Genomic DNA, 115343 nt, shown 5'->3' with positions numbered 1-115343 from the left:
CGCAGACACAAGCAGAACGGCGGACTGGCCACCGCCCGTAACACCGGCCTGGACGCCGCGCGCGGCGAGTACCTCGCGTTCCTGGACGGGGACGACTGGCTCGCCCCCGGTTTCTACGCCGAACTCCTGGCCAGGACAGAGGTGCTGGGCTGCGACTTCGTCCGCACCGACCATGTCCAGGTCGAGGGCAGGAGCCGCACGGTGCACCGCGTCCCGCACGGCAGGCGCGGCGAGGTGATGGACCCGCGGGACGCGATCCTGCCCGCCGAGCGGTCCACCTCGGTCGACTATCCGTACGCCTGGGCCGGGCTGTACCACCGGCGGCTGCTGGACCGCGGACTGCTGCATTTCACGGACGGGCTGCGTACCGCGGAGGACCGTCCGTGGATCTGGCGGCTGCATCGCGAGGCCGATTCCTTCGCGGTGCTGGGGCTTCTCGGAATTTTCTACCGGCGCGGGGTCGCCTCTTCGCTCACGCAGATCGGCGACGTACGCCAGCTCGATTTCATTCGCTCGTTCGACCAGGTCATTCGGGAAACCGCGGAAGACCGCGACGCACAGGTACTGCTGCCGAAAGCGGTCCGTACCTATTGCGCGATCATTTCCCACCACATGAGCTCGATCGAAAGGTTCGAACCCGCCGTGGCCCGCACACTGAAGTCCATGAGTGCCGCCGCGCTCAAGCGAATGCCGCAGCAGGTGCTCGACGACGCCCTCGACTCGATGGACGTGCAGCGCGCCACCCTGCTGCGCCGGCTGCGCCGCCGCCCGGCCGCCGCGGGCGCCAAGGAGGTGTCCGCCGCGTGAACACCGCCCGGTCCCGCACCACGCAGATCTTCTTCGCCTCCACGCTCTACGGCACCGCCACGCTCGCCGCCGCGCTCGACGCGGGCTGCTTCCCGGACGCGGACAGACGCATCCTGCTCGTCTCGAACAACGCGGCCGTGCCGGAGACGACGGCCTCCCTCGACGCGATGCCCGGGTTCGACGCGCTGCGCGGCCGTTTCGACGACGTGGTGTCGTGGAACACGACGATCGCCCCCTTCCACCCGGGCGGCTGGGCGCCGCGCCCCGACGACGTGCCCCTGTGGGAGCGGCATCTGCGCCTGGCCTGGGGGCTCGGCGACGACGACATCGAGCTCGCGGTCGAGTCGATCCAGGTCAACCCCGCGCTGGCCGTCGCACAGATCTTCACCGGCGCGCCGGTCGATGTGTACGCGGACGGGCTGATGAGCTACGGCCCCACCCGCAACAAGATCGACCCGCTGGTCGGTACCCGGGTGCGCCGGCTGCTCCACCTCGACCTGGTGCCGGGGCTGAAGCCGCTGCTGCTCACGGAGTTCGGGGTGGCGCCGCAGATCGTGCCGACCGAGGTGTTCCTCAAGGTGCTCGGCGAGCTGGCGGACGCGCCCGCGGCCCAGGACGGCGTTCCGGCCGTGGAGGCGCCCGCGCTGCTGCTCGGCCAGTACCTCTCGGCGCTCGGGCTGATCAGCGCGGCCGAGGAGGAGAATCTGCATCTGCGGATGATGCGCGGCGCGGTCGCGCTCGGCCACACCCGCCTCGTCTTCAAGCCGCATCCCACGGCCCCGGCCCAGTGGTCGAAGGCGATGGGCGCGGAGGCCGAGAAGCTGGGCGCCGAGCTGACGGTGCTGGACGAGGGGGTGCTCACCGCCCCGGTCCTCGCCGAGGTTCTGTACCAGCGGATGCGGCCCGCGCTGGTCGTCGGCTGCTTCTCGACGGCGCTGCTCACCGCCTCGCAGTTCTACGGGCTGCCGGTGGCCCGGGTCGGCACCGAGGTGCTGCTGGACCGGCTCGCCCCGTACGAGAACAGCAACCGCATCCCGGTCACGCTCGTGGACGCGCTGGTGCCGGAGGTGACGGACCGGGCGGCCGTCGAGAGTGCGGGGGCGGCGCAGAGCGGGGAGCCGGTGGATCCGGCGGACCTGACCGGGCTGGTCACCGCGGTCGGCTTCGCGATGCAGCCGAGGATCTACCCGGGGCTGCGGCCGGCCGCCGAGCGTTATCTGGCCGCGCACCTGGACGCCACGACCTGGCGCTACTTCAAGCGCAAGCGGCTGACCTCGCTGGCGCTGCCGGGGGCGGTGCCGGCGCAGCTCGCGTTCCTGCCGCGCAACGCGGTGGTGCGCCGGGTGGCGCGGTCGGTGCGGCGCCGGGTGGTGCGGCAGTAGGCGGCTGATACGGAGGGCGGGGCGGGGGCGGGGCCGGATTCGGCACCCGGCCCCGCCCCGCTTCCGGGCGCCGGTCAGACGGGTACGCCGCCCTGGATCACCCTCAGGTCCGCCGCGTTGGCCTCGGTGACCTTCCAGAGTTCCCGCTGCCGACCGTGCACGTCGGCGACCGTCGCCGCGTGGTCGTCGAGCAGCCCGGCCGCCCGCTCGGCGAGCCGGGCCCCGAGGTGCCGGTCGTGGACCGAGATGCCCCACTCCGGGCGGTCGATGTCGGAGAGGAAGTACGCCATCTTCGGGTGCGAGATCAGGCTGATGATCGGCGTACCGCAGCCGAACGGGATCATCCCCGCGTGCCCGCGCATCCCGATGACCAGCCTGGTGCGGGCGTAGGTGTCCCGGATCGCGTCGTTGCCGAAGTCGTACATCGGGATCACCGGCAGTGCGATGCCGTGCTCGCGCCGCAGGTCGAAGGCGACCCGCTCGTCGTCCAGCGAGTGGGCGACGCACCGGACCTCGGCCCGCTTGCCGAGCTCCCGCACCGCGGTCGCCATCTCGCCCAGGAAGTGCCCGTAGTCGTGCCCGAAGCGGAGCCCCGAACGGTCGTACGCGGCATTGATCAGCACGGTGTCCTCGCGGCGCTCCGGGTCCGTCCAGCCGTCCACCAGCTGCCTGGTGACCGTCGTCGGGCAGGGCTGGAAGCGCACCTTGTCGTGGAGCGAGGCGGGCAGCAGCTCCCGGACCTTCTCGATGGAGCCGTGGTTGCGCAGCCCGAAGAACGAGGCCCGTTCGACGAGCTTGCGCAGGCTGGAGAGGAACCTCTCCCGACCGTGCCCGTACGCCTGGCCGTCGAAGGCGTTGAAGCCGACCGCGTACACCATGACGGGTACGTCGATCCGGTCGAGCAGTTCGTCCGGGACGTTCCACTGCCAGCCGCTGTTGCCGTTGGGCGCGGTGTCCGGGATGAAGAGGCCACCGCCGCCGATGACCAGGCCCCGGCGCTCGTTGACCCGTTCCAGCGCGGCCTCGTCGAAGAGCCGGTGGGCGTGGATCGAGTGCCACCGCTGCGGTCCGGTGTCCCGGCCGAAGGCCAGCCGTACGCTCTCCGGCAGCAGCTTGTCCCCGGCGTTGCCCTGACGCTCCATGTAGAAGGCGACATGGGCGAGCTGGCCCGGGGCGGGGCCCTCCACGGGCGCGGTCAGGTCCGTGGTGCGCTTGTACATCAGCCGGTTGGCGCGGTGGGTGGGGTCGACCGCGAGGCCCTTCAGGGCGTACTCGGCCGCCCCGTCGTCGTCGCCATGGATCCAGGCGATCTGGGCGAGGCGGGCGAAGGCGGTCGCGGCCCGGTTGGGCGCCGCGGTGGCGAGCAGGAGCCGGGCGCGGGCCTCCTCGTAGCGGGAGACGCTCATCAGGGCGTGGCCGAGCACCTCGTGCGGCCAGGACTCGTCGACGGGTATCCGGACCCGGTCCAGCAGATCGGCCGCCTCCTGGTACTCGCCCGCCGAGATGTGGGCGGCGGCCACCTTGCGGGCGGCCTCCGCGGACCCGGTGCGCAGCACGTGCGGGGTGCCGTAGTGGACCAGCAGGTCGTGGTGCTTGGCACCGGGCAGCGCCACGTACGCGGAGTGGAACTCGGCGTCGGACAGCTCGAATTCGTGCCAGCGGGCCTCGGCCTCGCGGTAGCCGGCCTCGCCGCCCTGCCAGGGCTTGTGCCGCCCGGTGAAGTGCAGGATCGCGGTGGAGTCGGGGACCGGGAGGTCGCCGCTCAGCCGCCGCTTGACGAAGTTGTAGCGGGCGTCGAGCTGGACGAAGTCACCGTCGAGCACGGCGTTGAGGATGCCCTGGTCGTGCTTGTCGAGCTCGTACGTGCCTGCCCGGCCGACCTCGTCGAGCCTCGCGCAGAACGCGTCGCTCAGAAACTCGCGCTGGATGACCAGCAGTCCGCTGTTGAGCTTGTGCTGCCCGTAGAAGAACTGCGGCACGGCGGCCAGTCCGTCGCGCAGTGCGAGCAGTTCACCGAGATCGCCGAGGACGACCATGTCGGTGTCCAGGGTGATCACGGTGTCGTAGTCGCGGACCCGGAAGACGTCGAGGATGAAGTAGGCCTTGCGGACCAGGTAGTTGTCCTGGTCGCCCTTGGCGTACGAGTCGTAGTGCCCGGCGTCGACCCGGCGGAAGTCGACGCGCGGGTGCAGGGCCCGGATCTGCGCGACGGAGGCGGGGCGCAGTCCGTCGTGCAGGACGAGGAAGTCCTCGCAGACGTTCGGGTTGGAGAGGGCCAGGCTGCGCAGCAGGGCGAGGAAGCCGGGCAGGTAGTTCTCGTCGACGAAGCTCGCGAAGGCGACCCGGCGCTTGCCGGTGAGCGGGTTCGCGGGCGCGGGCGACTCGGGGAGGGCCGTGGTGTACGGGGTCGTGGCGGTCGTCGTCATCGCAGTCGGATCCTCATGTCGGTGACGCTCTGGGCGCGTTCCATGACCCACGCCTTTTCGCTGGTGTACTCGTGCACGGAGGTGATGGGCATCCGCATCGCGCCGGGCAGGCGGTAGGCGCCGCTCTCGTAGAAGTCGAAGCCGATCAGGTCGAGCCGGCTGCTGACGTCCAGGTGGTCGAGGAGCCACAGCATGTTGAACCCGGTGGTGGGGATGGCCGGCCAGACGTCGGCGCCGACGCGCCCGATGTCGCGCAGCGGCCAGCGCAGCGACTCGTCGCCCAGGTACTGCTGGGCGCCCGGGACGAGGCGGTTGCGCAGGGAGTGCTTCCAGTCGCCGGAGACCCCGCCGAAGACCAGCCGGGTGTGCACCTGCTGGTCCCAGTTGAAGCCGTGCTTGTGGATGGTGGCGTGGATGTCGGTGCGCCGTCCGGTCGCCGCCGGGTCGATCCGGTACGAGTTGAAGCGGACGACCAGGTCGTAGCCGTCGATCTCGGCGCCCATCGAACTGCTGCCGACGCGCTGGGAGTTGGCGATGAGGCAGATCGATTTGCCCGCTATCCGGTTGCGGAACTCGCCGACCGTGGTCCACTCGACACCACCGAAGGTGGGGTCCTCGACCGGGCCGCGCATCCGGCTTCTGCGCTGTTCGGCGTAGAGGCCGACGATCTCGGTGAGCCCGGCCACGGCGCCGGGGTCCGTCCCGGCCTCCTCCATGGCCAGTCCGAGGTACTGGGAGGTGGCCTCCTGGAGCTCCGTCACCGGGGCTCCGGTGCGCTCCTGGGCGAGCAGGGCGCCGACCAGCCGGGGCTCCGCCCGGTGCCAGTCGCCGCGCGCCTGGAGGGCCAGGCCCTCGGCCCAGGACTCGGTGACGGGCCGGGCGGCGTACTCGGCGGCGGCGGGGCAGTCGTGCTCCAGCCTCCGCAGCAGCTCGTCCTGGAGCCGCGCGCCCGCCCGCAGCCCGACGACCTTGGCCGCGACGCCGAAGCCGTCGTCCTCGGTGAACGAGAGGTAGCGCTCGTACGCCTCGATGGCCGCGGCCTCCGCGCCCATCGCCTCCAGCGTCCTGGCCCGCAGCCGCCAGCCGGCCCGCGAGCCCTTGCGCTGGGTCAGCACGGTGTCCCCGATGAGCACCGCGAGCTTCAGCTCGTCCTCGTAGCCGCAGTCCAGCGCCTTGTTGCCGACCATGAGCAGCGGGTCGAGCAGCTCGTCGGCGAGGGCCGCGGAGGCCGCCTGGGCCTTGCCGGCGCGCCTCATCAGCGGGATCGAGGGCGCGGCGGTCGCGGGTGCCGCGGGCTGCGTCGCGGCGTGCACGGCCAGCAGGTGCCGCAGCGCCTCCGCGAGTGCCGTACGCCGCCGGTCGAGCCCCGCCACCAGCTTGGTGCTGTGCGCGGCACAGGCCCGCAGGCACACGTCCACGTCGGTCGGGGTGACGGAGGCGAGCTGCGACGTGGCACTCCCGGGCGGGGCCGCGTCACGTTGCCGTGGCCGACGGGTGCGGGCTTCTCTCATGGCGCTCCAAGCGTCTGGTGCCCGTGGGGGGAAGGGGGCGTTTCCGGGCGTGCGGTCACCGGAACGCGCACGGAGCCCCGCCCGGTCGACGGGCGGATGCTCGGCGTGCGTGATCGGTTCCGCGACACGCTAAGAAACCTGAGCGGCCGCCGGATGAACTCACCCTGTCCGTACCGGAAACTGCGCACCGACCCCGCAGGTACGCGCGCCCGTCAGCGCACCCCGTACCGCGCCTCGATGCCCGCGACGATCATCCGCAGCCCGTCGGGGCCCGCACTTCACGCTGCTGGCGGTCGGCACGGGCACCGGGCTCCCGGCGTTCGACGGCGACGGCGACGGCGGCGACCAGGTACGCGTGCACCGCACGGACGCCTGCGAGGCGTACGGCAAGGGCCTGTTCCTGGTCCGCCCCGACGGCTACATCGGCTGGGCGGGCGAGGACGCCTCGGGCCTGGCGCGGTACCTGGCCCCGCTGGGCGTCACCGCGGTCACACGCTGCTGAGCGAGAGCTTCGCCGCGAACCCGAGGAAGAGCAGACCGGCCGCCGAAGTGGCCCCCGCCGACAGCCGCTTGCGGCGGCGGAACGCGGCGGACAGCCGGGTGCCGCCGAATATCAGCATCGACAGATAGAGGAAGCTGGCGATCTGCAGCAGGGTTCCCAGTACCAGGAAGGACAGCGCCGGATAGGCGTAGCCGGGGTCGACGAACTGCACGAAGAACGAGATCAGGAACAGGATCGCCTTCGGGTTGAAGAGGCTGACCACCAGCGCCCGCCGGTACGGCCGCTCCATCGCCGCCCCGGCCGCGGGCCCGGCGCTCTCCTCGGTCAGCTCGGCCATCCGCCGGTGCCGCTCGCGCCACATGGTCACCCCGGCCCGCAACATGCCGATCGCCAGCCAGGTCAGATAGCCCGCACCGGCGAACTTGACGACGGCGAAGAGCACCGGCGTCGTCTGCAGCAGCGACGAGGCCCCGAGCGCGGACAGCGTCATCAGGACGGTGTCCCCGGTCCACACCCCGGCCGCCGCCACATACCCGGTCCGCACCCCGCGCCGGGCGGCGACGGAGAGCACGTACAGCGAATTCGGTCCCGGCAGCAGGACGATCAGCACCAGGCCGGCGAGATAGGTCGGAAGATCGGTGACACCCAGCATGAAACGGAGTGTCGCACGCAGGTACGACACTCCGTCCGGGGGGTTCGGGATGGCGCGGGGTCAGTCCTCGTCGCCGTCGAGGAGGCGGTCCACGGAGAGCTCCATCTCGACGCCGACCACGTCCGGCACGGTGAACGAGGTCCCGCGCTTGTGGTGCGCCTTGTTCTTGTACTCGCCACCCCGGGGGTCGGTGCAGAGCAGCACCTGGTCGTGCTTGCGGTCGGCCACCACGTAGACCGGAATGCCCGCCTGGGCGTAGTCCTCGACCTTGGGGCCGAGGTCGTCCGCCCAGTTGGTCGAGGTCACCTCCACGACCATGCGGAAGACGTGGGCGGCGTAGCAGTTCTTCATGGCGTGATGCTCCCTGAAGTCCGCCTCGACGACCGACAGGTCAGGAATCGCGTAGTCGTCGGGGCCGGTGGGCAGCCATAGCCCGACGCCCTGGACGAGCCTCAGCCCTACCTTGCGCGCCCGGGCGCCGAACTCCTCGCTGAGCCAGGACAGCGCCAGAGCGTGCGTTCCGTCCGCCGGTGGTGTCACAGTGAGCCTCCCCTGGAGGATCTCCACGCGATGCCCAGGCAGCGAGCGTGCGAGCTGGTCGGCTGCCTCGCCGAGCGTCAGCTCCGGCTGTTCCTGCACGTGCACCTGCTCCTCGTGCTGTATTACGGCCACGGCATCCTCCTTTCGGGGACCACTGTTCATGAGCTTATCCACGGTCGCGGACATTCAGCGAGAGATCACCCGTGCGAGTACCCGCCCCCTCAGAACGCGTCCGACGGCACATACCTCCCCCACACCTCGCGCAGCGCGTCGCACACCTCGCCGACCGTCGCCCGCGCCCTGAGCGCGTCCTTCATCGGGTACAGGACGTTGTCCGTGCCCTCGGCCGCCTTCCGCAGCCGGGCCAGCGCCGTGTCCACCGCGTCCTGGTCGCGTCCGGCGCGGAGCTTCGCCAGGCGGGCCGCCTGCGCGGCCTCGATCGCGGGATCGACGCGGAGCGGCTCGTACGGCTCCTCCTCGTCGAGCTGGAAGCGGTTCACGCCGACCACGACGCGCTCCGCGCTGTCGGTCTCCAGGGCGATGCGGTACGCGGAGCGCTCGATCTCGCTCTTCTGGAAGCCGCGCTCGATCGCGCTGACCGCGCCGCCCATGTCCTCGACCTTGGCCATCAGGGCCGCGGCCGCGGCTTCGACGTCGTCGGTCATCTTCTCGACGACGTACGACCCGGCGAACGGGTCGACGGTCGCGGTGACGTCCGTCTCGTACGCCAGGACCTGCTGGGTGCGCAGGGCCAGGCGGGCGGACTTGTCGGTGGGGAGGGCGATCGCCTCGTCGAAGGAGTTGGTGTGCAGCGACTGCGTGCCGCCGAGGACCGCGGCCAGGCCCTGCACGGCGACGCGCACCAGGTTGACCTCGGGCTGCTGGGCGGTGAGCTGGACGCCCGCGGTCTGGGTGTGGAAGCGCAGCATCAGCGACTTGGGGTTCTCCGCGCCGAACTCCTCCTTCATCACCCGGGCCCAGATCCGGCGGGCCGCACGGAACTTGGCGACCTCTTCGAGGATCGTCGTACGGGCGACGAAGAAGAAGGAGAGCCGGGGCGCGAAGTCGTCGACGTCCATGCCCGCCGCGACGGCGGTGCGGACGTACTCGATGCCGTCGGCGAGGGTGAACGCGATCTCCTGCGCGGGCGAGGCCCCGGCCTCGGCCATGTGGTAGCCGGAGATCGAGATGGTGTTCCACTTCGGGATCTCGGCCCGGCAGTACTTGAAGATGTCGGCGATCAGCCGCAGCGAGGGCCCCGGCGGGAAGATGTACGTGCCGCGCGCGATGTACTCCTTGAGCACATCGTTCTGGATGGTGCCGGTGAGCTTCTCCGCCGGGACCCCCTGCTCCTCGCCGACCAGCTGGTACAGCAGCAGGAGCAGCGCCGCCGGGGCGTTGATCGTCATGGACGTGGAGACCTTGTCCAGCGGGATCCCGTCGAACAGGACCCGCATGTCGTCGATCGAGTCGATCGCGACCCCGACCTTGCCGACCTCGCCGGACGCGATCGGCGCGTCCGAGTCGTGGCCCATCTGGGTGGGCAGGTCGAAGGCGACGGACAGGCCCGTCGTCCCGTTGGCGATCAACTGCTGGTAGCGGGCGTTGGATTCCGTGGCCGTACCGAAACCCGCGTACTGGCGCATCGTCCACGGCCGGCCGGTATACATCGTGGGGTAGACACCGCGCGTGAAGGGGTAGGCACCCGGCTCTCCCAGCTTTTCGCCGGGGTTCCAGCCGTCGAGTGCGTCCGGCCCGTAGACCGGTTCGATGGGCAGTCCCGACTCCGACTCGCGCGTCATCTGCTGTGCCTCCCGCTGAAGCTGCTCAGTAAAGCTACTTGCTGGTAACCACGATTCCCGCGACGGACTGTAGCGGCGGGCGCGAGACCGTTGGAGAGTCAGGGGCTGGGACCTTGCTCACAGCCCTCCCCCACGGCCCTCGTCGCCGCTCTCCCCATCATGCGCGGGCTTTGGCAACCGGGCAGAGCGGGAATCCGTCCAATGGGACACCGGACACACAGGGGGCCGAGATGATGGAGAGCACCAACAGGAGCACGACGCGGACCGGGATACGGGGCACGGCCCGGACCGCGAAACGAGGTCGGGCGGGGGCCACGGCGGTGCTCGCCGTCCTCACCGTCGCCACGGCGGCCGGCTGCAAGGCGCAGGCCACCGGCAGCGCACCGGCGGCCCCGCCGGCACCACCGCGGGCCACGGCCACCGACGACAACAAGCCCGCCTCCCGGCCACCGTCGCCCGCCGCGTCGTCGCCGACGGCCACCGCATCGCCCACGCCGAAGCCGGACCCGCAGGGCAGGACGCTGATGGCGAGCGGCTCCCAGGGCAAGCAGGTGCGGGAGCTCCAGGCCCGGCTACGCCAGATCGGCCACTTCGACCGCAGCCCCACCGGCTACTACGGCACCGTCACGGTCGCCGCGGTCCAGTCCTTCCAGGGCAAGCGCGGCCTCTCCCGTACCGGCAAGGCGGACACTCTCACCTGGCAGAAGCTGCTCGGCATGACGCACGAGCCGACGGCCGCCGAGCTGAATCCGCCGACCACCCGAACGGTCGCCAAGCCGGACAAGCGCTGCATGACCGGCCGGGTCCTCTGCATCAGCAAGAACAGCCGGACGCTGTCCTGGATGATCGACGGCCATGTCGTGTCGTCGATGGACGTCCGCTTCGGCTCCCAGTACACGCCGACGCGTGAGGGCACCTTCTCCGTCTACTGGAAGTCCCGCCACCACGTGTCGACGATCTATCACACGGCCATGCCGTACGCGATGTTCTTCAGCGGCGGCCAGGCGGTGCACTACTCGGCGGACTTCGCGGCCCGCGGCTACAACGGTGCCTCGCACGGCTGCGTCAACGTCCGGGACGAGGGAAAGATCGCCTCGCTCTTCGCCCAGGTGAAGAACGGCGACAAGGTCGTGGTCCACGGATAGGTCGCGTCCGGAGGAGAAGAAGGGGCGCGGACGGGACCGGGGGAACGTGTCCCGCCCGCGCCATATGCGCTGAGCCGTAGGTACGGGGGGAACCCCGGCTCGTTGCGCTGCCGATGACCAGTCGGCTCACTCTGTACTGCGCCGCGGCCTCGAAAAACGTCACACCTGGTGGTGGACGGCTCGAAAAAGCCTGTCGCGTACGGCTCCGCTCAGCCGGAGGTCCGGGCCGAAGGCGTCAGGGAGACCGGGGTCGAGGGCAGCCGCACACCGTCGGCGAACCGGGCCGACGAGGACCTGCCGGAGTCCGAGCCGCTGCCGCTGCTCCAGTTCGAACCGTCGTCGCTCTGTCCGTCGTCGTCACCCTGGTCGCTCTGGCCGTTCTCGGATCCTTCGATCACGCGGTCGCAGAACCGGTCCAGGTTGCGGGCACCCTTCGCCAGCGCTTCGAGCTTGCGCCTGCGCTTCTCGTCCAGGGAGCCGTCGCGGTACTCGCGGCAGGCCTTGAGCGCCTTGGCGTACCACTCGCCGGAGCCGTCGTTCCCGGAGCTCCCGGGCCGCGTGCCGTCCTGGGTGGTGCCCGGGGAACCGGTCGCGGCACTGCCCGGCTTCCGGTCGTCGCCGCCTTCATTCTCCTTCGCCCCGCCGGATCGGCCGGGGTCCGGGTCACCGGCCGGCGGGGAAGGATCCGCGGGGGGCGTGGCGGCGCCCGTCCTCGGGGAGGCGGACGACGGTGGCTGCGGGGTCTGCTCCTCGGTGATCCCCGAACCGAGCTCTTCGGGCGTCGCCGCGGCCGAGACGGAGGTCGCCGGCAGGGGGGCGTGCCCGCCGAACGGTCCGGGAAACATTCCGGTGCCCGCCGCCACGGCCACCCCGCCGAGCGCACAGCCCGCGAGGGAGGCGACCAGGCCGAAGCGGACCGGCCGGCTCCAGCGCGAGGGGCGGGCACGGCCGGAGACCGCGGACGGGACGGAGGCGTACGGGACGGAGCCGCCGGAGGCGGCCCCGATGCGTACCGGTTCGAGCACCTCGGCGTCGGCCGGCCCGTCCGCCTTCTCCGCGGCACCCCTCAGCTGCGCCTTCGCCCGTGTCCCCGTACGCGCGGAGCGGGTGGCGGTGCGGAAGGCGGCGAGCGCCGCGGCCTCGCCGGGCAGTTCACCGGCGGCCGGGCGGGCGGCCCGTGCGGCGGCGTCCAGCGCGGCCACGAGCCTCTCGGCGTCCGTACACGACTGACCGCCGACGGGATCGACCGGTTCGCCGCGGAGCAATCTCTCAGCGGCGTCCTCGTCAAGCCATTCGTACTGCTCGTCGGCCATCACATGTCCTTCTGCGTCCACGGACGCGAATGCGTCACACCGGCCGGCGCCGCCAGACCGTTGCGGGCAGGGCGCTGGGCGGGCACCGCGTCGAGTTCCGCCGTCCGGCCCGCGCTCCGGTTCGGGGCGGACGGATCCGCCGGATCTCCTGCGGGAACACCGTCCGTGTCGACGCCCGCGTCGCCGTCACCACCGTCGTCGCCGTCCGTACGCAACAGCTCGGCCAGCCGCTTCAGGCCCCGGTGCGCCGCGGTGCGTACCGCCCCCGGACGCTTGCCCAGCGTCTGCGCGGCGCTCTTCGCGTCCAGACCCACGACCACCCGCAGCACCACGGCCTCGGCCTGGTCCTGCGGCAGCTGGGCGATGAGCGACATCGTGCGGCCGGTGGCCAGGGCCTCCATCGCCTCGCCGGCGGTGTCGGACTCGGCCGGTCTCTCGGACAGTTCGGACTCGTCGCCGCCGATCGCGGGGCGCCTGCCGCGCATCCGCAGATGGTCCAGCGCACGGTTACGGGCTATGCGCGCCGCCCAGCCGCGGAAGCGGTCGGCGTCGCCGCTGAACCGGTCGAGGTCGCGCGCTATCTGCAGCCAGGACTCGGACGCCACGTCCTCGGCGTCCGGCTCTCCCACCAGCGTCCTTATGTAGCCCAGCAGCCGCGGCTGCACAGCGCGGTACACAGTACGGAAGGCGTCCTCGTCCCCGTCCTGTGCCGCGAGTACCGCGGCAGTGAGCTCCGCGTCGTCCCCCAGCACTCCCTCATCCTGCCCTGCTGTCCCGAATCGCAGCTGGTCATCACTGCCGCGCCACCCTGCGCGACTCAGCACGCTACGTCCTCGGCGGGGGTCACGTCCACGTCTTGTACAACCCGCAACATTCCTCGGACACGGTGCGGTGTGACAGAAAACGCAGCGACGGCGCTGAGAGGAGTACGGGGTCGTCCTACGGCCCCGCGGAAGACGACCGGGGCCTCTCCTGTGGGGGGTGGCGGCCCCGGTCGTCCTCTTTCCCCCTGACTTGCACTTTTGACGTGAGCAGACCACTCGCGTGACCAGCCGCGTGACCAACGCGCCAGCCGGTCCATCCGAGCTTCGCCGACCCGACGCGCTGCGCCGCCCCCGAAGCCGGCTTGCGAGCCCCCTCGACTCGCCGTTTTCCGCATGGGGACATCACATGGCCCGGGGAGTGATGCCGGACGTCGGCACTCGCTTCCACCGGGTTCTCACCCGCCTCCAGGTCGTTTGTGACCTCGCTGTGCCGCCGGTCGTGGATGCGGAACCGGTCGGGACACCCGTGGCGTGCACGTCGCCGGCCCCGCTGCCGTGATCCCCCGTACGTCCACGGATCGATCGGAGCCCGGAAATGTCAGCGGCCTGGTGTGAAGCCTGTGACAGGCGGGCAAGGCTTGACGGGATTGGCAGGTACATGGGCGACCCAGTGAACTCCGCAAGGGGGATGGGGTGTTGGGAGACCGGTCCAGCACATGAGGCTGGGGCGGCGGGCGATCGGCGCCTACTCCCCTCGTGGTTCCGAAAGGGTGTGCATGAAGCATTTCCGGCTGCTCGTTCTCGGTAACGGCGTTTCTGCGTACGGCAGTTATCTGAACATGGTCGCGCTGAACGTCTTCGTCTACGACGTCACCGGGAGCGCCCTGGCCGCAGGGCTCTTCATGGCGGTACGGCTGGGGACGAGCGTGGGGGCGGGGTTCGTGAGCGGGCGCCTCGTCTCGGCGTACGACCGCAAACGCCTGATCGTCGGCGCCGACCTCGGCCAGGCGCTGGCACTCCTGGCGCTACTCCTGGCCCCGGAGGCCGGCCGGATCTCCTTGCTGTACTGCCTGGCCGTGGTCACCGGGGGCTGCTCGACGCTCTCGCAGGTCGCTCTGCGCAGCAGCATCCCGGAGATCGTGGGGGCCGAGAACCGGACCCGCGCCAACGGTCAGCTGGTCACCGGCCGTTCCCTCGCCATGATCGCGGGCTTCGCCTCGGCGGGTGTGGTGGTGGCGCAGCTCGGGTACACGGCGGCGTTCGTCCTGGACGCGGTCACGTTCCTGGTCTCCGCGTCGGTACTACTGATGCTGCCGATCCGTACGAGGGCCCGGTCCGAGGGGCCCAAGGGCGCCGAGGACGGCACGCCGGGCGCCGGTCACCGTTCCGTCCGGTTGCTCTGGGCCGGCGCGCCGGTGCTGATGGCGATGATCGCCGTGCGGGCCGTCGACGGGCTGGGATCCTCCTCGCACAACGTCGCGCTGCCCGTCTACTCCAGCCTGCTGGACCCCGATCATCCGGCCACCTTCATCAGCCAGTTCTGGGCCACGTGGGCGGTCGGCACCATCATCGCCCAGCAGGTGCTGGCCCGGCACACCCGCCGGGCCGGGCACACCTTGGGCGAGCGGGCCTTCGCGGTCGGCGCCTGCGTCATGTCAGGAGCGTTCATCGTCGTGTTCAGCGGGCTGCCCACCGTACCGACGCTCGCCACGGCGCTCGTCGCCGGAGCGGCGGACGGAGTCACCGAAGTCGTTTACGTGTCACGGCTCCAGGTGGTCCCCGACGAGCAGCGCGGACGCCTCTTCGGGCTCTCCGCCTCGGCCGAGAACGCCGGGTTCGGACTGGGGATGCTGATCAGCGGATCGCTGCTGGAGTCCTTGTCCCCGTTCCAGGTGGTCGCCTCCCTGCACGGCCTCGCCATCGTCCTGTGCCTCGCCCTGCTGACGCTGCTCGTGCTGCGCCGTTCCCCGGCCGGGCCCGACCAGGTGCGACAGCCCGGCAGCGACACCTTGCGCGAAGGGCGCGGCTGATGGGCGGTGGCGGGCAGGACCCGCGCATCGCCGTGGTCGGGATGTCCTGCCGGCTGCCAGGGGCCGACACGCCGGAGGACCTGTGGCGCATCATCCGCAACGGCGAGGACCGCTTCACCCGCTTCACGAAGGACGAGCTGAAGGCCGCGGGCGTCCCCGAGGAGCTGTACCGGCGCGACGACTTCATCGGCGCCTCGGCCGTCCTGGACGACATCACCGGGTTCGATGCCCGGCACTTCGGGATGAGCGCCCGCGAGGCCCGCCTGACCGACCCCCAGCACCGCCTGTTCCTGGAGTGCGCGCAGCACGCCCTGGAGAACGCCGGCTACCCCGACGAGCGGGACGGAAAGCGGATCGGGGTCTATGCCAGCACCGGCTACCACCTGTACAACATGCAGTCCTATCTGCTCAACAACGTCCTGCCGAACGAGGACATCGCCGACTGGCTGGCCGGCATGCAGGTCCTGGTGGGCAACTACACCGACTTCAACGCGACCCGGGTCGCCTACCGGCTCGGTCTCACCGGCCCCGCCGTCAACGTACAGACGGCCTGCTCCAGTTCGCTGGTGGGTGTGCACCTGGCCGCCCAGTCCCTGCTGCTGGACGAATGCGACATCGCGCTGGCCGGCGCCAGCGCGATCCATGTCCCGCAGGTCCTCGGCTACCACTATGTCAAGGGCTCGATCCTCTCCAGGACCGGCCGGCTCCGGGCGTTCGACGCGGCCGCGAACGGGACCGTCGGAGGCACCGGTGTCGTGGCCGTCGTACTGAAGCGGCTGGCCCGTGCGCTCGCGGACGGCGACACCGTGCACGGCGTCATCCGTGGCTGGGGCATCTGCAACGACGGTGCCGGCAAGCAGGCGTTCGCGGCACCCAGTGCGCGGGGCCAGCAGGAAGCCGTACGCCGGGCGCTGGACCACGCGGGCGTCGGGGCGGACACCATCGGTTATCTGGAGACCCATGGCACCGGCACCTTCAAGGGCGATCCCATCGAGCTGGAAGGTGCAGGCGCGGCGTACCGGCAGGACACGGACCGGTCCGGCTACTGCGCTCTCGGAGCCGTCAAGACCAACATCGGGCACCTCGACGTGGCGTCCGGACTGGCCGGTCTCGTCAAGGCCCTGCTGGTACTCAAACACGGTGTGATCCCGCCGATCGGGGGCTTCAGCGATCCCAACCCGCTGCTCGGGCTGGAGGACAGCCCGTTCTACGCACCCCGTGCCCTCCAGCAGTGGCCCGAGAACGGCACCCCTCGGCGGGCGGGTGTCACGTCGCTCGGGATCGGCGGCACCAACGTCCACCTGATCCTCGAGGAAGCCCCCGAACCCGGGCCGCGTTCCGCCACCGCGGCCCCGCCGGACGTGCTTCTGGTCTCCGCGACGAGCCGGGAAGCCCTCGCCGACAACGTACGGTCCCTGCGCGACGTGCTCCGCAGGAGGACCGCTCTGCCCTTGGCGGATCTCGTCACGACCGCCGCCCTCGGGCGCTCGCACGGCCGGCACCGGATCGCGGTCCGGGCAAGCACACCGTCCGCGCTGGCCGATGCTCTCGACGCCTGGCTCTCCGGCCCCGCACCGCTCGCGACCGCCGCGGGCCCCGTGCCGCCGGGGGACGCGCCCACCCGGGTGGTGTTCCAGTTCACCGGCCAGGGTTCCCTCCGCCCCGGAGCGGCGGCGGCCCTGTACGAACGGTTTCCCGTCGTGCGTGAGGTCCTCGACGCCTGCGAGGCGTGGCATCGCCGTCTCACCGGTGAACCGATGCTGGCCGGACTCCTCACCAAGGGGGCGGGCGCACCGGAGGCCGTCTGGTCGACCGCGACCGCGCAGCCGGCCCTGTTCGCCCTGCAGTGCGCCCTGGTCCGGCTGTGGGACGAGTCGGGCATCAGCCCCTGGGCCGTGACGGGCCACAGCGTCGGTGAGTACGCGGCGCTCTTCGCGGCCGGGGCGCTGTCGCTCGCGGACGGCCTGGAACTCAGCACGCATCGGGGCCGTCTGATGCGGGATCACTGCGTGCCGGGCGCCATGGTGGCGGTAGCACTGGAGCGGGAGTCCGCCGCGGAGCTCGCCGCCTCGCAACCCGGCCTGGAGCTCGCCGTGACCAACGGGGAACGCTCCCAGGTGCTGGCCGGTCCGGTCGCGGACGTGGACCGGATGTGCGCCGTGCTCGATGACCGGGGAACCCCGTACGAACGCCTCGCGGTGGACCGGGCCTTCCACACCGCTGCTACGGAGCCGATGCTCGACGCGTTCGCAGCGGTACTGGCGAAGACCCCCTTCACACCGATACGGACCCGCTTCATCAGCTGTCTCGACGGCCGGACCCGTGAGCCCGGCTGGATGCCGGACCCGGAGCATCTGGTCCGCCATGCCCGCGAGCCGGTGCGCTACGACGCGTCGCTGCGTGCCGTCGCAGGTGAACGGCCCGACGTGCTCCTGGAGATCGGGCCGCACACCACACTCAGTAGCCTGGCCCGCCGCTCCCTGCCCGTGGTGCGGGCGACTCCCTCCCTGCACCGGGACACCGGACTCACGGCACTCTTCGGCGCTGCAGCGGCTCTGCACTGCGCGGGAGCGGATGTCCGCTGGGAGACGTTCCTGGCCGGCACCGGAGGGCGGCGCGTCCCGCTGCCCGGCTACCGCTTCCAGCACCGACACCACTGGGTCGGGGCCCCACCCGGACCCCGCGGACCCATTTCCCCGGCGAGAGAGGAACGCACCATGACGTCAGAAGCGACGGAGACCGGGCGCCTACTGGACAGCATCCTCGGTGTGCTCTCCGGAGCCTTCGGAGAGGACCTCACCTCGGTCCCGGCCGACACCCCGTTCTTCGATCTCGGTGCGGACTCGCTCCTCATGATCAATGTACTCCGGGAGATCGAACAGGAGCACCACGTCAGAATCACGATGCGAGAGCTGTTCGACGAGACAGGAACGCCCCGGCTTCTCGCCGAACTCGTCGCCGCGCGGCTGCCCCGACAGCCCGGGACCGACCCCCTGCCGGCCACCGCACCCGCCACCACCGGACCGGCGACCGAAGAGCTGCCCGCCGCACCGCCCTTCGGTCCGCCGGCGGCCACCGCGCAGCCGTCCATCCCACAGCCGTACGCGGCGGAGCCCCCCTCCGCCGGTCCCTTGACACCGGCCACCCAGCAGCCGGCCGCCCGCGCTCCTCAGCCGTTCGCCCACACGCCGATACCCTCGCAGCGCACCACACCACCCTCCCCCGGCGTACCGCCTGTCCACACCGCGTCGACCGGCGGGGCACCGCCTGTCCCACACGCCGTCGCGGACACCGGTTTCGTCACCCGGCAGGAGCTGCTGGAGCTTGCCCAACGGGTCCAGCAGCTGTCACAGATCCAGCTCCAGATGCTCACCCAGCTCTCCCAGTTGCTCGCACTCCAGAGCAACGCGACGGCGACCCTGCCGAACGACGAGGTGGTCCGGTGAACGAGCAGGAGAGCCTCACGGCCAACCTGGACCGGGACCTTGCCGCCATGGCCGGACTCGCACAGCGCATCACCGAACAGATCGACGCCGGGCGAGCCATGGCCGGCAGTACACAACAGCCTCAGGCACACGGACCGCGCGTGGTGATCGCCCCCGATGCCGGCATGGTCCACTCCACCTCACCCCGCACTCAGCAAGAGCATCTCGACGACCTCGTACGCCGGTACACGGCACGGACAGCGACCTCCGGACAACTCGCTCAGCGCCACCGTCGCAGACTCGCCGACAGCAGAGCGGTCGTCGGATTCCGCAGGTCGACCAAGGAGATGCTCTATCCCGTGGCGGCCCGTCGCGCGGACGGCGCACGGATCGAGGACATCGACGGCAACAGCTATACCGACATCACCATGGGCTTCGGGGTGCTCCTCTTCGGCCACGAGCCCGGCTTCGTCCGGGAAGCCGTACGCGAACACCTCTCCCGAGGCATCCGGCTCGGCCCCCGCAGTGTCGAGACGGGCGGGGCCGCCGAGCTGCTGTGCGAACTGACCGGGATGGAACGGGTGGCCTTCGCCAACTCCGGTACGGAGGCCAACGCCGCGGCGATCCGTCTCGCCCGTGCCGCCACCGGCCGCGACCGGATCGTCACCTTCCAGGGCTCCTACCACGGTCATGCCGACCAGGTGCTGGGCCGGCCGGCCGGCCACGGTGTTCAGGAGGGGACCGTGCCCGTCTCCCGGGGCATCCCGCACAGTGCCGTCTCCGAGCTGACCGTCCTCGAATACGGCAGCGAGGAGGCCCTTCGCACGATCGAACGGGACGCGGCGCGGATCGCGGTGGTCGTCGTCGAACCGGTGCAGAGCAGGCATCCCTCGCTCCAGCCGGCCGCGTTCGTCCGCAGGCTGCGCGAACTGACCGCCCGTCACGGCATCGTGTTGATGTTCGACGAGATGCTGACCGGATTCCGTCCCGCTCTCCGTGGCGCGCAGGAGCTCTACGGCGTCACCCCGGATCTCGCCACCTACGGCAAGCTCCTCGGCGGCGGATTCCCCATCGGCGCGGTCGCCGGCCGCTCCGACATCATGGACGGGATCGACGGCGGCTACTGGACCTACGGGGACGACAGCGGTCCGACCGCCGACACCACCTTCTTCGGCGGCACCTACCTGCAGCATCCCGTGTCGATGACCGCGGCGCACGCCGTACTCACCCATCTGAAGGAACACAGTCCGCACCTGCAGGAACGGCTCAACGCCCGGACGACCGAACTGGCCACCGGGCTCAACGACTTCTTCGAGGCCGAGGAATTCCCCCTGCGGATGGGCTGGTTCGGCTCCCAGTTCCGCTTCGAGCACCGCGCCGACATGGAGCTCCTCTACTACCACCTGATGCTGCGGGGCGTGCATGTATGGGAGTGGCGCAACTTCTTCCTCTCCACGGCTCACACCGACGGCGACATCGAGCACGTGGCCGACGCCGTGCGGGGGTCGCTGAGGGACCTGCGGAAGGCCGGCTTCTTCCGCACCGGCAAAGCCCCTTCCCGGACCCGGAGGCCCGCTCCCGGCCAGGCAGCCGTCACACCGGCGGCTGCCCTCCCGGTCCCGATGGCCGAAGCCGTGGTCGAAGCGGTGACCGACGCGCCCCCCGTTCCCGTAGCCGCCCCGGATTCCGCGGCGCTCACGACGCCGCGCCGCGCGGACTTCAGCCTCTACTTCTTCGGCGACTACCCGGACGACGGACCCGGCCCGAAGGAGGGCCGCTACGAACTGCTCATGGAGGCGGCCCGGTTCGCCGACCGCCACGGGTTCGAGGCGCTGTGGATGCCCGAACGGCACTTCAACTCGTTCGGCGGCCTCTTCCCGAACCCCGCCGTCCTGGCCGCAGCGCTGTCCCGGGAGACCCGGCGCATCCGCCTCAACGCCGGCTCGGTCGTGCTCCCGCTGCACGACCCGATCCGGGTGGCGGAGGAGTGGTCCATGGCGGACAACCTCTCCGGCGGACGCATCGGCCTCGGTGTCGCGAGCGGATGGAACGCCAACGACTTCGTCTTCTTCCCCGAGCGCTTCGGGCCGCACAAGCAGGAGATGTACGACCGGCTGGAACAGGTCCGGAGCCTCTGGCGGGGCGAGACACTGCGCCGCACCACCGGGGACGGCGAACGGGAGATCCGGCTCTTCCCGCGCCCCGTCCAGACGATGCCGCCGCTCTACACGGCGGTGGTCGCCAACCCGGAGTCGTACGAACGCGCCGCCGCGCACGACCTGGGCATCGTGACCAACCTGATGACCCAGGACATCGACCAGCTCAGGGACAACATCGCCCGCTACCGCCGGGCCCGGGCGCGGCACGGCCTCGACCCGGACGCCGGGCGGGTCGCCGTCCTGCTGCACACCTACCTCTCCGAGGACCACGAGACCGCCCGGGCCGAGGCCTTCGCGCCGATGGCCCGCTACATGCAGGCCTCCCTGTCCCTGTTCAGCGGCGTCACCAACAGTCTCGGTGTCACCACCGACCTGAGATCGCTCAGCGAGGACGACCTGGACGTGGTCTTCCGGCGCGCCTACGGCCGCTACTGCGACCAACGGGCCCTGATCGGCGATGTGGACACCGTCCTGCCCGTGGTCGAGGCGGTGGTCGACGCGGGCGCGGACGAGATCGTCGCGCTGGTCGACTTCGGCGTCTCCGCGGACCAACTGCGCGCCGGTCTCCCCCGGCTGGACGCCCTCCGCCGCCGGCACCGGGAGCGACGGACACCCGACCCGGGTGCGCCCTTGTCCCCGGGCCAGGAGCGGATCTGGTTCCTGGAACGCCTGCTCCCGGGACGCACCGCTTACAACGAGGTGAAGGCGATCCGCCTGCGCGGTGCGCTCGACACCGAGGCGCTGCACACCGCGCTGCGTCGGCTCGTCGCCCGCCACGAAGGGCTGCGCACCGTCTTCCGGCAGGCCGGCGATTCGGCGGTCCAGCTGGTGCGGGAGGCCGCCGAGCCCGACTTCGACGTGGTGGACGGCACACTTCGGGCCGAGGCCGCCGTACAGGAGGCACTGGCGACGGAGAGCGCCCGCCGCTTCGACCTGGAGAACGGCCCGCTGTTCGTCAGCAGGGTCGTGCGTACCGCAGTCGACGAGCACGTGCTGGTCCTGTCCTTCCACCACATCGTGGTCGACGCGGCCTCGGCGACCGTCCTGTGCCGGGACCTCTCCGCCTTCTACCGGGCGGAGCGCGACGGCACAAAGGCCGGTCTGCCCGCACTGACCTGGAGCTACGCCCGGCACGCACGGGAACAGCGCGCGGCGGCGGACGGCCCCGACACCGCGCAGGACCTGGCCCACTGGCTGCGCGTGCTCGGCGGTGACCTGCCGGTCCTCGAACTGCCCACCGACCGCCCCCGGCCGGCGGAGATGACCTCCGAAGGCCGCGCCGTCTTCCGCTCCCTCGACCCCGGCCTGTCCGAACAGGTCAGGCAGCTGAGCCGCGGCCACCGCGCCACCCTGTTCATGACCCTGGTGGCCGGCTGGGCGGCGATGCTGCAACGGGTCACGGGGCAGGAGGACATCGTCATCGGCATCCCGGTCTCGGACCGGCCGCAGCGGGCCGAGGAGCTGATCGGCTTCTTCGTCAACACCCTCGCTCTGCGGGTCGACCTCGCCGGCGATCCCGGGTTCGCGACGCTGCTGGACCGGGTGCGTACCGTCGCACTCGACGCCTACGACCACGCGGGGACACCGTTCGAGAAGGTGGTGCGCGTGCTCGCTCCGCCACGCAGGACGGACCGCACGCCGGTGTTCCAGGTGTGCGCCGAGTTCCAGTCGGCGGAGCCGTTCCGCCTCGACCTCCCCGGCATCGAGGCAGTCGCACTGGACGCGGGCCCCGACAAAGCGCTGACCGACCTGACGGTCTACTTCACCGACCGGCCGGAGGGCGTTCGCTGTCATCTGGAGTACAACGCGGAGCTGTTCGAGCCGAGCACCATCGACATGTTCTTCACGGTCTTCCGCGACCTTCTGGCCGCCGCCGTCGGCAAGCCCGGCACACCGCTGTCCCTGCTCGCGCGTACGGCGGTCGAGGGTGACGAGGTGCCGGAGAGCTGGGAACGCGGCCCGGTCCGGCCGGTCGCGGACACCACCGTGCACGACTGGATCGCCCGGCAGGCGGCAGAGCACCCCGCGCGGACCGCGGTGGTGAGCGAGGACGCCGTACTGACCTACCGGGAGCTGGACGAGCGCGCCGGCCGGCTCGCCGCCGTGCTCGCGGAACACCGGGCGGACGGTGACCAGGAATCCTTGGTGGCGGTGTGGCTGCCACGCTCCGCGGAGCTCGTCGTGGCGCTGCTCGCCGTGCTGCGGGCCGGTTGCGCGTATGTGCCGCTCGACCCGTCGCTCGGTGCCGTCCGCGCCACGCAGGTGATCGCCGAGAGCGGCGCCCGCACGGTGATCAGCGGCGCGGACGGATCGGAGGACCTGCGGCTGCCCGGATCGGTGACCGTCGTCGCGCCGGACGCCGCCCCGACAGGAGACCCCGGGTCAGGCACCCGGCCGGCAAGCGGCACCGGGGGCTCGTCCCCCCTCTCCGCGTGCTCCGTCATCTACACCTCGGGCAGTACCGGCACGCCCAAGGGTGTCGTGCTCACACACCGCGGCCTCGTGGACCTCTGCCAGTGGCACCACGAACGCTTCGCGTTCACCGGCGACGACCGGAGTGCCGTCGTGTGCAGCCAGAGCTTCGACGCCTCCCTCCTGGAGATCTGGCCGGCGCTGACGGCGGGCGGCACGATCGTCGTGGCCGGTGAGCCGATCCGGCGCGATCCGCTCGCCCTGGCCCGGTGGTACGCGGACCAGGGCATCGCCTTCAGCGTCCTGCCGACGGCCCTGGGCGAACAGGTGCTGCGCCTGCCGGTGGCCGATCAGCCCCCGCTGCGCCATCTGCTGCTGGGCGGCGAGGCGCTGCGGAGCCGCCCCGGGCCCGAGGCACCCTACGAGACGCTGAACATCTACGGCCCGACGGAGACGACCGTGCTGTGCGTCGTCGATACGGTCTCGCCCGGGGCCGACGGGCCTGTCCCGGACGAGGGAGCGGACGTGATCGCGATCGGGCGTCCGGCCGACAACGTAACCCTGCGCGTGGTGGACGCGTCGGACAAGCCGGTGCCCATCGGCGCGGTGGGGGAGCTCTTCGTGGGTGGTCCGGGGGTGGCCGCGGGCTATCTGCACCGGCCGGACCTCACCGAGGAGCGGTTCGCGGCCGACCCGGAGGCCGGGGCGGAGGCCCGCTACTACCGCACGGGTGATCTGGTCCGCTGGACGGCGGACGGGCGACTCGTGTTCGTGGGCCGTACCGACGACCAGGTGAAGATCCGCGGATTCCGGATCGAGCCGGAGGAGGTGGCGCAGGTGCTGGGCCGTCTCGACGGTGTCCGCCGGGCGGCCGTCGTCGGGCGGCGCCGTGCGAACGGCGAGGCCTTCCTGGCCGCCTATGTGGTACCCACCGAGCCCGGCTGCGACAGTACGGCGGAGCAACGGTCCCGCACGGACCGGTGGGCCGAAGAGCTGAACCACCACCTGCCGGAGTACATGGTGCCGCGCGCCTGGCGGGTCCTCACCGAACTGCCGCTGACCGGTAACGGCAAGTTGGACCGGACGCAGCTCCCGTCGGCCGATCCCTTCCACCCGGCGGACGGAGAGGGGGCCCGCCGGGCCGACGGCCCGTCGCCGGAGGCCGAACCCCTCACCGCAGTGGAGAACGGACTCCGTGATCTCTGGGCGGCCGAGTTCGGCCTCACCGCGTCAGGCATCGATCCGGATGTCCCTCTCTTCGACCTGGGCGGACATTCGCTCACCGCGATGAGGCTGGTCAACCGGATCAGAGAGGCGTGGGGCATCGAGTACCCGCTTTCGCGCCTCTACCAGGAGCCCACGTTGCGCGCCATGACGGAGTTCGTGCACGGCGCCGGATCGAGAAAGGTCGTCCGCCGAGGCCCGGCCAGCCATCAGCAGTCGCGCTTCGCCTCCCTGCACTCCCGCCACGCCAAGCCGCAGGTCTTCAACGTCGCCCTGCGGATCACCTTCTCCGGCCGGCTGGACCCCGGATCGCTCCACACCGCGCTCCAGCAACTGACAGAACGTCATGAAGCGCTGCGTACCCGCCTGGTACGGGAGGGCCTCAGCTCCTGGCGACAGGAAGTGCTCGAATCCCGCCCCCTTGACCTGCCCGTCGACGACCTCACCTCACGGCCGGAGCCGGAACGGCATGCCCAGGTGCGACGGCTCGCCGAGCAGGCGACGGAGACACCGCTCGACCTCTTCGAGGGGGACGTACTCTCCACCCGCCTGCTGCGCACCGGCGCCGAGGAGTGGGTGCTGCTGCTCGTGATGCACCACTGCACCTGCGACGGGTGGGCCCTGACCACGCTGCTGAAGGAACTCGCCGCGCTCTACCGTACGGGTGTCACCGGAACCGGACACGGCCTGTCACCCGCAGCGCCACAGCAGGTGGAGTACGCGCACTGGCAGGTCACTCACGAGGCGGCGACCGGTGGGCGCCGCACGGACTACTGGCTGGAGGAACTCGCCGACGCCCCCTTCACGGTGGATCTGCCGCTGGACCGGCCGAGGCCCGACACACTCAGCGGGCGGGGCGGAGTCGTCGAATTCACCGTGCCCGCCGAGATCCGGGCCGATGTGGAACGGCTGGCCGTCCGGCGGGCGACCACGCCCTTCGTGGTGACCGCGGCGGCGCTCGGCCGGCTGCTGGCGGCGAAGGCGGAGCAGGAGGACGTGGTGATGAACATCTCCTACGCAGGTCGGGAAAGCCGCGAGTTCGAGTCCCTGGTGGGCTGCACGGCCTCCGGGTTCGCCCTGCGGGTCCGTGACGCGCGCGCCGGTTCCTTCGCGGCGCTGACGGACCGGGTCACCCGTACGACGGTCCTGGGCATGGAGCACGCCATGCCGCCGCGCCGGGTAGCGCCGGCGATGCGGGAGCGCAGGGGCGTCGACATTCCGGACAGCCTGGCCATCGGCCTGGCCTACGAGAGTTCGCTGGACACCGGGATCGAACTGCCGGGACTCACCACCACGGTGGCGGAGATCGCCCCGGCCGCGTCCCGGTCGGAGTTCATCATGGTGCTGACCCCGGCCGAGGACGTTCTGAGCGGTGCCGTGGAGTACTCGGCCGACCTGTGGGACCGGGCAACGGTCGAGACGTGGACACGGGAGTACGTGCGGCTGCTGCGGGACGAGGTCAAAGAGGCGCTCGCCGACGGGACGAACTGACCCCGGGGTGTCCCGGGACGACGGGGGGGGTGGGGGACGGCACGCGTGTCCAGCGCATCCGCCCTGTGTGTTTCCCAGGCAGCCAACGCGGTGTCATTTGATCCGCTCAGATGTTGAAGCGGAACTCGACATGACGGACTCCTTGGCCTCCACTCGGGCATCCCACCAGTGAGTCCACCTCTGCCAGGACAGCCCGCAGTAGCCGATCCATCGGTTGGTCACGTGGCCAACGCGTGACCAACCGATGCCAGGAACAGGCGGAAACACCTGGACGGGGCTGGCTCAGGCGGTAAACGAGAACCTCCATCCGGGCGACAAAACACCTGGTCAGGGCACTTTTACGGCTCAGCCGGGCCGGGGGTGGCGGCCCCGGTCGTCCTCGATTTCCTTAGGGCCTGTCCGACCCTGATCCGCCGGACAGGCCCTAAGGCCTTTCGTTCGGATCACGCCGCGCCCGCCGCGAAACCGCCGCGCGCAGCACCCGCTGCCCCTCCGCCGACACGTCCAGCACCTGGCGCAGTCCGGCGCCCGCGGCCGAGGCGTCCGCGGTCTCCGCCAGCAGCTCCAGGATCCGGATCTGCCGGCGCAGCTCCCCGGCCGGCAGCGGCCCGGCCCCGTCCGGATCGCCCTCACGGCAGCGCCGCACCGTCTCCGCGTCGGCGGCCTCCGCCGGGTCCGGGCCGAGGTGGACCTCCAGGGCCAGCAGCGAGCACGCGTCGGCCCACTCCCGCAGCCCCGGCACCGCCCGGTCCACGGGCGCCTCGCCCAGCAGCCTCCGGATCCGCGGGGCCGCACCCTCCTCGTCGGCCGCGGCGTCCAGCACCGCACGGACCTCCGCGAGGCGGTCCGGCCAGAGTGCCGCGTCCGTGCAACCCGCCCAGAGCGGACGGAGCGGATCCGGGTCCGCTCCGTCCACGGGCTGCGGCAGGCAGCGGTCGAGGCAGGCGACCGCGCTCGCGGCGAGCCCGCGCTCATCGGCTGCGGCGATCAGTTCCAGCAGGCTCATCGGCGTCTCCCGTCGGCACGCCCCCGTCCGCGCACACATGGGGACTGGGCGGTTCCTGTTACCGCGTTCAGCGCCGAATGGCTCAAAACCGTCACTGTGGGGGCCGAATCACATCGTTCAGTGGGCGCGCTCCGCCAGGCCCGGCGCGCCCAGCGGATACACGCCGAGGGCCGCCCGCTCCCCCTGCATCCGGGTCAGCTTGCGCACGAAGAGGATGGCGAGCACCGCGGCCACGATGTCGAAGACGTCGGTCACCATCAACAGGCCCGTCGTGTCCAGGATTTCCTGCGGCTGCTCGGCCACCCAGTACCGCCGGGCCGTGTACTGGGAAATGATCTGCGAGCAGACCCAGGCGCCCCACCACAGGTTCATCAGGGTGGCCGGGACCGTGCGCCAGCTGCCGTCGGTGTTGGTCTGGGCGCTCGCGGTCCAGATGCCGCCCGCGATCCGGCGCGGCAGCACCCAGTTGGCGATCGGGATGAACCAGGCGCCGACGGCCCAGCCGGGCCTCATCGACTGCATGCTCGGGTCGAACACCTCGGCGTTGAGCCGTACCCGCCGGAACCAGATGATGAAGACGACCCCGGTGGCCAGGTACACAAGGGTCTGCAGCACGCTCGCGGATCCGTACAGATTGTCCGCGAGGGTCGCCTCCGCTTCGTCGTACGTCGCGAAGTCGTTCTCCAGTCCGGCCGCGAGCACGCGGCGGATGTTCACCCCCGCCGCCACGGCGAGCAGGTCCGCCACCGCGACGATCACCAGCAGCACGACGACGGCCTTCGCGAGCCCCTCGGGCGAGCGCAGATACTGCTGCGGCGCGTAGAAGGCCGGGGCAGGCGGCATCGGGGCCGCCACCGGACCGGCCGGACCGGCACAAGGCAGACAGCGTCCGTCGTCGGTGACCGGCGGTCTGAGACGGCAGGTGGAGCACAGCATGAAGTGGAACCCCCCAAGGTTCTGAGCGCGAACGCGAGAACGCGCGCTCCTCCCCGGAACGCGCATGCGGAACCTAACCCCCGCCCACCCCGCTGTCCACGCCGATTCCGCTCAGCCCGCCCCGTCGATCCGTGCGGCCAGCGCCCGGAACCGGTCCCAGGACAGCGCCGGCCTGCCCGGAACCCACAGCTTCTGGGCGGTCGCGCGCAGCGGCATCCTGATGCCCTGCGCCACCTGCGCCGGGGTCTGCGCCTGCGGGAGGTCGCCCCAGACCGCGAACCGGCCGCCGAGGATCTGGCCGGAGTAGCTCGCCGGGACCGGCCGGGTGCCGCGCAGGACGAGCGGGGTCCACTGTTCGTAGATCCGCTCACCCGTCGGGTAGACGAAGTTGTTGGGCTGGCCGAGCACGTAATAGAGGTACTCGTCGTTGAGGTTCACCACGCGCCGTCCCTCGCGCAGATACTCCTCCGGCTGCCGGGCGCCGTACTCCCTGCCCGTCCAGTACTCGACCTCGATGTCCTTGTCGGCGTGGACGGTCCCGTCGCGGAAGAAGCCGTCGTTCCACGCCTTGGGCCGTTTGCCGTGCGGGCGCACCACCGCCGCGCGGTCGTTCAGCCAGCCGGTCGCCAGGTCCTTGATGCCGGCCTGCGCTCCGTACTTCTGCTGGGCGGCGCGCTGCAGCTGCGGATACGAGGCGGCCGGGTCCCGCGCCATCAGCGCGAGGTACTCGTCGGCGCCCAGATGCCAGTACGCGCCGCCGAACAGCTCGGTGTACTCGCCCAGGAGTTCGTCGACGAGCTTCGCCGAGGCCGGGTTGGAGATGTCGAGCGATCCGGGCGAGCGCGTGCCCGACACATTGCGCAGCTGGAGGTCGGGGTGGGCCCGCAGCACCGCGCCGAGATGCCCCGGGGAGTCGATCTCCGGGACGACGTCGATGTGCAGCCGGCCCGCGAGACCGACGATCTGCCGTACCTCCGCCTTGGTGAGGTGCTCCGGCGACACCACCTCGGGGTGGGTGTCGGACTCGATACGGAAGGCCTGGTCGTCGGAGAAGTGCAGGCCGAGCTGGTTGAGCTTGAGGTCGGCCATCTCGCGCAGCCGGTCCTCGATCCAGGCGGCGGTGTAGTGCTTGCGCGCGATGTCGAGGTTGAGGCCGCGCTGCGGCCGGTCCGGGCGGTCGCGCACCTCGCCCTCCGGCATCGCGCCGTCGGCGCGTACCGACTGCTTCAGGGTGCGGGTCCCGTAGAAGACCCCGGCCTGGTCGGCTCCGCTGATCCTGACCCGTCCGTCGTGGACGTCGAGGGTGTACGACTCGGGGGCGCCCTTGCCCGGGGCGAGGGCCAGCTCCACATCGCCCGCGCGGGCGGGGACGTCGCCCCGGTAATGGATCTTCAGCTCCTTGGCCAGCAGCTGTCCTTCGTCCGCGAGCGTCCCGCTGCCGTCGGCGATGACGACCCCGCCGTCCGGGCCGGGGCGCCAGCCGGGGCCGCGGGCGGCGATGTGCTCCCGTACGGCGGGGATGGTGCGCGGGGCGGTGGAGAGCGGGTAGCTCCGGGTCGGCGAGGGGGCGGGCGCGGGGGTGCGGGCTTCCGACGACTCTCCGGCGGGTCCGGTCCCGGAGCCTTCCGGCCAGACGATGACGGCGATCGTCGCGGCAGCCGCCGCGGTGAGGACCGCACCGGTCACGAGAGCGCCACGTGAGGGCGACATCGTTCAGAAACCTCCGTTATTTACGGAAAACACAGCAGAAGCAGGGAGACAGCCGGGCATTCTCCTTGGATTACGGTTTATCAGGCGTTCAGAAACTCTCCCGTCCGGGTGAAGTTCGCGCATCTGTCGGACGTCCGTTGCCCCGCCTGGCTAGCTTTGAGGCACATTCGTCTCTCCCTTCACCCTGCATCTGCCTGGTTTCGTCCGTCCCGTCCCGCTCCAGGGTCACAGATGCCGTTTTTGACCCGAGGAGCCCACGCTGTCCAGGTCCAGCGAGTCCCACGCCGGCCTCCCGGAGCAACTGAGGCAACCGGCCACCCGGACGGCCGTACCCGTCCAGAGTTCCGCCACCGCGCAGGGCCCGGCGCACGCCCCGGGCCTCGACCGCTTCAACTCCGTGCCGCCCGCCGAGGCCGAGGCCGCCCTGCTGGACTGCTGCGGCAGCCACCGCTGGGCGCAGCGGCTGGCCGCCCACCGCCCCTATCCCGACCTGGGCGCGCTGCTGGCCGCGGCCGACGAGGCGGGCTACGACCTGGCCCCGGCGGATCTCGCCGAGGCGCTCGCCGTCGAGGTCTCGCCCTGTCTGCACCACGCCGCGCCGCACTCCGCCCACCTCGCGCTGCGGGCCGCGCACGCCGCGTACGAGTCCCGCTTCGGCCATGTCTTCGTGATGTGCGTGGACGGACTGGAGCCGGCCGAGCAGCCGGACCAGGTACTGGCCGGGATCCGGGCCAGGCTGGGCCACGAACCCGACCAGGAGCGGGTGGTCACCGCGGACGAGATGCGCCGACTCGCCCGGGGCCGCATCATCGACCTGGTATCGGGTTCATAACGGAACGGGCTCGGCGGACGGGGCCAGCAGCCTTTTCTAGCCCGTCCGTGCCTGTTTGATTGCCACTTTGATCACACCGCGGGCCCCCGCGCGAACGAACCGACAAACCGTCGCTACGATGGCCGGGGCCGGTGGACCGTACCCGGCCGGGTCAGACCGACAGTCAAGCCGGCCGGCCCCAATCCCCGCTCCCGGAGGGTTCTTCCGTGCCGGCTGGAACGCTGTACCGCGGCCGGGAAGGCATGTGGTCCTGGGTGGCTCATCGAGTCACCGGTGTCCTCATTTTCTTCTTCCTGTTCGTACACGTCCTGGACACCGCTCTCGTCCGCGTCTCCCCCGAGGCCTACGACGAGGTCGTGGCCACGTACAAGACGCCGATCGTCGCGCTCCTCGAATACGGCCTGGTGGCCGCGATTCTCTTCCACGCGCTGAACGGTCTCCGTATCGTCGCCGTGGACTTCTGGGCCAAGGGCCCGCGCTACCAGAAGCAGATGCTCTGGTCGGCCGTGGGTATCTGGGTCGTGCTGATGGTCGGGGCGCTGTACCCGGTCCTCGGCCACGCCGTACGCGAAGTATTCGGGAGCTGAGGCCAATGTCCACCGAGTCCTCCGCCGCGATCGGCTCCGTCGAGGGCGTCGGCCTGTACGACGCCGACAACCCGGCACCGGTCATCGAGCCGCCGCGCAAGCGGACCGGCAAGACCCCCAAGGGTTCGCGCACCAACTTCGAGATGTACGCCTGGCTCTTCATGCGCCTGTCGGGCATCGTCCTGGTCGTCCTGGTCCTGGGCCACCTGCTGATCCAGCTGGTGCTGGACGGCGGCGTCTCCAAGATCGGCTTCGCCTTCGTGGCGGGCCGCTGGGCCTCGCCGTTCTGGCAGGTCTGGGACCTGGCGATGCTGTGGCTGGCCATGCTGCACGGCGCCAACGGTCTCCGTACGGTCATCAACGACTACGCCGAACGGGACAACACCCGTTTCTGGCTGAAGATGCTGCTGTACACCGCCACGGTGTTCACCGTCCTGCTGGGCACGCTGGTGATCTTCACCTTCGACCCGAACATCCGCTAGGCGCCGGGCAGAGGGACCAGAGGAAATCATGCAGATCCACAAGTACGACACCGTCATCGTCGGCGCCGGCGGCGCCGGTATGCGCGCGGCCATCGAGTCCACGAAGCGCAGCCGTACCGCCGTGCTCACGAAGCTGTACCCGACCCGCTCCCACACGGGCGCCGCGCAGGGCGGCATGGCCGCCGCGCTCGCCAACGTGGAGGAGGACAACTGGGAGTGGCACACCTTCGACACCATCAAGGGCGGCGACTACCTGGTCGACCAGGACGCCGCCGAGATCCTGGCGAAGGAGGCCATCGACGCCGTCCTCGACCTGGAGAAGATGGGCCTGCCGTTCAACCGCACGCCCGAGGGCCGCATCGACCAGCGCCGCTTCGGCGGTCACACCCGTAGCCACGGCGAGGCCCCGGTCCGCCGGTCCTGCTACGCCTCGGACCGCACCGGCCACATGATCCTCCAGACGCTGTACCAGAACTGCGTCAAGGAGGGTGTGGAGTTCTTCAACGAGTTCTACGTCCTGGACCTGCTGCTCCAGGAGGTCGACGGAGTCAAGAAGTCCGTCGGCGTCGTCGCGTACGAGCTGGCGACCGGCGAGATCCACGTCTTCCAGGCGAAGTCGATCATCTTCGCGTCCGGCGGCACCGGCAAGTTCTTCAAGGTGACGTCCAACGCGCACACCCTGACCGGTGACGGCCAGGCCGCCGCCTGGCGCCGGGGCCTGCCGCTGGAGGACATGGAGTTCTTCCAGTTCCACCCGACGGGCATCTGGCGCATGGGCATCCTGCTGACGGAGGGCGCCCGCGGTGAGGGCGGCATCCTCCGCAACAAGGACGGCGAGCGCTTCATGGAGAAGTACGCGCCGGTCATGAAGGACCTCGCGTCCCGTGACGTCGTGTCCCGCTCCATCTACACGGAGATCCGTGAGGGCCGCGGCTGCGGTCCCGAGGGCGACCACGTCTACCTCGACCTCACGCACCTGCCGCCGGAGCAGCTGGACGCCAAGCTCCCGGACATCACCGAGTTCGCGCGTACGTACCTCGGCATCGAGCCCTACACGGACCCGATCCCGATCCAGCCGACCGCGCACTACGCCATGGGCGGCATCCCGACCAACGTCGAGGGCGAGGTGCTGGCCGACAACACCACCGTCGTCCCGGGCCTGTACGCCGCCGGCGAGGTCGCCTGCGTCTCGGTGCACGGCGCCAACCGGCTGGGCACCAACTCGCTGCTCGACATCAACGTCTTCGGACGCCGTTCGGGCATCGGCGCCGCCGAGTACGCCGTGAAGAACGACTTCGTCGAGCTTCCCGAGAACCCGGCGCAGATGGTCGAGGAGCAGATCGAGCGGCTGCTCAGCTCGACGGGCACCGAGCGGGTCGCGACGATCCGTCAGGAGCTGCAGGAGTGCATGGACGCCAATGTGATGGTGTTCCGCACCGAGCAGACCATCAAGACGGCCGTCGACAAGATCGCCGAGCTGCGCGAGCGCTACCTCGATGTGTCCATCCAGGACAAGGGCAAGCGGTTCAACACGGACCTCCTGGAGGCCGTCGAGCTGGGCAACCTGCTCGACCTGGCCGAGGTCATGGCGACCTCCGCGCTGGCCCGCAAGGAGTCCCGCGGCGGTCACTACCGCGAGGACTACCCGAACCGCGACGACGTCAACTTCATGCGCCACACCATGGCGTACCGCGAGGTCTCGGCCGACGGCACCGAGTCGATCCGGCTCGACTACAAGCCGGTCGTCCAGACCCGCTACCAGCCGATGGAGCGTAAGTACTGATGGCAACCCCGATTCTGGACAAGGTCGAGACCAATCCCTCGGCGTCCCCTGCCTCCCCGTACATCACGGTCACTCTCCGGATCCGCCGCTTCAACCCCGAGGTCTCCGACGAGGTCCAGTGGCAGGACTTCCAGATCTCGATCGACCCGAAGGAGCGTGTGCTCGACGCCCTTCACAAGATCAAGTGGGAGACGGACGGCACCCTGACCTTCCGCCGCTCCTGCGCGCACGGCATCTGCGGCTCCGACGCGATGCGGATCAACGGCAAGAACAGGCTCGCCTGCAAGACGCTGATCAAGGACATCAACCCGGAGAAGCCGATCACGGTCGAGGCCATAAAGGGCCTCACGGTCCTCAAGGACCTCGTGGTCGACATGGACCCGTTCTTCCAGGCGTACCGCGACGTCATGCCCTTCCTCATCACCAAGGGGAACGAGCCGACCCGTGAGCGTCTGCAGTCCGCCGAGGACCGCGAGCGCTTCGACGACACCACCAAGTGCATCCTCTGCGCCGCGTGCACGTCCTCGTGCCCGGTGTTCTGGAACGACGGCCAGTACTTCGGCCCGGCGGCGATCGTCAACGCGCACCGCTTCATCTTCGACTCGCGCGACGAGGGCGGCGAGCAGCGCCTGGAGATCCTCAACGACCGTGACGGTGTGTGGCGCTGCCGCACCACCTTCAACTGCACGGACGCCTGCCCGCGTGGCATCGAGGTCACCAAGGCGATCCAGGAGGTCAAGCGGGCGCTGATCACGCGCCGCTTCTGACCGCCACCTCCGCGGCAGCCGCATCCGGCCCCGTTCTCCGCAGGAACACTGCGGAGAACGGGGCCTCTTGCTGCGTCGCCCGGGTCTTGACGGTACGGTCGTCCGGAACCGGGCGCCGGTTCGCCGCCGGCCCAGCAGGGCCCGGGGCGCACAGGCTTGATCGAGAGCGGGGAACGTTGAGCGATCCGAATCCGTACGCGGACGACTCATACAAGTGGGGGCCGGCTCCCCAGCAGCCGGGCAATCCGCCGACCGTCGCGGACGGCCAGGCACACCCCGGTCCGGGCGCCCCGGCGTACGGCTACCCGCAGCCGCTGCCCGAGTCCGCGGTCCAGCCCGGCCCCGGCTACGGCTACCCCCAGGGTGTCGCGGCCCAGCCCACCATGCCCGGTCACGGTTTCCCGCAGCAGCCGGGTGCGCCGATGGGCGCGGGTATGCCGGTCCTGGCGTTCGGTGACATCGCCGTCATGCAGGACCAGATCATGACGCCGGCCGGTCCGATGCCGCTCAAGGGCGCGGTGTGGACGGCCACGGACCTGACGCGCACCGAGGAGAAGATCCCGACGGTGGGGATCGTGCTCGCGATCATCTTCGCGCTGTTCTGCCTGGTCGGCCTGTTGTTCCTCCTGATGAAGGAGAAGCGGACGACCGGCTTCGTCCAGGTCTCGGTGACCAGCGGCGGGCGCCACCACTCGACGATGGTCCCGGCGGTCGGCCCCGACACCTTCCCCATGGTGATGGCCCAGCTCAACACGGCCCGCGCGATGAGCATCTGACGGCCGACGCCGATGGCCCGCCTCCACCACACCGTCACCGTCGTCGCGCCGGACCGTGAACTGCTCGACGCGTACGCCGCGGTGGCCCTGGAGCTCGCCGGGTCCACCCGGGCCCGGGGCCAGGACATCGTGCTGCCGGACGGGCGGGCCGTCCCCGGCCTCGCCCTGGTCAGGGGCCGTCATCTGCGGCCCGGCGCCCGGTACGAGCACCGTGCCTCCGGCTCCGGCTCCGACTCCGGCTCCGGCTCCCAGGAGCTGGAGGCGACAGTCATACGGGAGTGGCGGCGCGACGCCATCGCCGTCGAACAGCTGCTGCGGTCACCGGAGTTGTCCGGGCGGATGGCCCTGCGGCTGCGCAACCCCGCCCGCCCGGAGTCGCTGAAGGTGGAGGGGCGGGTCCGGGGCTCCGAGGGCTCGGGGTCGATGCTCCGCATGTCGGGCAGGGCCTCGCTCGACCTGGCCGCCTGGTGGGCGGCTGCAGCCCTCGCACCCGGGGCGCCTCCGGTGGCCCGTGCACCGGCCACCGCACGGCTGAAGCACCGGCTGGGGATCGCCCGCCTGTACCTGCGGCCGCGCCGGGCGGAGCCCGGGCCGGTGGCACGTCGATGTCACGCTGAGCGTGCACGGGCGTCTGCTGCTGCGGCCGGTCGCCGCGCTCGCGCTGCTGCTAGGGCCTGTCCGGCGGATCAGGGTCGGACAGGGCGCGGCGTCTGGTGCGGTGCATCGCAAGGCGCCGGAGCGTCTTATAGCGGAGCTATTCGGACGTTTCGGCAACGCCGCGAGGTGCCGTGCCAGACGCCGCGACCCCGGCCATGATCCGCCGGACAGGCCCTAGCGTGCGTACCGCTGCGCCGCGGCTTCCGGGCCTCGGTGGAGCAGGCGGCCGAGCAGTGGAACGAGGCGCTCGGCAGCATCCTCGCGAAGGACCTGGACGAGCTGAAGGCGGAGTTCGCCGACCGCGCCGTGGCCGGACCCGACGAGGCGGCCGGCGCGACCGACGGGGCAGACCGGGCCGACGGGGTAGACGGCACCGACCGGACCCGCTGAGCGCCCTCGGCTCAGTCCCAGGCGTCGCCGCCCCGGTCCTCGGCGACCATCATGACGCGCCGCAGCATGTCGTTGAGCAGCGTGCGTTCGTCCTTGCCGAGGACGCCGAGCAGCCGGTACTCCTCGTGGCCGAGGACGTCCATCGCGCCCAGCCAGGTCGAGCGGCCCTCATCGGTGAGTTCCACGTCGACCCGTCGGCGGTCGGTGGTGGAGGGTGTGCGGCGGACGAAGCCGCGCCGTTCGAGCGCGTCCAGCCGGCCGGTGACGGAGGCGGGCGCGAGGTCGAGGTCGGCGGCGAGCTCGGAGGGGGCCGCCTTCCCGCCGCGTCCGGCCAGCTTGTGGAGCGTGTCGAACTCCTGGCGGTCCAGGTCGAAGTCGACCAGGGACTGTTCGCGTACCCGGCGCAGATGGACTGAGAGCTTCTTCATGCGGGTCACCGCGCCCTCGACATCGGGATCGAGGCCGGGAAGCACGGGCTTCCAGCGCTCCACATGTCCGTCGGTCCAGTCGCGTCGCTCCATGGGGAAAGCGTACGCCCGGCCCCCAACTTCCCTTCGGAACCTAATATTTCGTTGACGAATAGTTCGGTAACGAAATAGATTCTCGCGCATGCCACACCCCTTGCGCACGCGCGCCTTCCGCCTGCTCTTCATCGGCCGCACCCTCTCGCTGCTCGGCGACGCCGTCATCCCCACCGCCCTCTCCCTGGCCGTCTATCTGGCCACCGGCTCGACCGGAGCGCTCGCCCTGGTCCTGGGCTGCGCAATGGTCCCCAAGCTGCTCCTGCTGCCGCTGGGCGGCGTCGTGGGCGACCGCTTCAACGCCCGTACGGTCGCGCTCACCACAGATCTCGTACGGTGCGCGACCCAGCTCTTCGTCGGCGCGGAGCTGCTCGGCGGCTCCCCCGCGCTCTGGCAGATCGCCCTCGCCGAGGCGATCGGCGGCGCCGCCGGGGCGTTCGCGATGCCGACCGCGTCACCGCTGATCCGCGGCACCGTGGCGGAGTCCGGGCTGCTGCGCGCCAACTCGCTGATGGCGGTCGTCAGCAGCACCACGCGGCTCGGCGGACCGGCCCTCGCCGGTGTGCTGATCCTCACCGCGGGTCCGGGCTGGGCCTTCGTGCTGGACGGCCTCAGCTTCGCGGTGAGCGCCGCACTGCTGTCCGCCGTCGAGGTCCGGCACGTCCCCATCCCCCGGCGTTCGCTGTTCACCGACCTCAAGGAGGGCTGGAGCGAGGTCCGCAGCCGCGACTGGTACTGGACGAGCCTGATCGCGCACGCCGTCTGGAACGGCGCGGCGGCCGTCCTGATGACGGTCGGCCCGGCGCTCTTCGTCCGGGAGCTGGGCGGCAAGGGCGTCTGGGTCGCTTTCCTGCAGACCGGTGCGGTCGGCCTGCTCCTCGGCTCCCTGCTGGCCGGCCGGGCCCGCCCCCGCCGCCCGGTCCTGGTGGCCAACCTGGGCCTCGCCACGTATGCCCTGCCGCTCGGCCTGCTGGCCGCCCATGCACCGGTCGCGCTCACCATCGCCGCGTACGGCGTCGCCCAGGCCGGCCTCGGCTTCCTCGGCCCGGTCTGGGCGACCTCGGTCCAGTCCGCCGTACCGGCGCACGCCCTGGCCCGGGTGACCTCGTACGACTGGCTGCTCTCCCTCGGCGCGATGCCGCTCGGCTACGCCCTGGCCCCGCTCGCGGCCTCGGCCTGGGGTGCCGAAGTACCCCTGACCGTCGCCGCGGTGGCGGTCGGCGCGGCCTGCCTGGGGACGGCGGCGGTGTCGGGCGTACGGCGCTTCGGGGCGCCCGGAAAGCAGGCGGAACAAGCTTCCGGAGTCCCGGCTTGAACATGTTCAAATACAGGTCTACAGTCCATGACAACAGCTTTTGAACGCGTTCAAGGGAGGGTGGGGCATGGACCTCACTGTTGTCGCGTATGTCATCTACCTGCTGATCAGCGTGGCGTTGACCGTCTGGGTCGCGCGCACGCTCAGCCGCAACGGCAAGGTGTTCCTCGCCGATGTGCTGCACGGGAACGAGAAGCTCGCCGATGCCGTCAACCACCTGCTGGTGGTCGGCTTCTACCTGGTCAACCTGGGCTTCGTCACCCTCTACCTGCGGAACTCCGACGGCGTCACCGACGCCCGCGGACTCTTCGAGGCACTGTCGGTGAAGCTCGGCGTCGTCCTGCTCGTCCTCGGCGTGATGCACCTCGGCAATGTCTATGTGCTCAACAAGATCCGCCGCCGCGGCCTGATGGAGCGTGAGCAGACCCCGCCCGTGGCCCCGCAGGGCTGGACGGGGCCTGGACCGGGCCACGGCCCGTGGGCGGCACCCGCCCCGAGGGTCTGAGCGCCGTGACGGACGGATCCGGCGGGCAGCGGCTCTCCGTCGAGCGCCTCACGGTGCTGTACGACGCGCGGTGCTCGCTCTGCCTCCATCTGCGGCAGTGGCTGATGAAGCAACGTCAGCTCGTCCCGCTCGACCTCGTCCCGGCGGCCTCCGAGGAGGCGCGCCGCCGCTTCCCCGGGCTCGATCACGCCGGGACGCTGGACGAGATCACGGTGATCGGCGACCGGGGGCAGATCTACCGCGGGACCTCCGCGTGGATCGTCTGCCTCTGGGCGCTGGCCGAGCACCGGCCCAGGGCCCACTGGCTGACCACCCCGGCGGGCCGTCCGTTCGCCCGGGCCACCGTGCTCGCCGCCGCGAAGTACCGGTCCCTGACCGCAGCACCGTGCGGTCAGGGCGGCGGGGACGGTGCTTGTACGGTCCCCGGATCCGAGGGCTGACCGGGACGGATACCCTCGGGACTGTGGTGAAGGAAGCGAAGGACGTGAAGGAAGCCAAGGCTCCCAAGAGCGAGCAGACCCGCACACTCATCCTCGAAACGGCGCTCCGGCTCTTCCAGGAACGCGGCTACGACAAGACGACGATGCGGGCCATCGCCCAGGAGGCAGGCGTCTCCGTGGGGAACGCCTACTACTACTTCACGAACAAGGAGCACCTCGTCCAGGGCTTCTACGACCGGCTCGCCGCCGAGCACGCGGCGGCCGTGCAGCCGGTCCTGGACGGCGACGGGGACCTCGCGGTGCGCATGCGCGGGGTCCTGCTCACCTGGCTGGACGTGGCGGAGCCGTACCACCGCTTCGCCGCCCAGTTCTTCAAGAACGCCGCCGACCCGGAGAGTCCGCTCAGCCCCTTCTCGGCGGAGTCGGTGGCGGCCCGCGAGGCGGCGATCTCCATCCACCGGCGATGCCTGGACGGATCCGACGCCAAGACCGACCCCGAACTGGCTGAGCTGCTGCCGCAGTTGATGTGGCTGATGCAGATGGGCCTGGTGCTGTACTGGGTGTACGACCGGACGGAGCACACCGAACGCAGCCGCCGCCTGGTCGAGCGCTCCGCCCCGATCGGCGCCCGCGCCATCGCGCTCTCCCGGTTCCGGGTGCTGCGGCCGCTGGTGCGGCAGGTCCACGATGTGCTGGAGGAGTTCCTGCCCGGCGCGGCGAAGTCCGGCACCTCGAAGCCAGGCACGGCGAAGTCCGGCACGCCGAAGCCAGGCACCGCGAAGTCCCGGAGCCGGGGCCGGTCCGGCGGATCGGCGTAGAAAAACGGCGGGCGGCCGTCCGGCAGCGCCGGTACGACCGCCCCGCGTCCTGTCCGGCGGACCGTCAGGACCGTCAGATCCGCTTCAGTTCCCAGAGCCGCCAGAGGCCGGTGCCGTCCGAGAGGTACTGCGAACCGGAGACGTCCGTCGTGCTGACGACGTAGTCCTTCTTCTGCCACAGCGGGACCAGCGGCACGTCCTCGCCGACCTGCGCCTGGAGCTCCTTGAAGTCCACCGCGGTGCGCCCGCGGTCGCTGTACTGCAGCGTGGAGCTGATCAGGCTGTCCACCTTCTTGCTGGAGTAGCCGTTGTGGAGGCTGTTGTTGCGGCCGACCAGCGGCTGGCTGAAGGTGTCGGAGTCCGGGTAGTCGGGGAGCCAGCCGACCGTGTACGCGTCGTACTTGCCGGCCGCGTACTCCTTCTGGAACTTCAACCAGTCGACGGCGTGGACCTTGACCTTGAACAGCCCGTCGGCCTCCAGCTGGCGGCGGAGCTCCGCGGTCTCCTTCGCGGACGTCTCGTTGCCGCCGCCGTAGCCGAAGCTGATGTTCAGCGGCGTCTGCACGCCGGCTTCCGCCAACAGCTTCTTGGCGCGCGCCGGGTCGGGCGAGGGGTAGGCGTCGAAGAACGGTGTGCTGTGCCCGATGTAGCCCTGCGGGATCAGCGAGTAGAGCGGCTCGACCGTGCTCTTGTAGACACCGGTCACCAGCGGCCCGCGGTCGATGATCGAGGCGATGGCCTGCCGGACCTTCTTCTCGGCCAGCGGGGAGCCGGGCCGGACGTTGAAGACGAGGTTGCGGATCTCGGCGCTGTCCGCCTCGGTGACGCGCAGGTCGGGGTCACCGGGGTTCAGCTCGGCGAGCGTGGCCGGCGGCAGTTCGCGGTGCGTGACGTCGAGCAGCTTGGCCTTCCAGGCGGCCTGGAGCTCGTCCGACTTGCCGTAGTAGTGCACGGTGACCGGGGCACCGGTCTTGCTCAGCGCGCCCTTGTAGAGGGGGTTGGGGACCAGTTCGGCGATCTCGCCCGACCGGTACGTCTTCAGGAGATACGGACCCGAGCCGTCGACGGTGTTGCCCTTGCGGAGCTTGTCCGCCGGGTACGACTCGCGGTCGACGATCGAACCGGCTCCGGTGGCGAGCTTCTGCGGGAAGGTCGCGTCGCGCGTGGAGAGGTTGAAGGTGATGGTGCGGCCGTCGGCCACCACGTTCTTGAGGCTCGGGAAGAGCACCCAGGGACCGACGTCCGTCTTGATCTCGATCATGCGCTCGATGGAGTACTTGACGTCCTCGGCCGTGATCTTGCGTCCGTTGGAGAACGTCAGGTCGTCGCGGAGCTTGCACTGGTACGTCTGGAGCTTCTGGCCGATGAACCCGCAGCTCTCGGCGGCGTCGGGCTCGGGCACGACCGCCCCGGACTTGAACGTCATCAGGGACTGGTAGATGTTGCTGTACATCGCCCAGGAACCCGCGTCGTACGCACCGGCCGGGTCGAGCGAGGTGACCTCGTCCGTCGTGCCGACCGCGACGGGGTCGTTCTTCACCTCGTCCGAGGAGAGCAGCTGCCAGGCGACAACGCCTGCGATGACCAAAACCGCGAGAATCGCGAGAATCCGTAGCCGGACCGACCGCATTGACGTGCTCTCCCTTACCAGCCCCACCTCGGCGTTGCGCCCAGACACGCACATCACCACATGCTCACGTTCAGCCAATCACACGATATTCACATCTGGAAGAGCAAAACTGTGACTCATAGCCTTTTGTTCGGCAGTTGAAACCTTGGATGCACTTGGACGCCCTGAACCCGCCGTCGACGGAGAGTCACGCCTGTCGGGAAGCGAGCTCCACGACGGTGATGTCGGACTGCGCGCCGACCCGTACGGGCGGGCCCCAGGCACCCGCGCCCCGTGAGACGTACAGCTGGGTGTCGCCGTACCGGTCGAGCCCGGCGCCCGTGGGATTGGCCAGATCCGCGATGAAGTTGCCCGGCCAGAGCTGGCCGCCGTGGGTGTGGCCGGAGAGCTGGAGGTCCACGCCGTGGGCGACGGCGTCGTGGACGACGACGGGCTGGTGGGCCAGGAGGACAGCGGCGCGGGTGCGGTCCCGGTCACCGAGCGCACGGCCGAAGTCGGGGCCCTGCCCCTCGCTCTCCCCGGCGATGTCATTGACGCCCGCAAGATCGAATCCACCGATCTCCACCCGGGCGTTCTCCAGCGGGTGAAGCCCCAATTCCCTTATCTGGTCAACCCATTGGGCGGCGCCGGAGTAGTACTCGTGATTACCGGTGACGAAGAAATTCCCCTGCCGGGAACTCAGCCGCGCGAGCGGCTCCGCGGCCGGCCCGAGATCGGCGACGGTTCCGTCGACGAGATCCCCGACGACGGCGACCAGATCCGGCTGGGTCCGGTTGATCGTGTCGACGATCCGCTGGGTGTGGGCGCGGCCGAGGATCGGACCGAGGTGGATGTCGCTGACGACGGCGATCCGGAAGCCGTGCGCGGAGCGGGGCAGCTTGGCGAGCGGGACGGTGATCCGCTTGACCCGCGGTCCGCGCAGCACCCCGTAGGTGCCGTAGCCGACCGTGCCGAGCCCTGCGACGGCGGCGGCACCGCCGACGGCCCGCGCGACGAACAGCCGGCGCGTGGGGGCTTCGGGGCGGTGCGGGGCGGGGGCGTCGGCGACGAGGGTGCCCGGGGCGGCGGAAGCCTCTGCGCCCGAGGGGACGTTCGATCGCTTTGCGCCAATTGCCGGATCTGCTGGGGATGCGCCGTCCGCCGACACCGTGTCCGCCGGCCGCCCCGCCCGGCCCGCGAGCACCCGGCGCAGCACCGGCCGTGCCGCCTCCCCCACCAGCAGAGCCAGCGTCAGGTACAGCACGGCGGCCAGCCACAGATAGCCCGGCCAGGCCAGCACTTGCTGGAGCCAGAAGGGCGCACCCGCGCGGCCGGAGACCAGCGCGCCGATGCTCAGCAGCGGCAGGACGTACGCGGCCACCGTGCCGGTTCTGCGCAGGACGCTGCCCTCGGCCGTCGTGTCACCGACGAATCGGCGCCAGAGATAGCGGTGCACCCCGGCGAGCAGTGCGAGCACCACGATCATCGTCACCACGAGACCGGCCATTGCCACTTGCCCTCACCCGACCGTCGTACGGCCTGTTATGCGCGTTCGCGGCGCAGGGCCTTGACGCCACGGAACCCGATCACACCAACGGCCGTCCCCAGGAGAAAGGACGTGATGGCGAGCAGCAGATGCACCCAGAAGTACGCAGTCGGGTCACCCGCGTCGTCGAAGGCGAGTCCGCTGCCGTCCTTCCACAGGTTCTTGACGAAAGTGATCCAGATGAACCAGCTCCACACCCCGAAGGCGAGCAGGAACCAGGAGACGGGGCGGCTGAGCTTCATGAACTCAGTATCTCCGCCGCGCTCCGGCGCATCCGCCCGGGGTGGGCTGTCCCGGCGGTATGCCCGGCGGGTCAAGCCATCCGCACCCATTTTCATATCTTCGCACTGTACGTTTCCGACCGTGCCTGCTCTCAAAAAGACCGCACTGACGGTCATCTCTGCCGCCTTGTTGTCCACTTTTGTCATCAGCCCGGCATCGGCGGTCAGCAAGGACACCTCCGACGACCAGCCGAAGCCACCCAAGGGCATGTCCAAGGTCGGTGGCGAACTGCTGGGCCGGGCCGGCACGCAGGTCAAGCTGGGACCGGACGCCCCGGTGCTGCCGAAGGACCTCACGGGCAGGTCCTGGCTCGTCGCGGACGCGGAGAGCGGCCAGGTCCTCGCCTCGCACAACCCGCACTGGCGGCTGCCTCCCGCCTCCACCCTGAAGATGCTCTTCGCGGACACCGTGATGCCGGCGCTGCAGCCGAAGACCCGGAAGTACACCGTCAAGGACGAGGATCTCGCCGATCTCGGCGAGGGCAGCAGCCTGGTCGGCGTCAAGGAGAAGCTCACGTACACGGTCCACGACCTGTGGCTCGGTGTGTTCCTGCGGTCGGGCAACGACGCGGTGCATGTGCTGTCCGCGATGTACGGCGGCGTCCCCAAGACCGTCGACGCGATGCAGGCGCACGCCGAGGAGCTGCAGGCGCTCGACACGAAGGTGGCGTCGCCCGACGGGTACGACGCGCCCGACCAGGTCTCCAGCGCCTACGACCTGACGCTGTTCGCCCGCAGCGGGCTGCAGAAGGCGGACTTCCGGGAGTACTCCTCCACGGCCGAGGCACAGTTCCCCGGCGCGGAGAAGAACGGGAAGCGCGAGAGCTTCGGCATCCAGAACACCAACAAGCTGCTCACCGGCGCGGGCGGCGTCGACCCGTACAAGGGCGTCGCGGGCGTCAAGAACGGCTACACCACGCACGCCGGCAACACCTTCACCGGTGTCGCCGAACGCAACGGCAAGGTGCTGCTCGTCACCGTCATGAACCCGTCGTCCGACGAGACCCACGCCGTCTACAAGGAGGCCGCCAGCCTCCTCGACTGGGGCTTCGACGCCAGCGGCAAGGTGACCCCGGTCGGCGAACTGGTGCCCCCGAAGTCCGCCGCCACCGGCACCGGGAAGGGCCCCGCGGCCGGGCAAGGAAAGGACGAGGGCAACAACGGCCCCGCACAGACCGCGAAGGCCGCCGCGGCCGAGGGCGGCGGCGGAGGCGTCGGGATCGCGCTGGGCATCGTCGGAGGCGTCCTGGTGCTGCTGGCCGGCGGGGTGTTCCTGGTCAACCGGCGCTGGCCGCTGCCGGACCTGGTGCGCCGCCTTCCTCGTCGCTGACGGTCTCGGACGCCTCGTCCTCGCTGTTCTGCGTCGCCGTCCAGGCGGCGCAGAACAGCAGCAGCTTCGCCGAGAAGTTGATCCACAGCAGCAGCGCGACCGGCACCCCGAAGGCGCCGTACATGCTCTTCGACGCCACGCCCCTCATATAGCTGCCGAGCAGCAGCTTGAGCAGTTCGAAGCCGACCGCGCCGATCGCTCCGGCCACCAGCAGCCTGCCCCGCGGGGGTTCGACGCCGGGCAGCAGGGTCAGCAGATAGAGCAGCAGCAGGAAGCCGGCGAGCACCGCCACGACCAGGGTGGCCACCTGCAGCACCACACCTCCGGCGCCGCGGTCCGAGATGCCCAGCAGACCGGCCGTCCAGCCGACGGCGACGGAGCCGGCCGACGACACGGCCAGCGTCACGAGCGCCGCCCCGCCGAGGCCGAACAGCAGCCCCGCGTCCTTGAGTTTGCGCAGGACCGGGTTGCCGAGGTCCACGTCGTCCAGGTCCCAGACGGCGCGCAGGCAGTCCCGCATCGAGCCGATCCAGCCGATGCCGGTGAAGAGCAGCAGCGCACCGGCCACCACTCCCACCGTGCCCGCGTGGGCCACCAGGTTCTCGATGCCGAGCTGGTCGGAGATGCCCGGCACCTGCTCGGCGAGTTTGTCCTCGATCCTGTGGAGCTGCTCGGCCGAGAGCAGCGCGGCGCCGATCGCCGCCCCGACCGCGATCAGCGGGAAGAGCGCCAGAAAGCTGATGAAGGTGATCGCGGCGGCGAGCCTGGCCCAGTGGACCCGCTCCAGCGTCTCGTAGGAACGCCAGGCGTGCGTCGCCATCAGCCGGGAGACGATCGGCCCGATGACGGGGAGGTTTTTCAGCCAGTCCATGCCGTACGACTACCCTCCCGGGCGCGGAAAACCGGCACCGGCCCCCGTTGCCGTACGGACTGACACTTCTTCAATCACCCATACCAGTGAGTGTTGTAACAAATACCCCGAAAGGGTTTTCTCGGGCGATACGGTCACCGTCATGTCTGTCGACACCGTGTCCCTGACCGGCTGGGGCCGCACCGCCCCGACGACCGCCCTGCGTTTCCGCCCCCGTTCCTACGAGGAGGCGGCGGCGACGGTACGCGGCTGCGGACCCCGCGGCTCCATCGCCCGGGGCCTCGGCCGGGCCCACGGCGACGCGGCCCAGAACGCGGGCGGCTCCGTCCTCGACATGACCGCGCTGAACCGGATCCGCACCGTCGACGCCGGCGCCGGACTCGTGGTCTGCGACGCCGGGGTCAGCCTGCATCGGCTGATGGAAGTCCTGCTGCCGCTCGGCTGGTTCGTCCCCGTCACGCCCACGACCCGTTACGTCACCGTGGGCGGCGCGATCGGCGCCGACATCCACGGTCACAACCAGCACCTCTCCGGTTCCTTCTCCCGGCACGTCCAGGAGCTGGAGTTGCTGACCGCCGATGGCGAGATCCGTACGGTCCGGCCCGGCACCGGTCTCTTCGACGCGACCACGGGCGGCCTGGGCCTGACGGGGGTGATCCTCTCGGCCACGCTCCGGTGCCACCGCGTCACCAGCTCGTGGATGTCGGTCGACACCGAACGCACCGTCGATCTGGACGACCTGCTGGAACGGCTCTGGGCCGGGGACCACCGCTACCGCTACTCGGCCGCCTGGATCGACCTCCGCGCCCGCGGCCGGGCGACGGGGCGCTCCGTACTCACCCGAGGTGAGCACGTACCCCGGTACGCGCTCCCGGCGCGCGCCCGGCGCACACCGCTCTCGTTCCGCCCGGGACCGCTGCCGGCCGCCCCCGCCCTCGTACCGGAGGCGCTGCTCGGCGGCGCCCCGGCCGCCCTCTTCAACGAGCTCCGGTACCGCGGCGCCCCCAAGTACCGAATCGGCGAACTCCAGCGGCTGGCCGCGTTCTTCCACCCCCTGGACGGCCTGCCGCAGTGGAACCGGGTCCTCGGGCGGGCCGGATCCGTGCGGTACCAGTTCGCCGTCGGACAGGGGCAGGAGGAGGCGCTGCGCCGGATCGTGCGCCGGGTCTCGCAGCGACGCTGCCCGTCGTCGAACGCGGTGCTCAAGCGGTTCGGCGCCGGCGACCCGGGCTGGCTGTCGTTCCCGATGCCCGGCTGGACGCTCGCCCTCGACCTGCCCGCCGCCCTGCCCGGTCTGGCCCGGTTCCTGGACTCGCTGGACGAGGAAGTGGCGGGGGCCGGCGGCCGGGTCTGCCTGGCGAAGGACTCCCGGCTCCGGCCGGAGCTGCTGGCCGCGATGTATCCGAGGCTGGCCGACTTCCGGTCGTTGCGCGCCGAGCTGGACCCGGACGGGGCCTTCCGCTCGGACCTGTCGCGCCGCCTGTCGCTCTGACCACCGCTGTCCGCCCCTCCCTCCCCACGTCGCAAGGAGTGTTCCTGTGAAGGACGCCTTCGGAGCCCCGCAGTCCCTGCTCGTCCTCGGCGGTACGTCGGAGATCGCGCTGGCCACCGCACGGCGGCTGATCGCCCTACGAACCCGCACGGTCCGGCTGGCCGGGCGCCCCTCCCCCGCCCTCGATGCGGCCGCCGCCGAACTGCGCGCACGCGGCGCCGACGTCCGTACGGTCGACTTCGACGCCCTGGACTCCGAGTCGCACGAGACCGCGCTCGGCAAGATCTTCGCCGAGGGCGACATCGACGTGGTGCTGCTCGCCTTCGGCATCGCGGGCGACCAGGGGCGCGACGAGGAGGAGCCGCTCGCCGCGGTCCGGGTCGCCCAGACCAACTACACGGGAGCCGTCTCCGCCGGGCTGGTGTGCGCCGGCGCGCTCCAGGCGCAGGGGCACGGCTCAATGGTGGTGCTGTCCTCGGTGGCGGGCGAACGCGTCCGCCGCGCCGACTTCATCTACGGGTCCAGCAAAGCGGGGCTGGACGCATTCACGCAGGGGCTGGGGGACGCGCTGCACGGGACGGGGGTGCATGTGATGGTCGTGCGCCCCGGCGTCGTACGACCGGAGGCGGCCACGGAAACGGTGCGGGCCCCGGAAACGGTGCGGGCTGGAGCGGTGCAGGCGGCGGCCCGGGGCGGGGCGGCCCTGCTCGCCGCGACGCGGTCGGCCTCGGCCCGGTTCGCCTCGGCGCCGCTGGAGGCATCGCCCCTCACCACGACCCCGGACGCGGTCGCGGAGGCCATCGTGACGGGTCTGCGGCGGCGCTCGGAGACGGTGTGGGTGCCCGGGTCGCTGCGGGCGGTGATGTCGGCGCTGCGGCATGTGCCACGCCCGCTTTTCCGGCGTCTGCCGATCTGAACCGGAGGCGCCGGGGGGATCTGGTTCGGGAAGTCCTCAGGAGTGCAGGGAGGGCTCGTCCACGGAGGAGCCGCCCTGCGCGGGCACGGCGGGCGTGCCGCCCCCGGCGCCGAACGGGAACTCGTTGATCTTGCGCCAGACGCTGTCCGGGCCCTGCTCGTACAGCGCGAAGGAATCGCAGGTCCAGGCGGCCTCGTAGTCGGCGAGCTCCGCGTACGCCCGGTCCATCGCCTCCTCGGCGATGTCGTGCGCCACGGTCACATGCGGGTGGTACGGGAACTGGAGCTCGCGCACCAGCGGCCCGGAGGCGTCCCGGACCCGCTTCTGCAGCCAGGTGCAGGCCGAGGCGCCCTCGACGACCTGGACGAAGACGACCGGCGAGAGGGGACGGAAGGTCCCCGTGCCGGACAGCCGCATCGGGAAGGGGCGGCCGCCCGTCGCGATCTGGGCGAGATGCGCCTCGATCGCGGGCAGGTCGGCCGCCTCGGCCTCGGTCGGCGGGAGAAGGGTGACGTGAGTGGGAATGCCGTACGCGGCAGGGTCCCCGAAGCTCGCGCGCCGCTCCTGGAGCAGGCTGCCGTAGGGCTCCGGGACCGCGATCGAAACGCCGAGCGTTACGGTCCCCACGTCGTCCTCCTCAATCCTCGATGGTCGGTGGCCTGCTTTCGGCCACCCACCGGTTCAGCTTCCCGTCGCCAGTGTGACGCCTGCGGCCGCGAAACCGCCAGGGTCCTTGGACTCAGTGCTTCGCGGGCAGAAAGCCCATCCGGTCGTACGTCCGGGCCAGGGTCTCGGCCGCGACGGCACGGGCCTTCTCCGCGCCCTTGGCCAGGATCGAGTCCAGCGTCTCCGGGTCGCCCAGGTATTCCTGGGTGCGGGTACGGAACGGTGTGACGAACTCGACCATGACCTCGGCGAGGTCGGTCTTGAGCGCACCGTAGCCCTTGCCCTCGTACTTCTGCTCCAGATCCGCGATACCCGTACCGGTGAGTGTCGAGTAAATGCTCAGCAGATTGCTGACGCCGGGCTTCTCGGCCCGGTCGAAGCGGATGACCGTGTCGGTGTCGGTGACCGCGCTCTTCACCTTCTTGGCGGTGGCCTTCGGCTCGTCCAGGAGGTTGATCAGGCCCTTCGGGGTGGCCGCCGACTTGCTCATCTTCGCCGACGGGTCCTGGAGGTCGTAGATCTTCGCCGTCTCCTTGAGGATGTACGGGTCCGGCACGGTGAACGTGTCGCCGTAGCTGCCGTTGAACCGCTCGGCGAGGTTACGGGTCAGCTCCAGGTGCTGGCGCTGGTCCTCACCGACCGGGACCTGGTCGGCCTGGTACAGCAGGATGTCGGCCACCATCAGCATCGGGTACGTGAAGAGACCGACCGTGGTGCGGTCGGCGCCCTGCTTGGCGGACTTGTCCTTGAACTGCGTCATGCGCGACGCCTCGCCGAAGCCGGTGAGGCAGTTCATGATCCAGCCGAGCTGGGCGTGCTCGGGGACGTGGCTCTGGACGAAGAGTGTGCAGCGCTCCGGGTCGAGACCGGCGGCGAGAAGCTGGGCGACGGCGAGCCTGGTGTTCGCGCGCAGCTCCGCGGGGTCCTGCGGGATCGTGATCGCATGCAGGTCCACGACCATGTAGAAGGCGTCGTGGGATTCCTGGAGCGCCACCCACTGGCGGACCGCACCGAGGTAGTTGCCGAGGTGGAACGAGCCTGCGGTGGGCTGGATTCCGGAGAGCACGCGGGGGCGTTCAGAGGCCATGGACTCATTGTCTCAGGTGCGGACGCCGACCCCCGACCGGCCTGGCGCGCCGGGAAATACAGGTTTCCTCACCACGGATCCGACCGACGATACAAAGTGGGCACCACCCCGCCCACGCCGCACGACGAACGGAGATCCCGTGTCGACCACGGAAACCGCCATCGCCTCCGCCGAGGCGCACAGCGCGCACAACTACCATCCGCTGCCCGTCGTCGTCGCCACGGCGGACGGAGCCTGGATGACCGATATCGAGGGCCGCCGCTACCTCGACATGCTCGCCGGCTACTCGGCGCTCAACTTCGGTCACGGCAACCGGCGCCTGATCGACGCGGCCAAGGCCCAGCTGGAGCGGGTGACGCTCACCTCGCGCGCCTTCCACCACGACCGGTTCGCCGACTTCTGTACGCAGCTCGCCGAGCTGTGCGGCATGGAGACGGTGCTCCCGATGAACACGGGCGCGGAGGCCGTGGAGACCGCGGTGAAGACGGCCCGCAAGTGGGGTTACCGGGTGAAGGGCGTCCCGGACGGCATGGCGAAGATCATCGTCGCCGCGAACAACTTCCACGGCCGGACGACGACGATCATCAGCTTCTCCACGGACCCGGAGGCACGGGAGGACTTCGGCCCGTACACGCCGGGGTTCGAGATCGTGCCGTACGGGGATCTCACGGCGCTCCGGGAGGCGATGACCGAGAACACCGTGGCGGTGCTCATGGAGCCGATCCAGGGCGAGGCCGGGGTGCTGGTGCCGCCGCCGGGCTATCTCCCCGGGGTGCGGGCGCTCACACGTGAGCGGAACGTGCTGTTCATCGCGGACGAGATCCAGTCGGGCCTGGGCCGGACCGGGAAGACCTTCGCCTGCGAGCACGAGGGGGTCGTGCCGGACATGTACGTGCTCGGCAAGGCGCTGGGCGGTGGTGTGGTGCCGGTGTCGGCGGTGGTCTCGTCGAAGGACGTGCTCGGGGTGTATCGGCCCGGTGAGCACGGTTCGACGTTCGGCGGCAATCCCCTGGCCTGCGCGGTCGCGCTGGAGGTCATCGCGATGCTCCGCACCGGCGAGTTCCAGCAGCGGGCGACCGAGTTGGGCGAGCACCTGCACCAGGAGCTGGGGCTGCTGGTGGGCGGCGGCGCGGTGGAGGAGGTGCGCGGCCGCGGGCTGTGGGCGGGTGTCGACATCGCCCCGAGCCGCGGCACGGGCCGGGAGATCTCCGAGAAGCTGATGGAGCGCGGGGTGCTGGTCAAGGACACCCATGGCTCGACGATCCGGATCGCCCCGCCGCTGGTGATCAGCAAGGAGGACCTGGACTGGGGCCTCGAACAGCTCCGCGCCGTCCTGCGCGGCTGACCCCCGGGGTGGCCGGGCAGGTCCGGGACCTGTCCGGCGGCCCGCCCTGGCAGACTTCGCTCCGTGAGACCTGACCTGACACTGCTGCGCGACCTGGTCGAAGGATCACCGGGCTTCGGCCGCGGGCCCGGCGGCGCCGTGCCGGAGGCGCTGATCCGCGAGGCCGAGGCACGTGTCGGCCCGCTGCCGCCGTCGTACCGGTGGTGGCTGGCGAAGTACGGCCACGGGCGGGCCGGGGACGCGGACATCGCGACGGTCTGGCCCGCCGAGTCCGCCGACGACGCGTACGAGGCCGTCACCGCCGGGTGGCGGCTGAGCGGCGACCGGCTGTGCTTCGCCGTCGAGCCGGACTGCGGTGACGACTACCACTTCGTCCTCGACCGGGCGGGGGCGGCCGGGGACGGGGAGTACCCGGTGGTCCGCCGTGACGGTACGGACGGGTGCGAGTACCCGGTGGCGGAGTCCTTCGCCGGTTTCCTGGCCGTCCAGGTGTCGCGGTTGCGCGGGCTGCGGGACGGGCCCAATCCCGCGGTCGCCCGGCTGTGGCGGTCGACGCCGGGTGTGCTGCTCGACAACGGCGTCCATGTCTACGGTCCGCACCTCATCGAGGAACGCAACGAGACCTTCGAGGTGGCCCGGTACGCGCCCGGCTGGGTGCTGGTCGGGGACGACAGCGGGGGCGACGGATTCTTCATGCGCCGCCACGGCCGCGACCGCATCTCCGTCCACCGTCTCGGCCTGGGCGCGATCTGCGAGGACATCGAGGCGGAGGGCGAGCGAGTCACGGACGACCTGCTCGGCTGGCTGCGCGCGGGCGGAGCCCAGGGCCTGTCCGGCGGATCAGGGCCGGACAGGCCCTAGAGGATGACGTGCGGCAGGAAGCGGGCGTACTCGTCCGTGACCAGGCCTGCCGATTCGCGGATGCCGAGACCGGCCGCCTCGTCCTCGACGACCCACGCACCCAGCACCACACGGTTGCCGTCGAAGTCCGGCAGCGGTGCCAGCTCCTGGTAACAGCACGGCTCGTCCCGCGGCACCACGGGGCTGCCCGGCTCGTGGATCGTGACCCCGGCCCCCTCGCGCCCGAGCAGCGGCTTGGCCACGTAGCCGCCCGACACCGCGAGTTCGCGGGGACCGTCGAGGTACGAGGGCAGCAGGTTCGGGTGGCCCGGGTAGAGCTCCCAGAGGATCGCCAGCAGCGCCTTGTTGGACAGCAGCATCTTCCACGCGGGCTCGATCCAGCAGGTCGTACCCGTACCGCCGCCGTTGTCGAGGGTGTCGAGCACCTGCGGGCCGAACCGGTCGGTCGCCAGCCACTCCCACGGATACAGCTTGAAGCAGCTCCGGATGAACCGGAGCCGCTCGTCGACGAACCGCCCGCTCAGCCGGTCCCAGCCGATCTGCTCGACGGAGAGCGCCTCCGTGTCGATGCCGGCCTGGGCGGCGGTCTCCCGCAGATAGGCGACCGTCATCAGGTCCTCGCCCAGCTCGTCCCCGTCGGAGTGCGCGAAGTGCAGCGGTCCCGGTGGCAGCAGGGCGGCCTGCCGTTTCCAGGCCGCGACGAGTCGTTCGTGCAGCGAGTTCCACTGGTCGGCGCCCGGGAAGCGGTCCTCCATCCAGAACCACTGGGCGCTCGCGGCCTCCACCAGGGAGGTGGGGGTGTCCGCGTTGTACTCCAGCATCTTCGCCGGACCGGTGCCGTCGTAGCGCAGGTCGAACCTGCCGTACAGGGAGGGCAGTTCGTCACGGCGCCGCCAGGACTGGGCGATCAGGCCGGCCAGCCGCCGGTCGGTGATGCCGAGTTCGGCGAAGCGGTCCTGCTCCACGATGTGCGCGGCCGCGGCCAGACACATGGTGTGCAGTTCCTCGACGACGTCCTCCAGTGCCTCGACCTCGGGCAGCGAGAAGACGTAGTAGGCGCTCTCGTCCCAGTACGGGCGCAGCGATCCGTCCGGGTAGCGGGTGAGCGGGAAGACGATCCCCTGCTCCTCCACCGTCCGCTGCCAGTCGGGGCGCGGCTGGGTGGTGCGGCGTTCCATGCCGGTCAGCCGCCGCCGGTGCCCGAGCAGCCGAAGCCGCCGCGTTCGACCGCGGACTTGTCGAAACTGCCGCCTTCCACCTTGCCGTTCTTGCTGCTGCCGCCGTAGTAGTACGAGCCCTTGCCGCTCTTGCACTCGTAGCTCGGCAGCTTGTCGCGGGTCAGCGGGTCGACGCACCGCTTGTCCGGCTCCGAACCGCAGGAGGTGATCATCGCCGCGAGCACCCCCATGCCGCCGAGCACCACAGTGCTCGACCTCAGCCTGCGTGCCATGTTTTCCGTCTCCCCCGCCATACGAATCCGGCCAGTGCGGCCATTCATCAGATTAAAGGGGTGCCGGGTGCGGCAGGAAGCGGGGGCACCAAACATCCCCAAGTCAGCCCGCCCCCCAATTGCCGGTCGGTCTTGGTCCGGAGAGCCGCTAGGGCAGCACCCGGCAGAGTGCGTCCAGCGCGCCCGCCCAGGCGCTGTCGGTCGGTGTTCCGTAGCCGATGACCAGTGCGTCGCGGCCCGGTGCTGCCTCCGGGTGCCGGAAGCGCGAGATCCCCTCCAGTGCCAGCCCCTGCCACGCCGCCGCCCGGAGCACCGACGGCTCGGTGCCCTCGGGCAGTTCGAGCACGGCGTGCAGCCCGGCCGCGATACCGCTGATCCGGACCCCGGGGGCCCGTTCCGCCAGTGTCGCGACGAGCTGGTCGCGGCGGTGCCGGTAGCGCAGCCGCATCGAGCGCACATGGCGGTCGTACGCGCCCGACTCGATGAACTCCGCGAGCGTCAGCTGGTCCAGCGCGCTCGACGACCAGTCGCTCATCCCCTTGGCCTCGGACACCTCCCCCACCAGCGCCTCCGGCAGCACCATCCACCCCAGGCGCAGCCCGGGGGCCAGCGACTTGCTCGTCGTCCCCAGGTGCACCACGCGCTCGGGGTCGAGGCCCTGGAGCGCGCCGACCGGCTGCCGGTCGTAGCGGAACTCGCCGTCGTAGTCGTCCTCCAGGATCAGCCCGCCCGTGCTGCGCGCCCAGTCCACGGCCGCGGCCCGCCGGTCGGGGTGGAGCGGGACCCCCGTCGGGAACTGGTGCGCGGGCGTCATCAGGACCGCGCCCACGCCGCGCAGGGCGGCCAGCTCACCGGTCCTCGCCCCGAGTCCGTCGACCGGCAGGCAGGGCAGCCGCAGTCCGGCGTCCCTGAGCAGGTTCCAGTGCACGTCCAGTCCGTACGACTCGACGGCCACTTCCCGCATTCGCCGCTTGCGCAGCACCGGCCCCATCAGTTTCAGCGCCTGCACGAAACCGGCGCAGATCATGATCCGCTCCGGGTCCGCGTACACACCGCGGGCCCGTGCGAGATAGTCGGCGAGCACGGTGCGCAGTTCGATGCGCCCGCGCGGATCGCCGTACCCGAAGGCGTCGTTGGGGGCGGCCGTGAGGGCGCGCCGGGACGCCTTGAGCCAGTCGGCGCGCGGGAACGTCGAGAGGTCGGGCGATCCGCCCAGCAGGTTGTGGGCGGGCCGGGACCGCACCCCCCGGACCCGCGTGGTCCTGGTGGCCGGCCGACGCGGCTCGGCCCGCTGAGCCACCCGGGTGCCCGAGCCCTGCCGGGCGGTGAGCCACCCCTCGGCGACCAGTTCCGCGTAGGCGTCGGCGACGGTGTTCCGGGCGATGCCGAGGTCGGCGGCGAGGCTGCGGGACGACGGCAGCCGGGTGCCGGGCGCCAGGCGCCCCGTCCGTACGGCCTCGCGCAGCGCGTCCATGAGCCCGGCCCGCAGCCCTGCCGCACCGGTCGTCTCAAGATGCAGGTCGGCGCCGAAAGTGGCCCATGAATCCGTCATGGAAATGGACCATACCGGTGCGCCATCCGCCCCGTAACGTCGTACCCATGACGACGAACGAGCACAGCCACCCGACCTCCGGCCTCAACCCCGAGCACGCCCCCCGCATGCAGTCCTGGGCCGAGCTCGCTCCCGATGTCTACAAGGCCATGGTCCGGTTGGACGCGGCGTCCCGTAAGGGCCTCGACCCGGTCGTGGCGGAGCTGGTGAAGATCCGCGCCTCTCAGCTGAACCACTGCGCGTTCTGCCTCGACATGCACACCAAGGACGCGCTCGCGGCCGGCGAGACCACCGAGCGGATCATCCAGCTCAGCGCGTGGGAGGAGTCGCAGCACTTCTACACGCCCAAGGAGATCGCGGCCATCGAGCTGACCGAGGCGGTGACGGTGCTGACCGACGGTTTCGTGCCGGACGAGGTGTGGGAGAGGGCCGCGAAGCACTTCGACGAGACCGAGCTCGCCCATCTCATCGCCGCGATCACTACGATCAACGCCTGGAACCGCTTCGCCGTGACCACCCGCATGGTCCCCGGTCACTACAAGCCGGGCGACATCAAGCACTGACCCGGCAGGCCGGCCCGTCGGCCCGTTCCGCACCGCGCCACCACTCGACACTCCCACAGGAGCCCCGCGTGACCGCATCCGTCCTCCGCACCCTGCACCACGGCCGCACTCCCGGCGACCCGCTGGTCGTCCCCGGTCCGTGGGACGCGGCGAGTGCACGCGTCTTCGTCGACGCGGGCTTCCCTGCGCTCGCCACACCCAGCGCCGGGGTCGCGGCCTCGCTGGGTTACGAGGACGGGGAGACGCCCGCCGACGAGATGTTCGCGGCCGTGGCCAGGATCGTGCGGGCCGTCCCGGCCGCCGTGCCCGTCTCGGCGGACATCGAGGCGGGTTACGGACTGGCCCCGAAGGAGCTGGTGGAGCGGCTCCTCGACGCCGGAGCCGTCGGCTGCAATCTGGAGGACTCGGCCGACGGCACCCTCGTCGATGCCCGGCGACAGGCGGACCGGCTCGCGGAGGTGCGGACGGTCGCGGGCGACGCGCTCTTCATCAACGCCCGCGTCGACACCTACGTCCGCGGTGTCCCCGACGGCACGGACCAGGAGGCGGAGACCGTCCGTCGCGCCCTGCTGTACGTGGCGGCGGGCGCGGACTGCGTCTATCCGATCATGGCCCCGCCCGAGGCGCTGCCCCGGCTGGCCGCCGCCGTCCCGGCCCCGCTCAACGCCTTGGCCCGGCCGGACGGCCCGACGCCGCGCCGGCTGGGCGAGCTGGGCGCCACCCGGATCACCTTCGGCCCCGGGTTGCAGCGCCGGGCCATGGCGGCCGTACGCGAGATCGCGGACGAGCTGCGGGAGGGCTAGGCCCTGTCGTCCGGGTCAGGCCCGTCGGCCGCCGAAGGCCGCCAGGGTCCGTTCCAGCATCGGCATGGCCCGCACCACGTTGCGGGAGCGGATCAGGGCGTCCCAGGCGGGCTCGAACTTCTTCCAGCCGCCCGAGTACGCCAGGTGCCTGAGCCGTTCGTGGGTGCCCGGCTGGGCGGCCGCACCGCGCCATATGTTGGACCACCGGTAGAAGTCGCGGTACGCGCGCCAGTACCCGTCCTCCAGCTGGCGCGGCGTCATGCCCTTCGGGCGGTAGACGACATGGCGGGTGTCGTAGAGGTCCCACTCCCGGTGGACGATCCGACCCTCGGCCTCCATCTGCTTCCACAGACCGGTGGACGGATACGGCGTCATGATGTGGAAGGTGGCCGTCTCGATGCCCTGCTCGACGGCCCACTCCACCGTACGGTCGAAGACGTCCGGGCCGTCGTGGTCGAGCCCGAAGACGAAGCTGGCGTTGACCATGACCCCGGCGTCATGGAGCCGGCGGACGGCGGCCGCGTAGTCCTTGCCGATGTTCTGGTCCTTGCGCCGTTCGGCGAGGTTCGCGCTGTTGACGGTCTCGAAGCCGACGAACAGGCTGCGCAGCCCCGCGTCCACGGCGCGCTCCAGCAGATCCGGCTGGAGCACGGACTTCACGGTGCCGGCCGCCTGCCAGAGCCGTCCCATGCCGGCCATCCCGTCGAACAATGCCTCGGCGAAGCGGCGGTTGCCGAGCAGATGGTCGTCGAGGAAGTACAGGTGCCTGCCGGGCAGCCGCTCGATCTCGGCGAGCGCGTCGTCCACGGCCTGGGTGTAGAAGGACTTTCCGCCCTCGAAGAAGGCGTCCTTGTAACAGAAGTCGCAGTGGTGCGGGCAACCGCGCGAGACGACGATCGAGTTCGGCACCAGATACAGGTGGCGCTTGATCAGGTCCCGCCGCACCGGCGGCAGCCCGGCCAGGGTGCGCAGCTTCGAGTCGTACCGGCGGCCCGGCACCCCGTCCCGGAACTCCTTGAGGAACAGCGGCCAGGTGTCCTCGCCCGGCCCGGTGAAGATCGTGTCGGCGTGCGCCGCGGCCTCGTCCGGCAATGAGGTCACGTGGAGGCCGCCCATGGCGACGTGGACGCCCCGGGCCCGGAAGTGATCGGCGATCTCGTAACCGCGCCGCGCGGAGGTGATGTACGGCTGGACGACCAGGAGATCGGGGCTGTCGAGCGCCTCGATGTCGACCCGCTCGACGTGTTCGTCGAGGAGCGTCACCTCGTCGTCCGGGTCGAGGTACCCGGCGAGGGTCGCCAGGCCGAGCGGCGGGAAGAGCGAGTACTTGATGGGCCGGAACAGCGGACTGGTCGCCTCTGTCAGGGCCGGAAGGATCATCGTCACGCGCATGACAGCCCAGACTCGGCAAAGGGTGCGGTCAGTTCCCGGCCACGGCCACCTGTATACGCGACCGCCCCCGGCAGCGGGCGCTGCCGGGGGCGACGGGATACGCGTGGAGAGGCGTACGGATCAGATCAGGCCGAGCTCGCGAACCGCGTCGCGCTCCTCGGTGAGCTCCTTCACCGAGGCGTCGATCCGCGCACGGGAGAAGTCGTTGATGTCCAGGCCCTGGACGATCTCGTACTTGCCGTCCTTCGTGGTGACCGGGAAGGAGGAGATGAGGCCCTCGGGGACACCGTAGGAGCCGTCCGACGGGATGCCCATCGAGGTCCAGTCGCCCTCGGCGGTGCCATTGACCCAGGTGTGCACGTGGTCGATGGCGGCGTTGGCGGCCGAGGCGGCCGAGGACGCGCCACGGGCCTCGATGATCGCGGCGCCGCGCTTGGCGACGGTCGGGATGAAGGTGTCGGCCAGCCACGCCTCGTCGTTGACGACCTCGGCGGCGTTCTTGCCCGCGATCTCCGCGTGGAAGACGTCCGGGTACTGGGTCGCCGAGTGGTTGCCCCAGATGGTCAGGCGCTTGATGTCGGAGACCGTGGTGCCGGTCTTCTTCGCCAGCTGCGTCAGCGCCCGGTTGTGGTCCAGACGGGTCATCGCGGTGAAGCGCTCGGCCGGTACGTCCGGGGCCGAGGCCTGCGCGATGAGCGCGTTGGTGTTGGCCGGGTTGCCGACGACGAGGACCTTGATGTCGTCCGCGGCGTTGTCGTTGATGGCCTTGCCCTGCGGCTTGAAGATGCCACCGTTGGCGGAGAGCAGGTCGCCGCGCTCCATGCCCTTGGTGCGCGGTCGGGCGCCGACCAGCAGGGCGACGTTGGCACCGTCGAACGCCTGGTTGGCGTCGTCGGTGATCTCGATGCCGCGCAGCAACGGGAACGCGCAGTCGTCGAGCTCCATGGCGGTGCCCTCGGCGGCCTTCAGGGCCGGGGTGATCTCCAGGAGGCGCAGGTTGACCGGCACGTCCGGGCCGAGCAGGTGGCCGGAGGCGATGCGGAAGAGCAGCGCGTAGCCGATCTGGCCGGCTGCGCCGGTCACGGTGACATTCACGGGAGTGCGGGTCATGGCGATCTCCGTTAGACAGCTGGCGGTGGGGGTCCCTGCCCCTGGTGCTGGACATCCCTGATCTGAATCTTGATGTGAAGAGATATCCAGCGATCAGGCTATCCGACCCGGAACCTCCCGGCGGCCCGGCCCCCTGTGGCACCGCACACAACCCGTCACACAGCGCTCACCCGGCCGAGTCCGGGCCGCCCGGGAGGCGGCGGCCCGGTGGCGGCGCCCGTACGGCCCGCCGTCAGCGCCCCGGCCCGGTCAGCAGCACCGCCGCGGCCAGCACCAGCAGCGCGCCGACCGCGCCCACGAGGAGCACGGCCGTCCGTCTTCGGCCGCCACCGGGTCGGACCGCGCCCGGATCCCTCGTCCCGCGGCTGCCCTGACCCCCGCGACAACGTGACGTTCTGGGGTGGAAGTGTCACGTCCTGGCGCGACACCGTCCCGTCCTGGCGCGGCTCGGAGCGGCTCCAGGCCCGCCTTCGCCGCGCGCCCCCGCTCCACGCCCTCGGGCCGGGCTCCGTTGCCTGACGATCACACGGTGGCGGAATGGTCACTTCCGTGCCACAGGCCACAGGCATCCCTTGAACCGGAGTCACCCCGTCGACAAGGCTGAAGTCCGGACGGGGCAAGGCCGCTCAAGTCACCGCATTCCGGGGCGTTTACGTTCCGGTGGGCCCCGATACCGGTGTCCGTCCCTTCTCGGGGGAGGGGACGGACACCGTTCCGAGCGGATCAGCCGGCCGTACGGGCGGGCTCACGCGGGCGGGCCCATACGGGCGGGCTCAGCGGATCGTGAAGTGGACCGCCTGTTCCAGGAACGGAATGTCCAGCCACGGCTTGGGCTGCGCCACCAGCGCGAGCATCACGATGAGGAAGCCGAGCAGCCCGTACGTCACCAGGTCGGTGAAGCGGGAACGTACCGCCAGCATGCCCACCGACGGCACCACGAGCCGCAGCACGGCACCCCCGATGAGGGCGACGCCGATCAGCATCGTGCCGATCCGGAAGGCTTCGTCGAACGGGTCGAGGGCCACGATCAGCAGCCCGATCCCGGCCGTGCAGAGCACGGCGAGCAGCGGCCACTGACGGGCCGGGGCGGGTGCGTCCCCGGACGCGGCCCTGCCCCCGCCCTCGGGGCGCGCGGTGTCCCGGGTGAACGACGGGAACCGCCGCGACGGCCGCGGACCGTCGGCCGCCGCCTCACCGGCGGTGTCGTCACGGGTCGCGGCCACGGCCTGATCCGGTGCGGCCTCGCCCGCCGTCCCCTCGCCCGCCGTCCCCTCGCCCGCCGTCCCCTCGTCCGCCGTCCCCTCGCCCGACACGCTCTCATCCGCGCCCGGCGCGTCAGCGCGCGACTGCTCCGCGGACGTGCCGTCCGCCTCGGCGGCCGGGTCGGCCGGGTCGGCCGGACTCGTACCAGCACCCATGGGGTTCCCTCCGGATCGGGTAGGCCGGCTCAGACGGCGGCGGCCGCGTCGCGCTCGGCCGCCTCGACCACGTTGACGAGGAGCTGGGCGCGGGTCATCGGGCCGACACCGCCCGGGTTCGGGGAGAGCCAGGCGGCGACCTCGGCCACGCCCGGGTGGACGTCCCCGACGATCTTGCCGTTCTCGTCCCGGCTGACGCCGACGTCGAGCACGGCGGCGCCCGGCTTCACGTCCTCGGGCTTGATGATGTGCGGCACCCCGGCGGCGGCGACGATGATGTCGGCCTGCTTGAGCTGGGCGGAGAGATCACGCGTACCGGTGTGGCACTGGGTGACGGTGGCGTTCTCGGACTTACGGGTCAGCAGCAGCGGGATGGAGCGGCCGATGGTGACACCGCGGCCGACGACCACGACGTGCGCCCCGTTGATCTCCACACCGTGGTGGCGGAGCAGCTGGACGACGCCCTGCGGGGTGCAGGGCAGCGGGCCCGTCTCGTTCAGCACGAGCCGGCCGAGGTTCATCGGGTGGAGGCCGTCGGCGTCCTTGGCCGGGTCCATCAGTTCCAGGACGCGGTTGGTGTCGATCCCCCTGGGAAGGGGCAGCTGCACGATGTACCCCGTGCACTCGGGGTTGGCGTTGAGTTCCCGTACGACGTCCTCGATCTCCTCCTGGGTGGCGGTGTCGGGGAGTTCGCGCTGGATGGAGGCGATGCCGACCTGCGCGCAGTCGCGGTGCTTGCCGTTCACGTACCACCGGCTGCCCGGGTCGTCCCCGACGAGCAGGGTTCCCAGGCCAGGGGTGATGCCCCGCGCCTTGAGGGCCGCCACGCGGACGGTGAGATCGGACTTGATCGCGGCTGCGGTGGCCTTGCCATCGAGAATCTGGGCAGTCATGTCCCCATACTCGCGGATGACCCCGCCCGCGTACCAATTCGGGTACCGGGGGCGTACGCGATGTTGCACTTGCGCAACATCGACCGCCGCGACTGGACAAACTTACATTCCACTTATAACGATTATGGCCGCAGTGCCGCAGAAGTACCGGGGGGCGGACCACTGACTCTTCTTTCCTCCGTGCGGCCGCATCGTCCCCGCACGCACGTTGGAGGAACGCCCAGATGAGTTTCGGCGACCCGAACCCGAATCCGAACAACCCTTACGGCCAGCAGCCGAACCAGCCGCCGCAGGGTCAGCCGGGTTACGGCTACCCGCAGGCGCCGCAGGGCGTACCGCCGCAGCAGGGCCAGCCGGGCTACGGCTACCCGCAGCAGCCTGGCCAGCCGCAGGGCCAGCCGGGTTACGGCTACCCGCCCCAGCAGCCGGGCGGCACCCTCCAGGCCAACAACGGCTACATCAACGTCGCGGGCCTCGGCACCGTCGAACTCGCCACGATGGGGCGTCGCCTGGGCGCGCGTGCGCTGGACGGTGTCGCGTACGGCATCCTCTACTTGATCTTCTCGGCGATCGGCGTCGCTAGCCTCGTGGGCGCCTCGGAGTCCATCGACGACTGCAGCAGCTACTCGTACGGCACCGAGTCCTACACCCAGTGCATGAACGACGCGGCCGACGCCAGCGTCGGCATCGTCGCGGGCTTCTTCGGCTTCATCGCCGTGTTCGCGCTGATCGCGCTGCTCTACGAATGGCTGATGGTCTCCATCTGGGGCGCCACGCTCGGCAAGATGGTCCTCAACGTCAAGGTCGTCAAGGAGAGCACCGGCCAGGCCCCCGGTCTGGGTGCGGGCTTCATCCGCTGGATCATCCCGATGGTCGGCTCGCTCTTCTGCGGTCTCGGCACGCTGCTGGTCTACCTCTCCCCCTTCTTCGACAACTCGGGCAAGCTCCAGGGCTGGCACGACCGCGCCGGCAGCACGATCGTCATCAAGACGAAGTGAGCATGCTGAAGGTGTAACCACCCTCACCGCATTGCGAAGGCCGCCAATTCCCCACTCGTTCCGGGGAATTGGCGGCCTTCCGTCTTACCCGGGCTGCCCGGGTGCACCTCGTATCAGTGGAAGAAGTGCCGCGTACCCGTGAAGTACATCGTCACGCCCGCCTTCTTCGCGGCCTCGACGACCAGCTCGTCACGGACCGAACCGCCGGGCTGGGCCACGGCCTTGATGCCCGCGGCGGTCAGGATCTCCAGCCCGTCCGGGAACGGGAAGAACGCGTCGGAGGCGGCGTACGCACCGCGCGCCCGCTCCTCGCCCGCCCGCTCGACGGCCAGCTTCGCGGAGTCGACGCGGTTGACCTGCCCCATGCCGACGCCGACCGAGGCGCCGTCCTTGGCGAGCAGGATCGCGTTGGACTTGACCGCGCGACAGGCCTTCCACGCGAAGGCGAGCTCCTTCAGCTCGTCCGCGGAGAGGGCCTCGCCGGTGGCGAGGGTCCAGTTGGCCGGGTCGTCGCCCTCGGCCTGGAGGCGGTCGGTGACCTGGAGCAGCGCGCCGCCGTCGATCGGCTTGACCTCGACCGGGGCGGTCGGGGCGTCGGGGCAGCGCAGCACGCGGATGTTCTTCTTGCGGGCCAGGACCTCGACCGCGCCGTCCTCGTACGCCGGGGCGACGATGACCTCGGTGAAGATCTCCGCGACCTGCTCGGCCATGGCGACGGTCACCGGACGGTTGACGGCGATGACACCGCCGAAGGCCGACAGCGGGTCACAGGCGTGCGCGTTGCGGTGCGCCTCGGCGACATCGTCGGCGATGGCGATGCCGCACGGGTTGGCGTGCTTGATGATCGCGACGCACGGCTCGGCGTGGTCGTACGCGGCCCGGCGCGCGGCGTCGGTGTCCGTGTAGTTGTTGTACGACATCTCCTTGCCGTGCAGCTGCTCCGCCTCGGCCAGGCCGCCGGCGCCGGAGGTGTAGAGCGCGGCGGGCTGGTGCGGGTTCTCGCCGTACCGCAGGACGTTCTTGCGCTCGTACGTCGCGCCGAAGAAGTCGGGGAAGCCCGAGTCGTCGGCGGCCGCGTAGTCGTCCGCGAACCAGGAGGCCACGGCCACGTCGTACGCGGCGGTGTGCTGGAACGCCTCGGCGGCCAGGCGCTTGCGGGTGGCCAGGTCGAAGCCGCCCGCCTTGACCGCGGCGAGGACGTCGGCGTACCGCTCGGGGCTGGTGACGACGGCCACGGACGGGTGGTTCTTGGCGGCGGCGCGGACCATGGACGGGCCGCCGATGTCGATCTGCTCCACGCACTCGTCGGCGGAGGCGCCGGAGGCGACGGTCTCCTTGAACGGGTAGAGGTTGACGACCACCAGGTCGAACGGCTCCACGCCCAGCTCGGCGAGCTGCTCGCGGTGGGCGTCCAGGCGGAGGTCGGCGAGGATGCCGGCGTGGACGCGCGGGTGCAGCGTCTTGACGCGGCCGTCGAGGCACTCGGGGAAGCCGGTGAGCTCCTCGACCTTGGTGACCGGGACCCCGGCGGCGGCGATCTTCCCGGCGGTGGAGCCGGTGGAGACGAGCTCGACACCCGCCTCGTGCAGACCGCGGGCGAGGTCTTCCAGCCCCGTCTTGTCGTAGACACTGACCAGGGCGCGGCGGATGGGCTTATTCACCGACATGACCGAGATGAACCTTTCGTCCCTCAATACGATAGCCGTCACGGGCGAGCCGCCCCACGGCCTCGACGAGCAGCTTGCGCTCGATTTCCTTGATGCGTTCGTGGAGGGCCGCTTCGCCCTCCGCCGTGTCCTCCTCGGTCACCTCGACCACGCCCTGCGCGATGATCGGACCGGTGTCGACGCCGTCGTCGACGAAGTGGACGGTGCACCCGGTGACCTTCACGCCGTGCGCGAGTGCGTCGCGCACCCCGTGGGCACCGGGAAAGCTGGGGAGCAGGGCGGGGTGGGTGTTGATGAACCGGCCGCCGAACCGGGCGAGGAACTCCTTGCCCACGATCTTCATGAACCCCGCGGACACCACGAGGTCCGGTCGGTGTGCGGCCGTCTCGGCCGCGAGTGCCGCGTCCCACTCCTCGCGGGTGGCGTGGTCCTTGACCCTGCACACGAAGGTCGGCAGTCCGGCGCGCTCCGCCCGTTCCAGACCGACGATGCCGGGGCGGTCGGCGCCGACCGCGACGATCTGCGCGCCGAAGCCCTCGGGGTCGTCACCGATGGCGTCGAGCAGGGCTTGAAGGTTCGTACCTGAACCGGAGACCAGCACGACCAGGCGTGCCGGGGCGGTGGAGGGGGGCGGGGAGGCCACGGCTGGGCCCTTTCTCGCGTGGTGAAGCAGAGTGACGCTGATTTGTATGGTCGTACGAAAGAACCGAGCCCCTCGATACGGGGAACTCTACGAACCAGCCGACCGTCAGCAACGATACCGGCACCTCAGGGGACCCCCCACGGGACGGGGGTGGACGGCAGTCGGCCCGGCTCCGGGGAGGAGCAGCGGGCCCGGGGGACGGATATCGGCCGTTCGGGCCTCGCTCCCAGCTTTCGGCCTTTCCTGGCCGGGAGGTAGCGTCAGGGGACAGCGAACCGTCCACAGGGGCGGAAATGACGAGATGGGGAAGACGTTCACCACATGCCGGACCGACGCCGCCGCACCGCCTTCCGCCACCCGCTGCCCGAGCGGACCTCACTGCTGATGCGGGAGCGCCAGTCCTCCACGGGCTCTTCCTCTTCCTCTTCCAGCTCCTCCGGCTCCGCCGGCACGTCGGGGTCTTCCGGACAGGCGGACGACAACCCGTTCGCCGCGCCGCCCGAGAACCGGCCCGACCAGCCCTGGCAGCCCCGCCGCCCCTCGAACACCGGAAACGGGAACGGTAACGGGGGCGGGGGCGGGAACGGCCAGGGCGACGGTGACGGATCCGCCGAGGGCGGCTCCTCCGGCGACCGCCCGGTCTGGGGCGGCCAGTGGAGCAGCCGGCAGCCCGGTCGTCAGAGCGGCGGCTTCGGCGGCCGTCCCGGCGGCCAGGGCGGGCAGAACGGCCAGGGCGGGCCCGAGGGCAGCCCCGGCGGGATGCGCTGGGACCCGACCGACCCCGCCCAGCGCCGCGCGCGCTACGCGCTGCTGTCCGGTATGTGGGCCTTCTTCTTCGCGCTCTTCGACTTCCCGGAGATCGCCCTGCTGCTCGGCGCACTCGCCGTGTACTGGGCGATCAGCTCGCTCCGGGCGAAGCCGAAGAGCGCGTCCACCGCGGCGGCCGACGGCTCCGGCCAGGCGTCGGGTTCCACCCAGGCAACCGGTGCCGCGGCTTCCGGCCGGGTACCGGCGCCCGGATCCACGCCCGGCGCCCCCGGCGCTCCGGGCGGCGGCAGGCAGCAGACCACGGCCGCGGTCAGCGGCCTGGTGACGGCCCTGCTCGCGCTCTCGATCGTCGCGACGACCTTTACGGTGCAGCTCGTCTACCGCGACTACTACACCTGCGTGAACGACGCCCTGACCAAGTCCGGCCAGCTGTCCTGCAACGACCAGCTGCCGAAGCCGCTGGAGCCCTTCTTCGGCGTCAAGAACTAGGGGCGTTCGTCCCCGGACGGCCCGGCCTCCTCCTGCCGGGCCGTCCGCTCGTGCCAGGGGTCGGTCGGCAGGAAGTCGTACGGTTCGAAGTCCTCGTCCGCGGCGGACGTACGGCCGGCGGGCGGCACGGGCGCCGGCGACGCGGCGCCGGCCGCGAGGGAGGCCGCAACAGGTGTGTACCCGGGGGAGCCGACGGACGGGGGCGCCGACTCGTCCCCCGGCGCCGGCCCGGCCACCTCACCGCCACCCCGGCCTCCGAACCGCTGCCACCACCGCCGGCCACCACCGCTCGGCTCCCGCGACGCCTCCTCGGATTCGGACACCGGCATCGACTCCGACCGCGGTTCCGGTTCGGGCTCCAGCTCCGGCTCCGGTACTGCGGCCTTCTCCGGCACCGCGACGCCGGCTGCCCCGGCTCCGTACGCCGCTTCCTCCCCCTCCCCCGCCGCCGACACCGTGCCGCGCTCCCGCAGCCGCCAGGCCCGGAGCAGCAGCGCGCCGGGGACGCCGAGCAGCGCCGTCCACCCCAGAGCCGCCAGGCCCGTGAGCCACCACACCGGCCCGAACTCCGTCAGCGCCCGGGTGCCGAGCGGCCCCCCGGCGGCCGCTGCCAGCACCGCCGCACCGGCCCCGCACCCCACCGCCGCCAGGCCGGCCGCCAGCGCGGTCTCCCGCAGGCTCCAGGCGTCCTCCCGGGCGACGTGCGAGGGCGCGGCCCGCCGTACGGTGAACCAGGCGACCGTCACCCCGGCCGCGACCGGCACCGCGGCGGCCGACCAGTTCAGGGCCGTTCCCGGGCCCTCGGCGGGCATCGCGGCGAGCAGCGGGAAACGGGGCAGCGCAGGGGGTCCCGAGAAGGCGAGCGGGGTGACCGTGGACGCCGTACCGAGCGCGAAACCCGGCCCGAGCCCGTACGCCGCGCCCCACACCGCCGCGTTCGGCACCAGCACCAGCGCGAGCAGGAACACCGAGACCCGGCCCGCCCAGTCGCCCGAGAGCTGGACGAACGACTGCTGGACGGGCTGCGCATGCCACACCAGCGCCACCGCGACGAGCAGCGCACCGCCGCCGACCAGCACCGCCACCCCGGCCGCCGCCGACCGGCACACCGTCCCCGCGCGCTCCCTGAACCAGCTGCGCGCCAGTGCCTCGTGCAGGCTCACCGGCGCCCAGGACGGCGGCGGCCCGACCGGGCGCCCGGCCGCCGTCCAGACCCCGGCCGCCGCCGCGCCCGCCACCACGACGGCCGACGGGAAGAGCAGCGACGGCAGGCGCACGGACAGCCAACCGCCCCGGACGTAGTACGCGACAGCCGCCCCGACCAGCAGATATCCACCGACGACCATGGCGAACGCGCCCACCGCCGAGGGGACCGGGCGCCCCTCGTCCGGCACCAGGACATCCCGCGCCGCCCGGTGCACCAGCCACACCGGCACCACGGCGAGCAGCAGCGGAACGAGGCCCACCGGGGCGGGGACCCCGCTGAGCGTGTCGGCCCTGATCAGCTCGGCGCCATGGGCGAGGAGCCAGAGCCCGGCCGCCGCGTGGAGCGCACCGCCGGGGCTGCTGTCGGAGTCCGGGGAGCCGATCCACAGCGCCAGGACGAGGACGGAGACAGAGCCCAGTCCCAGCCCGGCCGCAACCGCTCCACGCAGAAGGGCGAAGGCCAGCACGGTGGACCGGCCCTGCTCAGCCGACAACGACGGGCTGCTTTCGGTCACTTGGGTCACACCGACATGCTCCCAACGACACGCACTTATTCCGCGTAACAGGCGAACGGCCGCCGTGTCGCTCAATATGCGTTTATGTACTTTTTTACCCAGTGCAGCCCCACCGGGGGTCGTGCATGACGCAGAGCTCAAGCGATACGGCCTCTGCACATCCGCTCCCTTCCCCCAAGGAGCGACGCAGGCTGCGTGAGGCGAAGTCACTGAGTGAAGAGCAGGTCGCGACGGCGATGGGCGTCACCCGCGCCACGGTCCGGTCCTGGGAGACCGGCCGCACCACGCCCCGGGGGCGAAAACGTGCGGCATACGCCAGGCTGATCAACGGCGGCCGGCCGAGCCCGCAGGCCACACCACCGAGTGCCCGGACCAAACCGGCCGCCCCGAACACCCGGCCGAGGGCCGCCGTCAAACGTGCGGCCCGCCCGGCGACGCCGACGACGGTCGCGAGGCTGTCCAAGCCGGTGACGTCCACGAAACCGCCGTCGCGTCCGCCGAACCCCGTCGAAGCCACCGGGAGCACCGCCATGGCCCCGATCGAGCCCGGTACCACCCCCGACCCGCCCGGCGCATCCGTCACGCGTGTCGCACCGGAAGCCCCGGCGGCCCCTGCCTCCAATGGCGCATCGGCGATGCCCGACTCGGCCCCCGCGGCCCAAGCCGCCGGGCCCACCCCCGCCGAGGCATTCGACGCCCTCTACAAGCACTCCGCCGACGCCCTCTTCCGGCAGACGTTTCTGCTGACCGGGCGCCGGGGCCTCTCCCGGGAGTCCGTCGGGCGGGCCTTCGCGCTGGCCTGGGAGCGCTGGCCCGAGGTCGCGGTGGACCGGGACCCGGTGGGCTGGGTTCGGGCAGCCGCGTACGAGTACGCCATGTCGCCGTGGCACCGCCTGCGCCGAGCCCACCGCCGGCTCGACCCGCCGCCGGCCGAACCCGGTCCGCGCGCCCTGCTCGACGCGCTGCTCGAACTGCCGCCGTCGTACCGCCGCACCCTGCTGCTCTACGACGGTGTCGGCCTGGATCTGCCGGAGACGGCGGCGGAGACGGAGGCGAGCACCCCGGCGGCGGCGGGCAGGCTGATGAACGCCCGCGCCGCGGTCGCCGAGCGGCTGCCCGAACTGGCGGAGCCCTCGTCGCCCAACGGGCAGTCGGCGCTCCTGCACGAGCGGATCGGCGCGCTCGCCCTGGCCCAGCCCTCCGACTCGCTCCCCTCGCCCGGCGCGATCCGCACGGACAGCGAGCGCAGGGCCCAGCTGTGGACCAGAGCGGCCATCTCCTTCACGGTGCTGATCATCGGCCTGACGCTGATCACGCTGGCGACGGCCCCGACGCGGTACGAAACCCCGGAGTCACCCGCCCAGCGGGTCGGCGGGGTGCCGCCGCGTGGCGGTGCGCAGAAGCTGACGCCGCAGGACCTGAAGCTGCAGAAGAAGCTCCACGGCGAGCTCGTACAGGGTCCGGCACGGCTGATCCCCGGGGCCGGCTGAACGAAGCGGCCGGCCCGCCGCACGGGCGGTGTGGCGATACGGAAACGGCGCGGGTCCGTACCCCTGATCGGGTACGGACCCGCGCCGTCTGTGCGGTGACGCGATACTGCGGTGCTGCTGTCCTGCGGTGCCGCTCCGATGCGGTGAAGCGATCAGGCGCCGAGGATCTCGCGAGCCAGCTTGGCGGTCTCGGTGGGCGTCTTGCCGACCTTGACACCGGCGGCCTCAAGGGCCTCCTTCTTCGCCTGGGCGGTGCCGGAGGAGCCGGAGACGATGGCGCCGGCGTGGCCCATGGTCTTGCCCTCGGGGGCGGTGAAGCCCGCGACGTAACCGACGACCGGCTTGGTGACGTTGGCCTTGATGAAGTCGGCCGCACGCTCCTCGGCGTCGCCACCGATCTCGCCGATCATCACGATCAGGTCGGTCTCGGGGTCGGCCTCGAACGCCGCGAGGGCGTCGATGTGCGTCGTACCGATGACCGGGTCGCCACCGATGCCGACGGCGGACGAGAAGCCGATGTCACGGAGCTCGTACATCATCTGGTAGGTCAGCGTGCCGGACTTGGACACGAGACCGATGCGGCCGGGCTTGGTGATGTCGCCCGGGATGATGCCGGCGTTGGACTGACCGGGGGTGATCAGGCCGGGGCAGTTCGGGCCGATGATCCGGGTCTTGTTGCCCTTCGAGCTCGCGTACGCCCAGAAGGCGGCGGAGTCGTGGACGGCGATGCCCTCGGTGATGACGACGGCGAGGGGGATCTCGGCGTCGATCGCCTCGACGACGGCGGCCTTCGCGAAGGCCGGCGGCACGAAGAGGACGGACACGTCCGCGCCGGTCTTCTCCATCGCCTCGGCGACGGAGCCGAAGACCGGTACCTCGGTGCCGTCGATGTCGACGGAGGTGCCGGCCTTGCGCGGGTTCACGCCACCGACGATGTTGGTGCCGTCGGCGAGCATGAGCTTGGTGTGCTTCATGCCGGTGGCACCGGTCATCCCCTGGACGATGACCTTGCTGTCCTTGGTGAGGAAGATTGCCATGGTGTTGGAGTCCCTTAGTCCCTTGTCGTGTCGGAGACGCGCAACGTCACAGCGCAGCCGCGGCGAGCTCGGCGGCCTTGTCGGCCGCGCCGTCCATGGTGTCCACCCGCTGAACCAGCGGGTGGTTTGCGTCGGAAAGGATCTTGCGACCCAGCTCCGCGTTGTTGCCGTCGAGGCGCACGACCAGCGGCTTGGTGACTTCCTCGCCCTTGGACTTGAGCAGCGCAAGCGCCTGGACGATGCCGTTGGCGACCTCGTCGCACGCGGTGATGCCACCGAAGACGTTGACGAAGACGGACTTGACGTCCGGGTCGCCGAGGATGATCTCCAGGCCGTTCGCCATGACCTCGGCGGAGGCGCCGCCACCGATGTCGAGGAAGTTGGCGGGCTTCACGTTGCCGTGGTTCTCACCGGCGTACGCGACGACGTCCAGCGTCGACATGACCAGACCGGCACCGTTACCGATGATGCCGACCTCGCCGTCGAGCTTGACGTAGTTGAGGTTCTTGGCCTTGGCGGCAGCCTCGAGCGGGTTGGCTGCGGCCTTGTCCTCGAGCGCCTCGTGCTCGGGCTGACGGAAGTCGGCGTTCTCGTCGAGAGACACCTTGCCGTCCAGCGCGATGATGTCGCCGGAGGCGACCTTGGCGAGCGGGTTCACCTCGACGAGGAGCGCGTCCTCGGCGACGAAGGTGTCCCACAGCGTCACCAGGACCTCGGCGACCTTCTCGGCGACCTCGGCCGGGAACTTCGCCTGGGCGACGATCTCGCGGGCCTTCTCGATGTCGACGCCGTCGACGGCGTTGACCGGGACCTTCGCGAGGGCCTCGGGGGTCTTCTCCGCGACCTCCTCGATGTCCATGCCGCCCTGCACCGAGGCCATGGCCAGGAAGGTGCGGTTGGTGCGGTCGAGGAGGTACGAGACGTAGTACTCCTCAAGGATCTCCGGCGCGGTCTCGGCGATCATCACCTTGTGGACCGTGTGGCCCTTGATGTCCATGCCGAGGATGTCGGTCGCGCGGGCGACCGCCTCGTCGGGGGTGGCGGCCAGCTTGACGCCACCGGCCTTGCCGCGGCCACCGACCTTCACCTGCGCCTTGACGACCGACTTGCCGCCCAGCCGCTCGGTCGCCTCGCGGGCTGCCTCAGGCGTGTCGATGACTTCACCGGCCAGCACCGGTACACCGTGCTTGGCGAAGAGGTCCCTCGCCTGGTACTCGAACAGGTCCACGCGCGTCCGTCCCTTAATCAATGGTCTCGCGGTTGGTTTTCTGCGTGGGCGTGCCGCGAGGGGCAACGTGACTGCTCTGTCACTAGGAAGGCGAACACGGTGACCCCGAGTACGCGGCATGTCCATCTCGCAGGTTATCCCCGTGGTCCGCAGGACCCTAAATCAGAGATCACACCTGAGCGGTGATTACGGTCACAGATCACGCCGGTGGCCGTGCCGCAGTGGACAGAAGGGCACCGTGTCACCGGTGGGTCTCCTTGTCCGGCACGGGAAGCGGCCGCTTCTCGATGGCCGCTGCCATCACCTCCGGGAAGAGGTCCGGGGTGCACGCGAAGGCCGGTGCGCCCAGGGCTCCGAGTGCCGCCGCATGGTCGCGGTCGTAGGCGGGCGCCCCCTCGTCGGACAGCGCGAGCAGCGTCACGAACTGCACGCCGGAGGCCTTCATCGCGGCGACCCGCTTCAGCATCTCGTTGCGTATTCCGCCCTCGTAGAGGTCGCTGATGAGTACGACCACGGTGTCGGCGGGGCGGGTGATCCTCGACTGGCAGTAGGCGAGTGCGCGGTTGATGTCGGTGCCGCCGCCGAGCTGGGTGCCGAAGAGTACGTCCACGGGGTCGTCGAGCCGGTCGGTGAGGTCGACCACCGCTGTGTCGAAGACGACGAGCCTGGTCCGCAGGGTGCGCATGGACGCGAGTACCGCGCCGAAGACGGAGGCGTAGACGACGGAGGCGGCCATCGATCCCGACTGGTCGATGCAGAGGATCACGTCCTTCTTCACGGACTGCGCGGCCCGCCCGTAACCAATAAGCCGTTCGGGGACGACGGTGCCGTACTCGGGGAGGTAGTTCTTGAGGTTGGCCCGGATGGTGCGGTCCCAGTCGATGTCGTGGTGACGGGGACGGTCGATCTTCGCCGAGCGGTCCAGCGCGCCGGTGAGTGTGGCCCGGGTGCGGGTGGCGAGCCGCTTCTCCAGGTCCTCGACGACCTTGCGCACGACCGCTCTCGCGGTCTCCTTCGTCGTCTCGGGCATGGCCTTGTTGAGCGAGAGGAGCGTGCCCACGAGATGGACGTCGGCCTCGACCGCTTCCAGCATCTCCGGTTCGAGGAGCAATGCGGCGAGACCGAGCCGGTCGATCGCGTCACGCTGCATGACCTGGACGACGGAAGTGGGGAAGTACGTGCGGATGTCGCCGAGCCAGCGGGCCACGGAGGGGGCGGAGGCCCCGAGTCCGGCCGAGCGGCTGTTCCTGCCCCGGCCGCCGGGCTTGCCTCCGTCGCCGTACAGCGCGGTCAGCGCGCCGTCCATCGCGGCGTCGCGCCCGGTGAGGGTGCAGCCGGTGCTCTCGGCGCTGTCCCCGCCCAGGACCAGCCGCCACCGTCGCAACCGCTCGTCGTCCGCCGGGCCGGTGTGCGCCGGGCGGGTGTCCGCCGGGCCGGGCGGCGGTGTGTGCGGCGGGTGCGACGTGTGCGGCGTGGTGCCGGTCGTGTCCGTGGTCATCCCGTTGCCCCCAGCGGTTCCTTGACGTTCGCTGCTCTCCCGGTCCGCCCGAACTCGGCGTCGCCGTCCGGGGCCAGGTCGTTGTCCAGTCCGAGCAGCAGGCGCAGCACCGGCTCGACCGCGTCGGCCCGGGCCTCGTCCAGTCCCGGGGCGAATCCGGGTGCCGTCGTCCCGGACTCCGTGCCGGTACCGGTGGCTGCCGCTCCCCCGGCGGCCGGGCCCCGCCTCACCAGCTCGCCCAGGGTGCGCCGTACACCCGCTTCGTACGCCGAGAACGTGCGTCGCAGCAGTGGCAGCACATCGGCGAAGAGGTCGGCGGGCACCCCGGTGAGCCACGCGTCGACCAGGCCGAGCAGCCGCTCGTCGTGGACGAGCAGCATGCCTCCGCCCGAGGCTCCGCCGACGAACCCCTCGATCCACGCAGCGGCGTCGGCCGGGGGCGTGCCGGGCGAGAGGGCCAGGCCCATCAGCCGTGCCGCGTCGTCCTCCGCGAGCCGGCCTTCGTCGAGCAGCAGGCGGGTCGCGCGCCCCCGGATGACGCCCGCGACCGTGTCCCGGGCGGCGAGCTTGTGCAGTACGGCTGTCCAGCGCTCGCGCAGCCCGTCCGCGTCCATGCCGACGTTCACCGGTGCGGCCCCGGTGAGCAGTCCGATCGCGGTGTGGATGCCGTCCACCCGGCCGCGCAGTTCGGCGGCGCCGTCGGCGTCGAGCCCGGTGCAGGCGGGTGGCAGTCCGACGCAGATCCGCTCGGCGAGCCCGGCCGCGACCTCGCCGAGTGCCGCGGTGTCCGTGGACCGCACGTCGCCGTAGCGCAGGGTGCGGGCCAGCGCGGGCAGGGCGTCGGCGAGATGACCGACATCGGCGTCGAGCGCGGCGCGGTCGGCGAGGGCCCGCATCACGACGGGGAGCGCGTCGGGCAGTTCGGCCAGGAGGCACTGCTCGGCGAGCGCCGTGACCTCGGCGAGCGCGGTCGCCGAAGCCGCCTGGGACTCGGCCTTGGCGGTCGCCGCGGAGAGCACGGTGGTGCCCCAGGTCCCGGCCTCCGCGACCTGTACGTACAGCTCGGGCTCCCAGTGCAGCCGCCAGCTCTCCCGGAAGGTGCCGGTGCTCGCCCGGCCGGCGGCGGGCTCGCCCCATCCGACGGCGAGGACGCGCAGGCGGTGGAGCAGTCTGCTGCGGGCCGCGTCGTTGTCCTTGCGCAGGTCGAGCTCCAGCTCCCGCTCCTGCGCCTCCGGTTTGAGCCGGAGCGTGCGCTGCTGACGGGTGAGATCGCGCTGCAGGGGTACGGCGGGGGCGGTGTCCGGCACCTGGCCGAGGGTCTCGCCGATGATCAGCCGGTCCTGGACGAGTGCGAGCGGCACTTCGGAGCCTTCGCACATCACGGCGCGGATCGCGTCGGTCGTCTCGCCCAGTCCGGCGAGGGGGCGGCCACGCATGGCGGCCAGGGTCTCGGCGAGCCGGACGGCCTCGATGACGTGGGCGGACGATACGAACCGGTCCTCGTCGCGCATGAGTCCGGCGACCTTGGTCATCCACCGCTCGATGGGGCGGTCCGGGGCGTCGAAGAGGTGTCCGTACCAGCCGGGCGAGTCGATGCCCGCCCCGTAACCGCTGTGCCGGGCGAGCCGCCGGTGCGACCAGGGCACCCAGGTCAGCTCGGCCTTGACCTTGGGCAGTCCCTTGAGCAGGGCGCGGTCGGCGGCGAGTGTGGTCCTGGTGCCGAGCGCGGGCACGTGCCAGGCACCGCAGACGACCGCGATGTCGTCTCCGAACTCCTTGCCGGCCTTGCGCAGCTGGATGCGCATGTGGGCCTCACGGACGGCGTCACGGGGGTGGCCGCCGTCTCCGTACACCTCGCGCAGGGCGGTCATCGCCTCGGCGAGCGCGGCGAACGGTGCCCGTGGGTCGACGGCTTCGCCGTCCCGGGTGCGGTGTTCGACGACGTCCTCCCACCAGCGCTCCGGGTCGTCGTAGCCCGCTGTCCCGGCGAGCACGCCGATGGGGTCGATCGGGGCCCGCGCGGTCGAGCCGCCTGCCCCGGCGTCCCCAACTCCCCCGTCCGTCCCGTCTCCCCCTTCCCCGTTCCCTTCTCCGTTCCCTTCTCCGTTCCCGTTCCCGTTCCCGTTCCCGTTCTCGTTCTCGTTCTCGCCGCTGTCCGCTTCGCGTTCCGCGGCCTGCGCCATGGCCAGGGAATTCGCCGCGGGCAGGTCGATGAACCGGGCCGGAACTCCGTGCTCGAGGGCCCAGCGGATCGCGACCCATTCGGGAGAGAACGCGGCCAGCGGCCAGAACGCCGCCTGCCCCGGGTCGTCGACGGCATGGGCGAGCAGCGCGACCGGCGGCCGCATCCCCTCGTCGGCGGCCAGCGGCAGCAGCGCGTCGGCCTCCGGGGGCCCTTCGACGAGCACGGCCCGCGGGCAGGCGGCATCCAGCGCCGCGCGGACGGCCCGGGCCGAGCCCGGTCCGTGGTGCCGCACCCCCAGCAGCAGCGGTCCCGCGGGACGCTCGGCCCGGGTCATGCGGATACCTCGCGGCAGGCGCGGTAGAAGTCCTTCCACCCGTCCCGCTCCCGGACGACCGTCTCCAGATACTCCTGCCAGACCACCCGGTCGGCCGCGGGGTCCCGGACGACCGCGCCGAGGATGCCTGCCGCCACATCGCCGGGGCGCAGTACCCCGTCGCCGAAGTGCGCGGCCAGGGCCAGGCCGTTGGTGACGACGGAGATCGCCTCGGCCGTCGACAGCGTCCCCGAGGGGGACTTGAGCTTGGTGCGGCCGTCGGAGGTGACTCCGTCGCGCAATTCGCGGAAGACCGTGACGACGCGTCGGATCTCGGCCATGCCGTCCGGTGCGGCCGGGAGGTCGAGCGAGCGGCCGATCTGGTCGACGCGCCGGGACACGATGTCGACCTCGGCGTCGGGGGTGGCCGGCAACGGGAGCACGACGGTGTTGAACCGGCGGCGCAAGGCGCTGGACAGCTCGTTGACCCCGCGGTCGCGGTCGTTGGCGGTGGCGATGACATTGAACCCGCGGACCGCCTGGACCTCCTGCCCCAGTTCGGGGACGGGGAGCGTCTTCTCCGACAGGATCGTGATGAGCGAGTCCTGCACATCGGCGGGGATGCGGGTGAGTTCCTCGATCCGCGCGGTCATGCCGTCGGACATGGCGCGCATGAGCGGGCTGGGCACCAGGGCGTCGCGGCTGGGCCCGTGCGCGAGCAGCTGCGCGTAGTTCCAGCCGTAGCGGACGGCCTCTTCGGGAGTGCCCGCCGTGCCCTGGACGAGCAGCGTCGAATCGCCGCTGACGGCTGCCGCGAGGTGCTCGGAGACCCAGGTCTTGGCGGTGCCCGGAACGCCGAGGAGCAGCAGGGCCCGGTCGGTGGCGAGCGTGGTCACGGCGACTTCGACGAGGCGGCGCGGGCCCACGTACTTCGGTGTGATCACGGTGCCGTCCGGCAGCGTGCCACCGAGCAGGTAGGTGGCGACGGCCCACGGGGAAAGCTTCCAACGGGCGGGCCGCGGGCGGTCGTCGGCCGCTGCGAGGGCCTTCAGCTCATGGGCGAAGGCGTCCTCGGCATGCGGTCGGAGAGCCTGTACGCCGGCGGCGGCAGTGGTTTCGGACACGGTCATGGATCCCCCTCCGGATCGGTCGACCCGATGTGGTTCCCACCGTGCACCATGGCACTGACAATCGGCCCCGACCGCAGGTCAGGGCCGATCCACCGGCCACGGACGGCGAGTTCAGCCGGTCACCGGCGAGACGGCCACGCAGCCGCCCGCGGCGAGCATGCCCTCGCCCTTCGCCTCCTTGATGACCTTGCCCTTGTGCGTGATCGAGCAGGAGACGTCGGCCCCGCCCGCGTCGACGGCGATCGGCATGACCGCGGGCGGCATGATCCCGCGCAGCGTGACGGTCTTCCGCCAGGGCAGGGTGGGCGACTCGACCGTCTCGATCTTCGGCTCCATGGCCTTGCCCCCGCCGCCGTGGAACTGGATCTCGTCGACGCCCGTGCCGGTGACTTCGTAGGTGACCTCGTACGTCTCGTCCACGGCCTTGTCCACTTGATCGACGGCCTCGGAGCAGGCGGCGAGGCCCGTACCGAGGCCGAGTACGACGGCCGCGCAGACGGCGGTCCGGACCGTGCGGAGGTTACGGATGCTGCGGGCGTTGCGGGTGGTGCGAACGGTGTGATTCATCGGTTGGTCCCCCCGGATCCATAGGTCGTCTCATCGCAGAGAATCGCAAAGGCCGAGTAAAGTCAAGATGCGTGCGTGACGATGAATCAGCAGGTCAGAGCGATTGTCAGTGGTGCGCTCTACCGTCGTTCCCATGCTGCTATCTCACGGGGGAGAACCCTTGCACGCCGCCGACCCGGTGGCGCGCTGGACGGTGGAGCAGGTACTGGCCCTCGCTCCTGACGATGCGTCACGCAAGGCGGGGAGCAAGCTCGGTTCGGCCGGCCCGTGGTCGGGCGGCGGGTGCGACGGTTCGGGTGCGGTGTGGGGACAGTGCAAGGGGAGCGGCAGCAAGCCGTACCGGACGGTGGTCGACATCACCGGCCCCGCGTACAAGTGCAGTTGCCCCAGCCGGAAGTTCCCGTGCAAGCACGCGCTGGGTCTGTTGCTGGTCTGGGCGTCGGGCGAATCGGCCCTGCCCGCGGGCGAGGTGCCGGACTGGGCCGGTGAATGGCTGACGCCCCGCCGCGAGCGGTCGGCCGAGAAGGCGGAGAAGCGCGCAGGGGCGGATGGCGCCTCGGCCACCGGCCCGGCCGACCCGGAGGCCGCCCGGCGGCGGGCCGAGCGCCGGGCCGAGCGGATCACCGGCGGCGCGCAGGAGCTGGAGGAGCGGCTGACCGATCTGCTGCGTGGGGGGCTGGCAGCGGCCGATCAGCCGGGGTACGGGCTCTGGGAGGAGACGGCGGCCCGCATGGTCGACGCCCAGGCACCCGGACTGGCAGCGAGGGTGCGGGAGTTGGGATCCATTCCGGCGTCCGGTCCGGGCTGGCCGGTGCGGCTGCTGGAGGAGTGCGCGCTGCTGCATCTGCTGGACAGCGCATGGCTGGGGATCGACCGGCTGCCGGAGCCGCTGGCGGCCACGGTCCGTACCCGGGTGGGGCTGACGGCCCCCGCCGAGGGCCCGCCGGTCCGCGACCACTGGCTGGTCCTCGCCCAGTACGACACCCCGGACGGCAAGATCGTCGCGCGCCGCATCTGGCTGCACGGGAGGGAAATGGGCCGCACGGCGCTGCTGCTCTCCTTCGGAGCGGCCGGGCGCTCCCCCGGCCTGGCACTGCCGGTCGGCGTCACGATCGACGCCGAGATCATTCCCTATCCGGGCGCCGGGCGGCTACGGGCGGAGCTGGGCCGGCAGTTCGGTGTGCCGTCACCGACCGGCACACCGCCACCGGGTGACACGGCTGCCGCCGCGATCGGCGCGTACGGACACGCCCTGCGGGAGGACCCCTGGCTGGACGCCTGGCCGGTGACGCTGCGCGACGTCATACCCGTGCCGTCCGGGGACGGCTGGCAACTGGTGGACGCGGCGGGCGATGCGGCTCTGCCCGTCGCCCCGGCGGCTCTGTCCCGGCCCGGACTGTGGAAGCTCGTCGCGCTCTCCGGCGGCTCTCCGGTCACGGTCTTCGGTGAATGCGGCCACCGCGGCTTCGAACCCTTCGCGGCCTGGTCCGCCGGGTCCGGCGACGACTCCGGCACCGGGGTCGGGGCCGGGGCCGGGGCCGAAGCCGCGGTCGGAGCCGAAGTCGGAAACGCAGTCGATGCCAGGGGCGGCCGCGCCGACGCGGCGTCCGGGACCGTGCCGCTCATCTGACGTCGGATTCATCGGATTCACCGGATTCACCGGATTCATCGGATCCAAAGGGAGACCCATGCCTGGCACCATCACACCCGCACCCTGGGAAGAGCTCGTCACCACGGCGCTTCTCGGCACGGACCGTCGCCCGGCGGGGGGAGACGGCGGGCCGGCCGGCCTGCTGGACGCGGCGGCCCTCCACACCGTGCGGCGCAGGGCGGGTCTCCTGCCCGCCTCCCCCGCCCCCCGGCCCGAGCCGGCGCCTGCCGACCCGCGACCACCGCTGCCCCCGGCCGCGCGGCGCAGACTCGCCCAACTGCTGGCGGACCGGTCGGCATCGGGCGGCTCGGGCGGCCGACGCGGTACGGCGCCCGATCTCACGGAGCTGATCCCGCAGTGGCTGGCCACCGCCAATCAGCAAGGCTTCCGGGCCCCGGCCGCGCTGCTCCCGGCCCTGCTGGACGCGGCCAGGGCCCGTACGGACCTGCGGCCGCAGGCCCTGGCCTTCGCCGGGCCGCGCGGGTTGTGGCTGGCAGGGCTGAACCCCGAGTGGAAGTTCGCCTTGCGCGATTCGTCCGGTGGCTCGTTGCTGCCCGACCCGACGGATCCGGAAGCGGTCACCCGGCTGTGGGAGGAGGGTCTGTTCGCCGAGCGGGTCGCCCTGCTCGGGGCCGTTCGGGCACACGATCCCGCCGAAGCGCTCGTACTGCTCGCGACCACATGGACCACCGAGCGGGCCGAGGACCGGCTGATGTTCCTCGACTCGCTGCGCACCGGGCTGTCCGCGGTGGACGAGCCCTTCCTGGAACAGGCGCTTTCCGACCGCAGTCGCAATGTCCGCTCGACGGCCGCCGAACTGCTGTCCGCGCTGCCGGAGTCGGCGCTCGCCGGCCGGATGGCGTCCCGCGCGCTGTCCTGCGTGAGCCCGGACCTCATTGGCGACGAAGCCTCGGTCGCCGTGGAGGCACCGCACGAATGCGACGCCTCGATGGAGCGCGACGGCGTGGTGGCGGTGCCGCCGTCCGGACGCGGGGAACGGTCGTGGTGGCTCGGCCAGTTGGTGGAGGCGGCACCGCTCACCACCTGGCCGACGCGGTTCGGCGGCCGCACCGCGCGGGAGATCGTCGGCCTTCCGGTCGCGGACGGCTGGGCCGAGGAACTGCACGCGGCATGGTGCCGGGCAACGGTGCGGCAGCGGGACCCCGAGTGGGCCCGCGCGCTGCTCGGCGCCCCCTCCGTCCCTCCGTCGAACGGCCCCGGTACGGCGTCGCTCGCCGAACGGTCGAAGCTCCTCGGCATACTCCCCGCGCCCGAACGGGCCGGCTGGGTGGCCGATTTCATCGCCGCGCACGGGCTGTCGGAGGCCTTCCAGCTCCTGGGGGTCTGCCCGACGCCCTGGGCCGAGCCGCTGGGCCGCGCGGTCGTCGACGCCCTGGACATCGCCCGGGACGCGGGCAGCTACCCCTGGAGCTTCAGCGGCGTGATGGGCCTCGCCGAACGCTGCCTGAACCCGGCCGAGGCGGACCGCCTGGAGGTCCTCACCACCACCCCGGACGAACCGGAGGACGCCTCACCGGGCGCGAACGGCTACTGGTCCGAGGCCTTCCGACGACTGGTCTCCACGTTGCGGCTGCGCGCGTCGATGGACTCGGAACTGATCCCGGCCTGACGGAACCGACAGCGGACACCCCGCCCCGCGGAGACGGGGCGGGACCAGGACCGGGACCAGGACCGGTTACGAGGAGGAGGCTCAGGCTTCCGCGGGGTGGCGGACATTCGCGTTGACCCAGTCGACGATCGACGTCGTCGTGGCACCCGGGGTGAAGATCTCCGCGACGCCCTGGTCCTTCAGCGGCGCGATGTCCGCCTCCGGGATGATGCCGCCGCCGAAGACCTTGATGTCCTCCGCATCGCGCTCCTTCAACAGCTCGATCACCTTGGCGAAGAGCGTGTTGTGCGCACCGGAGAGGATCGAGAGGCCGATCGCGTCGGCGTCCTCCTGGATCGCGGTGTCCACGATCTGCTCGGGCGTCTGGTGGAGCCCGGTGTAGATGACCTCCATACCCGCATCACGCAGCGCCCTGGCGATCACCTTGGCCCCGCGATCATGGCCGTCCAGGCCCGGCTTCGCCACCACCACACGGATCGGACCGGTCACACCCATCACTGCCTCCACATGCCTCTCCCGTGCCTGAAGGGCCGGGGATGTGAACGAACGTTATCTACAGCATCCCGCAAGCCGTCGTTTCGCGGTGGACGGGGAGGGGGAAATCACACGTGGGACATGTTCACCGGGCGCCGTTCCCGGCATCATGCGGCAGACCGCCGTGCGGGACCGGCCGCCTGGGGAGCCGCTACGAGGTCGCCGTACCACCGCGCCGTCAGCCGCGCGGCACGGTGGTACGGACTGCCCGGCCTGCCCGGCCCGGCGGCCCATCCGGCCGTCCGCACCTCCGTAACGGCACCCCGCGAGAGGGCATCCGGGGCCGGAGCCGCCTCCCCCGCTTGCCGAAGCAGGAGGTCGGCCATGAAGGTCCTGCCTTTTCTTCCCCTACTGCTGCGCCGGCCGTGCCCGCGCCCTGCCCGACTGCCCTCCGCACTGCTGAAGGCCACCGCGCTGGAACTGGTGGTTCTGGCCGGGCATGTCGTCCTCTACCCCACCGGCATCACGGGGGAACGGCGGGCCGCGCCACGCCCGGCAGGACCGCACACCGCACCCCCCAGCGCCACCGCCCCGGCCTGCGCGCCCGGCCTGCCCGCCGAGGGTGACGATCGACCCCCTGTAGTCCTGCTGCACGGCTTCATCGACAACCGTTCCGTCTTCGTCCTGCTGCGCCGCTCCCTCGCCCGGCACGGCTGGCACCACCTGGAATCGCTCAACTACTCACCGCTGACTTGCGACATCCGGACGGCGGCCGAGTTGCTCGGGCGGCATGTCGAGGAGATCTGCGCGCGCACCGGACACCGCGAGGTCGACATCGTCGGGCACAGCCTGGGCGGCCTGATAGCCCGCTACTACGTACAGCGGCTGGGTGGTGACCAGCGGGTCCGCACTCTGATCACCCTCGGCACACCGCACGGGGGCACGGCGGTCGCCCCGCTGGCGAGCGCCCACCCCATCGTGCGGCAGATACGTACGGGGTCCGCGCCGATCGAGGAGCTGCGCAGGCCCGCGCCCGGCTGCCGCACCCGGTTCGTGAGCTTCTGGAGCGAGCTCGACCGGGTGATCGTCCCGGCCGAGGCGGCCTGCATCGACCATCCGGATCTCGACGCGCAGAACGTACGCCTCACCGGGATCGGCCATCTCGCACTGCCGGTGCATCCGGCCGTCGCCGCCGCGGTCCGGCGGGCGCTGGAATCCCGCGAGCCGACGATCGAAGCAACCGGGACCACCGGAACCTCAGGAGCCGCATGAGCCGCATGAGCCGGCAGGGCTGACGGAGTCGACGGAGACCCTGCAAATAGAACGCGTTTCGAACATAGAGCCAAGGCTGTGTGCACAGCTCGTCGAAAGACGGCCGATTGCCCGTTTCCTGAGCCGCCCATGCCCGCCGAAGATTGTCGGCGTCACGTACCGCCGGGTACAGTCGCGGCCACTGCTCCCCCTGGGGATCCCCCCTCCGGGCCCCAGAGCACAGGTCCTGCTGCCGAGGCGAGAGAGAAGTTGGTGAACGACCAGCACCCCCACGCCGGGTACGCCGGATACGACAGCGAGGCGACCGGCAGCTTCGACAGCGATCCGCTCTTCGGCTCGCTCCCCGGCGGCCACGACGGCGCATACGGCAGCGGCTACGGCGCCGGGCAGTCCGGATACAGCGGCCAGCACGACTCCACGCAGTGGGACACGGGCGCGCACCCGACCACCTCGTACGACGCCTACACCCCGTACGCCACCCAGCCCCAGCAGCAGTACGAGGCAGCGCCGACGTACGAGACGACGGCCACCTGGACGCCCGTGACCGACTACGGCACGGATGCGACCACCACCGCGTTCGCCGGCATCCCGGCGCAGGGCGGCGCCCCGGACGCCACAGGCCAGTGGGACACCAACGGCTGGCACACGAACGACCAGTGGGCAACGAGCGACACGGCCGCATACGACACCGGTGCGTACGACGCCACCGCGTGGAACGCCGGCGCCACGCCCGAGCACGATCAGCAAACTGCGCAAACCGCACAGGTTTCGTACGAAGCGCCGCCGACACATGAGGCATTCGAAGCTCAAGGGGCGCAAAAGTCGCACGAGGCGCACGGATCGTGCGAGTCCTATGCCGATCTGGGCTCCCACGACCCCTACGAGCCCTACCGCACCGACGGTACGGCCGGCGCAGACACCACAGAAGACGCGGACGCTGACGCGGACAGCGCAGGCGTCACATATGACGCAGAAATCGCAGACGTCGCCCCCGGCTCGCACCGCCCGCTCAGCCGCCCCGCCACCCGCAACGGCGGCGGCAGCCGCAGTCGGCGGCGTTCCCCCGCGAAGCGTTCCGCGCTCCTCACCGTCGCCATCCCTTCCGCCTGCGTGATGAGCGTGGCCGGAATCGCCGCGGCCTCCGTCGGCGGACTGGGCGGCGAGGACCAGAAGGACGACAGCAAGAGCACGATGGCGGCGGACGACCAGGGCTCCGTCAAGCCGGCCGCGGCCAACAACAAGCTGGACACCCAGCTCGCCAACCTCAGTGCCGACGCCGAGAACTTCGCCGACCGCGCCAGCCGCACCCAGGAGCGCATCGACCTGCGCGAGCGGCAGGCCGCCGAGAAGAAGAAGCGCGAGGAAGAGGCCGCCCGCAAGGAGGCCCTGCGCCCCAAGTTCGTCATGCCGGTCAAGCAGCACGGCCTCAGCGCGTACTACGGCCAGGCGGGCGTCAACTGGATGTCCGTGCACACGGGCATCGACTTCCCCGTCATGGGCGGCACGCCTGTGATGGCCGCGACGGACGGCACCGTGCGCACCCAGCTGAACAGCGCCTACGGGAACATGGCCATCGTCACCATGGCCGACGGGACCGAGACCTGGTACTGCCACCTCAGCGGCACCAAGATCCGCTCGGGCCCGGTCAAGGCCGGTGACGTCATCGCGTACTCGGGCGACACCGGCAACTCGACCGGCCCGCACCTGCACTTCGAGGTTCGGCCCGGCGGCGGCTCGGCGGTGGACCCGCTGCCCTGGCTCCGCAGCCACGGCGTCAACCCGACCTGAGCCGGTCGCCCGGACCTGGGCCGAACAGGCCGACCTGAGCCGAACAGGCCGACCTGAGCCGAACAGGCCGACAGGTGGCCGGGACGACTGCCCCGGCCGCCGCCCGCCCCGCCTACAGCTTCTCGACCGGCGCGTACCGCAGCAGCAGCTTCTTCGGCCGCTCGTCGCCGAAGTCGACCGTGGCCTTCGCCTGGTCGCCGAAGCCCTCGACCGCCGTGACGGTGCCGAGCCCGAACTGGTCGTGCGTGACCCGGTCCCCGACGGACAGCGTGATCGTCGGCTTGTCCGAGGTCCGCCGGGTCGCGAAGCCCGAGGGTCCGGAGCGCGAACGCGAGGCGGACAGCGACGAGGTGATCCCCGAGGTCGGTCCGGCCGGTGCCGCCATCGGCCCGGTCCGCTTCCACTCCAGGTGCTGGTCCGGGATCTCCTCCAGGAACCGCGACGGCGGGTTGTACGAGGGCTGCCCCCACGCACTGCGCATCGCCGCCCGGGTCAGATAGAGCCGCTCGCGGGCCCGGGTGATGCCGACGTAGGCGAGCCGCCGCTCCTCCTCCAGCTCCTTCACCTGTCCCAGCGCCCGCATGTGCGGGAAGACGCCGTCCTCCATGCCGGTCAGGAAGACGACCGGGAATTCGAGGCCCTTCGCGGTGTGCAGCGTCATCAGCGTGATGACACCGGAGCCGTCCTCGTCCTCGTCGGGGATCTGGTCGGAGTCGGCGACGAGGGCGACCTTCTCCAGGAACTCGGCGAGCGTGCCCGTACCGGTGCCGGCCGTGCCCGTGCCCTCCTCGGCCGCCGCCGCGCGCTCCTGCTCGAATTCGAGGGCCACGGCGGCCAGTTCCTGAAGGTTCTCGATCCGGGTCTCGTCCTGCGGGTCGGTGGACGCCTGGAGCTCGGCGAGATAGCCGGTGCGCTCCAGGACGGCCTCCAGGACCACCGCGGGGCCCGCGCCCGACTCGACGATCGTGCGCAGCTCCTCCATCAGCGTGTTGAACCGCTTGACGGCGTTGGCCGACCGGGCCGCCATGCCGTACGCCTCGTCGACCCGGCGCAGCGCCTGCGGGAAGGTGATCTTCTCGCGCAGGGACAGCGCGTCGATCATCGCCTCGGCGCGGTCGCCGATGCCGCGCTTGGGCACGTTGAGGATGCGGCGCAGCGGGACGGTGTCCTCCGGATTGGCGAGGACGCGCAGGTAGGCCAGGATGTCCCGGACCTCCTTGCGCTCGTAGAAGCGCACGCCGCCGACGACCTTGTAGGGCAGGCCGACGCGGATGAAGATCTCTTCGAAGACGCGGGACTGCGCGTTCGTACGGTAGAAGATCGCGACGTCGCCGGCCTTGGCGTCGCCCGCGTCGGTGAGCCGGTCGATCTCGTCGGCGACGAACTGCGCCTCGTCGTGCTCGGTGTCGGCGACGTAGCCGGTGATCCGGGCGCCCGTGCCGGCATTCGTCCAGAGGTTCTTGGGGCGGCGGCTCTCGTTGCGCTCGATGACCGCGTTGGCGGCGGACAGGATCGTCTGCGTGGAGCGGTAGTTCTGCTCCAGGAGGATCGTCGTCGCGTTCGGGTAGTCCTCCTCGAACTGGAGGATGTTGCGGATGGTCGCGCCGCGGAAGGCGTAGATCGACTGGTCCGCGTCACCCACGACGCACAGCTCGGCCGGGGCGTCGCCCTCGCCCGCCGGGCCGACCAGCTCGCGCACGAGGGTGTACTGGGCGTGGTTGGTGTCCTGGTACTCGTCGACCAGGACGTGCCGGAAGCGGCGGCGGTAGTGCTCGGCGACGTCCGGGAACGCCTGGAGCAGGTGGACCGTCGTCATGATGATGTCGTCGAAGTCCAGGGCGTTGGCCTCGCGCAGCCGGGACTGGTACATCGCGTAGGCCTGGGCGAGGGTCTTCTCGAAGCCGTCCGCGGCCTGGCCGGCGAAGGTCTCCTCGTCGATCAGTTCGTTCTTCAGGTTGGAGACCTTGGCCGTGAACGACTTCGGCGGGAAGCGCTTCGGGTCCAGGTCGAGATCGCGGCAGACCAGGGCCATCAGCCGCTTGGAGTCGGCGGCGTCGTAGATCGAGAACGACGAGGTGAAGCCGAGCCGCTTCGACTCGCGGCGCAGGATGCGTACGCACGCGCTGTGGAAGGTCATGACCCACATGGCGTTGGCGCGCGGTCCGACGAGCTGCTCGACGCGCTCCTTCATCTCGCCCGCGGCCTTGTTGGTGAAGGTGATCGCCAGGATCTGGCCGGGGTGCACCCCGCGCTCCGCGAGGAGGTGGGCGATCCGGTGGGTCAGCACCCGGGTCTTGCCCGAGCCGGCCCCGGCGACGATGAGCAGCGGGGACCCCGCGTGGACGACGGCGGCACGCTGCTCGGTGTTCAGCCCGTCGAGGAGCGCCGCGGAGTCGATGACGGGGCGGTGCGCGCCGTCGCGGTAGTAGGCGTCCCTGGGTGGCGGGGGCCCGTCGAACACGCCCGCGAAGAGGTCCTCCGGCACCGCTTCGGGTGCGGAGTCCTCGGGGGGCGGCGGGGGCTCTTCCTCCGAGTGCTGGAGGCCGGCCAGGAAGCTGTCGTCAAAGAGGCTGCTCATCGCTAGTCGAGTCTAGGCCGCCGCACCGACACCCGAAGGCCGCATGACGAACCGCACACAACACGACAGACACGCAGCGGGATCGAGCACCCACTCCACGTAAGGAATTCCGGGTCTCCGTCATCCGCCGCGACAAGGTCACAAAAATGTATCGGGCATATCGAACATCAACCTTCACAGCAGCACCATGGGTTGGCTACCGTGCTCGACCGGGCGGCCCGTACTCCCTTGAGGCGAACCACGCCGAGCGGGCGCCCTCGCCGAATCCGAGCTGCCCCCACGGGAGTTCGGAACCGGGGACCCACACGCAGTACCGGGGTGAATCGGTCCTTATCCCCACTCGGACCGTAGGGCAGCCTTCCGTTCCGCCCGAACCCGACAGCTAACCCGGTAGGCGGTCCACGGAAGGAGATGCCGGCCTTGGCGTCGCATCGCAAACCGCGCACCCGGGTGCGCACCACCGCACCGGCCGTCGGAATCACCACGGCGGCACTGGCGTCCGTGACCCTGCTCTCCACGCAGAGCGCCACGGCCGCGCCCGATCCGAAGCCCAGCGTCGAGGACGTCCAGAAGAAGGTCGACGACCTCTACCGGCAGGCGGGCACCGCGACCCAGCAGTACAACCAGGCGAAGGAAGCCTCCGCCACCCAGCGCGCCAAGGTCGACGCCCTGCTGGACGACGTCGCCAAGCGCGCGGACAAGCTCAACGACGCCCGCCGGACGCTCGGCACCTACGCGGCCGCGCAGTACCGCAGCGGCTCCCTCACGCCGAGCGCCACGTTCTTCCTGGCCGACGACCCGCAGTCGTACTTCGACCAGAGCCAGTTGATGGACCGGATGACCAGCCGGCAGCAGAAGGCGATCACGGACTTCCGTACCCAGCAGGCCAAGGCGTCGAAGAAGCGCGCCGAAGCGGTGCGGAGCCTGGAGACGCTGACGACGACGCAGACCACGCTGCGCACCAGCAAGCAGGACGTCCAGAAGAAGCTGGGCGAGGCGCGCACGCTGCTGTCGAAGCTGACCGCCGAGGAGAAGGCGCGGCTCGCGGAGATCGAGCGCAAGAAGGAGGCGGAGGCCGAGCGCAAGGCGCAGGAGCTGGCGAAGCAGCAGGCCGCCGCGAAGGCCGAGGCCGACCGCAGGGCCGAGGAGGCCGCGAAGGAGTCGGAGAGCGGCAGCGGTACGGGGACGGGCACCGGAACCGGCTCGGACAGCGGCGCCACCACCAAGGCGGAGAAGGTCCTCGCCTTCGCCAGGGCCCAGATAGGCAAGCCGTACGTCTGGGGCGCGACGGGCCCGGCGTCGTACGACTGCTCCGGGCTCACCCAGGCCGCGTGGAAGTCCGCGGGCGTGGACATCCCGCGGACCACGTGGGACCAGGTCAAGATCGGGACCCGGGTCGCCACGGCGGATCTGCGGCCGGGGGACCTCGTCTTCTTCTACGACGACATCAGCCACGTCGGCATCTACAAGGGCGACGGGATGATGATCCACGCGCCGAAGCCCGGGGCGAATGTGCGCGAGGAGTCGATCTACTACATGCCGATCTACGGCAGCGTGCGGCCGGCGTAGCGAATCGCACCGCCCCGGTGCCCGTCCGGGTGCCGGGGCGGTGCGATACGGCAGGATCAGGTCCAGAGCGTGGCGATGAAGATGTTGAGGACCGTCAGTCCGCCCACCGCCGCGAAGGCGCCCTTGTCGACCTTCTCCTCGTCCCGCTTGATGTAGACGAGCGCGAGGACGACGACCAGGACCAGCAGCTTGACGCCGATCTTGATGTTGTTCACGTGGTTGCCGTCGGCCTCGTTCAGCCCGACCAGTGCGACACCGGTGACCAGCATGGTCAGCGCACCGTGCAGCATCGCCGGGACGAACCGGGCCGTGCCCGCGCCCATCGCCTTCATCTGAGTCAGGAAACCGCCCAGCAGGGAGGCGATACCGATGATGTGCAGGGCGACGAAGACATGAATGAGTACGTCCATGAGGCCGCAGCCTAGCCCTGGCCATATCACCGCTCGGCAAGCAGGTGTGCCTTACCCGTCACTTCACTTCACTCGCGTCTGTACCAATTGCCTGACTCTGGTGCAATTATTCCGATCACTTGACGACATTGCCACGCCAAATTCAGACAATAAGCGTCATTACGACTCCTGCCCGTGCCCCGGGATTAGCGTCCCTAACCAGGTGACCGGCTCCATCGCCGCTCCGCCCGTCGGTAGCCCCCGACGGGCAGTCGTCAGGAAGGACGCACGCCCTCGTGGCAGCGCATCGAAAACCCAAGCAGCGCCTGTACACCGGCCCTGCTGCCCGCACCGCAGCGACTCTCGCCTTCGCCGGGGCCGCCACCGCCGCCGCGCTTCCGGGCACGGCGCACGCCGACCCGCAGCGCACCCCCGCCCAGGTCAAGGCCGAGGTGGACCGGCTGTACCACGACGCGGAGGTCGCCACCGAGCAGTACAACGGCGCGAAGGAGAAGGCGACCGACGCGGAGGGCGCCCTCGACACCCTGCGCGACGAGGCCGCCCGCAGGACCGAGCGGCTCAACGCCTCGCGCAACGCGCTGGGTTCGTTCGCCGCCGCGCAGTACCGCACCGGCGGCCTCGGCACGTCCGTGCAGCTGGCGCTCTCCTCCGACCCCGACCAGTATCTGGAACGGGCGTCGTACGTGGACCGGATCGGCGACCGCCAGGCCGCCGCACTCGACAAGGTCCGGCGCCAGGTCGCCCAGATCGCCACGCTGCGCTCGCAGGCCAAGGGGAAGCTGGCCGCACTCACCTCCCGCCGGGCCGAACTGAAGAAGCACAAGGCGACGATCACAACCAAGCTGGCCGAGGCGCAGCGGCTCCTCGACCGGCTGGCCCCGCCCGAGCGCACCGCCTACGAGAGCTCCGACCACGGATCGCCCGACAGCGCGCGTTCCGCCGACCGCGCCGACCGGGGCACCGCGCGCGGCTCCGTCCGGGCACCGAACGCCCGCGCCGCCGAGGCCGTCGCGTACGCGTACGGGGCACTGGGCAAGCCGTACGTCTGGGGCGCCACCGGCCCCTCCTCGTTCGACTGCTCCGGGCTCACCCAGGCCGCCTGGCGCTCCGCCGGTGTCTCGCTCCCCCGGACCACGTACACCCAGATCAACACCGGCCGACGCGTCTCGCGCTCCGAACTCGCCCCGGGCGACCTGGTGTTCTTCTACTCCGGCATCAGCCATGTCGGGCTCTACATCGGCAACGGACAGATGATCCACGCCCCGCGCCCCGGAGCGCCGGTCCGGATCGCGCCGATCGACCAAATGCCCTTCGCCGGGGCCGCCCGGGTGGCATAGGCTCCCGTCTCCGATGGCGGGCTGACCCGCCATCGGTCAACCGGCCGGAGGACAACCCCACATGCCCATGGACGCCGACGTCCAGTCCCATGCCCGCACGCTCGCCCAGCGCTCCCCGGACCACCTCCGGGTCGGGCCCTTCACGATCCGGTACAACCCCAACTGGTCGCTCAAGTACGCCAATTACGCCATACCCGACCAGGACGCCGAACCGACGGCCGAGGATCTCGACACGCTGATCGCGGCGTTCCGCGAGCACGACCGGCTGCCCCGGCTGGAGTTCCTGCCCGGCTCGGCGCCCGCGGTCGAACCCGCGCTGCTCGCCGCCGGGTTCACCGTCGAGAACCGGGCCCCGATCATGGCCTGCGCACCGGGCGAGCTGCTGACGCCGAAGCCGGTGGACTCCCTCACGATCACCGAACCGGCCACCGACGCGGAGTTCGATGCCGCCGCGCTCGTCCAGCACCACGGATACGGCGGGACCGGCGAGCCCGAGGGCGGCGTGGCGGAATGGCTGCGCACCGCGGCCCGGGGCGGCGGGGTCGCGGCCCTCGCCACGGTCGACGGCGTACCGGCGGGCGCGGGCGGCTGCTCCGTCCCGGTCGACGGCCTCACCGAACTGGCCGGTCTCGCCGTCGCCGACGCCTACCGCCGCCGCGGCATCGGCGCCGCGCTCTCCGCCCAGCTGACCGCGACCGCCTTCGAGCGCGGCTGCCTGGTGGTGTGGCTGGAGCCGGGCGACGCCGATGCGGAGCGGATCTACGCGGGGATCGGCTACCGCAGGGTCGGCGAGAAGCTGAACATCTCGCTCGAACCGGCCTGACGAGCCCGTCGCCCGCCGACGGGCTCGGACCATCGGCGGGTTCGGCCCGTCGGCGGGTTCGGGCCGGCCGTCGGACTCAGACCAGCCGTCGCGCCGTCGCCCACCGGGTCAGCTCGTGGCGGTTGGACAGCTGGAGCTTGCGCAGCACCGCCGAGACGTGCGACTCGACCGTCTTCACCGAGATGAACAGCTGCTTGGCGATCTCCTTGTAGGCGTAGCCGCGGGCGATCAGCCGCAGCACCTCGCGCTCGCGCTGGGTCAGCCGGTCCAGGTCCTCGTCGACCGGCGGCGCGTCCGTGGAGGCGAAGGCGTCGAGGACGAAGCCGGCCAGCCGGGGCGAGAACACCGCGTCGCCGTCCTGGACCCGGAAGACCGAGTCGACCAGGTCGGTGCCGGTGATGGTCTTGGTGACATAGCCGCGGGCACCGCCGCGGATGACGCCGATGACGTCCTCGGCGGCGTCCGACACGGACAGCGCCAGGAACCGCACCGGGTTCTCGACGGCCCCCATCAGCGGGGCGCAGCGGCGCAGCACCTCGACGCCGCCGCCGCCCGGCAGGTGCACGTCGAGGAGGACGACCTCGGGGCGGGTCGCCGTGATGACGGTGACCGCCTGGTCGACGTCGGCGGCCTCGCCGACCACCTCGACGCCGGTCTCCTCGGTGCGGCCGATCTCGGCCTGGACGCCGGTGCGGAACATCCGGTGGTCGTCGACGAGCACGACCCGTACCCGGCGCTCCGGGCCCCCGGTCGCCTCAGTGGTCTCCGTCATCGCTCGCCCTCTCCATCTCCAGCTCGACTTCCGTGCCCCCGCCGGGCACCGAACGCAGCCGCGCCGTACCACCGTTGCGCTGCATCCGGCCGATGATTGATTCTCGTACGCCCATTCTGTCCCCCGGTACGGAGTCCAGGTCGAATCCCGGTCCCCGGTCGCGCACCGAGACGAAGACCGTGCGGCCCTCGACCTCCGCGTAGACCTGCACGGCGCCGCCCTCGCCACCGTACTTGGCGGCGTTGACCATGGCTTCGCGTGCGGCCTGCATCTGGGCGGTCAGCTTCTCGTCCAGCGGGCAGTCGCCGACGACGACGACCTCCAGCGGGACGCCGTGCTTGTCCTCGACCTCGGCGGCGGCGCGCTTGACCGCTTCGGCGAGGGTCTCGGGTTCGTCGTCCTCGTCCTTGCCGGTGCCCTCGGGGTTGTACAGCCAGTTGCGCAGTTCGCGTTCCTGGGCGCGGGCGAGCCTGCGGACCTCGCCGGCGTCCTCCGCGTTGCGCTGGATCAGGGTGAGGGTGTGCAGCACCGAGTCATGGACATGGGCGGCCACCTCGGCGCGTTCCTGGGCCCGGATACGCATGAGGCGTTCCTCGGAGAGGTCCTGGGTCATGCGTACGAGGTAGGGGCCGGCCAGCAGCGCGATGCCGGTGAGGACGGCGATGGCCGCGGTCATGACGTTGCCGAGCTGGGCGGCCGAGCCGCGTACCACCATGAAGACGGCCAGGCCCAGGCCGACCAGGGCGACCCCGGCGAGCCCGCGGGCCAGATGCAGGACCCGGCGGCGGCTGCCGACCTCCATCCAGCGGGCGCGCCGGGCGTTGTCGGCCTGCCGCCACACCAGTACGGAACCGGCGCCGATCAGCAGCGTGGGCCAGATGTAGCGGTTGGCCCCGCTGCCCATGTCGACGTTGCCGACGAAGATCATGGCGCCGAAGACCAGCGCGATCAGGGCGAAGACCTGGCCCTTGTCGGGCTTGCGGAGCCGGCGTCTGCCGTCCGGGGCGGTCTCGAAGACCGAGCGTGGCGCCTCGACGCCACCGACGCCGAGCGGGACGACGATCCAGAACACGGCGTAGAGCAGCGCGCCGAGGCCGTCCGCGAAGAACAGGCCGAGGAAGACGAACCGCACCCAGACGACGGGCAGCCCGAGATGTCCGGCGAGACCGCGTGCGACGCCGCCCAGCAGCCGTCCGTCGGCGCTGCGGTACAGCCTGCGCAGCGGTGGCTCCTCCGGGTCTGCGTTGCGGGAGCTGGTGGCTCGGGTCGTGGCGGCTGGCATGCCCCGATCGTCACATGTCCGTAAGGGTGGCGGCATCAGGGTCGGCCCCCTAATCGACCCTGAGTGCCCGGCACCGGGACGAGGGCCTGCCCGGCGGATCAGGGCCCGCCCTCAGGGGGCCGTCCGGCCAATATCAGGGATCGGCCAGGGTCGGCGCGGGTCCCGGACCGGCTCGCGGCCCGTCACCATGGAGCCATGACCGTTCCCCAGGACGCCGCCCCCGGTGTCGCTCCGCCCCTCGAACCGGCACCTCTGCTGCGGCGCAGTCCGCAGCACAAGGTCGTGGCCGGAGTGTGCGGCGGGCTCGGCCGGTACTGCGACGTCGATCCGGTAATCTTCCGGATCGTGCTCGGTGTGCTGTCCGTGACCGGCGGTATCGGGCTGATCTTCTACGGCTTCGCGTGGCTGCTGGTCCCCGTGGACGGCGAGGAGGAGAACGAGGCGCGCAGGCTGCTGTCCGGCCGGGTCGAAGGGGCCTCGCTGATCGCGGTGCTGCTCGCGCTGATCGGCTGTGGGCTCTTCCTCTCCATGCTGGGCAACGGCGGCACTCTGGCGTTCTCCGCGATGCTGTCGCTCGCGGTCGTCGGCTTCGCCGTATGGACGCAGCATCGCAGGACCGCGGCGCCCGAGGACCCGCTGCATCCGGCGACCGCGCAGGCGGTGGCGGACGCGCCGCCCGAGGTGAAGGCGCCGCCGTCGCCGGGCAGCCCGTCGTGGTGGCGGGACCCGATCGTCAAGGACGGCACGTCGGGGCCGGTGGGCGCGGGCTATCTGTGGGGGCCGGCCGATGCGGTGGTCCCGGCCCGTGCGGCACGCCCCTCGGGTGCCGCGCCGAAGGATCCGTTCCGCGCGCCCCGGCGGGAGCCCGGTACCAGGGGCCCGGCCTCGATAGGCGGACTGGTGTTCCTGTTCGCGCTGATCGCGGGCGGTCTGGGCACGGGGCTGAGCTGGGAGTCGCAGCCGCTCGGTACGAGCCTGCAGTTCGGCCTGGCCGGTGCGCTCGGGGTGTTCGGGCTCGGCATGCTGGTCAGCGCGTTCCTGGGCCGGACGGGGTTCGGCACGGTCATGCTGGCGGTGATCACGTCCGCCCTGCTGGCGGGCGCGTCCGCGCTGCCCAAGGACATCACCACCCAGTGGGTGCGCGAGGGGTGGCGGCCGGGCTCGGTTGCGGCAGTCCAGCCGCGTTACCAGCTGGGCACCGGAGTGGCGCGGCTGGACCTCACCGGGATCACGGTCCCACGGGGCGACACCGTCGCGACGGTGGTGAACGTCGGGGTGGGCCGCGCGGTCGTCGTCGTACCGAAGGAAGTGACGGTGAAGGTGGACGCGAGGGCGGGCCTCGGCGACATCACGCTGCCGGTCAGCCGGCCTGGCGACGCGTCGTCCCGGCAGCCGGCCGATGTGGACGTCAACCCGTCCCAGAACGAGCACCGGACGCTTCCGCCGCCTCCGGGCAGCAAACCGGCCGGAACGGTCGAGCTCACTCTCGAAGTCGGCATCGGACAGGTGGAGGTCACCCGTGCTGCGTCATGAGATCCGTCCGGGACGGGCGGTGACGGGTGTGGTCATGCTCGCGCTGGCGGCGGGATACGCGGCGGACGCCGCGGGTGCCTGGGACGCCCCGTGGGTCTTCTTCTTCCCGCTGTTCTTCGGCGGCCTCTGGCTGGCCGCCACCGCGACCTGGGTGAACTACCGGATCCGTCGCCGCCGGGACGCGAGAAAGGCGTCCGCGGAGAACGCCGCGGCCCCGCCGAGCAGCAGCGGCAGCCAGGCCATGAGGTAGACCAGGTCATTGCCGAAGTAGTACGGCGTGACCTGCCAGCTCACGGTCAGCCACAGGCTCAGCGAGATCAGCGCCCCGCCGAGCGCGGCGAGCCGTGCCCACAGCCCGATGAGGGTGCCGAGACCGACGGCGAGTTCACCGATGGCGATGGCGTACCCGAAGGCGCCGGGGCTCTTCAGCGCGAGGTCGACGAGGGCCGGGATCGCGGACGAGTCGCGCACCGCGTGCAGGGTCTCGCCGATGGATCCGGGGCCGCTCGCCCGGAAGAACGCGCTGTCCGTCAGCTTGTCGAGCCCGGCGTAGACGAAGGTGACGCCGAGGAAGATCCGCAGGGGCAGCAGGGCGTGCTCCCGCGCCAAGTCCTTGAGCCCTCTCGACTCGCCCAGACCGCGTACGTTCGTTCCGTATCCCTGCATGTGGCTGCCCCACCTTCCGTAGACCCGTCACCAGACCATACGTAGGCGGGGAACGCGCTGCTCACCCGGTGGGTGATCCGGCCGGTGTCCGTCGCCCGCCCGGGCGTCGCGGGCCGCGGCGGTCAGTCGGTCACGTCGATCTCGACCCGGTTCGTCTCCACCCCGGCGGCGGTCACCACCTGCACCTCCACCACCCCCGGTTCGACCTCCACCGGTACCGGCACGGTCAGGACGCCGTCCGTCGGGTTGGCGAAGCCGCCGGTGACCGGGATCAGCGGCACATGCACATGGACCCGGCCGATCCGGACGACCATGCGGGCCAGCCGGTCCGGTGTCCCGGCGCCGGGCGGCACGAAGCCCGCGCCGCGGATCTCGATGTCGTCGCCGGTGCGGACCGGCGCGTCCAGGTCCCCGGCCTCGCGGGCCCGGACCACCGAGAGGATCACCGGCCTTCCGCCCTCGGCGTACTTCCCGGCGAAGTAGGCGAGCGCCGAGACGGTGACCAGCAGCGCCAGGCCCCAGGGCAGGTCCGGCAGCTGCTCGGGCCGGCGGGCGAGGCGGACCGCGGCGAACAGCACGGCGACGGTGCTCACCAGCACGTACTGCACGTCCGTGAAGCTGCCCCGCCCGGAGTCGTCGGTGAGCAGATCGGCGGCGCGCGGCCGCTCGGCCCGCAGCTTCTGCAGCCGCCCGGACAGGGCCCGTACGGTCACCACCCGGCGTACGACGACAGCGACGGCGCAGACCAGCGCGAGCACGGTCACCACGCCGGCACCCCGGGCCAGGTCCAGCCCCTCGATCAGCTCGTCGCGCTCGGCGTGGCCGGAGGCGCCCGCCAGCTGGAGCGCCAGCACGAGCACGGAGAAGACCGCGAGCAGCACCCAGGAGACGGCGACCGCCCGGGAGGTGGAGAGCCGGTTGTCCTCGCCGATCAACGGGGCGAGGAGGCCGCCGCGGGCGCGGTGGACATGGGCGGCGCCGGTCAGCAGGCCCGCGGTGACGAGCCCGGCGACCAGCCCCGCCGTACGGGCGTTGGTCCAGCCCGCGCCGATGGCGGTGACGGCCTCGCCGATGATCAGGAGCGCGACGCTTCCCCACACCACGATCAGGGTGCGCCGCCACACCCGGTACAGCCAGGCATCGCCCGCCTCCCGGCCCCGTTCGGCGACGGTCCTGGCGGACTCGGTCAGCTCGTCCGAGACCCACTGGCGGGTCGCCGAGGCGGACCGGGCGACCCCGGGCGGCAGCCCCTGGCCCGCGGCGAGTTCGTCCCGTTTGGCCAGGAAGGCGGCCACCGCACGCCGGTGGCCCTCGCGCGCCCCGTGCGGGCAGTCGCCGCACGTGCAGCCGCCCCCGTGCGCGCTGCCCGCCCTCGCCTCGTCCAACACCACTGAGAACGCCGCCCCTTCAAGCCCCGGTACAGCCAACTCGGCTGCTATTGCAGCGAATTGTGCCGCACGACGGGGCTGCGGACCGCATCGGGGCGGCCCGTCGGCGCGTATCGTCAGAATGTGCGACTGATCCGGCGCCACAGAGGCTGGTAGTTGATCCACGCCACCAGGTCGCTGCCGAGCTGTTCACGGGTGGCGAGCGCGTCCCGGTGCTCGATCAGCACCGGTTTCCCGGCCGCCCGCGCGGCCAGCTGCACCTGGCAGGAGCGCTCCAGCGCGATGAACCACCAGGCGGCCGCGTCCACCGAGTCGCCGACGGTCAGCAGCCCGTGGTTGCGCAGCACGATCGCCTTGCGCCCGCCGAGCGCGGCGGCGATCCGGCGCCCCTCGTCCTCGTCCACGACGACTCCGGTGTACGCGTCGTAAAGGACATGATCTTCGTAAAAAGCACAGGATTCCTGGGTGATCGGCTCGATGAGCTCGCCGAGCGCGGACAGGGCCCGCCCGTGCACGGAGTGGGTGTGCGCGACGGCGACGACGTCCGGGCGGGTCCGGTGCACCTGCGCATGGACGGCGAACGCGGCCTGATTGACGTGGTGGCGCCCCTCGACGACCTGCCCCTCGCCGTTGACCAGGATCAGCTCGTCCGGCGTGAGCCCGTCGAACGGGGCCCCGAAGGGGTTGACCCAGAAGCAGTCGGCGAACTCCGGGTCCCGTGCGGTGATGTGGCCGGAGACGCCGTCCTCGTACCCGTACTCCCCGAACAGCCGGAGCGCCCCGGCCAGCCGTTCCTTGCGGTACGCGCGCTCGTCGGCCACGGACTCGTGGACGGGCGGCATCGCGAAGTGGAGCTGGTCCACGGGTATGGGTGTGGGCTCGGACATGGCGGCTCCTCGGGGCTCCCAGGGCGTACGGGATCGGAAGTTACCGCCGGTTGCCGCAAGTGGCCAGGGGTGCGGGGGCGGGGGCCTGCGCGGAACCGCCCCGGGGGACGCGCCCCTTGCCTGCCGCGGCGCTCATGATTGCTCCCACGGGGCAGAGTCTCGTCTCCTCAGCCACCGCACCCAGCTCATACGACGATGCCGCCGCCCAAACGAATGAGCGACGGCATCGGCAATGACCTGCGGGAGGGTCACTCCCACTCGATGGTGCCCGGCGGCTTGCTCGTCACGTCGAGCACGACGCGGTTGACGTCGGCCACCTCGTTGGTGATGCGGGTCGAGATCCGGGCGAGCGTCTCGTACGGCAGGCGCGACCAGTCGGCCGTCATGGCGTCCTCGGAGGAGACCGGACGCAGGACGATCGGGTGGCCGTAGGTGCGGCCGTCGCCCTGGACGCCGACCGAGCGGACATCGGCGAGCAGGACCACCGGGCACTGCCAGATGTCGCGGTCCAGGCCGGCCGCGGTCAGCTCCTCGCGGGCGATGGCGTCGGCCTCGCGGAGCAGGTCGAGCCGCTCCTTGGTGACCTCGCCGATGATACGGATGCCGAGGCCGGGGCCGGGGAACGGCTGGCGCTGGACGATCTCCTCCGGCAGGCCGAGCTCCTGGCCGACCATCCGGACCTCGTCCTTGAACAGCTGGCGCAGCGGCTCGACGAGCGAGAACTCGATGTCCTCGGGGAGACCGCCCACGTTGTGGTGCGACTTGATGTTGGCGGTGCCGGTGCCGCCGCCGGACTCGACGACGTCCGGGTAGAGCGTGCCCTGGACGAGGAAGGCGACTTCCTCGCCGCCGGCGGCGCCCTCGGCGACGATCTCGGCCTGGGCCTGCTCGAAGACGCGGATGAACTCGCGGCCGATGATCTTCCGCTTCTGCTCGGGGTCGGAGACCCCGGCCAGCGCGTTCAGGAAGCGCTCCTCGGCGTCGACGACCTTCAGCTGGACTCCGGTGGAGGCCACGAAGTCCTTCTCGACCTGCTCGCTCTCGCCCTTGCGCATCAGACCGTGGTCCACGTACACGCAGGTCAGCTGGGAGCCGATGGCCTTCTGCACGAGGGCCGCGGCGACCGCGGAGTCCACCCCGCCGGACAGACCGCAGATGGCGCGCTTGGTGCCGACCTGCTCGCGGATCAGCGCGATCTGCTCCTCGACCACATTGGTCGTGGTCCAGGTCGGCTCGATGCCGGCGCCGCGGTAGAGGAAGTGCTCCAGGACCTGCTGGCCGTGCGTGGAGTGCAGGACCTCGGGGTGGTACTGGACGCCGTAGAGCTTCTTCTCGTCGTTCTCGAAGGCGGCGACCGGCACGACGTCGGTGGACGCGGTGACGGTGAAGCCCTCGGGGGCGGCGGAGCAGGCGTCGCCGTGCGACATCCAGACCGACTGCTCGGCGGGCGTGCCCTCGAAGAGCGTGGAGCCGGTCTTGGAGACGGTGAGCGGGGTACGGCCGTACTCACGGGCACCGTTGTCGTCGACGGTGCCGCCGAGCGTGGTGGCCATCAGCTGGAAGCCGTAGCACATGCCGAAGACCGGGACCCCGGCCTCGAACAGCGCACGGTCGAGGGTGGGCGCGCTCTCCGCGTACACCGAGGAGGGGCCGCCGGACAGGATGATCGCCCGGGGGTTCTTGGCCAGCATCTCGGCCACCGGCATGGTGGACGGGACGATCTCGCTGTAGACCCGGGCCTCACGGACGCGTCGGGCGATGAGCTGGGCGTACTGCGCGCCGAAGTCGACAACGAGGACCACGTCGGTGGTGGTGTCGGGGGCGGCGGGGGGTGCTGCTGGCACGGGCGGCCTTCCGGCGATGAAGGGGGGTCTGTTTTGTCGATTCTACCGGGGTTGCGGAGTCCCCCGTCGTCCCGCCCGTACGGGGGTGAGGGGCCACCGTCTCCCCGGACCCGGTGTCTCAGCATCCGGGCGCCGTGTTGGTCCGCCCGCGGCGACCGGGCCATACTGGTTCCATGCGTCAGCACACGACCTTCGTCTTTACCTATGGCATCCGGCCCGCCGGCTGCCATGGTCGTGCTGCTTGATCCCAAGCAACGTTCCAGGCGCCCCGGGCCGAAAGGCCCGGGGCGCCTTGGCGTTACGGACCGGCCGGCCTCGGGGACCGCACCCACGAGGAGTCACCACCATGACCAGCACCGCCCCCGCGAAGACCGCCCCGGCGAAGACCAGCGCCGAGAAGACCGGCGCGCACACCGAGGAGGCCGCCGCGCTGATCGACGACGCGCGGGCCCGCATCGACACCCTCGACGACCGGATCATCGGACTCGTCCAGGAACGGATGGCCGTCTCGGCGGCCATCCAGGAGGCCCGGATCACCTCCGGCGGCCGCCGGATCAACCTCTCCCGCGAGATGGAGATCCTCGGCTCGTACCGGGACGCGCTCGGCAGGCCCGGCACCTCCCTCGCCATGACGCTGCTGGAGCTGTGCCGCGGCCGGGCGTGACACCCCGCGGGCCGGGGGTACTCCGGCGTATCCCAGTTCGGGCCGACTCTCACCCGTACGGAGCGTGACCGGGTCCGGCGCGGCTTCGTTGGTCCCGGTGTCCGTGCCAGCCAGGGGCGGCTTTGGAAACAAACCACGCGTGGCTCCGCTGGAGCGTGTGGCGTACTGCAGGTGCGCCGTGGGACCGCGCCCCAGCGTGCGTGACCGGTCGGCAGGGGACAGCAGCCCGGTCACCCCAGGATACGGCCGACTTCGGGGACGCCCGGAGCCGGCCGTATCCGGTTGGGATCCAGTCGAAACTCTCTGCGCGACACGGGCCGCGTCCCGGCGCCGGCGTACGAGGGCCCCCGGCCGATTTCCGGCCCGCGGGGCCCTTTCCCATGGCAGCGGGGCCCTTCCCCAGGGGCAGCGGGGTTCTTTTTCACGGAAGCGGGCGTGAGCGGCGTCACATAAAGGTTCTGTGAGCATCCGGACAACCATTGCGACGGACCACGGGTCAACCATGCGGAACCACCGGCCCCGCTCGTGCTGCCGCACTGCGGGCCCGTCCCGAAACCCGTATCGCTCATCGCGCTACGCCGGACTCCTGAGGTCACCATGAAGCTTCGTCGCGCCCTGGCGCTTGCCGCCGCCACGGCAGTCCTCACCCCTGCCGCGGTCCTGGCCGCTCCCGCCGCGTTCGCCGTGACGACGGACGGGACCGCTGCCACCGAGACCACCGTCTCGCCGTCGCCGAGCGACTCCGGGTCCCCGGAGACCGAGCCGGCCCCGTCCGCCTCCGAGTCCGCTTCCACGCCTGCGGAGGAGTCGGGCGAGGAACCCGCCGAGGAGTCCGGCGAGCCCGGTCCGGGCGAGGAGTCCGAGTCCACCGCTCCGGCCCCGGGCGAGGTCGCCGGCGCGACCCCGACCGGTTCGGCGAGCGCCTCGGCGACCGCGTCCGCCTCCCCGTCGGAGTCCGAGGACCCGGAGGAGCCGACGGAGTGCGCCAAGTCCGACCTGGACATCTCCATCAACGGCCTGCCCGGCCGAATAGCCCGGGGCAGCGGCTGGCACAAGTTCAAGATGAACGTCTACAACTCCTCGAAGTCCACCGTGAAGGAGATCGACTACTTCGCGGGCGCCTCCTCCGACAAGGCGGGCAACGACCTCTTCCGTTCGAAGCAGGTCAGCCTCCAGGCCCTCGACCCGGACACCGACAAGTGGGTGGAGCTCAGCGAGGACGGGCACGCGGTCGGTTACGTCGGCCAGTCCGACGAGATCCCCGCGGGCTACGAGGTCGACATCCCGCTGCGCATCAATGTGAAGCCGACCGCCCCCGTCGGCGCCGGCTTCACGCTCGGTGCCGGTCTGTACGTGGGCGACAAGGACTGCATGGGTGTCAGCGACGTCGCGTACAAGTTCAAGATCGTGAAGTCCGGCGGGAGCGGTTCGACGCCGCAGACCGGCGGCAGTGCCCCGGTCCCGACCACGAAGCCGGCCGACAACCCGACGGGCAAGGTGTCCGGCAGTCTCGCGGAGACCGGTTCGTCCTCCGCGCTGCCGGTGTTCGCCACCGCGGGCGGCGCGGCCGTAGTGCTCGGCGCGGGCGCGATGTTCATCGTGCGGCGCCGCAGGAACGGTGACGCCGGCGTGTGACGCGTCCGGACACCGTGAGCATGGAGGGGCTGCACTCGGAGGGGGGTGCAGCCCCTTTCTGCAGTCCCTTTCTTCTGTCCCGTTCTGCTGCCCTGTTCTGCTGCCCTGTTCTGCAGTCCCGGTCTTCTGCTGTCCCTGCTACGGCTTCTTCTTCGGCGGTACGGTCGGCAGCCCGAGGAACGGCAGCTTCAGTGCGCCGAAGGCATCCTTCGGCACGGCCGGTGACCGCGGCTCGACCGCGGTCAGCCGTTCGTACTCCTCGCCCTGCGCCGGACGCGGGTCCGCCTCGCCCTTGTTGGGCCAGAACGACATCGCGCGCTCGGCCTGTGCGGTGATGGTGAGCGACGGGTTGACGCCGAGGTTCGCGGAGACCGCCGAGCCGTCGACCACCGAGATGCCGGAGTGCCCGTAGAGCCGGTGGTACGGGTCGATCACCCCGTCGTCGGCGGTGGCGCCGATGGGGCAGCCGCCGAGGAAGTGCGCGGTGAGCGGGGTGCCCATCAGCTCCCCCACGTTCGATCCCGCGAAGCCGTTGATCTCCTCGGCGAGCAGCGTGGCGCTGCGGGTCGCCTCCTCGATCTGGGTCGGGTTGGGCGCGCCGTGCCCCTGTCGGGCGGTGAGCAGGCCCTTTCCTATGCCGCCCGGCTTGCGGTACGTGGTCAGGGAGTTGTCGAGCGACTGCATGACGAGCCCGATGATGGTCCGTTCCGACCAGCGGCGGTTGGAGAGCGACCGCGCGGCGAGCGTCGGGTGCTTGGCCATGTTGGCGAGCCAGCCCAGCACCCGTCGGCCGCCGTAGGGCACCTGGAGGATGGACATCGAGCCCATGGCGTTGGAGCCCTTGCCGTAGCGGACCGGCTCGATGTGGGTGTTCTCGTCGGGGTGGATCGAGGAGGTGATCGCGACGCCCTGGGTGAAGTCGGCCTTCGGGGTGCCGTGCTTCTTGCGGTAGCGCCGGTCGCTGGTCTGCGAGCCGACGAGCGCCTCGGAGTTGGTACGGGTCAGCTCGCCGAGCCGGGCCGAGAGCCGGGGCAGCAGCCCCTTGTCCTTCATGGTGTGCAGCAGGGTCTGCGTTCCGTACGTGCCGGCCGCGACGACCACCTTGCGGGCGCGCAGCCGGGTGGGCTTCGCCTTCCTCCGGCGGTCGGTGGGCACGGTGGTGACGCGGTAGCCGCCCTCCGGGTCGTCGGCGATCGCGACGACGGAGGTCATCGGGTGGATGACGGCTCCGGCCTTCTCGGCGAGGTGGAGGTAGTTCTCGTTGAGGGTGTTCTTCGCGCCGTGGCGGCAGCCCGTCATGCATTCGCCGCACTCGGTGCACGCCTTGCGTGCGGGGCCCGCGCCGCCGAAGTACGGGTCGGCGACCGTGCCACCGGGCTTCGCCTTCGCCGTACCGTCGGCGTCCTTGCCGTCGCCGAAGAAAACGCCGACGGGGGCGAGGTGGAAGGTGTCACCGACCCCCATGGCCTGTGCGGCCGCCTTCAGATGGACGTCGGAGGGGGTCATCGTCGGGTTGAGCCGGACCCCGAGCATCCGCTTGGCCTGGTCGTAGTACGGCTTCAGCTCGTCCTGCCAGTCGGTGATGGACGCCCACTGCCGGTCCTCGAAGAACGACGCCGGGGGCACGTACAGCGTGTTGGCGTAGTTGAGCGAGCCGCCGCCGACGCCCGCACCGGCCAGCACCATCACGTTGCCGAGCAGGTGCACGCGCTGGATGCCGTAGAGCCCGAGGGCGGGGGCCCACAGGTAGTTCTTGAGGTCCCAGGAATTCTTGGGGAGGGTGCCGGGGCCGAAGCGGCGGCCCGCCTCCAGCACCCCGACGCGGTACCCCTTCTCGGTCAGCCGCAGCGCCGACACCGCACCGCCGAAGCCCGAGCCGACGACGAGCACGTCGTAGTCGTAAGCGGCGTCGTCGTCGGCCGTTTCCGGGCCGGCGGGCCGATTCTGGGCAGGGCTGTCCTGGGACATGGCTCTCCTCGGTGCGAAACGGGCGGAAAGTACTGCGGTACCACCGGTGTCAGCGCAGGCGGAACGCCTTCATCGCCTTGAGGCTGACGCTCATGAACGCCGCGTACTTCTCGTCGTCCATGCCGAAGGACGGGGCGAGCGGGATCAGCCGCTGCTGGGCGACGGTCTGTGCCTCGGTGTACTTGAGGATGCCCTCGGAGCCGTGCCGGCGGCCGAGGCCGGAGTCCTTCATGCCGCCCATCGGGGACTGCACGCTGCCGTACGCGGGGGCGTACCCCTCGTTGATGTTGACCGTGCCGGTCCGCAGCCGGGCGGCGACCTGGTGGCCGCGCCTGGAGTCCTTGGTCCAGACGCTGGAGTTCAGGCCGTACGGGGTGGCGTTGGCGAGGGCGACGACCTCGTCCTCGTCGGTGAAGCGGTAGATGGAGACGACCGGGCCGAAGGTCTCCTCGCTGCACACGGCCATCGGCGCCTCGACGCCGTCGAGGATGGTCGGCTCGTAGAACAGCGGGCCGATGTCGGGCCGGGCGACCCCGCCCGCGACGAGCTTGGCACCCTTCTCGACGGCCTCCGCGACATGCCGGGTGACGGTCTCCAGCTGGCGCTCGCCGACCAGGGAGCCCATGTCGGCACCGTAGGCGAGGGAGTTGCCGAGCCGCATGGCCTTCGTACGGGCGGCGAAGCGGGCCACGAAGTCGTCGGCGACCGACTCGTGGACGTACAGCCGCTCGATGGAGATGCAGAGCTGGCCGGCGGAGGAGAAGCAGGCGCGGACGGCGCCCGCGGCGGCCTTCTCCACGTCGGCGTCCTTCAGGACCAGCATGGCGTTCTTGCCGCCGAGCTCCAGCGAGACACCGACGAGCCGGGCCGCCGCACCCTGCGCGACCTCGCGGCCGGTGCGGGTGGAGCCGGTGAACGAGACGTAGTCGGCGTGCTTGACGACCTCGGGGCCGACGACGGGTCCCTCGCCGAGGACGACCTGGAACACCTCTGCGGGCAGTCCGGCCTCGATCAGCAGGTCACGGGCCCACAGCGCGGTCAGCGCGGTCTCCGTGTCGGGCTTCATCACGACGGCGTTGCCGGAGACGAACGCGGGCAGCGCGTCGCCGACGGACAGCTCGAACGGGTAGTTCCACGGAGCGATCTGCCCGATGACGCCGCGCGGCTGGCGCAGCTCGGTGACCTTGGTGAGGGTCGGTACGACTCCGGTGTGCCGCTTCGGCTTCAGGTACGCGCCGGCCCTGCGCCCGTAGTGGCGGGCCGCGACGGCGACGGCCTGCACCTCCTCGTGGGCGTGCAGCCGGGCCTTGCCGGTCTCCAGCTGGATGAGGTCGAGCACCTCGGCCTGGCGGCTGAGGACGAGGTCGTGGAAGCGAAGCAGTACGGCGGCCCTGGCGCGGACGGGCGTGGCGGCCCAGGCGGGCTGGGCGGCACGGGCCCGCTCGAAGGCGCCCGCCACGTCCTCGGGGGTGGACTCCGGCAGGTCGGCCAGCTTCTCCCCGGTGAAGGGGGTGTGGTTGGCCGTACGGCCCGAACCGGCCACGCCGCGGGTCAGCTGGGCGATCACCTCGGGAGTCACCACATCGGCGGCGGTGCGTACGCCTGCGGGGGCGGCGGCCACCGGGTTGGTGCCGAGGGGGGCCGCGGAGGTGGACGTGGAGGCCTGCGAGTCCGTCATGAGGGCGAGAGTACGTCCAGCCGCACACTTTGGATACCCGTGGGTAACGGGTTTTCACAGTCCCCACAAACAAGCCAGCGATCACTGGCAACAAAGCCCCTGATCAGGAGCCCTTCCATCGCGGCGGGGTCCGGCAGCGGCCGGTGAGGCCGATGGGCCTCAGCCGGAGCTGTCCGGTGCACGCCATCCGCGCAGCATCGTGTCGAACTGCGCCCGGGTCGTGTCCCAGTCGTCCGCGGGGCCCGTCATGTACAGCGCGTACTCCGGACCGCCCTCCTCGCCGAAGTACATCTGGTCGATCGCGTGGCGCGGGCCCGGATGGTCCTTGGTCTCGGTCCAGGTGAACTCCCAGAGCGCGCCCGGCCGGTCCCGGTACGTGTTTGAGTGCAGGGTCTTGCGCTCGTAGCCGGGCAGCCGTTTGGCAAGCTGGGGCTCCAGGCTTGTCACCATGTGCATGTACGGGTTCTCGAAGTCGGGCGCCGGGTCGACGCTGATCCGGATGTAGTGCACGCCGTTGTCCGGGGTGTAGTCGATCTGGTTGCCGTCCGCCCGGCGCTCCCAGCCCTCGGGCACGGTCAGGCTGAAGCCCTCGGGGTCGTCCACCCGCTTCCAGCCCTGGGGCACGTCCTTCACCGTCGCGTCGGGCTTCACCGACGGCGAGGTCCTGGCGCCGGGCTTGCCGGGGTCGGCGGGCGCGTGCGCGCCCGTTCTGTCGGACCCGGTGGTGTCGTGCGTCCGGTCCCCGAACTTCATCGCGGCGATTCCCGCGCCACCGCCGACCAGCGCCGCGGCCGCGATGACCAGGACCACGGTGCGCCAGCGGCCGCGGCTGCGCCGGGTCGTCGGGGCCGGTGCGGCGGTGGCCGGGTAGGGCAGTTGGGTGGTGCCGGGGCCGGACGACCCGGACGGGCCGTCCTGGCCCAGCGAGCGCAGGACCTCGTCGGGGACGCTCTGCGTCGGCACGAACGCCTGCGCGGCCACGGGCTTGCGGCCCTCCATGGCGTCCAGCAGCATCCGTTCCGTCTCCGCGGCCGACGGACGCTCGTCCGGCTCCTTGCGGAGCAGCGCGGTGATCACGGGGGCCAGCGGGCCCGCCCGGCCGGGCGGCGGGGGTTCCTCGGCGACGACGGCCTGCATGGTGGAGATCGGGGACGTACGGCGGAACGGCGAGCGTCCCTCGACCGCGGTGTAGAGCGTGGCGCCGAGCGACCACAGGTCGGAGGCCGGTCCCGGGTCGCCGCCACGTACCCGTTCGGGCGCCAGATAGTCGATGGAACCGACCAGTTCACCGGTCCTGGTGATGGTCGAGTCGCCCTCGATGGCGGCGATCCCGAAGTCGGTGAGCAGCACCTGGCCGTCCTTGGCGAGGAGCACGTTGCCGGGCTTCACGTCGCGGTGCAGGACCCCCGCCCCGTGCGCGGCACGCAGGGCGCTCAGCACATGGAGGCCGATCCTGGCGGCCTCGCGCGGCTCGACCTCGCCGGACTCCTTGGCCGCGTCGGCGAGGGACGGGCCGTCGACGTACTGCATGACGATCCAGGGCCGGTTGTCGTACTCGATCACGTCGTGCACGGTGACGACGCCCGGGTGCGTGATCCGGGCTGCCGCGCGGGCCTCCTTCTGCGTGCGGGCGTGCAGCACGATCCGGTCGGCCTCGGCGACGTACAGGCCTGCGGTCAACTCCTTGACCGCGACCGTGCGGTGCAGCACCTCGTCGTGGGCGCGCCAGACCTTGCCCATGCCGCCGCGCCCGAGGACTTCACCCAGCCGGTACCTGCCGGCCAGCACCAGTCCCGCGTCCGTTCCCTGTGATCGATCCACGTATCCCCGCCCCGTTCCTCAGGTGCCAGATTACGGAGGGGAGGCACGGCCACGGAACCTCGCACCACCCACGAAACCGCACTGTGATGCTTGTCGCTCCGTCACCGGCCGGGTGTTGTACGGAGAGAGTTCAGGACGTCACCCGGTAGGAGGCGATGGCTTGTTCGTAGATGTCCGATACCTTGTCGCGCCGGTTCTCCGGGCCGATGACCTGGATGACGTGGTAGCGGCCGTCCACGACCATCACGAGGTTGCGGGCGTACACCTCGCGCCCCGATGCGTCCTGCCAGGTGAACTGGCCCTCCGCCATGGCCTGTCGCCCGACGTCGATCCGGCGCAGCCCGCTCGACCCCGACCAGGTGGAGTCGCGGAACGGCTGCAACTCCAGTTCCTTGTCGGCCTGGTAGACCAGCGGGTCGTCGCCGTTGTCCTTGACGGTGTCGCGGCCCGGGACGATCAGCAGACTGAAGCCGTCGCTGCCGTAGCGGATCTGACGGTCCGCGTTGGCGGGGCTGCGCTGCCAGCCCTTGAGCACACCGACCTCGAAGCCCTCCTGGTCCTTGCGCAGGGTGTAGCCGGGGGCGAGCGCCACGGCGGAGCGGCTGGTCTGCGGCTGCTGCCCACCGGGGGACCGCGTCGGGTCGCCGGAGTCGCCGCCATCGGACTCGCCGCTGCCGGGCTCCGGTGAACCGGACGTCGACGACGCCGGGCCCGTGGAGCGGGTGCCCGATTCGCTGTCCGCCTTGGGCATGAACATCACGGCGTACGCGATGGCCGCGACGAGGGCCAGCAGGATCAGCACCAGGAGCAGCCGCCCGAGCCGCCGCGGCGCCCGCCGCTCGCCGTCCCGGGGGCGGGGCGGGGTGCGCAACGCCTTGGGACCCTTGGGCTCACGCGGCGGCCGGGGGGCCTGGGAGGGCCGGGGGGCCTTCTCCGCCCTGGGCCTGTCCTGCCGGTCGGGCTTGTCCTTGGTGTGGCGGTGACGGCCGTGGGCCGCGCTCCTGCCGCGTCGTCTGCGGACCAGCTCGCCCCTGCGGCGTACGACGGGCAGCCGGGCGCTGTCGGCGGACGGCAGGGGTACGACGTCCAGGCCGGCCTCGGGCTCGGGCGCCGACCGCACCAGGGAGCGCAGCCAGCCGCTCAGCTCCTCGAAGTCCGGCCGCTCGGTGGGGTCCTGGCGCAGCAGGGACTCGACGACGGGGCGCAGCGGGCCGCACTCCTCGGCGAAGGCGGGCGGCTCCCCGCACACCATCTGGACGAGCTCGGCCGCGTTCTCCTCGGGGTAGGGGGCGTGGCCCTGGACGGCGCGGTAGAGCAGCGCGCCCAGTGCCCAGAGGTCGGTGGCGGGTCCGATCGGCGGTGCCAGCCGCCAGTTCTCGTGGACGGGGCCGGCCTGCTCGGGCGCCCAGCGCTCGGTGACCGCGCCGACCACGGCGATCCGGGCCTGCCGGGCGCGCTCGGCGGCGAGCGGGGTGGCGGGGCCGTGGTAGGCGGAGCCTGTACGGTCGCTCGCGGCCGGCTCGTCCCAGCCGCCCGGCTGTTGCTGCCGGGCGGGCCGGTGCGCGGGCAGTGCCGGAAGGTCGCCGTGGCGCCGGGCGTCGGCGCGCAGGGCCTCCTCGCCGGAACCTCCGGCGGGGACGGGGCGCCCGGATCCGGGGCCGTCGCTCCAGGAGCCGGTGAGATACAGCCGCCGCGCGGGCGGCCGGCCGTCCTCGTCGTCGTCGTCGGGGCCCGCGGTGTCCGGGTCCTCGGCGTACGGGTCTTGGGCGTACAGGTCCTTGGTGTACGGATCGTCGGTGGCGTGGCCTCGGGGAGCGGCCTGCTGCGGGTGGCTGTGGTCCGGGTCGGACGGGTCCGTGCCGTCCGGCCGTGCGGAACGCTGGACCGGCAGGCTGCCGGTGCCCTCCCCCTCGCCCGCCCCGGTGCGGCGCCGGTCCTCGCTGACGCGTGCGGCGCGGGCGCCCGCGCGGTGTGTGGCGATGGCTCCGGCGCGCTCGGCCCGCAGCTGCGCGGTATCTCCCGTGCCGCCGTGGGGGCCGTCGGGGTGATCGCCGTCGTCGTACGGGTCGTCGGCGTGCGGGTCGTCGGCGTACGGATCGTCGTCGTACGGGTCGTCGGCGTGCGGGTCGTCGTACGGATCGTCATGGTGGGGGTCGCTGGTCGCCCGGCCCGCCTCTATCGCCGCCGGGCCGCGTGAGGCCGGTACCTCGGCCGGAGGGGCGGGCACGGACGGCATGGGCGGTATAGCGGGCGGAGGCGGCGCGTACGCCCCGGCAGGGCCCGAACCGACCGCCGGGCGACCGAAGCCGCCCTCGTCGCCGTAACCGCCCTCGTACCCGTATCCGCCCTCGTTCTCGTCCTCGTCCTCGTCGAGCTGCGGTGTCGGTACATACCCGCAGAGGGCCTCCTCCGCCGCCCCGTCCGCCAGGCCGGTCAGCACGACACGGCCGTCGTCACAGATCAGCACCGTGCGGACGGTGATGTTCCGGTGGGTCCAGCCATGGGCGTGCAGCACCCGCAGCGCGGTCAGCACGTCGGAGCCGATCTCGGCGGCCCGGAAGGGACTGAGCGGTCGTTCCGCGAGCAGGGAGGCGAGCGGGCGGGCCGCGACGAGTTCGCTCACGATCCAGAGCGATCCCGCCTCGGCGAACACGTCGAAGACCTGGTCGAGCCTGGGGTGGTCGGGCACCTGGGCCGCCGCCTGCGCCGCCTCCACGGCGCGCCGGACCGCCGGGTCCGCGGGCGCGCGCACGGCCCGTCCGGTGTCCCGGCGGGCCATTGGGGCCGGATCGTCGGCGTAGAGCACCTCGGCGTCCACGACCTCGGGCAACGGCACCTGCCGGACCCGGACTTCCTGTCCGCTGTAGGTATCGAACGCCCGGGTTTCGACCGCTTCATACTCATCGGTCGGAGACAGCGGAAGGCGGTAGCGGTCGGCAAGCACCCGACCCGCGTAGTCGTCCACGACGCCTCCCCAGAGCGCGCTGTCCCCCCGGCCACGAAGACCGCATCAATCCATCAATTGCGGTCACTTACCGTGCAATTGACCCACCGTTCCAGCTGCGTACGTCTTCAGGCTCTCACGATACGTGGCAAGCGCCGACCACGCGGCCGGGTCGTCGCATCCCGGCCCCTTACGCCCACGGATCAGCCGGTGGGCCTGAACGTTCAGTCGATGGGCTTGAACGTGTCGAACGCGGTCTTGCGCAGCGTCCGGCACTCCTTGCTGTCCCACTCACCGGCCTTGCAGCTGATCATGATCGCGTAGCCGTGCTTGCCGTCGACCTTGAAGCCCCGGTTGAGTACATGGACCCGCTGGCCGTGCTGGGTGCGCTCGAACTGCCAGTCGGCGACGGACGGATAGCCGTTGTACTGGACCTTGTTTATGCCGAGATGGTGGTAGCCGTTGCTGCTGGCCGCGACGGCGGCCTTCGCCGCGTTCCAGGCCGCGGCGGCGTCACCACCGGGCGAATCGGTGTAGTCGACCTGGATACGGGGGAAGCCGCCGTCGACGTTGTAGATGGCGCCGGAGTCGATGCCTGACGTCCGGTCGAAGCGGAACTTCTCGGGCATGGCCATCGAGAAGTGGAATCGCTTGTTCGTGACCAGCTTGAATCCGGCGGGCAGGGCGTCCTCCGGCTTGTCGCCCTTCGAGCCGCCCGACTCCTTGTCGGTCTTGCCCTTGCCCTCGTCCTGACCCTGACCCTGGTTGCCGTTCTGGTCCTGGTCCTTGCCCTGGTCCTTGCCGCTGCTACTGCCGCTGTCGGTCTCCGCGGAGCCGCCGGTCGCCGTCGAGGGCCCGGCGGAGGTGGACTTGTCGCCCTTACCGCCTTCGTTGCCCGCGTTGTTCTTGTCGCCGCCGCCGACCGTGAGCGCGAGGACCGTGCCGATCACGGCGAGCACGATCACCGCCGCGATGATCGCCAGGGTGCGGCGCGGCACCACGTCCGTGATGGATGCCCGGGGCGGGGCGGTCGGTGATGTGGCCGGGCGGGGCGGCGGTACGGCCGCGGTGGCCGCAGCAGTCGCGGGCTTGGCGGGCTTGGCGCCCGCGTCACCGGCCGAGGGGGAACCCGACGGGGGCGCCGAGGGCGGGGGCGGCGCTGTGGTCGAGGCCGCGGCGGCGCCCGCCCCGACGGCCGGTGCCGCCTTCGCGTTCCGTACGGAGCGCAGTGCGCCCCGCAGCCGGTCGCGCGTGCCCTCGCCCTGTTCCGCGGGCTTCGGCGTCGCTTTGGCACGGGGTTCGGCCGGAGCCTTGGGCAGCGCCATGACCTGGGTGGCGTCGGCGGGCGGGGGCACCACCGGGTCCGGCTTCTCGGGAGCGTGGATCACGTCGTTGAGCAGCGCGCGGGCACCCGCTTCGTCGAGCCGCTGCTCGGGGTCCTTGGCGAGCAGGCCATAGATGACCTCCTCCAGCGGACCGGCGTTCTTCGGCGGGCCGAGCGGTTCGGTCATCACCGCGGTCAGGGTGGCGATGGCCGACCCCTTGTCGTACGGCGGGGAGCCCTCGACGCTGGCGTACAGCAGTCCGCCGAGCGACCAGAGGTCGGCAGGCGGCCCCGGCTTGTGGCCGCGGGCACGCTCGGGAGAGATGTACGAGGGGGCGCCGACGAGCATGCCCGTCGAGGTGACCGACGGGTCGCCCTCGACCTGAGCGATGCCGAAGTCGGTCAGCACGACCCGGCCGTCCTCGGCGATCAGCACGTTGGACGGCTTCACATCGCGGTGCAGGATGCCCTCGCGGTGCGCCGAGCGCAGCACGTCGAGGATGGCGAGGCCGACTTCGGCGGCGCGCTTCGGCGTCAGCACGCCGTCCTCGCGCACGGCTTCGGCGAGGGACTTGCCCTCGATGAGCTCCATCACGATCCACGGCCGGTCGTCCTCGTCGACCACGTCGTAGACCGTCACCGCGCCGTTGTTGCGGATCCTGGCGATCGCCTTCGCCTCGCGCAGCGTGCGCGTGATGAGCCGGCGCTTCTCGTCGTCGTCGATGGCCGAAGGGAACCGCAGTTCCTTGACCGCGACCGTGCGGCCCAGCGTCTCGTCGACGGCACGCCAGACCGTGCCCATACCGCCCCGGCCGAGCACCTCCCCGAGCCGGTAGCGCCCCGCAAGGAGACGTCCGTCCTTGTCCCGTTGGGGCTCCCGTGCCTGCTCCGCCTCCGACATGCGTCCCCTCTGCGATCAACCCACCCTGGCAGAGCGTTCATTGTCCCTCACCCCGGCACCGGTCATGGTGCCGGGTCCACAGGCCCGTCATGATGTGCCCGGAGGAAGGGAATCCCTGCCATGCCGATACTCAGGGCAATGCTCGTCGCCCTGTTGGTGCTGGCGCTGTTCGGCCTGGGAACAGCAACCCTGCCCAGCGAACCACACCTCACCCCCGCAGCCACCTACCTTCCCCGGCTCGTCGCCGAGGGCGGTGCTCCAACGGCGGCGCTGCTGGCCCGTCGTGCCTCGTCCGCACCGTACGACACCTACCGCTCGACAGGTCCCGGTATCCGACGGGCGGACCGGTTCCGGGCGGGCAGCGTCACCAAGACCTTCGTCGCCACGGTCGTGCTCCAACTCGCCCGGGAACGGAGGCTGCACCTGTCGGACCCGGTCGAGCGGCTGCTGCCGGGGCTGGTGCGCGGCAACGGCAACGACGGCCACCGCATCACCCTGCGCGCCCTGCTCAGCCACACCAGCGGCCTCTACGACTACACCGCCGATCCATCCGCCCACCCCCTCTCCGCCACCGCTGCGGTCCGTGTCGCCCTGGCCCACCGCCCGACGGGCGCCCCCGGCCGCTACGCCTACTCCAACACCAATTACGCCGTACTCGGACTCGTCGTTCAACGGGTCACCGGACACGGCTACGCCACCGAGATCCGCAATCGCGTCATCATCCCCCTCCGCCTCACGGGCACCTCCCTCCCTGGCGCCCGTACCGATCTGCCCTCCCCGCACGGCCGTGCCTACACCCGCGATCCGGCCGACGGCAGCCTGCGCGATGTCACCGCGCTGGACCCGCGCACGGCGGGCGCGGCCGGCGAGCTGATCTCCACGCTCGACGATCTGAACCGCTTCTACGCGGCCCTGCTGGGCGGCCGTCTCCTCGCGCCCGCCCAGCTGGCGATCCTGCTGAACACCCGGGCCACGCACGGCGTCTACGGCCTGGGCATCTATCCGCAGAAGCTCTCCTGCGGCACCACCGTCTGGGGGCACAACGGCCACATCGCGGGCAGTTACGTCCGTACCGCCACTACGCGCGACGGCCGGCATACCCTGACGTACCGCATCGACACGGACACCCTGGCCGACTCGGCGACCCTCGAACCCGCACTGCTCGACGCGGAGTTCTGCCCCGGGGCGCCGAAGTCCCGGAGCTCCTAGATCGGCACGATGTCCGGAGCCCCGAGCCGCGCCGCGTCCGCCGTGAGGTCGTCCGGCTGCCGCTGCGACTCCCGCTCCGCCTGCACCCGCTTCTCGTAGTGCTCGACCTCCCGGTCGATCTGCCCCTCGTCCCAGCCCAGCACCGGCGCCATGAGTTCCGCGCAGAGCCGGGCACTGCGCGTGCCCCGGTCGAAGGTCTCGATGGAGATCCGGGTCCGGCGGGTCAGTACGTCGTCGAGATGGCGGGCCCCCTCGTGCGAGGCGGCGTAGACGATCTCGGCCTTCAGGTAGTCGTCCGCCGAGGGCAGCGGCTCCCCCAGCACCGGATCGCCGAGGATCAGCTCAAGGATCTGCTCGGTCGTCGAGCCGTACCGGTTGAGCAGGTGCTCCACCCGGGCGACATGCAGCCCGGACCTGGCCGCGATCCTCGCCCTGGCGTTCCACATCGCCGGGTATCCCTCCGCGCCCAGCAGCGGGATCTCCTCGGTGACGCAGGCCGCCACCCGCTGGTCGAGGCCGTGCACCGCTTCGTCCACGGCGTCCTTGGCCATCACCCGGTACGTCGTGTACTTGCCGCCCGCCACGACCACGAGGCCCGGCAGCGGATGCGCCACTGTGTGCTCGCGCGAGAGCTTGCTGGTCGCGTCGGACTCGCCGGCCAGCAGCGGCCGCAGCCCGGCGTAGACGCCCTGGACGTCGTCCCGGCTCAGGGGCGTGGCCAGGACCGAGTTGACGTGTTCGAGCAGGTAGTCGATGTCGGCGCTGGAGGCCGCGGGGTGTGCCTTGTCCAGGTCCCAGTCGGTGTCCGTCGTACCGATGATCCAGTGCCGTCCCCACGGGATGACGAAGAGGACGGACTTCTCCGTCCGTAGGATCAGTCCCGTCGATGAGTGGATGCGGTCCTTGGGAACGACCAGGTGAATGCCCTTGGACGCCCGGACGTGGAACTGTCCGCGCTCCCCGATCAGCGCCTGGGTGTCGTCCGTCCAGACCCCGGTCGCGTTGACCACCTGCTTGGCCCTGACCTCGTACTCCCCGCCCGCCTCGACGTCCTCCACCCGGGCGCCGACGACCCGCTCGCCCTCCCGGAGGAAGCCGATCACCCGCGCACGGTTGGCCACGTGCGCGCCGTATCCGGCGGCGGTGCGCACCAGGGTCGCCACGTAGCGGGCGTCGTCCATCTGCGCGTCGTAGTACTGCAACGCCCCGACCAGGGCGTCCTTCTTCAGTGCCGGGGCGACGCGCAGGGCATGGCGGCGGGAGAGATGGCGGTGCACGGGCAGGCCGCGGCCGTGTCCCGACGACACCGACATGGCGTCGTAAAGCGCCACGCCGGATCCGGCGTAGAGCCGCTCCCAGCCCTTGTGCTGCAACGGATAGAGGAACGGCACCGGCTTCACCAGATGCGGGGCCAGCCGCTCCAGGAGCAGCCCGCGCTCCTTCAGCGCCTCCCGGACGAGCGCGAAGTCGAGCATCTCCAGATACCGCAGCCCGCCGTGGATCAGCTTGCTCGACCTGCTCGATGTGCCCGACGCCCAGTCGCGGGCCTCGACCAGTCCGGTCGAGAGTCCTCTCGTCGCCGCGTCCAGCGCCGTACCGGCGCCGACCACGCCCGCTCCCACGACCAGCACGTCCAGTTCGCGCTCGGCCATCGCGGCCAGCGCCTCGGCGCGCTCCGCAGGTCCCAGTGTCGCTGTCCTCACTGCTGCCTCCCGGGTAGATCGGGGTGGTCCGGCACGGGAAGCGACCCGGCCCGGCGGCCGGGGCGGTCCGTGCCCACCTCTCGATTCTGTCCGCCGTCCACCACTTCGGCCACCGCCTGTGGACAACACCAGGACGACAGGAGGCCCGTAATGCGACATATAGGTCATATTTAAGCCTAGTGTGACATTGCGCTGTCCACAGCGGTTGCGCTTTCTGCCCTCATGGTCATAGACCGACCGGGAAGGACGGCCCATCCACATGCCCGCAGACCTCGCAGTCATCGGACTCGGCCACCTCGGCCTGCCCCTCGCCCAGGCCGCCGTGGCCGCAGGCGTGCAGACCGTCGGCTACGACACCGACCCACGCGCCTACACGGAACTCTCCGCGGGCCGCACCCCCGTCGAGGGGTCGCTCACCGCCTCGGACATCCGCCGGATGCTCTCGGGAGGCTTCCGGCCCACCACCAACCCGGCCGAACTGGGCCGGGTCCGTACCGCGGTGATCTGCGCGCCCACCCCGCTCGGCGCCGACCGCACCCTCGACCTCACCGCCGTCGGCGACGCGGCCCGCGCGCTCGCCGCCCGGCTGCGCCCGCACACCACCGTCCTGCTGGAATCGGCCGTGCCGCCCGGCACCACCGAGAACTACCTGCTGCCGCTGCTCGAAGAGGGCTCGGGCCTGCGCGCCGGCCGCGACTTCCACCTGGCCTGCTCCCCCAGCCGCCTCGACCCCGGCAACAGGACCCACGTCTACGCCAACACCCCCAAGGTCATCGGCGGCCTCACCCCCGCCTGCACCGAATCGGCCGCCGCCTTCTACGGCCGGCTCACCGACAAGGTCGTCCGGGCCCGCGGGCCGCGCGAGGCCGAGATGACGAAGGTCCTGGAGACCAACTTCCGGCACGTCAACATCGCCCTGGTCAACGAGATGGCGGTGCTCTGCCACGACCTCGGCGTCGACCTGTGGGACGTCATCCGGTGCGCCGAGACCAAGCCCTTCGGCTTCCAGCCGTTCCGCCCGGGCCCCGGCGTCGGCGGCCACGGCGCACCCGTCGACCCGGGCTACCTCCCGTACAACAGCCGCACCCCCGGCCACCCCCTGCGGATGGTCTCGCTCGCCCAGGAGATCAACGACCGGATGCCGCAGTACGTGATCCAGCGCTGTGCCACCCTGCTGAACGAACACGGCAAGTCCGTCCGCGGCGCCCGGGTGCTGCTGCTCGGGGTCACGTACAAGCCCGACCTCGCCGACCAGGAGGCGTCCCCCGCCCGGGAGATCGCGAGCCGGCTGATGGACATGGGTGCCCAGATCGGCTACCACGACCCCCACGTCCTGGACTGGCGGGTGCGCGAGCTCCCGGTCCCGCGCGCCGACTCGCTGTACGAGGCGGCGTCGAGCGCCGACCTCACGGTGCTGCTCCAGCACCACCGGACGTACGACCTCCAGGGCCTCGCGGTGAAGGCCCAGCTACTCCTGGACACCCGTGGCGCGACCCCGGCGGGGGCCGCACACCGGCTGTGAGAGCCTTTTCCCGGGATTTGGGTGGGGAAATGTCACAGGCT

89 protein-coding genes and 1 riboswitch (1 of these 90 running past the window's edge) are annotated in these 115343 nt (G+C 71.3%); of the genes, 40 read left to right on the top strand and 49 right to left on the bottom strand.

Features of this window, described 5'->3' with window-relative positions; genetic code table 11:
• On the top strand, positions 1 to 807 hold the 3' portion of the coding sequence (locus tag OG978_RS25135; protein WP_326767360.1) for a glycosyltransferase family 2 protein. Its footprint begins 183 nt before the window's first position; only the last 807 of its 990 coding nucleotides appear in the window; the start codon falls outside the window, past its left edge; the stop codon is at positions 805 to 807.
• Positions 804 to 2189, top strand: a complete 1386-nt coding sequence (locus tag OG978_RS25130; RefSeq protein WP_326767359.1) for a polysialyltransferase family glycosyltransferase — start codon at positions 804 to 806, stop codon at positions 2187 to 2189. The genes OG978_RS25135 and OG978_RS25130 overlap by 4 nt, the downstream gene beginning before the upstream one ends.
• 74 nt (positions 2190 to 2263) lie before the next feature.
• On the opposite strand, the gene OG978_RS25125 is transcribed toward OG978_RS25130, so the two are convergent.
• The gene (locus tag OG978_RS25125) at positions 2264 to 4615 is read right to left on the bottom strand and encodes a glycosyltransferase (RefSeq protein ID WP_326767358.1); all 2352 of its coding nucleotides are present in this window, start codon (positions 4613 to 4615) and stop codon (positions 2264 to 2266) included.
• Positions 4612 to 6126, bottom strand: a complete 1515-nt coding sequence (locus OG978_RS25120) for a hypothetical protein (RefSeq protein WP_326767357.1) — start codon at positions 6124 to 6126, stop codon at positions 4612 to 4614. Before OG978_RS25120 ends, OG978_RS25125 begins: the two co-directional genes overlap by 4 nt.
• Before the next feature lie 283 nt (positions 6127 to 6409).
• On the opposite strand from OG978_RS25120, the gene OG978_RS25115 reads away from it, so the two are divergent.
• Complete coding sequence (locus tag OG978_RS25115) at positions 6410 to 6628, top strand: aromatic-ring hydroxylase C-terminal domain-containing protein (RefSeq protein WP_442817847.1); 219 nt, start codon at positions 6410 to 6412, stop codon at positions 6626 to 6628.
• Here the strand turns inward: OG978_RS25115 and leuE are convergent.
• The 3 genes from leuE to OG978_RS25100 all read right to left on the bottom strand — a co-directional run bounded on the left by leuE (position 6615) and on the right by OG978_RS25100 (position 9622).
• Entirely contained in the window at positions 6615 to 7280 is a 666-nt protein-coding gene (gene leuE / locus OG978_RS25110) for a leucine efflux protein LeuE (RefSeq protein ID WP_326767356.1), read from the bottom strand. The two genes, OG978_RS25115 and leuE, sit on opposite strands and share 14 nt — an antisense overlap.
• Before the next feature lie 60 nt (positions 7281 to 7340).
• On the bottom strand, positions 7341 to 7952 hold the full coding sequence (locus OG978_RS25105; RefSeq protein WP_326767355.1) for a Uma2 family endonuclease: 612 nt from the start codon (positions 7950 to 7952) through the stop codon (positions 7341 to 7343).
• Between the two features lie 89 nt (positions 7953 to 8041).
• Positions 8042 to 9622, bottom strand: coding sequence for an acyl-CoA mutase large subunit family protein (locus OG978_RS25100; RefSeq protein ID WP_326767354.1), 1581 nt, complete (start codon positions 9620 to 9622; stop codon positions 8042 to 8044).
• Between the two features lie 230 nt (positions 9623 to 9852).
• On the opposite strand from OG978_RS25100, the gene OG978_RS25095 reads away from it, so the two are divergent.
• Positions 9853 to 10767 carry a L,D-transpeptidase family protein gene (locus tag OG978_RS25095; RefSeq protein WP_326767353.1) on the top strand — a complete coding sequence of 305 codons (915 nt, stop codon included), beginning with the start codon at positions 9853 to 9855 and terminating at the stop codon, positions 10765 to 10767.
• Between the two features lie 209 nt (positions 10768 to 10976).
• Here OG978_RS25095 and OG978_RS25090 read toward each other — a convergent pair whose 3' ends face one another.
• Together OG978_RS25090 and OG978_RS25085 are read right to left on the bottom strand one after the other, a co-directional pair.
• A complete protein-coding gene (locus OG978_RS25090; RefSeq protein ID WP_326767352.1) occupies positions 10977 to 12080 on the bottom strand; it encodes a hypothetical protein in 1104 nt (367 codons plus the stop codon).
• Positions 12080 to 12832, bottom strand: coding sequence for an RNA polymerase sigma factor (locus OG978_RS25085; RefSeq protein WP_326767351.1), 753 nt, complete (start codon positions 12830 to 12832; stop codon positions 12080 to 12082). Before OG978_RS25085 ends, OG978_RS25090 begins: the two co-directional genes overlap by 1 nt.
• A 788-nt stretch (positions 12833 to 13620) precedes the next feature.
• On the opposite strand from OG978_RS25085, the gene OG978_RS25080 reads away from it, so the two are divergent.
• From OG978_RS25080 to OG978_RS25070, 3 genes are read left to right on the top strand one after another with little or no spacing between them, the layout of a single operon-like run.
• Positions 13621 to 14874, top strand: coding sequence for an MFS transporter (locus OG978_RS25080; protein WP_326767350.1), 1254 nt, complete (start codon positions 13621 to 13623; stop codon positions 14872 to 14874).
• Positions 14874 to 18320 carry a type I polyketide synthase gene (locus OG978_RS25075; RefSeq protein ID WP_326767349.1) on the top strand — a complete coding sequence of 1149 codons (3447 nt, stop codon included), beginning with the start codon at positions 14874 to 14876 and terminating at the stop codon, positions 18318 to 18320. The genes OG978_RS25080 and OG978_RS25075 overlap by 1 nt, the downstream gene beginning before the upstream one ends.
• A complete protein-coding gene (locus tag OG978_RS25070) occupies positions 18317 to 25585 on the top strand; it encodes a MupA/Atu3671 family FMN-dependent luciferase-like monooxygenase (protein ID WP_326767347.1) in 7269 nt (2422 codons plus the stop codon). The genes OG978_RS25075 and OG978_RS25070 overlap by 4 nt, the downstream gene beginning before the upstream one ends.
• Before the next feature lie 424 nt (positions 25586 to 26009).
• Here the strand turns inward: OG978_RS25070 and OG978_RS25065 are convergent, their stop codons facing one another.
• The 3 genes from OG978_RS25065 to OG978_RS25055 form a co-directional block, all read right to left on the bottom strand.
• Positions 26010 to 26591, bottom strand: coding sequence for a hypothetical protein (locus tag OG978_RS25065; protein WP_326767346.1), 582 nt, complete (start codon positions 26589 to 26591; stop codon positions 26010 to 26012).
• 117 nt (positions 26592 to 26708) lie between these two features.
• Entirely contained in the window at positions 26709 to 27434 is a 726-nt protein-coding gene (locus tag OG978_RS25060; RefSeq protein ID WP_326767345.1) for a DUF4328 domain-containing protein, read from the bottom strand.
• 204 nt (positions 27435 to 27638) lie between these two features.
• Complete coding sequence (locus OG978_RS25055; protein WP_326767344.1) at positions 27639 to 29237, bottom strand: beta-N-acetylhexosaminidase; 1599 nt, start codon at positions 29235 to 29237, stop codon at positions 27639 to 27641.
• A 301-nt stretch (positions 29238 to 29538) separates the two neighbouring features.
• Between OG978_RS25055 and OG978_RS25050 the strand changes: the two genes are divergently transcribed.
• The 6 genes from OG978_RS25050 (at position 29539) to OG978_RS25025 (ending at position 34464) form a co-directional block, all read left to right on the top strand.
• Entirely contained in the window at positions 29539 to 30069 is a 531-nt protein-coding gene (locus OG978_RS25050; protein ID WP_326770154.1) for a 2-oxo-4-hydroxy-4-carboxy-5-ureidoimidazoline decarboxylase, read from the top strand.
• A gap of 206 nt (positions 30070 to 30275) precedes the next feature.
• Positions 30276 to 30656 (top strand): succinate dehydrogenase, cytochrome b556 subunit, encoded by a 381-nt coding sequence (gene sdhC / locus OG978_RS25045; protein ID WP_326767343.1) that lies wholly within the window; start codon positions 30276 to 30278, stop codon positions 30654 to 30656.
• Between the two features lie 5 nt (positions 30657 to 30661).
• A complete protein-coding gene (locus tag OG978_RS25040; RefSeq protein ID WP_326767342.1) occupies positions 30662 to 31138 on the top strand; it encodes a succinate dehydrogenase hydrophobic membrane anchor subunit in 477 nt (158 codons plus the stop codon).
• A gap of 28 nt (positions 31139 to 31166) precedes the next feature.
• Positions 31167 to 32921 (top strand): succinate dehydrogenase flavoprotein subunit, encoded by a 1755-nt coding sequence (sdhA, locus tag OG978_RS25035; protein ID WP_326767341.1) that lies wholly within the window; start codon positions 31167 to 31169, stop codon positions 32919 to 32921.
• Complete coding sequence (locus OG978_RS25030) at positions 32921 to 33688, top strand: succinate dehydrogenase iron-sulfur subunit (RefSeq protein WP_326767340.1); 768 nt, start codon at positions 32921 to 32923, stop codon at positions 33686 to 33688. Before sdhA ends, OG978_RS25030 begins: the two co-directional genes overlap by 1 nt.
• 176 nt (positions 33689 to 33864) lie before the next feature.
• Complete coding sequence (locus tag OG978_RS25025) at positions 33865 to 34464, top strand: hypothetical protein (protein ID WP_326767339.1); 600 nt, start codon at positions 33865 to 33867, stop codon at positions 34462 to 34464.
• 179 nt (positions 34465 to 34643) lie between these two features.
• Here OG978_RS25025 and OG978_RS25020 read toward each other — a convergent pair whose 3' ends face one another.
• Positions 34644 to 34988, bottom strand: a complete 345-nt coding sequence (locus OG978_RS25020) for a hypothetical protein (RefSeq protein WP_326767338.1) — start codon at positions 34986 to 34988, stop codon at positions 34644 to 34646.
• Positions 34989 to 35334: 346 nt separating this feature from the next.
• Between OG978_RS25020 and OG978_RS25015 the strand changes: the two genes are divergently transcribed.
• Positions 35335 to 35511 carry a hypothetical protein gene (locus OG978_RS25015; RefSeq protein ID WP_326767337.1) on the top strand — a complete coding sequence of 59 codons (177 nt, stop codon included), beginning with the start codon at positions 35335 to 35337 and terminating at the stop codon, positions 35509 to 35511.
• Between the two features lie 11 nt (positions 35512 to 35522).
• Here OG978_RS25015 and OG978_RS25010 read toward each other — a convergent pair whose 3' ends face one another.
• Entirely contained in the window at positions 35523 to 36032 is a 510-nt protein-coding gene (locus OG978_RS25010) for a MarR family winged helix-turn-helix transcriptional regulator (protein WP_326767336.1), read from the bottom strand.
• 88 nt (positions 36033 to 36120) lie between these two features.
• On the opposite strand from OG978_RS25010, the gene OG978_RS25005 reads away from it, so the two are divergent.
• From OG978_RS25005 to OG978_RS24990, 4 genes are all read left to right on the top strand, one after another.
• Positions 36121 to 37347 carry an MFS transporter gene (locus tag OG978_RS25005; RefSeq protein ID WP_326767335.1) on the top strand — a complete coding sequence of 409 codons (1227 nt, stop codon included), beginning with the start codon at positions 36121 to 36123 and terminating at the stop codon, positions 37345 to 37347.
• 67 nt (positions 37348 to 37414) lie between these two features.
• On the top strand, positions 37415 to 37852 hold the full coding sequence (locus OG978_RS25000) for a hypothetical protein (RefSeq protein WP_326767334.1): 438 nt from the start codon (positions 37415 to 37417) through the stop codon (positions 37850 to 37852).
• Positions 37853 to 37857: 5 nt separating this feature from the next.
• On the top strand, positions 37858 to 38292 hold the full coding sequence (locus OG978_RS24995; protein WP_326767333.1) for a thiol-disulfide oxidoreductase DCC family protein: 435 nt from the start codon (positions 37858 to 37860) through the stop codon (positions 38290 to 38292).
• 23 nt (positions 38293 to 38315) lie between these two features.
• Positions 38316 to 39110, top strand: a complete 795-nt coding sequence (locus OG978_RS24990; protein ID WP_326767332.1) for a TetR/AcrR family transcriptional regulator — start codon at positions 38316 to 38318, stop codon at positions 39108 to 39110.
• 73 nt (positions 39111 to 39183) lie between these two features.
• On the opposite strand, the gene OG978_RS24985 is transcribed toward OG978_RS24990, so the two are convergent.
• From OG978_RS24985 to OG978_RS24975, 3 genes are all read right to left on the bottom strand, one after another.
• Positions 39184 to 40740, bottom strand: coding sequence for an ABC transporter substrate-binding protein (locus OG978_RS24985; protein WP_326770153.1), 1557 nt, complete (start codon positions 40738 to 40740; stop codon positions 39184 to 39186).
• Between the two features lie 187 nt (positions 40741 to 40927).
• Complete coding sequence (locus tag OG978_RS24980; protein ID WP_326770152.1) at positions 40928 to 42226, bottom strand: metallophosphoesterase; 1299 nt, start codon at positions 42224 to 42226, stop codon at positions 40928 to 40930.
• Between the two features lie 35 nt (positions 42227 to 42261).
• Positions 42262 to 42507: an SCO4848 family membrane protein gene (locus OG978_RS24975; protein ID WP_079179553.1), complete on the bottom strand. Its 246-nt coding sequence runs from the start codon at positions 42505 to 42507 to the stop codon at positions 42262 to 42264.
• 121 nt (positions 42508 to 42628) lie between these two features.
• Between OG978_RS24975 and OG978_RS24970 the strand changes: the two genes are divergently transcribed.
• Positions 42629 to 43876 (top strand): D-alanyl-D-alanine carboxypeptidase family protein, encoded by a 1248-nt coding sequence (locus tag OG978_RS24970; RefSeq protein WP_326767331.1) that lies wholly within the window; start codon positions 42629 to 42631, stop codon positions 43874 to 43876.
• Here OG978_RS24970 and OG978_RS24965 read toward each other — a convergent pair.
• Positions 43824 to 44747 (bottom strand): YihY/virulence factor BrkB family protein, encoded by a 924-nt coding sequence (locus OG978_RS24965; RefSeq protein ID WP_326767330.1) that lies wholly within the window; start codon positions 44745 to 44747, stop codon positions 43824 to 43826. The genes OG978_RS24970 and OG978_RS24965 overlap by 53 nt on opposite strands.
• Positions 44748 to 44889: 142 nt before the next feature.
• On the opposite strand from OG978_RS24965, the gene OG978_RS24960 reads away from it, so the two are divergent.
• Together OG978_RS24960 and OG978_RS24955 are read left to right on the top strand one after the other, a co-directional pair.
• A complete protein-coding gene (locus OG978_RS24960) occupies positions 44890 to 46239 on the top strand; it encodes an FAD-binding oxidoreductase (protein ID WP_326767329.1) in 1350 nt (449 codons plus the stop codon).
• A gap of 46 nt (positions 46240 to 46285) precedes the next feature.
• Positions 46286 to 47155 (top strand): SDR family NAD(P)-dependent oxidoreductase, encoded by an 870-nt coding sequence (locus OG978_RS24955; RefSeq protein ID WP_326767328.1) that lies wholly within the window; start codon positions 46286 to 46288, stop codon positions 47153 to 47155.
• A 36-nt stretch (positions 47156 to 47191) separates the two neighbouring features.
• Here the strand turns inward: OG978_RS24955 and OG978_RS24950 are convergent, their stop codons facing one another.
• The gene (locus OG978_RS24950; RefSeq protein ID WP_326767327.1) at positions 47192 to 47782 is read right to left on the bottom strand and encodes a 2'-5' RNA ligase family protein; all 591 of its coding nucleotides are present in this window, start codon (positions 47780 to 47782) and stop codon (positions 47192 to 47194) included.
• Positions 47783 to 47894: 112 nt separating this feature from the next.
• Positions 47895 to 48908 (bottom strand): tryptophan--tRNA ligase, encoded by a 1014-nt coding sequence (gene trpS / locus OG978_RS24945; RefSeq protein ID WP_326767326.1) that lies wholly within the window; start codon positions 48906 to 48908, stop codon positions 47895 to 47897.
• Between the two features lie 139 nt (positions 48909 to 49047).
• Here trpS and rocD point away from each other — a divergent pair, with 139 nt between their 5' ends.
• Both rocD and OG978_RS24935 read left to right on the top strand, forming a co-directional pair.
• Positions 49048 to 50253 carry an ornithine--oxo-acid transaminase gene (gene rocD / locus OG978_RS24940; RefSeq protein ID WP_326767325.1) on the top strand — a complete coding sequence of 402 codons (1206 nt, stop codon included), beginning with the start codon at positions 49048 to 49050 and terminating at the stop codon, positions 50251 to 50253.
• Positions 50254 to 50316: 63 nt separating this feature from the next.
• A complete protein-coding gene (locus tag OG978_RS24935) occupies positions 50317 to 51114 on the top strand; it encodes an SMI1/KNR4 family protein (protein WP_326767324.1) in 798 nt (265 codons plus the stop codon).
• Here OG978_RS24935 and OG978_RS24930 read toward each other — a convergent pair.
• From OG978_RS24930 to pdxR, 3 genes are all read right to left on the bottom strand, one after another.
• Positions 51111 to 52292 carry a glutathionylspermidine synthase family protein gene (locus OG978_RS24930; RefSeq protein WP_326767323.1) on the bottom strand — a complete coding sequence of 394 codons (1182 nt, stop codon included), beginning with the start codon at positions 52290 to 52292 and terminating at the stop codon, positions 51111 to 51113. The two genes, OG978_RS24935 and OG978_RS24930, sit on opposite strands and share 4 nt — an antisense overlap.
• 5 nt (positions 52293 to 52297) lie before the next feature.
• Positions 52298 to 52564: a hypothetical protein gene (locus tag OG978_RS24925; RefSeq protein WP_326767322.1), complete on the bottom strand. Its 267-nt coding sequence runs from the start codon at positions 52562 to 52564 to the stop codon at positions 52298 to 52300.
• A gap of 148 nt (positions 52565 to 52712) precedes the next feature.
• On the bottom strand, positions 52713 to 54116 hold the full coding sequence (pdxR, locus tag OG978_RS24920; RefSeq protein ID WP_326767321.1) for a MocR-like pyridoxine biosynthesis transcription factor PdxR: 1404 nt from the start codon (positions 54114 to 54116) through the stop codon (positions 52713 to 52715).
• A gap of 47 nt (positions 54117 to 54163) precedes the next feature.
• Between pdxR and OG978_RS24915 the strand changes: the two genes are divergently transcribed.
• Positions 54164 to 54679, top strand: a complete 516-nt coding sequence (locus OG978_RS24915; RefSeq protein WP_326767320.1) for a carboxymuconolactone decarboxylase family protein — start codon at positions 54164 to 54166, stop codon at positions 54677 to 54679.
• A gap of 68 nt (positions 54680 to 54747) precedes the next feature.
• Positions 54748 to 55482: an isocitrate lyase/PEP mutase family protein gene (locus tag OG978_RS24910; protein ID WP_326767319.1), complete on the top strand. Its 735-nt coding sequence runs from the start codon at positions 54748 to 54750 to the stop codon at positions 55480 to 55482.
• A gap of 15 nt (positions 55483 to 55497) precedes the next feature.
• Here the strand turns inward: OG978_RS24910 and OG978_RS24905 are convergent, their stop codons facing one another.
• The 4 genes from OG978_RS24905 to OG978_RS24890 form a co-directional block, all read right to left on the bottom strand.
• Positions 55498 to 56874, bottom strand: a complete 1377-nt coding sequence (locus OG978_RS24905; protein ID WP_326767318.1) for a B12-binding domain-containing radical SAM protein — start codon at positions 56872 to 56874, stop codon at positions 55498 to 55500.
• 120 nt (positions 56875 to 56994) lie between these two features.
• Positions 56995 to 57984, bottom strand: coding sequence for a malate dehydrogenase (locus OG978_RS24900; RefSeq protein WP_326767317.1), 990 nt, complete (start codon positions 57982 to 57984; stop codon positions 56995 to 56997).
• 773 nt (positions 57985 to 58757) lie between these two features.
• Positions 58758 to 59402 carry a DUF3017 domain-containing protein gene (locus OG978_RS24895; RefSeq protein WP_326767316.1) on the bottom strand — a complete coding sequence of 215 codons (645 nt, stop codon included), beginning with the start codon at positions 59400 to 59402 and terminating at the stop codon, positions 58758 to 58760.
• 29 nt (positions 59403 to 59431) lie between these two features.
• Positions 59432 to 60295 carry a bifunctional methylenetetrahydrofolate dehydrogenase/methenyltetrahydrofolate cyclohydrolase gene (locus OG978_RS24890; RefSeq protein WP_326767315.1) on the bottom strand — a complete coding sequence of 288 codons (864 nt, stop codon included), beginning with the start codon at positions 60293 to 60295 and terminating at the stop codon, positions 59432 to 59434.
• A 224-nt stretch (positions 60296 to 60519) separates the two neighbouring features.
• Between OG978_RS24890 and OG978_RS24885 the strand changes: the two genes are divergently transcribed.
• Positions 60520 to 61293 carry an RDD family protein gene (locus OG978_RS24885; RefSeq protein WP_326767314.1) on the top strand — a complete coding sequence of 258 codons (774 nt, stop codon included), beginning with the start codon at positions 60520 to 60522 and terminating at the stop codon, positions 61291 to 61293.
• Positions 61294 to 61406: 113 nt separating this feature from the next.
• Here OG978_RS24885 and purH read toward each other — a convergent pair whose 3' ends face one another.
• Positions 61407 to 62960, bottom strand: coding sequence for a bifunctional phosphoribosylaminoimidazolecarboxamide formyltransferase/IMP cyclohydrolase (gene purH, locus OG978_RS24880; RefSeq protein WP_326767313.1), 1554 nt, complete (start codon positions 62958 to 62960; stop codon positions 61407 to 61409).
• A complete protein-coding gene (gene purN / locus OG978_RS24875; RefSeq protein WP_326767312.1) occupies positions 62947 to 63603 on the bottom strand; it encodes a phosphoribosylglycinamide formyltransferase in 657 nt (218 codons plus the stop codon). Before purN ends, purH begins: the two co-directional genes overlap by 14 nt.
• 321 nt (positions 63604 to 63924) lie before the next feature.
• On the opposite strand from purN, the gene OG978_RS24870 reads away from it, so the two are divergent.
• On the top strand, positions 63925 to 64860 hold the full coding sequence (locus OG978_RS24870) for a hypothetical protein (RefSeq protein ID WP_326767311.1): 936 nt from the start codon (positions 63925 to 63927) through the stop codon (positions 64858 to 64860).
• On the opposite strand, the gene OG978_RS24865 is transcribed toward OG978_RS24870, so the two are convergent.
• Positions 64857 to 66581, bottom strand: coding sequence for a cell division protein PerM (locus OG978_RS24865; protein ID WP_326770151.1), 1725 nt, complete (start codon positions 66579 to 66581; stop codon positions 64857 to 64859). The two genes, OG978_RS24870 and OG978_RS24865, sit on opposite strands and share 4 nt — an antisense overlap.
• Before the next feature lie 125 nt (positions 66582 to 66706).
• On the opposite strand from OG978_RS24865, the gene OG978_RS24860 reads away from it, so the two are divergent.
• Complete coding sequence (locus OG978_RS24860) at positions 66707 to 68071, top strand: helix-turn-helix domain-containing protein (RefSeq protein ID WP_326767310.1); 1365 nt, start codon at positions 66707 to 66709, stop codon at positions 68069 to 68071.
• A gap of 152 nt (positions 68072 to 68223) precedes the next feature.
• Here the strand turns inward: OG978_RS24860 and sucD are convergent, their stop codons facing one another.
• The 6 genes from sucD to OG978_RS24830 form a co-directional block, all read right to left on the bottom strand.
• Positions 68224 to 69108: a succinate--CoA ligase subunit alpha gene (sucD, locus tag OG978_RS24855; protein ID WP_326767309.1), complete on the bottom strand. Its 885-nt coding sequence runs from the start codon at positions 69106 to 69108 to the stop codon at positions 68224 to 68226.
• A gap of 46 nt (positions 69109 to 69154) precedes the next feature.
• Positions 69155 to 70336 (bottom strand): ADP-forming succinate--CoA ligase subunit beta, encoded by a 1182-nt coding sequence (sucC, locus tag OG978_RS24850; RefSeq protein ID WP_326767308.1) that lies wholly within the window; start codon positions 70334 to 70336, stop codon positions 69155 to 69157.
• 241 nt (positions 70337 to 70577) lie between these two features.
• On the bottom strand, positions 70578 to 71834 hold the full coding sequence (locus OG978_RS24845) for a VWA domain-containing protein (RefSeq protein WP_326767307.1): 1257 nt from the start codon (positions 71832 to 71834) through the stop codon (positions 70578 to 70580).
• On the bottom strand, positions 71831 to 74353 hold the full coding sequence (locus OG978_RS24840) for a DUF5682 family protein (protein WP_326767306.1): 2523 nt from the start codon (positions 74351 to 74353) through the stop codon (positions 71831 to 71833). Before OG978_RS24840 ends, OG978_RS24845 begins: the two co-directional genes overlap by 4 nt.
• Complete coding sequence (locus tag OG978_RS24835; protein WP_326767305.1) at positions 74350 to 75462, bottom strand: ATP-binding protein; 1113 nt, start codon at positions 75460 to 75462, stop codon at positions 74350 to 74352. Before OG978_RS24835 ends, OG978_RS24840 begins: the two co-directional genes overlap by 4 nt.
• A gap of 111 nt (positions 75463 to 75573) precedes the next feature.
• Positions 75574 to 76029, bottom strand: coding sequence for a hypothetical protein (locus tag OG978_RS24830; protein ID WP_326767304.1), 456 nt, complete (start codon positions 76027 to 76029; stop codon positions 75574 to 75576).
• Positions 76030 to 76162: 133 nt separating this feature from the next.
• Here OG978_RS24830 and OG978_RS24825 point away from each other — a divergent pair, with 133 nt between their 5' ends.
• Together OG978_RS24825 and OG978_RS24820 are read left to right on the top strand one after the other, a co-directional pair.
• Positions 76163 to 77659 carry an SWIM zinc finger family protein gene (locus OG978_RS24825; RefSeq protein ID WP_326767303.1) on the top strand — a complete coding sequence of 499 codons (1497 nt, stop codon included), beginning with the start codon at positions 76163 to 76165 and terminating at the stop codon, positions 77657 to 77659.
• Between the two features lie 58 nt (positions 77660 to 77717).
• Complete coding sequence (locus tag OG978_RS24820) at positions 77718 to 79310, top strand: DUF5691 domain-containing protein (protein ID WP_326767302.1); 1593 nt, start codon at positions 77718 to 77720, stop codon at positions 79308 to 79310.
• An 81-nt stretch (positions 79311 to 79391) separates the two neighbouring features.
• Here the strand turns inward: OG978_RS24820 and OG978_RS24815 are convergent, their stop codons facing one another.
• The gene (locus tag OG978_RS24815; RefSeq protein ID WP_326767301.1) at positions 79392 to 79805 is read right to left on the bottom strand and encodes a cobalamin B12-binding domain-containing protein; all 414 of its coding nucleotides are present in this window, start codon (positions 79803 to 79805) and stop codon (positions 79392 to 79394) included.
• A gap of 363 nt (positions 79806 to 80168) precedes the next feature.
• Between OG978_RS24815 and OG978_RS24810 the strand changes: the two genes are divergently transcribed.
• A complete protein-coding gene (locus tag OG978_RS24810) occupies positions 80169 to 81056 on the top strand; it encodes an esterase/lipase family protein (protein WP_326767300.1) in 888 nt (295 codons plus the stop codon).
• Between the two features lie 252 nt (positions 81057 to 81308).
• Positions 81309 to 82844 (top strand): M23 family metallopeptidase, encoded by a 1536-nt coding sequence (locus OG978_RS24805; RefSeq protein ID WP_326767299.1) that lies wholly within the window; start codon positions 81309 to 81311, stop codon positions 82842 to 82844.
• Positions 82845 to 82956: 112 nt separating this feature from the next.
• Here OG978_RS24805 and pcrA read toward each other — a convergent pair whose 3' ends face one another.
• Positions 82957 to 85422: a DNA helicase PcrA gene (gene pcrA / locus OG978_RS24800; RefSeq protein WP_326767298.1), complete on the bottom strand. Its 2466-nt coding sequence runs from the start codon at positions 85420 to 85422 to the stop codon at positions 82957 to 82959.
• A gap of 248 nt (positions 85423 to 85670) precedes the next feature.
• A riboswitch (cyclic di-AMP (ydaO/yuaA leader) is annotated at positions 85671 to 85835 on the top strand.
• Here pcrA and OG978_RS24795 point away from each other — a divergent pair.
• On the top strand, positions 85834 to 86991 hold the full coding sequence (locus OG978_RS24795) for a C40 family peptidase (protein WP_326767297.1): 1158 nt from the start codon (positions 85834 to 85836) through the stop codon (positions 86989 to 86991). Its footprint overlaps the riboswitch before it by 2 nt.
• A gap of 56 nt (positions 86992 to 87047) precedes the next feature.
• On the opposite strand, the gene OG978_RS24790 is transcribed toward OG978_RS24795, so the two are convergent.
• A complete protein-coding gene (locus OG978_RS24790; RefSeq protein ID WP_326767296.1) occupies positions 87048 to 87401 on the bottom strand; it encodes a hypothetical protein in 354 nt (117 codons plus the stop codon).
• Positions 87402 to 87676: 275 nt separating this feature from the next.
• On the opposite strand from OG978_RS24790, the gene OG978_RS24785 reads away from it, so the two are divergent.
• Positions 87677 to 88738: a C40 family peptidase gene (locus tag OG978_RS24785; protein WP_326767295.1), complete on the top strand. Its 1062-nt coding sequence runs from the start codon at positions 87677 to 87679 to the stop codon at positions 88736 to 88738.
• A gap of 61 nt (positions 88739 to 88799) precedes the next feature.
• The gene (locus OG978_RS24780) at positions 88800 to 89561 is read left to right on the top strand and encodes a GNAT family N-acetyltransferase (protein WP_326767294.1); all 762 of its coding nucleotides are present in this window, start codon (positions 88800 to 88802) and stop codon (positions 89559 to 89561) included.
• Positions 89562 to 89637: 76 nt separating this feature from the next.
• Here OG978_RS24780 and OG978_RS24775 read toward each other — a convergent pair whose 3' ends face one another.
• Positions 89638 to 90333, bottom strand: a complete 696-nt coding sequence (locus OG978_RS24775) for a response regulator transcription factor (RefSeq protein WP_326767293.1) — start codon at positions 90331 to 90333, stop codon at positions 89638 to 89640.
• A complete protein-coding gene (locus tag OG978_RS24770) occupies positions 90317 to 91615 on the bottom strand; it encodes a PspC domain-containing protein (protein WP_326767292.1) in 1299 nt (432 codons plus the stop codon). Before OG978_RS24770 ends, OG978_RS24775 begins: the two co-directional genes overlap by 17 nt.
• Positions 91616 to 91810: 195 nt before the next feature.
• Between OG978_RS24770 and OG978_RS24765 the strand changes: the two genes are divergently transcribed.
• Positions 91811 to 93148, top strand: coding sequence for a PspC domain-containing protein (locus OG978_RS24765; protein WP_326767291.1), 1338 nt, complete (start codon positions 91811 to 91813; stop codon positions 93146 to 93148).
• A gap of 156 nt (positions 93149 to 93304) precedes the next feature.
• Here OG978_RS24765 and OG978_RS24760 read toward each other — a convergent pair whose 3' ends face one another.
• The 4 genes from OG978_RS24760 to guaA all read right to left on the bottom strand — a co-directional run bounded on the left by OG978_RS24760 (position 93305) and on the right by guaA (position 97933).
• A complete protein-coding gene (locus OG978_RS24760; protein ID WP_326767290.1) occupies positions 93305 to 93814 on the bottom strand; it encodes a DoxX family protein in 510 nt (169 codons plus the stop codon).
• Positions 93815 to 93936: 122 nt separating this feature from the next.
• On the bottom strand, positions 93937 to 95205 hold the full coding sequence (locus tag OG978_RS24755) for a hypothetical protein (RefSeq protein WP_442817743.1): 1269 nt from the start codon (positions 95203 to 95205) through the stop codon (positions 93937 to 93939).
• 113 nt (positions 95206 to 95318) lie between these two features.
• Positions 95319 to 96089 (bottom strand): class II aldolase/adducin family protein, encoded by a 771-nt coding sequence (locus tag OG978_RS24750; RefSeq protein WP_326767289.1) that lies wholly within the window; start codon positions 96087 to 96089, stop codon positions 95319 to 95321.
• 248 nt (positions 96090 to 96337) lie between these two features.
• Positions 96338 to 97933, bottom strand: coding sequence for a glutamine-hydrolyzing GMP synthase (gene guaA / locus OG978_RS24745; RefSeq protein ID WP_326767288.1), 1596 nt, complete (start codon positions 97931 to 97933; stop codon positions 96338 to 96340).
• A 346-nt stretch (positions 97934 to 98279) separates the two neighbouring features.
• Between guaA and OG978_RS24740 the strand changes: the two genes are divergently transcribed.
• A complete protein-coding gene (locus OG978_RS24740; protein ID WP_326767287.1) occupies positions 98280 to 98597 on the top strand; it encodes a chorismate mutase in 318 nt (105 codons plus the stop codon).
• 597 nt (positions 98598 to 99194) lie between these two features.
• Positions 99195 to 100232: an LAETG motif-containing sortase-dependent surface protein gene (locus OG978_RS24735; RefSeq protein WP_326767286.1), complete on the top strand. Its 1038-nt coding sequence runs from the start codon at positions 99195 to 99197 to the stop codon at positions 100230 to 100232.
• A gap of 138 nt (positions 100233 to 100370) precedes the next feature.
• Here the strand turns inward: OG978_RS24735 and OG978_RS24730 are convergent, their stop codons facing one another.
• From OG978_RS24730 to OG978_RS24710, 5 genes are all read right to left on the bottom strand, one after another.
• A complete protein-coding gene (locus tag OG978_RS24730; RefSeq protein ID WP_326767285.1) occupies positions 100371 to 102200 on the bottom strand; it encodes a GMC family oxidoreductase in 1830 nt (609 codons plus the stop codon).
• 49 nt (positions 102201 to 102249) lie between these two features.
• Positions 102250 to 103878: a succinic semialdehyde dehydrogenase gene (locus tag OG978_RS24725; RefSeq protein WP_326767284.1), complete on the bottom strand. Its 1629-nt coding sequence runs from the start codon at positions 103876 to 103878 to the stop codon at positions 102250 to 102252.
• A 159-nt stretch (positions 103879 to 104037) separates the two neighbouring features.
• The gene (locus OG978_RS24720; protein ID WP_326767283.1) at positions 104038 to 105699 is read right to left on the bottom strand and encodes a serine/threonine-protein kinase; all 1662 of its coding nucleotides are present in this window, start codon (positions 105697 to 105699) and stop codon (positions 104038 to 104040) included.
• Between the two features lie 130 nt (positions 105700 to 105829).
• Positions 105830 to 108664 carry a protein kinase gene (locus OG978_RS24715; protein WP_326767282.1) on the bottom strand — a complete coding sequence of 945 codons (2835 nt, stop codon included), beginning with the start codon at positions 108662 to 108664 and terminating at the stop codon, positions 105830 to 105832.
• 203 nt (positions 108665 to 108867) lie between these two features.
• A complete protein-coding gene (locus OG978_RS24710; protein WP_326767281.1) occupies positions 108868 to 110868 on the bottom strand; it encodes a serine/threonine-protein kinase in 2001 nt (666 codons plus the stop codon).
• Positions 110869 to 110988: 120 nt separating this feature from the next.
• Between OG978_RS24710 and OG978_RS24705 the strand changes: the two genes are divergently transcribed.
• On the top strand, positions 110989 to 112077 hold the full coding sequence (locus OG978_RS24705; RefSeq protein WP_326767280.1) for a serine hydrolase domain-containing protein: 1089 nt from the start codon (positions 110989 to 110991) through the stop codon (positions 112075 to 112077).
• Here the strand turns inward: OG978_RS24705 and OG978_RS24700 are convergent.
• Positions 112074 to 113780, bottom strand: a complete 1707-nt coding sequence (locus tag OG978_RS24700; protein WP_326767279.1) for a glycerol-3-phosphate dehydrogenase/oxidase — start codon at positions 113778 to 113780, stop codon at positions 112074 to 112076. The two genes, OG978_RS24705 and OG978_RS24700, sit on opposite strands and share 4 nt — an antisense overlap.
• 259 nt (positions 113781 to 114039) lie before the next feature.
• Here OG978_RS24700 and OG978_RS24695 point away from each other — a divergent pair, with 259 nt between their 5' ends.
• Complete coding sequence (locus OG978_RS24695; protein WP_326767278.1) at positions 114040 to 115302, top strand: nucleotide sugar dehydrogenase; 1263 nt, start codon at positions 114040 to 114042, stop codon at positions 115300 to 115302.
• The last annotated feature ends 41 nt before the right edge of the window (positions 115303 to 115343 follow it).

The organism is Streptomyces sp. NBC_01591, assembly GCF_035918155.1.
Taxonomy (GTDB): Bacteria; Actinomycetota; Actinomycetes; order Streptomycetales; family Streptomycetaceae; genus Streptomyces.
This window is presented reverse-complemented; position numbering and strand designations above follow the sequence as displayed.

Excerpts from the sequence above, each read along its gene's own strand:
- OG978_RS25125 (WP_326767358.1), bottom strand. The coding sequence starts at position 4,615 with ATGACGACGACCGCCACGACCCCGTACACCACGGCCCTCCCCGAGTCG.
- OG978_RS25120 (WP_326767357.1), bottom strand. The coding sequence starts at position 6,126 with ATGAGAGAAGCCCGCACCCGTCGGCCACGGCAACGTGACGCGGCCCCG.
- leuE (WP_326767356.1), bottom strand. The coding sequence starts at position 7,280 with ATGCTGGGTGTCACCGATCTTCCGACCTATCTCGCCGGCCTGGTGCTG.
- OG978_RS25100 (WP_326767354.1), bottom strand. The coding sequence starts at position 9,622 with ATGACGCGCGAGTCGGAGTCGGGACTGCCCATCGAACCGGTCTACGGG.
- OG978_RS25095 (WP_326767353.1), top strand. The coding sequence starts at position 9,853 with ATGATGGAGAGCACCAACAGGAGCACGACGCGGACCGGGATACGGGGC.
- OG978_RS25090 (WP_326767352.1), bottom strand. The coding sequence starts at position 12,080 with ATGGCCGACGAGCAGTACGAATGGCTTGACGAGGACGCCGCTGAGAGA.
- OG978_RS25080 (WP_326767350.1), top strand. The coding sequence starts at position 13,621 with ATGAAGCATTTCCGGCTGCTCGTTCTCGGTAACGGCGTTTCTGCGTAC.
- OG978_RS25075 (WP_326767349.1), top strand. The coding sequence starts at position 14,874 with ATGGGCGGTGGCGGGCAGGACCCGCGCATCGCCGTGGTCGGGATGTCC.
- OG978_RS25065 (WP_326767346.1), bottom strand. The coding sequence starts at position 26,591 with ATGAGCCTGCTGGAACTGATCGCCGCAGCCGATGAGCGCGGGCTCGCC.
- OG978_RS25060 (WP_326767345.1), bottom strand. The coding sequence starts at position 27,434 with ATGCCGCCTGCCCCGGCCTTCTACGCGCCGCAGCAGTATCTGCGCTCG.
- OG978_RS25055 (WP_326767344.1), bottom strand. The coding sequence starts at position 29,237 with ATGTCGCCCTCACGTGGCGCTCTCGTGACCGGTGCGGTCCTCACCGCG.
- OG978_RS25040 (WP_326767342.1), top strand. The coding sequence starts at position 30,662 with ATGTCCACCGAGTCCTCCGCCGCGATCGGCTCCGTCGAGGGCGTCGGC.
- sdhA (WP_326767341.1), top strand. The coding sequence starts at position 31,167 with ATGCAGATCCACAAGTACGACACCGTCATCGTCGGCGCCGGCGGCGCC.
- OG978_RS25030 (WP_326767340.1), top strand. The coding sequence starts at position 32,921 with ATGGCAACCCCGATTCTGGACAAGGTCGAGACCAATCCCTCGGCGTCC.
- OG978_RS25010 (WP_326767336.1), bottom strand. The coding sequence starts at position 36,032 with ATGGAGCGACGCGACTGGACCGACGGACATGTGGAGCGCTGGAAGCCC.
- OG978_RS25005 (WP_326767335.1), top strand. The coding sequence starts at position 36,121 with ATGCCACACCCCTTGCGCACGCGCGCCTTCCGCCTGCTCTTCATCGGC.
- OG978_RS25000 (WP_326767334.1), top strand. The coding sequence starts at position 37,415 with ATGGACCTCACTGTTGTCGCGTATGTCATCTACCTGCTGATCAGCGTG.
- OG978_RS24985 (WP_326770153.1), bottom strand. The coding sequence starts at position 40,740 with ATGCGGTCGGTCCGGCTACGGATTCTCGCGATTCTCGCGGTTTTGGTC.
- OG978_RS24980 (WP_326770152.1), bottom strand. The coding sequence starts at position 42,226 with ATGGCCGGTCTCGTGGTGACGATGATCGTGGTGCTCGCACTGCTCGCC.
- OG978_RS24975 (WP_079179553.1), bottom strand. The coding sequence starts at position 42,507 with ATGAAGCTCAGCCGCCCCGTCTCCTGGTTCCTGCTCGCCTTCGGGGTG.
- OG978_RS24965 (WP_326767330.1), bottom strand. The coding sequence starts at position 44,747 with ATGGACTGGCTGAAAAACCTCCCCGTCATCGGGCCGATCGTCTCCCGG.
- OG978_RS24960 (WP_326767329.1), top strand. The coding sequence starts at position 44,890 with ATGTCTGTCGACACCGTGTCCCTGACCGGCTGGGGCCGCACCGCCCCG.
- trpS (WP_326767326.1), bottom strand. The coding sequence starts at position 48,908 with ATGGCCTCTGAACGCCCCCGCGTGCTCTCCGGAATCCAGCCCACCGCA.
- OG978_RS24930 (WP_326767323.1), bottom strand. The coding sequence starts at position 52,292 with ATGGAACGCCGCACCACCCAGCCGCGCCCCGACTGGCAGCGGACGGTG.
- OG978_RS24925 (WP_326767322.1), bottom strand. The coding sequence starts at position 52,564 with ATGGCACGCAGGCTGAGGTCGAGCACTGTGGTGCTCGGCGGCATGGGG.
- pdxR (WP_326767321.1), bottom strand. The coding sequence starts at position 54,116 with ATGACGGATTCATGGGCCACTTTCGGCGCCGACCTGCATCTTGAGACG.
- OG978_RS24915 (WP_326767320.1), top strand. The coding sequence starts at position 54,164 with ATGACGACGAACGAGCACAGCCACCCGACCTCCGGCCTCAACCCCGAG.
- OG978_RS24905 (WP_326767318.1), bottom strand. The coding sequence starts at position 56,874 with ATGCGCGTGACGATGATCCTTCCGGCCCTGACAGAGGCGACCAGTCCG.
- OG978_RS24900 (WP_326767317.1), bottom strand. The coding sequence starts at position 57,984 with ATGACCCGCACTCCCGTGAATGTCACCGTGACCGGCGCAGCCGGCCAG.
- OG978_RS24895 (WP_326767316.1), bottom strand. The coding sequence starts at position 59,402 with ATGGGTGCTGGTACGAGTCCGGCCGACCCGGCCGACCCGGCCGCCGAG.
- OG978_RS24890 (WP_326767315.1), bottom strand. The coding sequence starts at position 60,295 with ATGACTGCCCAGATTCTCGATGGCAAGGCCACCGCAGCCGCGATCAAG.
- OG978_RS24885 (WP_326767314.1), top strand. The coding sequence starts at position 60,520 with ATGAGTTTCGGCGACCCGAACCCGAATCCGAACAACCCTTACGGCCAG.
- purH (WP_326767313.1), bottom strand. The coding sequence starts at position 62,960 with ATGTCGGTGAATAAGCCCATCCGCCGCGCCCTGGTCAGTGTCTACGAC.
- OG978_RS24870 (WP_326767311.1), top strand. The coding sequence starts at position 63,925 with ATGCCGGACCGACGCCGCCGCACCGCCTTCCGCCACCCGCTGCCCGAG.
- OG978_RS24860 (WP_326767310.1), top strand. The coding sequence starts at position 66,707 with ATGACGCAGAGCTCAAGCGATACGGCCTCTGCACATCCGCTCCCTTCC.
- sucD (WP_326767309.1), bottom strand. The coding sequence starts at position 69,108 with ATGGCAATCTTCCTCACCAAGGACAGCAAGGTCATCGTCCAGGGGATG.
- OG978_RS24845 (WP_326767307.1), bottom strand. The coding sequence starts at position 71,834 with ATGACCACGGACACGACCGGCACCACGCCGCACACGTCGCACCCGCCG.
- OG978_RS24840 (WP_326767306.1), bottom strand. The coding sequence starts at position 74,353 with ATGACCCGGGCCGAGCGTCCCGCGGGACCGCTGCTGCTGGGGGTGCGG.
- OG978_RS24835 (WP_326767305.1), bottom strand. The coding sequence starts at position 75,462 with ATGACCGTGTCCGAAACCACTGCCGCCGCCGGCGTACAGGCTCTCCGA.
- OG978_RS24830 (WP_326767304.1), bottom strand. The coding sequence starts at position 76,029 with ATGAATCACACCGTTCGCACCACCCGCAACGCCCGCAGCATCCGTAAC.
- OG978_RS24825 (WP_326767303.1), top strand. The coding sequence starts at position 76,163 with ATGCTGCTATCTCACGGGGGAGAACCCTTGCACGCCGCCGACCCGGTG.
- OG978_RS24820 (WP_326767302.1), top strand. The coding sequence starts at position 77,718 with ATGCCTGGCACCATCACACCCGCACCCTGGGAAGAGCTCGTCACCACG.
- OG978_RS24815 (WP_326767301.1), bottom strand. The coding sequence starts at position 79,805 with ATGGGTGTGACCGGTCCGATCCGTGTGGTGGTGGCGAAGCCGGGCCTG.
- OG978_RS24810 (WP_326767300.1), top strand. The coding sequence starts at position 80,169 with ATGAAGGTCCTGCCTTTTCTTCCCCTACTGCTGCGCCGGCCGTGCCCG.
- pcrA (WP_326767298.1), bottom strand. The coding sequence starts at position 85,422 with ATGAGCAGCCTCTTTGACGACAGCTTCCTGGCCGGCCTCCAGCACTCG.
- OG978_RS24795 (WP_326767297.1), top strand. The coding sequence starts at position 85,834 with ATGCCGGCCTTGGCGTCGCATCGCAAACCGCGCACCCGGGTGCGCACC.
- OG978_RS24790 (WP_326767296.1), bottom strand. The coding sequence starts at position 87,401 with ATGGACGTACTCATTCATGTCTTCGTCGCCCTGCACATCATCGGTATC.
- OG978_RS24780 (WP_326767294.1), top strand. The coding sequence starts at position 88,800 with ATGCCCATGGACGCCGACGTCCAGTCCCATGCCCGCACGCTCGCCCAG.
- OG978_RS24775 (WP_326767293.1), bottom strand. The coding sequence starts at position 90,333 with ATGACGGAGACCACTGAGGCGACCGGGGGCCCGGAGCGCCGGGTACGG.
- OG978_RS24770 (WP_326767292.1), bottom strand. The coding sequence starts at position 91,615 with ATGCCAGCCGCCACGACCCGAGCCACCAGCTCCCGCAACGCAGACCCG.
- OG978_RS24765 (WP_326767291.1), top strand. The coding sequence starts at position 91,811 with ATGACCGTTCCCCAGGACGCCGCCCCCGGTGTCGCTCCGCCCCTCGAA.
- OG978_RS24760 (WP_326767290.1), bottom strand. The coding sequence starts at position 93,814 with ATGCAGGGATACGGAACGAACGTACGCGGTCTGGGCGAGTCGAGAGGG.
- OG978_RS24750 (WP_326767289.1), bottom strand. The coding sequence starts at position 96,089 with ATGTCCGAGCCCACACCCATACCCGTGGACCAGCTCCACTTCGCGATG.
- OG978_RS24740 (WP_326767287.1), top strand. The coding sequence starts at position 98,280 with ATGACCAGCACCGCCCCCGCGAAGACCGCCCCGGCGAAGACCAGCGCC.
- OG978_RS24735 (WP_326767286.1), top strand. The coding sequence starts at position 99,195 with ATGAAGCTTCGTCGCGCCCTGGCGCTTGCCGCCGCCACGGCAGTCCTC.
- OG978_RS24730 (WP_326767285.1), bottom strand. The coding sequence starts at position 102,200 with ATGTCCCAGGACAGCCCTGCCCAGAATCGGCCCGCCGGCCCGGAAACG.
- OG978_RS24725 (WP_326767284.1), bottom strand. The coding sequence starts at position 103,878 with ATGACGGACTCGCAGGCCTCCACGTCCACCTCCGCGGCCCCCCTCGGC.
- OG978_RS24710 (WP_326767281.1), bottom strand. The coding sequence starts at position 110,868 with ATGTCGGAGGCGGAGCAGGCACGGGAGCCCCAACGGGACAAGGACGGA.
- OG978_RS24705 (WP_326767280.1), top strand. The coding sequence starts at position 110,989 with ATGCCGATACTCAGGGCAATGCTCGTCGCCCTGTTGGTGCTGGCGCTG.
- OG978_RS24695 (WP_326767278.1), top strand. The coding sequence starts at position 114,040 with ATGCCCGCAGACCTCGCAGTCATCGGACTCGGCCACCTCGGCCTGCCC.